Here is a 115343-nt window from a genome sequence, read left to right as displayed (position 1 = left end):
TGCTGCCCCACCGCACCGGGCGTGACATTCAATTCATCCGCCGCCAGCGCAAAGCTTTTCAGGCGCATGGATGCCTCGAACGCTGGCAGTGATTTAAGCGGTGGATATGATCCCATAACGCAGTTTTTCTATTTCATGATCCAGATAGTATGATTTGTGAAAAATACCGGGAATTAAGACAATGGGCCATGATTTTTCCAAACTGGTCCGCCATTATGAAAAACAAAGCCTATATCGTGTTCGGATTTCTGGCCCTTGCCTGGGGCATGACGTTTCTGTTTAACAAAAGCGCCAGCACCCTGATCACCCCGACACAAATTGCCGCCGTTCGCGTGTTTATGGGGTTCCTGCCGGTTTTTGCCGCAGCCCTGATCGGGCGAAAACTTAAATGGCGGCATTTGCGCTTTACCCACCATTTTATCGTGATGTCGGTTCTGGCGGGCAGTCTTTACTATTTCAGCTTTGCCAAGGGCATTCAGCTTTTGCCATCCAGCCTTGCCGGGATGCTAAGCGGCGCCATTCCGATGATTTCGTTTATCACCGCTGCGGCCTTTTTGCGCGATGAGCCTGTTAATCGTCGCTCGCTTCTTGGATTGGGTGTTGGCTTTATCGGGGTCGCGATGATTGCGCGCCCGTGGGACGCAAGTGTTTCGGCAAGCGATCTCGCCGGGGTTGGCTATATCGGACTGGGGTCCCTATGCGTTGGCCTGTCCTTTGTCTATGCCCGCCGATTCCTGAGCCCGCTTGGCATTTCGCCTCTTGCACTTTGCACCTATCAATTGGGTATTGCCGCACTGACATTGCTTGTTACCACCGACTTTGACGGCGCCAGCGCGATCTTTGACAATGGCTGGATCGCCCTTGGCCTGTTCTTTGGGCTTGGCCTGCTTGGCACCGGCTTTGCGTATTTGTGCTATTACTTCGTTGTCGAAAATCTTGGTGCGGTCAAAGCGGCAAGCGTGACCTATATCCCACCGATTATCGCCGTTCTGACCGGCTCGCTGATTTTGGGAGAAAGCGTTCAACTGCTTGATCTGACTGCACTGGTGGCAATCCTGACAGGGGTTGTCATGATGCAATCGGGGCGTACCCCACCGATGCAACGCCGCCTGGCAAATTTGCCATCACAGCAAAGCTGATAAATCAGTCCCCCGCACACATCAGGTGTGCAGGGGATCTTCAGAAAGCTTGTTAGCCCGCAGCAGCACGTACGAATGCGTTGATCAACGGATGGTCTTCGCCACGCAGTGCAGCACGTTCGGGCTGAAACGCGGTCCCAATAAAGAACGGATGACCGCGAAGCTCAATCGCACGCGGATCACGATCCCGATCCCAGGCCACAATCCGAAGATCCCGGCCATCAAGCACATGTGCATATTCCGGGTTAAACCCGAATGAGCAGCGATAAGTTTCCGTCAAATGCGCGGCACCACAAACCTTGCGGATTACACTGTTTTCCGCAAGGTCGATCCCACCATCCTGATCAATCAATGCACAGCTAAGCGGCGCGATCAGGGGCAATGAAGCATTCGGGTCGATTTCCGCATTTGCCGCATCGGCAAGCCCAAGAACATTACGGGCATATTCCAAGATCGCGTGCTGATACCCGCCACAGGTTCCCAGAAAAGCAATCCGGCTTTCACGCGCACGCCGAATGGCGGAAAGCGCACCGTCAAAGCTTTGATACGGGCTGGCAGGCACGCACCAGATCCCGTTATAGCCATCAAGGATTTTGGCATCTGGGCAATCAATGTCGGATGTCGCGACCCAGTCAAATGTGACGGTGAGTCCAAGATTTTTGACGGCCAAGTCCAGGGCCTTTGGGATGGCCTGATGGGCGGTGACGTTCGGGTTGTAATCGCCGACAAGTGCGATGGTGACGGTCATAACTATTTCCTCGTTTCGTTTTCAATGACGAGGGAGAAAAGCCGGTTCAGACAACAAAAAACGGCCCGTGAAATCACGAGCCGGGATTTGAGCACCAAACTGAGCTGCCTTTGTCGAACTTACTACAAAGTTCCGGACCGCGCCATATCTTCAAGAGCCATTTTCACGGCCTGCGCACGGTTCGAGACGTTCAGTTTGCGATAGATGTTTTTCAGATGGTACTTCACCGTGATTTCGCGCAGATCAAGGTGACGGGCAATGTCCTTGTTCGGACGTCCTTCTGACAGCAGTGCGAGAACTTCACGTTCACGCGGTGTCAGACGTCCAAAATCACCCTCACTACCAAAACCGCCGGCAAGGCGACCTTCGCCATCACCCCCGCCTGACATGTTGTCATTCATGTCGTTCAGAATCGACGACGGCAGGTATTTGTCACCAGCCAGAACCAGCTGCACAGCATTTGCCAAGGCCTGCCCACGCAGTGTCTTGGGAATAAAGCCATGCGCACCGGCCTCAAGCGCCTTGCGGACATCTTCACTTCGATATGCGCCAGAAAGCAGAACCACAAAGGTCGAATCTGCCACCTTCTCCAAGGTGCGCTTCAAACCTTCAAGTCCATTCATCCCCGGCATGCGCAGATCAAGCAGCACCAGATCGAATGTATTATTGGCTGCTATCAGCTCGAGTGCGGGGTCCAATGCCCCTGCTTCGGCCACTTCACAGTCATCGAAATACTGTTGGAACAGTAGCGAGATTGCCTCACGAACAAGATCGTGATCGTCCGCCAAAAGGATACGCAATGCTGTCGCCTTTCATCTACCTAATCGGCTCCTTCACCTACCTGCGAAGGATACCACACCAAAAGGTTGCACCTACTCAATTTTTCGGTCTGGGGAGCTCAGGATACGTAAGGCTGCACATATTAGCAAACGAGAAGTTTTCCAAGCAGATGCACTAGCGCGCAATCACGACAGTACCTCTGCACGCGCAACCGGACGTAGTTCTTCGAGCTTTACATTCAAGGCAGAGGCTGTGACGTCGATATTTTTGCGTCCAAAATCGGCCAGCAACAGGGCAACAACACCGTTTTCACGCGGGTTGGCAACAACCTCGCCAATGATCTTGCGCGTGTAATCCTGACATTCTTCGGGGGACATGCCCATCTGTTCGCCAGCCCACTGGATCAGCATTTTATAAAGATGGGTTTCGACACGAAAATCCTGTTCAAGATCAAAGCTGTACTTTGCTTCAAACCCGCGTTCACGATCATTAAAGCTGCTCATTATCGATTCCTCCTGTAAGCTGGTCATATTGTCATCGGAGCCAAACCGGTCAAGCCATTGTCTGTCATAGCATTTTATATGACAACAAACGACACCGATTTCACTTGTTTGGCTTATACTTTTGAATTTGACAAAGTGCGGTTCAGCACGCTTTGATCTGGCTCATGTGTACAGTCATTATTTTACGCCGCCCCGACCATGACTGGCCGGTGATCATTGGCGCCAATCGCGATGAAATGAATAACCGTCCCTGGAAGGCGCCTGCGCGCCACTGGGAAGACCGCCCTGATGTCATTGCTGGTCTGGACGAGACCGCCGGGGGAACTTGGCTTGGTGTCAATGAGGACGGGGTGGTTGCCGCTGTGCTTAACCGCTATGGCACGCTGGGCCCTGCCGATGGCAAACGATCACGCGGGGAGTTGCCGCTCGAGGCACTTGACCATGCCGACGCGATTGACGCCGCACAAGCCCTTGCCGAACTGGATGGCGATGCCTATCGCCCGTTTAACATGGTGATCGCCGATAACCGGGATGCCTATTGGCTGGCAAACCGCGGTACGGGCAAGATCGAAATTACTGAAATCCCCGAAGGTCTTTCGATTCTGACCGCCCATGACCTTAATGACACGCAAAACAGTGCGCGAACCAAACGCAATCTGCCGCGCTTTGTCAGTGCCCCGGCTCCGCACCCCGAAGCCGACGACTGGTTTGCCTGGCAGGCGCTTTTGGCTGATACCGGAACAGAGGCCCCGGACCCGGATCATCATGACATCCGTGCCGATGCCATGCTGGTGCGCAGCAATATCGGATTTGAGACCATCTGTTCGTCGCTGATCGGGCTTCCGGCGATTCCCACAAGCGAACATGAACTGCCGAGACGCCCGGTCTGGCTGTTTGCCGAAGGCCAGCCCGACAAAACACCGTTCCATCCGGTCGACGTCTAACACCAGATGGCGATCAACGCCTTTTTAGTTCAACAGGTTATCGCCGCAATTCCGGCCCTCTGCGATACAGATGCTGACGGTTGCAAATTTCGATTATCAAGTTTGCATAAATAGAGCTTAAGCGACAATTGAGTTTCTCGCCAAGCACTGCTATACGGAGGGCGCGAATTTCAGGGTGCCTGCCCACACAAGCAGCAGGCCAAGTTGTGAAAGATCCCGCCAATGTCCAGAAAGCAGCCCATCTACGAGGGTAAAGCCAAGGTTCTTTACGAAGGTACAGAGCCCGGAACGATCATTCAGTATTTCAAGGACGACGCCACGGCGTTCAACGCCCAGAAGCGCGGCACCATTGCCGGCAAGGGTGTCCTGAACAACATGATCACCGAATTCGTCATGACCCGTCTGGCAGAAATCGGCATTCCGACTCACTTCATTCGCCGCCTGAACATGCGCGAACAGCTTTGCAAGAAATGCGAAATTGTTCCGATCGAAGTCGTGGTCCGCAACATCGTTGCCGGTTCGATGGCCAAACGTCTTGGCCTTGAAGAAGGCGAACGCCTGCCGCGCCCGATCGTCGAGTTCTATTACAAGGACGATGCGCTGGGTGATCCGCTGGTGTCGGATGAACACATCCTTGCTCTGGGTTGGGCAGGTGCTGAAGAGCTTGAGGAAATTGTCGGCATGACCCTTCGCGTCAATGACTACCTGTGTGGTCTGATGCGCGGTATTGGCCTGAAACTGGTTGATTTCAAGCTTGAGTTCGGCCGCGTATGGGAAGGCGACTTCCCGCAGTTGGTCCTGGCCGATGAATTCAGCCCGGATAACTGCCGTCTTTGGGATGCGATCACCAACGAAAAGATGGACAAGGACCGCTTCCGCCGCGATCTCGGCGGTGTCGAAGAGGCCTATCAGGAAGTCGCACGCCGTCTTGGTGTCCTCCCTGAGTCCGCCGAAATAGAGCAGCTTAAAAAAGACGAAACCAAATAACACCCCAAGGCCGCGCTCGCGCGGCCTTTTCTTATGGCTGGTCGGCCATGTGTGTCGGACAGCGTTTTGTTTGCAAACAGAACCCCGCGCGAGACCCGCGCATGCGAACTTAAAGGAGCTTCTCGTGAAAGCACGTGTTCATGTCACCCTGAAGAACGGCGTTCTCGACCCGCAGGGCAAAGCCGTTCACCACGCCCTTCAGGGCCTGGGTTTTGATGGCATCAATGACGTCCGTCAGGGCAAATTCATCGAACTCGAACTGGATGGCACCGATGCCGCCAAGGCCGAAGCCGAGGTCAAGGAAATGTGCGAGAAGCTTCTCGCCAATACCGTGATCGAAGATTACAGCATCGAGCTGGCCTGATCGCCCGTGGCGGGCGGGGTCTTGTCACGGCAGGGCCTTTGTCTATCGGGATTAAGTAACCGACACTAATCAAGAGACGGTATTTCATGAAATCCGCTGTCATCCTGTTTCCCGGCATCAACCGGGAGAATGACGCCATCGCAGCACTGAAACAGGCCACCGGCACCGAGCCCACCCTGGTCTGGCATGGCGACACCGAGCTGCCAAAGACCGACATCATCATGGTCCCGGGTGGCTTTTCCTATGGCGACTATTTGCGTTGTGGCGCCATGGCGGCCAAGTCGCCGATCATGCGTGCGGTTGCCGAACGTGCCAAACAGGGTGTAACCACCATTGGCGTTTGCAACGGCTTCCAGATCCTGACCGAGGCAGGCCTTCTGCCCGGTGCACTGATGCGCAATGCCAGCCTGAAATTCATCTGCAAGAACACGCACCTGAAAGTCGAAAACGCCGATACGCGCTTTACCAATCTTTATGGCGCGGGCGAGATTGTCGAATATCCGGTCGCCCATCACGACGGCAACTATTTTGCCGACAGCGACACGCTTGACCGCCTTGAAGGCGAAGGTCGCGTTGTTCTGCGTTACTGCGATGTCGATGGCAAAGTTGATCCGGCGACCAACCTCAATGGTTCCCAGCGCAATATTGCCGGCATCATCAACGAGGCGGGCAACGTCCTTGGTATGATGCCCCACCCGGAAAATGCAATCGATCCGCTGCATGGTGGCACCGATGGCCGCAATCTGTTCAAAAGCATGGTGGAGGCCGCATCGTGAGCTCCAACGATTTCAACAGCACGCCGATCACGCCGGAACTGGTCAAGGAACACGGCCTGAACGAAGAAGAATACAAACTCGTTCTCGAAATCATGGGTCGCGAACCCAACATCAACGAGCTTGGCATCTTCTCGGTCATGTGGTCTGAGCACTGCTCCTACAAGTCCTCGAAAAAATGGCTGAAAACCCTTCCGACCAAGGCCGAGTGGGTCATTCAGGGGCCGGGCGAAAATGCCGGCGTGATTGACATCGGTGATGGTCAGGCAGCCGTCTTCAAGATGGAAAGCCACAACCACCCGTCCTTTATCGAACCCTATCAGGGGGCTGCAACCGGTGTTGGCGGCATCATGCGTGACGTCTTCACCATGGGTGCACGTCCGGTCGCAAACCTCAATGCGCTTCGCTTTGGCGAGCCTGATCATCCGAAAACCCGCCATCTTCTGAGCGGTGTGGTCGAAGGCATCGGCGGGTATGGCAACTGCATGGGCGTTCCTACCATTGGCGGTGAAACCAACTTCCATGCGTCGTATAACGGCAACATCCTGGTCAATGCGATGACCGTGGGTCTGGCCGATACCGATAATATCTTCTACTCAGCCGCGGCTGGCATCGGGAACCCGGTTGTTTATGTCGGCTCGAAAACCGGACGTGACGGTATCCATGGCGCGACCATGGCATCAGCCGAGTTTGATGATGACAGCGAAGAAAAGCGTCCTACCGTTCAGGTCGGTGATCCGTTCACCGAAAAGCTCCTGCTGGAAGCGTGCCTTGAGCTGATGGCGACCGACATGATCGTCGCCATTCAGGATATGGGGGCTGCGGGCCTGACCTCGTCCTCGTTCGAAATGGCATCCAAGGGCGGCGTTGGTGTTGAGCTGTGGCTTGATAAAGTTCCAATGCGCGAAGAAGGCATGACGCCCTACGAGCTGATGCTGTCAGAGTCGCAGGAACGCATGCTGATGGTCCTCAAACCCGGTTGCGAAGATGCCGCCAAGGCGATCTTTGACAAATGGGAACTCGACTTTGCCGTTATCGGTACGCTCACCGATACCAAGCGCATGGTTCTGAAATGGCATGGTGAAGTTGCCGGTGATCTGCCGATTGATCCGCTGGCCGAAGCATCGCCGGAATATGATCGTCCGTGGGAACCGACCCCGAAACAGGATCGCATCGATCCCAACAGCATTTCGGCCAAGGTCAGCCATGTTGACGCGCTGAAAACCCTGATCGCATCGCCCGACCTCGCGTCGCGTCGCTGGATCTGGGAACAGTATGATCATCTGGTCCGTGGCAACACGATTGTCCGTCCGGGCGGTGATGCCGGCGTTGTCCGCGTCGAAGGTACGAACAAGGGCCTTGCCGCGACCACCGACTGCACCCCGCGCTATGTCATGGCCGATCCGGTCGAAGGCGGCAAACAGGCCGTTGCCGAAGCCTACCGCAACCTGGTTGCAACCGGCGCCAAGCCGCTTGCCATCACGGATAACATGAACTTCGGCAACCCGGAACGCCCGCGCATCATGGGTCAGTTCGTTGGGGCCTGCCAGGGGATTGGCGAAGCCTGTATTGCACTGGATTTCCCGGTCGTGTCGGGCAACGTGTCACTTTACAACGAAACCAACGGTGTGGGCATCATGCCGACCCCGGCCATTGGTGGCGTTGGCCTGATTTCCGATCTCGGTCACCACGCAACGATTGGCATCAAACGCGATGACAGTGCGCTGATCATGATCGGTGCGGCAACCGGTGAACTGGGTCAGTCGCTGTATCTCAAGACCATCGAAGGTCGCGAAGAAGGCGCCCCGCCGCCGGTCGATCTGGGGGCTGAAAAGCGTGCCGGTACGCTGGTGCGTGAACTGATCGAACTTGGTCTGGTACGCACTTGCCACGATATCGCTGATGGCGGCCTTCTGGTCACCGTTGCCGAAATGTGCCTTGCAGGCAATATCGGTGCTGACCTGCATCTGCCGGAAGCTGGCAGCGAAGTCGCATGGCTGTTTGGCGAAGATCAGGGCCGTTACGTGATCGCAACCCGCGATCCGGACAAGGTTCTGAACGCTGCAGGCAGTGCGAATGTCGCAGCCGTGATTATCGGTCAGGCTGGCGGTGATGCAGTCGTCATTGATGGCGGCGACAAAGTATCGCTTTCCGAACTGCGCGAACTCAATGAAGGCTGGATGCCATCCTTCATGGCCGAAGCCGTTTAATCAGGCCTCAGGCAAAACAAACAAAAAACCCCGCCGGAGCAATCTGGCGGGGTTTTGTGATTTTGGCTTGGCCGCCACCACAACTCCGTTGTCGGATCAGATGAATAGCCCCATATAAGTTTTCAGGGGCTTCGGCGAGGGTAAGATGCAAGGTCACTGCAAGGTCATTCTTTGGGCTTTTATGTTGTGCGTTCTTCTGGGCGTTGTCGCAGTCTTGCCTGAAAGTCAAGCGCAGGCCTTGACCATCTATGTTGATGAAGCCAATCCTCCCTTCATGTATCGCGCGAACGAACGTGCTGCGGGCATCTACCCTGATATCGTGCGCGCAATCTCTGCCCGCGCTGGACTCAATGTTAAAATTGTCCCCGTGCCGTGGCGTCGCGCACTGTTTCATCTGGATAATGGCGATGGTGCTGTTGCCGGAATATACAAAAACCTTGAGCGTCAGAAGAAATATGCGTTCAGCGAGCCTATTCACCGCGAAGGTTTGATGATCTATCGGCTCAAAGGCGAATTTGACCGTGAGACCAAAATCGAAGACCTGTCAGGCATGAATGTCGGCGTTATTCGCGGATGGAGTTACGGTGACGCATTCGATAACGCCCGTACGTCCGGCCTGTTCGAAACATCCGAAGCCGCCGGAGACGACCAGAACTTCGCGATGCTGGTGAATAATCGCGTTGATGCGGTGATCGCGGTGCGTGAAGCAGGAGATATCTGGATAAAAAAACTCGAACTCGACGACCAGATCGTTCGCGCCCTAAGTCCGATTTACGAGAATCAGACTTTCATTGCCATCAACAGAACGTCAAAGGACATCGCAACACTGTCCTTGATTAATCGCGCAATCGCCGAGTTAATTGAAGACGGCACAATCGAAACCGTAATTTCTAATGCCGTAAATCAGGCAATCGGTTTAGGTTTTCATTGATCACGCGACGGAGTTTTTGCGCCAAGCACCGTATGTCCGGGAACGCTCAGCGCTTGGTAAGAGCGTGATTGCAGTTAAATAATACCAATAAAAAAGGCCGCATTCGAAGCGGCCTTTTTTGTATGACTATTTGAAGCTGATCTTGGGGAACAGGCCCTTTTTCTTCGGTGCTTCTGGCGGGCCAACGCGTTCTTCGATGGCGGCGGCGATCTTGTCGGCAATCAGGCCATAGGCCTTGCTATGTTCGCCTTCGGGCTCTGTCTGGACAATCGGTTTGCCTTCGTCTGCGCCGAGGCGGATTTTAAGGTCCAGCGGGATTTCACCCAGGAACGGCACGCCCAGTTCATCCGCCGCCTTGTGCGCCCCGCCGTGATCAAAGATGTGATCGACATGGCCGCATTCCGGGCATTTGTAATAGGACATGTTTTCGATCAGGCCGAACACCGGCACATTGACCTTGCGGAACATATTCAGGCCCTTGCGCGCATCCAGAAGGGCGATGTCCTGCGGCGTTGAAACAATCACCGCCCCGGTCACCGGGACGCGCTGCGCCATCGAAAGCTGAATGTCGCCCGTGCCCGGTGGCATATCAACCACCAGCACATCAAGATCGCCCCAGTCGGTATCGCGCAGAAGCTGTTCAAGCGCGCCCATCGCCATCGGACCACGCCAGATCACCGGCTGTTCTTCTTCGATCATGAAGCCGATCGACATGATCCGCATGCCAAAGGCCGAAGGCGGGATCATTTTGCCCTGATGTTCTTTGGACGGCACAGGCTTGGCATCGCGAAGGCCCATCATGCGCGGCAGGCTCGGCCCATAGATATCGGCATCCAGCAGGCCGACCTTGAGCCCCTTGGCCACCAGCGACAATGCAAGGTTGACCGAGGTGGTGGATTTACCCACCCCACCCTTGCCGGACGCCACGGTAACGATGCTGCGCACGGTCGGCAATTCCAGCGGCATCTGGCCACCGCCCTGCGGGCGCTGGCCCGGCTGAGCCGGGCGGCTTGGCTGTGATGGCTGCGACGGCTGTGTGCTTTGCTGGGCGGCGGCTTTGGGACGCTCTGCGATAAGTGCCACACGGGCAGTTGTGACCCCGTTCACAGCAGCCACCGCTTTTTCTGCCGCTTGACGCAAATCTTCGAGGGCGGGGCCGCGTTCGGGATCAACGGCGATCATAACATTGACAGTTTCATCATGAATATCAATACCTTGCACCATGCCCTTGGCTGTGATTGATTGGCCGTCGACTGGGTCGATTACGCTATCGAGCGCGGCAGTAATCTGTTCACGGTTGAGGGAAGTCATATTGCGGTCTCCAAATTTCGGCTTAAGTCCGTGGTCACACAGAACTTGCAGGCGCGTATCATTGTTTTGCAAGGCAACCTGTCATATAAGGCCTAAGGGCATGCTCCGTCCAACAAGATTTCGTGAGTTTGCATTTGGCTACAATCTGTTGCAGTACCAACCGGCGTATCACAGGTTGGGTACAAAACTGGTGAGAAAAAAGTCTGATTTTCCCGGCATGTCCGGGCTCTATCAGCGAATTTGATCTTGTTGGACGGAGCATGCATTGGGGCTTACCCCAAGCTCGGTAAACAAAGATAAACACCGAACGGCAAGAAGAGGAAGAAACTCGATGCCTTGGAATAATCAAGGGGGCGGTGGCCCCTGGGGCGGCGGCGGAAACAAAGGTGGCGGCCAGAACCCGTGGGGACAGCGTCCTTCCGGTGGTGGCGGCGGCGGAAACACGCCCCCCGACTTTGATGAAATGATTCGTAAAGGCCAGGAACGTCTTAAACGGCTGTTCCCCGGTGGTGGCGGATACAAGGGCTTTGTCCTGATCGGTATCGCCGTAATCGGGTTGTGGCTCTTGACCGGTTTCTACCGTGTCCAGCCGGGCGAACAGGGTGTAACGCTTCTGTTCGGCAAATGGGTTGGCACCACGGGTCCGGGTCTGAACTACTTCCTTCCGGCCCCGATTGGCGAGGTCATCAAGCCAAACGTCGAACGGACCAACCAGATCGAGGTTGGCTATCGCGGTGCAGGCACGGTGACATCCAACGGTTCGCGTGATGTGCCCGAAGAAAGCCTGATGCTGACCGGTGACCAGAACATCATCGACATTGATTATGTTGTTCAGTGGCGTATCAGCGATGCAGGTTCCTACCTGTTTAACGTGCGTGATCCTGAAAACACCATCAAGCTGGCATCTGAAAGTGCGATCCGTGAGGTCATCGGTAAAACCGACCTTGAAGAAGCACTGACTGTTGGTCGTGTCCGGGTTGAAGAACAGACCCGTACCCTGCTTCAGGAAATCATGGACGGTTATGAGTCCGGTATTTTCATTGCCGAAGTGAAAATGCAGAAAGTGGACCCGCCGCGCGACGTTATCGATGCCTTTAACGATGTGCAGCGTGCCCGTCAGGACCGTGATCGTTCCCAGAACGAAGCACTGGCCTATCGTAACGACATCATCCCGCGTGCAAAGGGTGAAGCAGAACGTCAGGTTCTTCAGGCCCGCGCATACAAGGATCGTGTCACCAAGGAAGCAGAGGGTGAAGCAGAACGCTTTAACTCCATCTACAATTCCTTCCTGACGGCCAAGGATGTGACGACCCGTCGTCTGTATCTGGAGACCATGCAGGAGATCTTGAGCAAGTCTGACAAGATCATCATGGAACAGAACGGCGAAGGTAACGGTGTTGTCCCGTATCTTCCGCTTCCGGAAGTTCAGAAACGTGCGAATGCAGGAGGCAACAACTAATGGCAAGTCCTAAACTTATTGCCGCTGGCGTCGTCCTGGTTATTGCTGCTGTCGTTGGTTCGATGTGCGTGTTTACCGTGCGTCAGGATCAGCAGGCACTCGTTCTTCAGTTTGGTAATCCGGTCCATGCGGTTTCCGAACCGGGTCTGCATTTCAAACTGCCGATCCAGAACGTTGAATATTACGAACGTCGTATTCTGGAACTTGATCCGCCGGTTCAGCAGGTTCTTCTGTCTGACCAGAAGCGTGTCAATGTTGACAGCTTTGCACGTTGGAAAATCATCGATCCGTTGATCTTCCGTCAGCGCGCAACCAACTCTGCCAACTTTGTGCAGCTGTTTGGTCAGCGTCTGAACTCGGTTATCCGTGGTGAGTTGGCACAGGCCCCGCTTGTGACGCTTCTTTCGGACAACCGTGCGCAGATCATGGAGAAAATCCAGTCGACCCTGATCAAACCGGCAGAAGAGTTCGGTGTCGAACTGATTGACGTTCGTATCGGACGTACCGACCTTCCGCAGGAAACGTCGCAGGCGGTGTATAACCGTATGCGTTCTTCGCGTATTGCCGAAGCCGCACAGCTTCGCGCAGAAGGTGAAGAGCTCAAGGCGAAGATCCAGGCAGAAGCTGATCGTGAACGTATCGGCATCATCGCCGAAGCCAACCGTCAGGCCGAAGTCCTGCGTGGTGAAGGCGATGGGCAGCGGAACGTCATCCTGGGTAAAGCGTATGGCAAGGACGCGGAATTCTTCGAATTCTATCGTTCGCTCGAAGCCTACAAAATTGCGCTTGATAACGGCTCGACCATGGTGCTTTCACCAGACAGCGAGTTTTTCCAGTACTTTAATAAGTCTGGCCCAGCGACAAGCCGCTAGACAAAACATAAGGGCGACCTGCATATTGGGCTGGTCGCCCTTTTTGTTTTTATAAATTCGATTTGTCGGGCGACCGTCTGACAGATCACAAAGAAACGCCGGAACGTCCCTGATCATGAAGGAACTTGCAACAGCCATACTTCTGGCCATCGCGTTGGAAGGTATGCTTTACACGCTGTTTCCCGGCGGCCTGAAAAGGGTGATGGAGCTTGTTCAGGAAATTCCTGAATCGCAGTTGCGCATTGGCGGATTGATCGCCGCTGTCGTCGCGATTGGTGGAATATGGGCAGTACGGACCTGGCTTTAGCAACCGGGCTCAGGATCAGGGGAACTGCCGCGCAATCGGTCCTCGTCACGATGTTGTGCTTACATTTCCTTGATTTTTCCCAGTGCCGCCCAAATTCTGCCAAAGTCGGGGTTAAGTTGATTACTTAAGCGACGGGTGAAATACAGTCCCGCCGCGCGCTGCTCAATGAGAATGACACATACCGTGAACGCGGCAACGAACAGGATCAGACACATGCTAGACGCATTATACAACCCGGTGCGGGCGAAGGTAACCGCCGCACTGGTGATTGTTCTCCTTGGCGTGACCAGTGTTTCGCAGATCGCGAATGCCCGCCCCGCTCCTGAGAGTTTCGCAGACTTGGCCGAAAAGCTTCTGCCGACTGTTGTAAACATTTCCACAAGCCAGATGGTCGCCGAACGACAGGGACCGGACTTCCAGTTCCCTCCCGGCTCGCCATTTGAAGACCTTTTCCGTGATTTTATGGACCGCAACGGCCAGGGTGGCCAGGGCGGACCGGCGCCGCAACGACGCCGGGCGACCGCACTTGGTTCGGGCTTTATCATCTCGGCTGATGGTTACATTGTCACCAACAACCACGTCATTGACGGTGCCGATGAAATCACCGTGCGCCTGCATGATGGCGACACGCTTGATGCCGAACTGATCGGACGTGACCCGAAAACCGACGTCGCCCTGCTTAAGGTCGAACCGAAAGAAGATCTGCCCTTCGTCAAATGGGGCGATTCTGACAGTTCACGTATCGGTGACTGGGCCATGGCAATCGGTAACCCGTTTGGCCTTGGTGGTACGGTAACCGCCGGGATTATTTCTGCACGTAACCGCGACATCAATCAGGGCCCGTATGATGACTTCATTCAGACGGATGCCTCAATCAACCGTGGTAACTCTGGCGGTCCGCTGTTTAACCTTGATGGTGACGTGATCGGCATTAACAGCGCGATCTATTCCCCGTCTGGTGGTTCGGTCGGTATCGGCTTTGCCATTCCGGCAGGCATCGCACAAAGCGTTGTCGAGCAGCTTAAGGAATATGGCCGCACCCGTCGTGGTTGGTTGGGTGTTCACATCCAGACCGTGACCGAAGACATCGCGGACTCGGTTGGTCTTGACGAAGCAACCGGTGCCATGGTTGCCGGCGTTTCCGAAGATGGCCCGGCCCAGGAAGCCGGTATCAAACAGGGTGACGTCATCCTGACCTTTGATGGCAAAACGGTTGAATCGATGCGTCGTCTGCCGCGCATCGTTGCAGAAACCAAGATCGGCAAGGATGTCGATGTTGTGATCTGGCGCGATGGCGAAAAGCAGACCGTCCAGGTCGAACTTGGCGAACTTGAGGAAGAAGTCGTCGCGACAAGCGCAGACAGCTCCCAGGAAGAGCAAGCACCCGCTGTTGCCGAGGCCAGCATCGATGAACTTGGCATCAAGATCGCCAATGTCGATGAAAGCCTGCGTCAGCGTTACAATCTTGCCGAAGGCTCCGAAGGTGTGATCGTCACCGAAGTTTCTGGCGACAGTTATGCCGCCGAAAAGGGTGTTCGCCCGGGTGACATTATCATCGAGGCTTCGCACAGCTCGGTTGATTCGGTCGAAGACGTCGTCGATGCGGTCAAAGCCGCCGTTGACGATGACAAACGCACCATCCTGATGTTGATCGAAACATCGGCTGGCCCGCGTTACTTCGGCCTGACGCTTTCGACCGAGGAATAAGCCATCCGGCTTAAGTTGATATCAAAAAAGGGCGACCTGATCATCAGGTCGCCCTTTTTGTTTGAACCGTTCGTGCCTTACGAAACGAAGTCCGCCTTCGCGTAGCCTTGCAAATACAAAAGCGCGGTCAGATCACCGTGATTGATGCAAATGCGCGCCTGTTCCTGAACCGATGGTTTGGCGTGGAAGGCAACCCCGGTCCCCGCAAGCGAGATCATCTGAAGATCATTGGCGCCATCGCCGACCGCAATCGCATCATCAACCGTGATGCCTTGCTGGGCGGACAGGGCTTCAAGTGCATCGACCTTGGCCTGACGATCCAGAACCGGTTTCTGAACCTTACCGGTCAGCTTGCCGTCCTTTTCAATCAGGACATTCGCCTGATCGTAATCAAAGCCAAGCTCGGCGCGAACCGCACCGGTAAAGAAATCAAATCCACCCGACACTAGGGCAACAAAGCCGCCATTGGCCTTCATGGTCGCAACCAGTTGCTTTGCACCGCCGGTATACTCAACCGTTTTCCAGGCTTCTTTCAGCATCTCGGTCGACATGCCTTCAAGTAGCCCCACGCGTTCATCAAGAGCGGCTTCGAAATCAAGTTCACCATTCATGGCACGTGCGGTGATCGCCGCCACCCGGTCCTTGACGCCGGCAAACTCGGCCAGTTCATCAAGGGTTTCACCGGTGACAATCGTGCTGTCCATATCGGCGATCAAAAGCTTCTTGCGACGTGTGGCGACCTTCTGGGTGATGGCATCCACCGGAAGCTCCGCCTCGGAAAGGGTCGTGTCGGCAACATCAAGCGGGATCCCGTCAAAAGTCAGATCGCACGCTTCACCCTCCGCAAGCCAGGTCACATCCCCGACCAGTGCGCCTGCCCCGGTCAGCGCGATTGCCGCGTTATCAATCACGGCCTTGGTCAACGCATTCGAGTTCGGGGCGGCAATCAGGGTGAGAACCAATTTCATGGTCGCGAGGCTCCTTGGCGGGAAAGGCATAAAACAATGTTGTCGCCTTTATCCGAATTGCGCCGGACTGTGGCAAGAGAACTTTCGCATCCCCCGTGGCCAGGACGCATTATTTGCCATGAAATTGCTTCGTAAATTCCTATGCCTGTCGCGCCGAACCCAATAGACTGGCCGACCTTTGAACACGTTACCCTGAAGGCACCCTGATGTCGGCCATCCAAGCCAGCAGTTCTTTTGCCCCTGTCCTGATCGTTGCTGGCCCGACCGCCAGTGGGAAGTCGGCACTCGCCCTTGATCTGGCGGAGGCCTTTGACGGGGTGGTGATCAATGCTGATAGCATGCAGGTCTATAAGGAACTGCGCGTGCTGTCTGCGCGCCCCGATGACAGTGAAATCGCGCGTGTGCCGCATCGGTTGTATGGGGTTCTTTCCGGACGAGAAGCCTGCTCGGCCGGTAAGTGGCGTGAAATGGCGATGGCCGAGATTGCCGACTGTCATGCCAGTGGCAAACTTCCGATCATCGCGGGGGGCACGGGCATGTATCTGAATGCACTGACCGAGGGGATCGCACCGATCCCCGATATTCCGGCACGGATTCGCGATCAGGTCACAACCGAGCTTGAAGAACTTGGTCATGCGGCGTTTTTTGCCAAACTTCAGGCTGATGATCCTGAAACCGCCGCCAACCTTGATGGCAGCAATACCCAGCGACTGATTCGCGCCGCCGAGGTTTTTGCCCATACCGGCCGCGGATTGGCAAGCTGGCACAAGGAACCGGTGATCACGCCGCCCGAGAACATGAAATTCAAGAAACTTTGTTACATGCCACCGCGCGACATTCTGTATGACCGCTGCAACCGGCGTTTTGATCTGATGATTGAACAGGGTGCCATTGACGAGGTCAAAGGGCTGCTTGCATTGGAATTGCCTGAAACAGCGCCGGTTATGAAGGCTGTCGGCGTGCGCGAGATCGCAGCTTACCTTGCCGGGGAGATTGATCTGGCCACCGCCAAAAAGAAATCCCAGCGCGAAACCAGACGTTACGCAAAGCGGCAATTAACCTGGTTCAGGCACCAAATGTTAGCCAAGGAAATCATCGACGCGCAATATTCGGAAAGTTTGGCAGCAAAAATGCGTCATGATGTTAACCAATTTCTGTTGACCACGCCAAAGTGAGGCGATAGGTTGGCCCTTCCCCCGCCGAAATGGCGGAAAACCGCCGTTTAGGCGGATTTTTCAACTCCAATTCGAGGATAATTGGATCATGTTTCAATCACGCGGTTATCACGCGACACGTTGTTGTCGCTAAGTAAAGAGGCTCGAAAATCATGGCAGAACGTATTTTAAGCGGTTCGGAAGTAGTGTTGCAGGCCCTTGCTGATCAGGGTGTGGAAGTCGTGTTCGGCTATCCTGGCGGCGCTGTCCTACCGCTATATGACGAGATATTTAAACAGAACCGGATTCGTCACGTTCTCGTGCGCCATGAACAGGCTGCTGTCCACGCTGCTGAAGGTTACGCCCGCTCGACCGGCAAGGTCGGCGTTGTGCTGGTGACCTCGGGACCGGGTGCGACAAACGCCGTTACGGGCCTTACCGACGCGTTGATGGATTCCATTCCAGTTGTCTGCCTGACAGGTCAGGTCCCGACCCATTTGATCGGGAATGATGCCTTCCAGGAAGCCGACACCACCGGCATTACCCGCCCGTGCACCAAGCATAACTATCTGGTGAAAAATCCGGATCGTCTGGCACGCACGATGCATGAAGCCTTCCACGTCGCCTCAAGCGGCCGTCCGGGCCCGGTCGTTATCGACCTTCCCAAGGACATTCTGGTTGGCAAGGCACCGTATCTGGAACCGGCACAGGTTCAGCACCGCACCTATAACCCGGTGGTCAAGGGCGAACGCAGCCAGATCGAAGAAGCCATGGAAATGCTGGCATCGGCGAAAAAGCCGATCCTGTATTGCGGCGGCGGGGTTATCAATTCCGGCATGCAGGCCTGCAAGCTTCTGACCGAGTTCACCCGCATGACCGGTGCGCCGATCACGCTGACCCTAATGGGGCTGGGTGCTTATCCGGCGTCCGACAAGCAGTATCTTGGCATGCTCGGCATGCACGGCACCTACGAAGCAAACATGTCGATGCATGATTGCGATGTCATGGTCGCCATCGGTGCGCGTTTCGATGACCGTGTGACCGGCAACCTCGATTTCTTTGCGCCAAATTCGCAGAAAATCCAAGTCGACATTGATCAGAGCTCGATCAACAAGAACGTTCCGGTCGATATCGGGATCGTTGGCGATGTTGGCCATGTTCTTGAAGACATGATCAAGATCTGGAAAGCCAAGCAGTACAAGATCGAAGCAAACGCACTTGATAGCTGGTGGAAAGAAATTGAAGGATGGCGCAGCAAACACTGCCTATCCTACAAACAGCCGACCGACGTTATCAAGCCGCAGCACGTTATCCGCCGTGTTCATGCGCTCACCCGTGATCGCAAGACCTATATCACCACCGACGTTGGCCAGCACCAGATGTGGGCCGCCCAGCATTTCGGGTTCGAACATCCGTATGAATGGATGACGTCCGGTGGTCTGGGCACCATGGGCTATGGCATGCCCGCTGCCCTTGGCGTTCAGGTTGCCCATCCGGATGCGACCGTGGTCTGCTTTACCGGTGATGCGTCGATCATGATGAACATTCAGGAATGCGCGACGATGACGCAGTATCGTCTGCCAATCAAAACCGTGATCCTGAACAACCGTTATATGGGCATGGTCCGTCAGTGGCAGCAGCTTCTGCACGGGTCGCGCTATTCCGAAAGCTATAGCGAAACCCTGCCCGACTTCGTCAAACTGTCCGAAGCCTTTGGCTTCACCGGCATGACCTGCAATAACCCGGCTGATCTTGATGATGCCATCAAGAAGATGCTGGAAATTGATGGTCCGGTGATTTTGGACGTCGCTGTCGATGACAAGGAAAACTGCTATCCGATGATTCCATCGGGCAAGCCGCACAATGAAATGCTGCTTGGGCAGGAAACCAACGGCGACGAAGCCATTGATTCCGACGAAGGGATGGTTCTGGTCTGATCCGCACAAACAAACAATCTGTGCGAATTGATCCCATCACATCAAAATGAAAAGGCCGGCGCGGGCGGCACGTTCTGCCCCGACCGAGCCCTAGCGGAGCGAAACCGTGAAAGAAACCGAAATTTCGAAACACACCATATCCGTTCTGGTGGATAACGAGTCCGGCGTTCTGGCCCGTGTAATCGGGCTGTTTTCCGGTCGTGGCTATAACATTGAAAGCCTGACCGTTGCCGAAGTCGACGCCGACGCCCACCAGTCGCGCATCACCGTGGTTACCTCGGGCACCCCGATGGTGATCGAACAGATCAAGGCACAGCTTTCGCGTCTTGTTCCGGTGCACAAGGTCAGTGACCTGACCCTTGCCGGGCCAAGTGTCGAGCGCGAGCTTGCCCTGGTCAAAGTGATCGCAACGGGTGAAAAACGTGTGGAATCCCTGCGCATTGCCGACATCTTCAAGGCGCGTGCAGTGGATGCGACCAACAATTCCTTCGTGTATGAAATCATCGGCAGCCCTGAAAAAATCGACGCCTTCATCAAATTGATGGAGCCGCTTGGGCTTTCGGAAATTTCGCGTACCGGTGTGGCAGCGATTTCGCGCGGCACACTGACGATGTGAGTTTGCCCTGCCCGGTGATCCGCATCGGGTACGGCATTGGGGCCTGCCCCATAATAATTATTACCATCCGCCACGCATGAAAATCAGCGTGGTCCAACGTCCAGAGGTATCGAAAGATGCGTGTTTATTACGACCGCGATGCAGATGTTAATCTGATCAAATCCAAAAAAGTTGCCATCATTGGTTACGGTTCGCAGGGCCACGCCCATGCGCTGAACCTCCATGATTCCGGCGTTAAGGAAGTTGTTGTTGGTCTTCGTGAAGGCTCCAGCTCGCGCAAGAAAGCCGAAGCTGCCGGTCTGAAAACCATGACCCCGGCCGAAGCTGCTGCTTGGGCAGACGTTGTCATGATGCTGACCCCGGATGAACATCAGGCTGCGATCTATGCTGATGAGCTGCGCGACAACCTGAAACAGGGTGCTGCCCTTCTGTTCGCACACGGTCTGAACGTGCATTTCGGCCTGATCGAGCCGCGCGCTGATCTTGACGTCATGATGATCGCACCGAAGGGTCCTGGCCACACGGTTCGTTCCGAATACAAGCGTGGCGGCGGTGTTCCGTGCCTCGTAGCTATTGAACAGAACGCATCTGGCAACGCGCTTGAAGTTGCTCTGTCCTATGCATCGGCAATCGGTGGCGGTCGTTCGGGCGTGATCGAAACCACCTTCCGTGAAGAGTGCGAAACCGACCTATTCGGTGAACAGGCTGTTCTTTGCGGCGGTCTGACCCAGCTGATCAAATACGGCTTCGAAACCCTGACCGAGGCCGGCTATGCACCGGAAATGGCATATTTCGAGTGCCTGCACGAAGTTAAGCTGATCGTTGACCTGATGTATGAAGGCGGTATGGCCAACATGCGTTACTCGATCTCCAACACCGCAGAATATGGCGACTATGTCACCGGCCCGCGCGTGATCGATCCGTCTGTCAAAGAACGCATGAAAGAAGTTCTTACCGACATTCAGGAAGGCAAGTTCGTCCGTGACTTCGTTCAGGAAATGCATTGTGGTCAGCCGATGTTCAAGGCAACCCGTCGTCTGCATGCTGAACACGAAATCGAAGAAGTTGGTACCAAACTGCGCGCGATGATGCCGTGGATTGCTGCAAACCAGCTCGTCGACAAAGAAAAGAACTAAGCACAGCTTAGATCCCTTTTTTGCGCAAACGGCCGTCCCGATGGGGCGGCCGTTTTGCTTTGAGCATTTCGGGTTTGGCTTATCCGCCGTGTCTCATCTGTTTAACCGGGAAGCGCAACTCGGTCGCAGCCCAGATCACAACACACAGGACCGACACCCCCGCGCCAAGAACCACCACGGCAGGCCAGCCGCCCATGCCATAGGCAATGGCCGAACTGGCGGAGCCACAGGCACCCCCAAGGAAATAACTGGCCATATAGCCCGTGGTCAGACGGCTGCGGGCCTCAGGGTTGAGGCGATAGACTTCACTCTGGTTTGAGATATGCGCCCCCTGAATGCCCAGATCGATCAGCACCACACCAAGCGTAAAAGCAATCAGCGACCATTGCCCCCAATACAGCAGCCCCCAGCTTGATACGGTGGTCATCAGGAAAGCACCGGTGCTGAGCCGCGCCCAACCCCTGTCGGCGAGCTTTCCGGCAATGCGGGCCGCCAGGATACCGATTGCGCCAATCAGGCCATAAAGCCCGATCACCGCTTCGGACATGCCATATTGGCGCACCAGCATGAACGCCATCGAGGTCCAGAAAATCCCGAACACAGCATATTGCAATCCGCCAATCAGGCTGCGGCGGCGCAAGACCGGTTCATCACGAAACAGATGCAGGATCGAAAGATACAGCGTGCGGTAACTGGTATGCGAGGTCGGCGGGATATGCGGAATGATCCGGTAACACGCCACCGCATAAATCGCCATCAGGACCGAGGCGGCAATAAACACCGACCGCCATCCGGCAAGCTCTGCCATGATGCCCGAAAACGTCCGGGCCAGAAGAATGCCCAGCAACAGGCCACTCATCACCGCCCCCACCGCCGATCCACGCTTGTCATCCGTCGCCAGGTGGGCAGCGAGCGGCACAAGGATTTGTGCAGTCACACAGGTGATCCCGACCGAAATACTAAACACCACCAACATCAAAAATGACGGTGCCAGCCCCATCGCCAGTAACCCGAGCGCGGTCAGGGCCGAGGTCACGGTTAACAATTTGCGCCGTTCATGATGATCACCCAGCGGCACCACAGCAATCAACCCGGTCAGATAGCCAAGCTGCGCCACCGTCACCAAGAAACCGGCACTGGTTTCACTCAGCCCATATTCGCGGGCAAGCAGTTCCAGCAATGGCTGAACATAATAAAGACTGGCAACGGACAGGCCGCTTCCGACCGCCATAAAGATCAGGAGGCCGGTCGTCAGGGTGGGCTTGGAATGCATTCTCAGATGGGCCTTGAACGGGTTGGTGGTGGGTTTACGATAGCCGCCAAATCAGAGACTTACAATGCAGTGCCTGACACAGGTGCCGTGCCGACGCGGCATCGGCTGCCCCCGCAACGCACAGCAGCCATTCGCAAAACACCCTGCTTTACGCTGGATTTCAAAGGCCGATCTGTTTAATTCTGGCCTTTAAAACTTTAAACCAGATATGAGCATATCGGAATGTCGGACTATATTGATATCGCCCCCGAGGTCGCAGAGGCCTTTGCCGCAGGCAAGCCTGTTGTTGCCCTTGAATCAACCATCATTTCCCATGGCATGCCCTATCCGCAGAACCTGGAAACCGCACGTGCGGTTGAACAGGATGTGCGCGATAACGGTGCGATCCCGGCCACCATCGCCGTAATCGGCGGTCGTTGCAAAATCGGGCTTTCACCCGAGGAACTGGAATATTTCGCCAAGGGAACCGACATTCTTAAACTGTCGCGCCGTGACATCCCCTATTGCCTTGCCAAGAAACGTGACGGCGCCACCACCGTATCAGCAACCATGATCCTGGCGGAAAAGGCTGGCATTCGCGTCTTTGCCACCGGCGGTATTGGCGGGGTGCATCGTGACCTTGCCGGTAATTTCGATGTTTCGGCCGATTTGACCGAACTTGGCAAAACCAGTGTTGCGGTTGTCTGCGCCGGGGCCAAGGCGATCCTTGATATCCCCAAAACGCTTGAACATCTTGAAACGCTTGGCGTGCCGGTTATTGCCTATGGCACCGATGAATTCCCGGCATTCTATTCGGTTGAAAGCGGTCAGAAGGCGCCGCTTCGCCTTGATACCCCCGAAGAACTTGCCGCTTTCCTCAATTCGAAATGGGAATTCGGCCTTGAGGGTGGCGCCGTCATTGGCAACCCGCCAGAAGCCGACAAGGCACTGGCGCGTGAAGCCATCGAAGGGGCAATTGAAGACGCCCTGATCGAGGCCAAGGAAAAAGGCATTCAGGGGCGCGATGTGACCCCGTTCCTGCTGGCCCGCGTCACCGAGTTGACCAAGGGCAAAAGCCTTGAAGCCAACATCGCGCTTGTGCGCAACAACGCCCGCCTTGGTGCGAAAATTGCCGCTGCCATGGTCGACTGATCGGCACAGGGCATCCCTTAAAGACCAAAAGAAACAGGCTGGCCAATCTGCCAGCCTGTTTTGCGTTTAACCGCGCTGATATCCTTTGCCCTCAAACCCGGGCTTGATGCGCGCATCATCAACCGGTGCGCCCCACGTCGTTGTGCATGGCAAGACACCGGCCCAGACAGACCAGTCATAGTCTTCATCGTCATCGACCGGATCCCCGGCACGGACCTTTGCCGAAACCTGGTCCAGATCAAAGCCCAGGAACATGGTCGCCTTGAGTTCCTGTTTGTTGGGATGACGGATGTGATCCCACCGCCCCGGCTCCAGTTTTTCGGTAAACAGTCGGGAATGTTCCATCTTTTCGGCGTCATCACTCACCACCGTTCCTTTGCCATAAATAACGACCGAGCGGTAATTGGCCGAATGATGAAACGCCGAACGGGCCATCACCAGACCATCCAAGTGGGTGATGCACAGACACGCCTCTGCCCCATCGGCAATGGCCGCGAGAATACGGTTCTTTGACGCGCCGTGGATGTAAATGCGTTCCCCCACCCGCCAATGGGCGGTCGGGATCATTGCCGGGCGACCATTGACCACGGTGCCAACGTGACAAATCAACGCGTCATCAATGATGTCGTGGATTTGTGTAAGGTTATAACTGGCGCGATTAGGGCCCCGGACGACTTTGGTGTGGGGATGGACTTCATATTGATCAGACATGGCGGCTCATATTCAAACTGGTGACAAAACTGGCCCGATCATGGATCAAATTGGACTTTTCAAAAGGTCCATTATAATAAAATTGATAGAACCAATTTGATCGAGGCACCATGCCCCATGACACGCAGTGATTATAGCTGGATTTATCCCAGCCAGTTCGGGAATGCAGAGGACCCGGGTGAAACGACCGCCTATCGTCGCCTCTATCACGGCATCAGATCGGCAATTCTTGATGGCCGCTTGCATCCGGGCGAACGCCTTCCGGCCAGTCGGGATCTGGCCAAATCACTTGGTATTTCGCGCAATACGGTGGTGACCAGCTTCGATCTGCTGACATCGGAAGGCTATCTTGAAACCCGGGTCGGCGCCGGAAGTTTTGTCGCCAGCAGCCTACCCGACCGGGATATGCAGACAGACGACAACGGCACGAACAAAAAATCCCAGACGGCAAATGACCGCCCGATACGCCTTAGTCAAAGTGCCCAGCGCATGCTGACCTATCAGCGCCGCTTTGCGCGCTTTCGGGTGGCGCGGCCATTTAACCCGGCAACACCCGATCTGGATGCATTTCCATTTGATCTTTGGGCGCGGCTGTTGCGCCGGTCTTGGCGGGCGCCGGATATTGATCTGACCATTCCTGATGATCCGCTTGGATTGCCGTTGCTGCGTTCTGAAATTGCCAAATGGCTTCGGCAATCACGCGGGGTGAATTGCAATGCCGATCAGGTGATGATTGTTTCGGGCGCGCAGCAGGCGCTTGACCTTGCCGCACGTGCCCTTGTCGATCCCGGCGATATCATCGCCACCGAAGACCCGGGCTATGAGGGCATTCGGGGCGTTCTGGCGTCAAGTGGTGCTGTGGTTCAGCCGATTACGGTTGATGAGGATGGGCTCGACATCGAAGGCCTTGCCCAAACGCTTTCCCCGGCCCGGATCGTGGTCACCACACCATCGCGTAACTATCCATTGGGTACGACGCTTTCGCTTGCCCGGCGCCTCGCCCTTTTGCAGTGGGCGCAGGATAATGATGCCTGGATTGTCGAGGATGACTATGACAGCGAGTATCGCTATGACGGGCCGCCGCTGTCATCCCTGCAAGGACTGGATACCGACAATCGGGTGATTTATGTCGGCACGTTTTCGCGCGTACTGTTTCCCGGTATCCGGCTTGGTTACCTTGTGTTGCCGCCGGCACTGGTTCCGGCCTTTCGCGGCATTCGCGGTTTTGCTGATGGTGTTCCGGCACCGACAACACAGGCAACCCTTGGCGCCTTTTTCGCCGAGGGGCATTTTGGCAGTCACGTCCGGAAAATGCGCCTGCGCTACGGCGAACGGCGTTCGCACCTTAAGAACCTGATCACGGCGGACGCATCCGATATTCTGTCGGTAATGCCTTCGGACGGGGGATTGCATCTTTGTGCCCGTTTGATCGGGGATCAGGACGACATAGAAATGCAGGAAGCCTTGGTGAAGGCGGACCTTGATTGTCGTGCATTATCTTCGTATTTCCACGATCCCCGGTCAAAAAGTGGGCCGGAACCCGTGTGCGGTCTTGTGCTTGGTTTCGCCGGATGGAAAAAAGATGTGCTTTCGGAAAGTTTCAGTGAACTGGTCAGAACCATCAGACGTAAGTCTTGATGTACCCCGAGCCAGAGAGAGCGGCATGACTTCCCTCTAGATGCTGTCACAGTCGTGACGCTCTCTCCCCTCCGGCTTACAATCCCCCCGAAATGCGCCAAAAAAACACAGGAAGACAGATGACCGAACGCACGATCGCCGTGATGTGGTTTCGAAACGACCTTCGACTGGCGGACAATCCGGCCCTTTTGGCAGCCGTCAAATGGGCCAAGGAACATGACGGTGCTGTCCTTCCAGTTTTCATCCTGGATGACGTGATTTCGGATCAATTGGGTGGCGCGACGAAATGGTGGCTGGAAAAAAGCCTGACCGCGCTGAACCGCGATATCGCCGGTCTTGGCGACACAAAGTCTGATCGCGCCCTTCGCCTGTTTAAGGGGGAAGCAAAAACCGTTCTGGAAACCCTTGCCGATGACAAACCGGTCAAGGCGGTGTTCTGGAACCGGCTTTATGACAATCCATCGACCAAGCGCGATACCGACATCAAGGCAGCCCTTCAGGACCACGGCCTGACCTGCGAAAGTCACAAGGCCAACCTTTTGTTTGAACCGTGGGACGTTAAAACCGGATCAGGCACCGATTTCAAGGTCTATAGCCCGTTCTGGCGGGCCTGCCAGAAGCTCCCCACCCCGCGCGAACCAAAGTCCGCCCCAGAAAGCCTTGCGTTATTCAAGGGCGAGGTTGATGGACAAATCAACATCACAGACTTTGACCTGTCGCCAAAGCCGGTGAATTGGGCCGGCGGCCTTGAGGAGCGTTTCACCCCGGGCGAACAGGGTGCCAAAGATCAACTTTTTGAGTTTATCGATGATCGTCTTACCGATTATACCGATATGCGCGATCGCCCGGACCGCCGGGTAACGTCGGAGCTCTCGCCGCATTTGCGCTTTGGTGAAATCAGCCCCTATCAGGTCTGGCATGCAGCCAACCACTATGCCGATGCCAACCCGGGCAAGGGCAAGACCGCCTCGAAATTCATCGCCGAACTTGGCTGGCGGGAATTCGCCCATCACATCCTGTATCATGGAACCGATCTGCGTTCTGTGCCACTTCAGGGCCAGTTCAAGCATTTCCCGTGGTCAGATGACGCAAAGGGCCTTCGCGCTTGGCAAAAAGGCCAGACAGGTTTTCCGATTGTCGATGCCGGCATGCGCGAACTTTGGCATACGGGCTATATGCATAACCGGGTGCGGATGATTGTCGGTTCGATCCTAGTAAAACACCTTTTGATCCATTGGCGCGATGGTCTGGCGTGGTTTGACGACACGCTTGTTGATGCCTGCCCGGCCAACAATCCGTTTTCATGGCAATGGATCGGCGGCTGCGGGGCCGATGCGGCCCCCTATTTCCGCATTTTCAACCCGGTGCTTCAGGGCGAAAAATTTGATCCGAAGGGCGAGTATGTCCGCCAATGGGTACCGGAACTGCGTGACATGCCCGAACAATATATCCACAAACCGTGGGAGGCCTCCCCGCTCATCCTCAAGGCCGCTGGCGTAACGTTGGGGAAAACCTACCCCGAGCCCCTGATAGGGCTCAAGGAAGGCCGCGAGCGGGCTCTTGAAGCCTATCAGGATATGAAAAAGGCTGCCGGGTGATCCCGACAGCCTTTCGCGTTACCGGTGCACCCGGTGCCTATTTCCAGAAAACCTTCTGATCGATGAAATCGTGCATGGCGTCTTCGATGCCCTCAAGACGATGATCGGCACGTGCGCCGAACCAGCCCGATATCAGACCGACCGCAATCATCCCGTCTTTTGAAAGCTGTGGTGCAAGTGCCATCAAACGGGCCTCGGCAACGGCGGCGTCCTGAAGCTGGCCCAGGATTTCCTGCATCGTCGTCAATTTGCTGCGGAACTTCTTGACCTTTTTCGAACCGTAAATGGCCCCGAAGAACTCCGTCCCATAGCGCATCTGTTTGACATCAAGACGAAGCGCATGAAGCTGTGGCGTTGTCAGACCCGCAACGTGATCACCGCGTTTGGTGACCCGTTTATAGGCCTGCTCCAAAAGCGGTTCGGCCATTTCCGAAACCGGTGCGGCCATCGCCTTCATTTGCGCGGCACTGGCTCCTGATGCCCAGCGCGAATAGCTTGCCCATGCGCCAAGCAGCAAAAGCAACTGCCCGTATTCCGGCTGATCGAGCATGTGCCGTGCGTTGGCAAGGGCGGCTTCGCGTTGCTTTTCAGCGGCCTTGCGCAGCTCCGCCACACCCGCGTGATCGGGGAAGCGTTCCTCGATCATTGGCAGAGTCTCGGTCAGGAACACATCCCAATCGCGCAGGCCATCAAGCCCCTTGCTGCACAGTTTCAACAACCGGCGCAGCAATACGGCCTCGCCCGCGGGCAGGTTTTTCTTAAACAGGTTCAGGGCCACGCGCAGGCGGCGCATGCCCACCCGCATCTGATGGCAGCCTTCGATATCAAGGTCCTGACGCACACAGACTTCGTTGCTGAGGATCATACGAAGCCCTTGCGCGATCACGGCACGAAACGCGGTTTCCGCCGACATATCCGGGGTAAGCTGTACTGCGGCGGCACGATAGGCACCCGGCCCATTGCCAAGATACAGGTCACGTCCGCGCGACGCCTTGGACCGCATGCTCAGTAACAGCGGCACGGTGCGTTGCAGCTCGAGTGCAAGGTCAAAAAGGGCCGCCGGATGGCCTTCCTTGAGCTCGAACTCGACCTCGGAGATCGGCACTTCCTTCTCCCCAGATCGGACAACACCCTGATCGATGGCAAGCTCAATCACTGCATCGCGATAGGTCAGATCCACTGCCCCGCGTTTAAGATCGCTTTCGAAAATGCGGTCGATCTTCTTTTTCTTCACAAACTTCTTAAGAAGCTTTTTGACGTCCTTGTCGGTAAACCGATCAAGATCAAGAACACCTTCCTCAAGCTCGACCGTCCATTCATTACGCTCGGGCAGGGCCTCACGCAGGCCGTTGGTCGCCTTGATGGTCTGCTCCCAACCAGTCGCGCCCTTCTTGCGCAGACGAACCGCCAGGCCCTTTTCAGCCAGCGAGAGTTTCGGCGTGTCATGATAGATGGAGGCAAGGTGCGTGGTCACCAGACGACGACCTTCCTTGACCTCGCGCAGGACCGGCGCGTTTTTAAGACGCGCGACATGTTTCGGATCGATGCGAAGTTTGAGTTCGATCTCGATCTGCTTCTCGGCCATCTGGTTCCCCTAAGCGAGTTATTGTCACAGCGCGACGTCGCGCTGTTCCGCCACCAAGTAGTAACCAATTTTATGTTTCAGCGGTTTGAAACAAGAAGCGGGAATGATGGTAGCGGAATGTAAGATTTTCGCAACAAAAGGCAGAAACGCCCCCAAAATCAAGCCTTAAAAGACCGATCAGCATTTTGCACAACCCTCTGTTTTCATTTGAAAACAAATAGGGGCAATCAGGTTCACTTGATGCAGGTTGCTTGCACATACCTTGCGCATTCACCCCTGACACAGACCCTTTCAAGTCGTTGATGCAAGGGCGATTCTGAACGGTTGCACCGTCATATATTGATAACAGTTTCGCACCGTTTGCGAATTGCGTTTTGTCAGTTACAGTCTGTTCAAATTCAATCTGCCAGAGGGCGAAGATGCTTAGCCGTAGCCACACTTTCAAGACCGCCCTGATCATGGGGATTGCCATGCTGATCAGCGGCTGCAAAACGACAACCACCGCAACCGCCCCTGAAATCAGCTATGACGCCTGGCAGGCCAAACAATCGGCATCGACCGTGCCCTATAGCACCAACACCATGGTCAAAATCAATCTGAACTGGTCGCGCATCGGGCCGTTTTCGCGTTATGACACCTGGGTTCGGGCCAATGCCTTTGGCGGGATGTTTGATGTTTATGGCGCGCAGACCTGCCTTGGCAAATTTGTCCGCGATGATCGACTGGCCCCTGCCCATGGCTGGTGGGAACTGATCTGCCAGGATGACAGCTATGCTGCTGGGAAATTCCAGCTGACCCAACAGAGAAGCATTCTGGGCATCGGCAATGCGATCAATGGCGAGAAGGTCGGGTTTGACCTGCCGATCCCGAATTAAATCGAACGGTAGATGAGATGAAAAAACAAAAAACCCGGCCAGAAGGCCGGGTTTTTTTGGCTACCGAAAGATGGTGCCCAGGGGCGGACTCGAACCACCGACACGCGGATTTTCAGTCCACTGCTCTACCAACTGAGCTACCTGGGCAAATCCGACTTTCGTCTCCGTTTCCGGAGTGTTCCCTGCGGAACGAGCGGGGTTATACAAACTCCTTTGGGGCTTGTCCAGCCTCAAATCGCATTTTTTTTGCGATCGCGCGTCGGATTAAAATTCTTCTTCATCTTCAAGGTCTTCGAGATACTCGGGCGGCTCAGCGGCGGGGATGGCGTAGCTTTCATTCATCCATTTGCCAAGGTCGAGATCCGCACAGCGTTTGGAGCAAAACGGCGTGTATTTTTCATCAGCCGGTTTGCCACAAACCACGCAGTCGGAGCTGGCTGTTTTCGTTATCTTTTTTTCATTCATGGTGGTTTTTCTCCAACCGATAGGCATCGTCTTCAAGGGTCGGGTCCGCGACAATTTTCGGCGTACCCCCAAATGCATTTGTCAGGATCTGGATCGCATCTGCCTGATCCGCAAGTGCCTTCGCCACAACAGGGTTTACGGACAGTTTAACCATCCCGGTCACCCCGTTTCGGCTTTCGGCAACAACGGCGCGCAAAACGACATTGAGCGCGGCATCACGCAAAAGAGGGGTGTGTTCCTGTTTGGCAAACAGCGTGGCACGAAGCGATTCGCCCGCCCGTTGGCGACTGAACTCATAAAGCCCCAATCGCGTGAAGCCACCAATCTGTACCGCACCATCAAGCTCGCTGCCAAAGGCATCACGGATAGCGATATCGAACTTGTCACGCCCTGCCCGTGATTTCATGCGAAGCGGATCAATCACCACAAGACCACCGATGTTGCGCAGGCGGATTTGATGCACGATTTCGGCTGCGGCCCGAAGGTTGACTTCGACCGCACGGGTTTCGCTATCACGCCCGGCATCTGCCCCGGCGGCATTGACGTCAATGGCACAAAGTGCGATTGCCGGGTCAATCGCAATCCACCCCCCACCCTGCAACTCGACATGCGGCCCCAAGGCAGCGGCAATTTCGTCGTCGATATCCTGATCATTGAACAACAGCCGGCTGCCGACATGGCGCGCAAGATTGTCATCCGACTTACCCAGCATCGTCAGCAATCCACGCAACCGCACGAATTCGTTTGTGCCATCGACAACGCATGCACCACCCGCCATCAGATGCCGTTCGATCACCTGATCGGTTTCTGATTGTGCCTTGCTAACCAGTTGCGGCTTCGATGCCTCGGACAGGGCCTTTTCGGCCTTTTGCAATTGTGATTTCAGAAGTTTGTATTCGGCGGTGATGGCATCACGCGTCCAGTCGAGTGCGACGGAACGCAGCATGATCCCGTCGTGGCCGGCCTGAAGAGAGCTTAGCAATTCATGAAGTTCGGTGCGCCGGTCCCCGTCCTTAAGCTTGCGCGGCAACTCGATATGGTTGACCCCCGGTCGCAGGATCATGCCAACACCTTCAATCGCGATCCGGCCGGTAAGTTTCACGCCCTTGTCGTCAAAACCAAGGCGGGCGATTTGCACCAGAACCCACTGCCCTTCATGCAGCGGGCCGTTATAGCGATCAAACGGCAAAAGCCCATCAGGCAACCCGTCAAGCGCAACCATGGCGGCGGCCATTTCGGGCATCATTTTGGAAACACGGCCAAGATGGATATCAAATCTTGCGGGACCGCCGCGATCAATCCATAGACGCGTCAGGCGGTCATTTTCGATCAGGGCAACCCTGCGCTCAAGCGCAACGGCATCAATCAGCAGGCGGGAGTTATGAGTGCCGCCAACTGCCATGATCAAACCTCTTTGGGGTGATAGCCAAGACCGCGCAAAAGACCGTCCACCTCGCACAGCGACAGCCCGACAACGTTGGAGTACGATCCCGAGATCGCCTTCACAAAGGTCGCGGCAAAGCCCTGAATGGCGTATGCCCCAGCCTTGCCCTGCCACTCGTCATGGGCAAGATAACGCTTCAGGTCATCAGAACCAAGGGTTCGGAATTTTACCTGTGTTTCGATCACGCGCGATCGTTCGGTCCCGTCCGGGGCAATTACACACATGCCGCCATAAACACGGTGGCGACGCCCGGAAAGCAATTCAAGGAACTTGCGTGCCTCGGCCGCGTCTTCGGCCTTGCCCAGTGCACGCCGGCCACAGGCAACAACCGTGTCCGCGGCAAGCACAAAGGCCCCGCCGTTGGATTTGGCAACAAAACGCGCCTTTTCCTCGGCAAGGCGCAGCGCCAGCCGACGAGGACTTTCATCGCGCATGGGTGTTTCATCGATATCTGCGGGAACGACCTGATCTGGCACAATTCCGATCTGCGCAAGCAGCTCAAGACGGCGCGGCGATGCAGATGCCAATATCAGTTTCGACAAGATGTGGCTCCCGGATATCCGTCCCAAACCATTCCGACCAGAAATGTGATAAATGCTCACATTTCGAAGCAGGCAGCAAAATGCACCCTGACGGCAAGGGTAAACGCCCCGCCAGACAAGGTCAATTTGCGCTTGGTCGTGGTTTCAGATTACTTGAAACGGAAGGTAATACGACCTTTGGTCAGGTCATAAGGGGTCATTTCGACGCTGACACGGTCACCGGCGAGAACGCGGATACGGTTCTTGCGCATTTTGCCCGAGGTGTGGGCAAGGATTTCGTGGTCATTGTCCAGCTTCACGCGAAACATCGCATTGGGCAGAAGTTCAACGACAGTGCCCTGAAACTCGATAACGTCTTCTTTAGCCATGTGACTCCTAGCTTTCGTATTGCAATATCAAAATACCGGTGGGCGGCAAACTGCTCTGAACCGGGCAAAAGGTCAAGTCCTTTCACGTGTCAGGCGTGGCGTTACAGCACTGCGTTAAACGAATGGCGACGTATCTGTGCTGCCAAATCGTGTGGAATAAGGATTGCGCGAAAAGAACCGGGTCAGCCCTTTTCGAATGCCGGTATGCGCCCTAAGATGCCGTTATCTTTCCGGCCTTTCATGAAAGCTCCCGCATGACCAATCCTCATACCATTGAAATACGCCTTGCAGAACGCGATGACGCACCGGCACTCCATGCCATGATTTGCGAAATCGGCAAGGCAACAGGATGTGCGGATAAAATTGCGAGCACGCCCGAAGATCTGGCGCGGGATGGCTTTGGCAAAGACCGCGCGTTTGACGCGCTGATTGCGATTGCCGATGACACGCCGATTGCCATGTGCCTGTTTTTCCCAAGCTATTCGACATTCCGCGGACGGCCCGGGCTTTATATTCAGGACCTTTATGTCGCACCAAGCCATCGCGGCGGCGGCTTTGCCAAACGTCTGGTGGCTGCGGTCGCCAAACATGCCCGTGCACACGGCAAATCCTATATCCGCCTGTCGGTCGATGCGGAAAACATAATTGGCCAGCGGTTTTACGAAAAACTTGGCATGCGCCATGCCGAGGACGAGAATATCTATGTACTTGATGGTGCTGCGTTCAAAGTCCTCAGCAGCGCGGATTAAGCCAAGCAATCACATGGTGGGGGCAGGACCGACCGGGAAGCGATCAAGGATGCGTTTCTTGATCTGGTCGCGCACCTGACGGTAAGCCTCAAGGCGTATCTCACGCGAGCCTTCGACGATTGTCGCATCAAAGGTATTCCAGAATTCGACGTCACAGGCCATGGTGCGGGTCATTTCGACCGCACGGTGCTGGGCCTCGGGAGACATCGTGATGATCAGATCAAAGAAGCCGTCTTCAAGCTGATCAAAGGTTTTGGAATTGTATGAGGAAATATCAAGACCGATTTCCTCCATCACCGCGACGGCAAAGCCATCAAGCTCACCGGCACGCACCCCGCAACTTTCAACATAAATCCGGGTCCCGTGATAGTGACGCATCAAGGCAGCAGCCATCACCGAACGCACGGCATTATAGCTGCAGGCAAAAAGAACCGAGCCGGGGAGTTCTTCTGCCACCGTGCCTTAACCCCGGATGTGAAGGACACAAATCAACGTGAACAGGCGACGCGCGGTATTTTCATCAATCGTCACCTTGTCGGCCAGAAGCTCTCGCAATTGTTCGGAGCCCTCGTTGTGAAGACCGCGCCTCGCCATATCGATGGTTTCGATCTGCGCGGCACTGGCCTTTTTGATGGCGTCATAATAGCTTTCGCAGATCATGAAATAGTCTTTGACGATCCGGCGGAACGGCGACAGCGGCACGGGAATGGTCGTCAGGTTTTCGGTATCATCATCGCCACGCACATCCATATAGATGCGATTTTCCTCGATGCGCATATGCACCGAATACGGACCTTCGAAACCGCCAGCCGGTTCGAAATGGTTTTCTTCGAGAAGGTCATAGATCGCCACCGCCTGCTCATGCTCGACCTCAGGACGGCGTCTTACCTTGTATTTCTCGTCAAGATAGATACCGGCAATACACTGGTTTTCTGCCATGGCTCTCTCGCTCCGGTCCCTTCACACGCTGCATTGCAACAGCTTACATCTGGTTTGAACGGATCGCTACCGAAAGTCCATGTGCCTGCAGACCTTCGCTTTCTGCAAGGGCGATTGCCGCCGGGCCGATTTTTGCCAGACTTTCGGGTGTGCACTTGATCAGCGACGAACGCTTGATGAAGTCCAAAACCCCAAGGCCGGACGAGAAACGCGCCGAGCGGGCCGTCGGCAGAACATGGTTCGGGCCGGCAACATAATCGCCGATGGCCTCTGGGGTATAACGGCCCAGGAAAATCGCACCGGCATGATGAATGTCTTCTGCCAGTGCGTCCGGGTCGTCCACCGCCAATTCAAGATGTTCCGGTGCGATCCGATCCACAAGGGCCGGAGCCTGCGACAGATTTTCGACCAAAACAATTGCACCAAAGTCGCGCCAGCTTGCCCCGGCGATTTCTGCACGCGGCAGTTTTTCAAGATGCTTATCGATTGCGACCTGCACGTGATCGGCAAATTCCGCGTCGTCAGTTATCAGGATCGATTGCGCGACCGGGTCATGTTCGGCCTGCGACAACAGATCTGCTGCCACCCAGCTTGGATCGTTGCTGCCATCGGCAACCACCAGAATTTCCGAAGGGCCCGCAATCATATCAATGCCGACCTGACCAAAGACACGGCGTTTGGCCGCGGCAACAAACGCATTGCCCGGACCGACGATCTTGTCGACAGGCTTGATGGTTTCGGTGCCATAGGCAAGGGCCGCAATCGCCTGCGCCCCGCCAATGCGGTAAATCTCGTCCACACCGGCAATTCGGGCTGCAGCCAGAACCAGCGGGTTCATTTTATTATCCGGGGTAGGCACCACCATAACAAGGCGTTCGACACCGGCAACCTTGGCCGGAATGGCATTCATCAGAACCGATGACGGATAGGATGCCAGACCGCCGGGAACATAAAGCCCGGCTGCGGACACCGCACGCCAGCGCCAGCCAAGCTCAACACCGCTTTCATCGGTATAGCGTTCATCGGCCGGCATCTGCTTTTCGTGGTAGGCACGAATGCGCTTTGCCGCCAATTCCAGCGATTTGAGAAGGTCTGCATCAATTTCGGCAACCGCTGCATCGACCTCGGCCGCGCTCACCGCCATGCCGGATGCGTCGATACCGAGACGATCAAATCGGTTGGTGTAGTCACAAACGGCTTCGTCACCGCGATTACGCACATCGGCGATAATATCGGCAACGGCCGCATCAACATCGGCATCCGATTCGCGTTTCATGCCCAGAAGCTTGACGAAATCTTCTTCGAAGCTGGCGTCAGTAATCGAAAGCTTAAGCGGCATTGAGCACCTCGGAAAAACGGTCGATCCAGGGCTGGATATCGGTCGGGCGGGTTTTCAGCGCAGCACGGTTGACGATCAGGCGCGACGTCACATCGGCAACATGTTCGATTTCACGCAGACCATTGGCCTTAAGAGTATTACCCGTCGACACAAGGTCGACGATACGGCGGCACAGACCAAGTGTTGGTGCCAGTTCCATCGCGCCGTTCAGCTTGATGCATTCGGCCTGTACGCCACGTTTGGCAAAATGGGTGCGGGTGATGTTGGGATACTTGGTTGCCACCCGGACATGCGACCAGCGCGACGGATCATCGCCTTCGATCATTTCTTCGGGTTCGGCAACGGCAATCCGGCAATGCCCGATATTTAGATCCAGCGGCGCATAGATATCCGGATAATCAAATTCCATCAGGACGTCATTGCCGCAGACACCGATATGGGCCGCGCCAAAGGCGACGAAGGTTGCTACGTCAAAGCTGCGCACACGGATGATATCGATATGCGGATGGTTGGTGGCGAAACGAAGCGCACGGGATTTCGGATCATCAAATGCCGCTTCCGGTTCGATCCCTGCGGATCGTACCAGTGGCATCACCTCGTCAAGAATGCGCCCCTTTGGCAGGGCAAGCACCAGCTTTTCGTCACTCATCAATCAGTCGCCTTACGCGTTTTTCAGTTATCCGGAAGCCTTATATCAGGCCGGAACCCGGACACGTTCGATCTGCGCCCCGCAGGAGCTCAGTTTTTCTTCAAGCCGCTCATAACCGCGGTCCAGATGGTAGACACGGTTAATAACCGTCTCGCCCTCGGCTGCCAAGCCTGCAAGCACCATGGAGACAGATGCACGCAGATCGGTGGCCATGACTTCGGCCCCCGAAAGCTTTGCACTGCCGCGTACAATCGCCGAACGGCCATGCACGTTGACATCAGCACCCATACGGCTGAGTTCGGGTACGTGCATGAAACGGTTTTCGAAAATGGTTTCGGTGATCATCGACGCACCATTGGCCACCGACATCAGCGCCATGAACTGGGCCTGCATGTCGGTCGGGAAGCCCGGATAAGGTTCGGTCATCACATCAACACCCTTAAGCGTCGCACGGTTGCCGCGCACCTTAAGGCCATCTTCGGTTTCTTCAACCTCGACCCCGGCTGCGCGCATCGCATCAACAAGGCTGTCGATCAATTCCATGCGGGTTCCGGTCAGCTCGATCTCGCCACCGGTGATGGCGGCGGCAATCGCATAGGTCCCGGTTTCGATACGATCCGGCACAACCGAATATTCCGCACCATGCAAGCGCGGCTTGCCGGTAACTTTGAGGGTGTCGGTTCCGATACCTTCGATCTCGGCCCCCATGGCAACAAGGCAGTGGGCCAGATCAGACACTTCGGGTTCGCGCGCGGCATTGGCAATGGTGACGACACCGTCAGCCAGCGATGCGGCCATCAGCGTGTTTTCCGTCGCGCCCACCGAAACCTGCGGGAACAGGACATGCCCGCCTTTCAGGCCGTCGGGTGCACGGGCTTCGATGTAGCCCTCGGTCAGGTGGATTTCAGCCCCCATTGCTTCCAGCGCCTTAAGATGCAGGTCAACCGGACGGTTACCAATCGCACACCCACCAGGAAGCGACACACGGGCAACACCACAGCGCGCGACAATCGGACCAAGCACCAGGACAGACGCACGCATCTTGCGCACCAGATCATAGGGTGCCGTGGTCGAGGTGATTTCCTTGGCAGTCATTTCAAGAACGCGACCGGTATGGCCACCATTGGGGGCATGCCCGTTCAGATGCAACGCCACACCATGTTGGGCCAGAAGATTAGCCATCGATGTGATATCTGCCAGATGCGGCAGGTTCGATAACGTCAGCGTTTCATCCGTCAAAAGGCTTGCTGCCATCAACGGCAAAGCCGCGTTTTTGGCACCGCCGATTGCAATTTTGCCCTGCAGCCGGCGACCACCGGAAATCTTGATCTTGTCCATTCAGTCCTCTTTGTACTGCGCGCGATGGCGCAGCGAACGCGTGTCTTGGCGTATCACCACCAGATTGTTGCCACCCCTTTATCACAGGCGCGGCAATGTGACACCTTTTTGGCCCATATATTTCCCTGCGCGATCCGCATAGGAGGTATCGCATTCACTTTCCGCCTTAAGGAAAATGAACTGACACGCCCCTTCATTGGCATAAATGCGCGCCGGAAGCGGCGTGGTGTTGGAAAATTCAAGGGTTACATGCCCTTCCCATTCGGGTTCAAGCGGCGTGACATTGACGATGATGCCGCACCGGGCATAGGTCGATTTTCCAAGGCAGATCACCAGCGTGTCGCGCGGGATGCGGAAATATTCCACCGTACGCGCGAGCGCGAAACTGTTGGGCGGGATCACGCAGACTTCGGTCTGGCGATTGACAAACCCGTCATCGGAAAATTCCTTGGGATCGACAATGGCCGAGTCGACATTGGTGAAAATCTTGAACTCGTCAGCGACGCGGGCGTCATAGCCGTACGAGCTGACACCATAGGAAATCACACCATCGCGTTTGAAACCGTCGACAAACGGTTCGATCATGCCTTTTTCCTGCGCCATCTGGCGTATCCAGTGATCCGGTCTTACCGACATAGTGCCACCCCTGTTTTTGCGAAAATCCCAACCACGTTCAGCACCCACGGTTTTACCCGCCCGCTGGCCTCAAGATCAACCAAACGATGCACGCATCCATCAAAGCGAAGGTGAAAAATGACGCGCGAGATCAGTCCTCAGATTTTTCGTCTGTAGCCGGACCTTGTGGATCGCTTTTGCGTGAGCGTTGCTGTTGCTTGCGCTTGGCCAGATTGGCACGCAGGGCTTCGGCTTCGCGTTTTAAACGTTCCTCGTTTACGGCCGGACGCATGTCAGATTTTTTGGCTGTCATGATGCAATCAAAGTTCCGTCAGATTTATGCGGGTTTGAGCGATTGGCCTGTTATAAAACAGCGCGCGAAAAATTACAGCCGATCTTGACGAAAACAGGGCGAAAAGGCCTGCGACGGGAACAATCGAAAAACTTCGCATAATTCAGGCTTGACCAATTACAGATACGTGGCCTATAACCCGCCCGCACCGCAAGGGCTCATGCTGCTGTAGCTCAGGGGTAGAGCACTCCCTTGGTAAGGGAGAGGCCGGGAGTTCAAATCTCCCCAGCAGCACCATTGCCCACCGGTACAGCCTGTTTATCGGGCTGCTGTAGCTCAGGGGTAGAGCACTCCCTTGGTAAGGGAGAGGCCGGGAGTTCAAATCTCCCCAGCAGCACCATTTTCCCAATGTATTCCAAAATAACGTTAGAAAGCCCGCATCAAAGTGATGCGAGCCTAAATGATGTTTATTTGTCTGGATATTAAGGAAAGTCGCGCACTCTAGCCGTAGAAAGCGCGATACCACTCAACAAAATTGCCGATACCGGTTTCAATCGAGGTAGCCGGCTTGAAGCCAACGGCATCGGTCAACGCATCAACATCGGCATAAGTTGCAGGCACATCACCATCCTGCATCGGCAGCATGTTTTTCTCAGCCGTCTTGCCCAGTGCCTTTTCGATCGTCTCGATCATATACATCAGCTCGACCGGGCTGTTATTGCCGATATTAAACACCCGATAGGGTGCCGAACTGGTTGCGGGATCGGGCTTGGCCGAGTTCCAGTCCGGGTTCGGTTTGGCGACGGTCGAGATGCAACGATAAACACCTTCGACGATGTCGTCGATATAGGTAAAGTCGCGACGCATCTTGCCTTCGTTAAAGACGTTGATCGGTCGCCCTTCGAGGATCGCCTTGGTAAACAGGAAGAGCGCCATGTCCGGGCGCCCCCAAGGACCATAGACGGTAAAGAAGCGAAGACCGGTCGTTGGCAGACGATAGAGATGACTGTAAGTGTGGGCCATCAGTTCGTTGGCCTTTTTTGACGCCGCATACAGGCTGATCGGGTGATCGACATTGTGATGCACGGAAAATGGCATTTCGGTATTCATGCCGTAAACCGAACTGCTTGATGCGTAGACCAGATGCTTCACATTGTTGTGGCGGCATCCTTCGAGGATATTGGTAAAACCAACAAGGTTGGCATCAATATAGGCATGCGGATTTTCAATCGAATAGCGCACCCCGGCTTGGGCCGCCAGATTGACAACATAGGTCGGCTTTTCAGTAGCGAACAGATCAGCAATGCCTTCACGATTTTCCAAGTCCATTCTGACAAACTTGTAACCCGGCTTGCCTTCCAACCGTGCGAGACGTGCCTCTTTGAGGTTGACGTCATAATAGTCATTGACGTTATCAAGTCCGACAACAGTGGTCCCCTGTTCCAGCAGTTTCAGGCAAAGATGGGAACCGATAAAACCGGCGGCACCCGTGACAAGTACCTTTTCATTGGCCGGAATGATGAAGTCGGACATGCGCGTTGGAATTCCTGATTGAAGCACAGCATGAAGCGCGCTAGGCGCCGGTTGGAAATTCGGGAATTTTGATACCAGCAAGGGTTCGGATGCGCAAGCCATCAACCATAACAATACGCCTCAGTAGCCTTCCACCTAATACCGTTTATTGCGAGCCGAGACTCTCGGTCATTTTTCTGCTATGGTGTCTTTTCGTATAGGTTTCGTCTTAAGATCACGAGCGACGTAAAGACAGATGATTTCAGCTGGTCAAACCATAGCCAACCCGAATGGGGGCGGTTTGGGCGTTATCCTGAATGTTCGGGAAATCGCGCAAACTGCTGATGGGCGTGTTTTGGCCGAGTATGAGGCCATTGAAGTCCAGCGTCAGGGCGGAAATGCGTCATCTGTTTCGCCATATGCCATTGCTGGCACCGGCTCAGACGGTGCACGCACACAGATTGTTGATCCACGGACCCTGACCGAGGCACAAGCAGTTGCTGGCGGCGTCAGCCGTGCGGAATACCGCGAGGCACGCGAAACCAATTCGGAAAACAGCAACACCGCAAATGGTGCTTCGTCCAATCAGGATCTCGACCCGGCTGAAGAAGCTGTCGTCAATCAGCTGCGAGCCCGAGATTCAGCTGTGCGCCAAGAGGAAAAGGCCCATGCCGCTGCTGCCGGGCCTTATGGCTCTGCGCCGCAATACACATATCAGATTGGTCCGGACGGTAACGCTTATGCCATTGGTGGTCACGTTGATGTAAGCGTATCACTGTCAGGCAGCGTGGAAGACCGTGATCGTGCCCTGGCCACCTTGCAAAATGCGGCGCTGGCACCAAACGCACCATCAGGTGCCGATATGGCAGCCTTCCGCCAGGCAAGCCTGCAAAGAGCAACCAGTGATGGTATTGATACAAACAATACTACCGAAGAATCCGCACGTAACGAGGCGATGTCTAAAAACGGCGCGCATCAGAATATATCAATTTCTGTGTAACTTTTCCTATCGCGGTTCCGTCTGATCCCCTGATATACTATTCGATGCGCGATGAAATACTTATCCTTGAGTTCGGATACCTATTCACTTGGATAGATACTACTATCAAAAACTATCCTGCCGTTTGACAGGGGCACCGTTTTGTTGAATGCTGCGCTCGCGTCCGGGGGGGACGCTTGGATTGAAAATATCAGAATCGCGCGAAACCATATTATTGCAATTGTGGATCGCGTTTCCGAGGTCGCTGTCCCAATTTATTTCAGTGAGCTTTGGACAAGAACAGGTACGGCATAAAAATGAACATCCTGCTAGCAGACGATCACGATCTCGTCAGAGACGGGATCACTTCCTTCCTAAAACTCGCAGCGCCGGAAGTTGAAGTCGCGCAGGCGAAAGACTTCGCAGAAGCACTTGCCGTCGTTGACGGAGAAACCAACGTCGAACTGACCATCCTCGATCTGAACATGCCTGGCATGAATGGATTGTCCGGTTTGACCGTCATGCGCCAGAAACATCCTGAAATTCCGGTGGTTATTCTTTCAGGCTCGGTTAAACGCAGCGACGTTCTGAACGCACTGGAACATGGTGCGTCGGGATATCTGCCCAAGACGCTGTCAGGTAAATCCCTGATCAACGCCCTGCGTTTGATTCTGTCCGGCGAAAAATACATCCCGTCTGCATTGCTCGAAGACGATGGCACGCAGATGCGCCCGGGTGAGATCGACCTTGACGGCCTTGCACCAGACAACCCCTTGCGGCAGTTGACCAACCGCGAGCGCGAAGTTCTGGGCCTTCTGACCAAGGGTCTTTCCAACAAGGAAATCGCCAAACAGCTAACCGTTCGCGAAATTACCGTGAAGGTCCATTTGACCGGTATTTTCAAAAAGCTCGGTGCCGCCAACCGTACACAAGCGGTAAAGATTGCCATGCAATTGGGCTGGGAAGCCTAATCGCTGCCAACTCCAGGCAAACAAATCAGAAAAAGCCCGGCGCAATGCCGGGCTTTTTCTTTATCAACTTAAATCATAAATGCACTTGCAGCCAAAAGACGCCTGCGGAGCAAATTTAAGCCGCGAATACTTCACAAAGCTCATCAAGTGTTGCCAGAAGTTCCTTTAAGTTCAGCGGCTTTGACATCACCGTCACCGGTGCATCTGGTCCGTCTTCATCCTCAACCGGTCGGTCAGCGTCGCCCGGGTGACCGGTCATAACAATCACTGGCAGTGCAGGATTGCGTTCACGAAGTTCCTTGACCAAGGCGTTGCCATCCATATGTGGCATGCGAATGTCGGTAATCAGGATGTCAGGCAGCACAACACCCGCAATCGCCAACGCATCTTCACCGTTGTTTGCGGCGGAAACGTTAAAGCCCTGTGCTTCAAGATATCCCGAGATGATTTCCATGGCATCAAGTTCGTCATCGACGACAAGCACGCGAATTTTCCCGCGTGCTTCGGCATTCGGCGGCACCTTGGTCAGCCAGCCAACCTCCTGACCTGCGTCAGAATGATGATCCACCTTCGCTGCGTCGACATCCGCAAGCGGCAGAGTGATTTCAAAGCAGGCCCCGTCACCCTCATTTCGCACATCAATTCGGCCGCCCATGGCCTCGACAATGCCAAAACTGACCGACAGCCCAAGTCCGGTTCCCTTGCCAACATCCTTGGTCGTAAAGAACGGATGAAACAGCAAGTCAATGGCGGCTTCCGGAACACCCCCGCCATTGTCGTTGACAGCCAGTTTCAATGACTTCCGCGCTTCGTCAACCATTGCGCTGACACGGATCAAACCTCCGATACTGCCGGCGTCATCACCGCTTTCGTTGATGGCATCGCGCGCGTTGCTCAGCATATTGACCAGAACCTGTTCCAACTGAACCTGTCGGCCATTGACGAAGCAGCGCTGCCGGGGGGCGACGACATCAATTGCAATGCCCGACAACCGGCAATCATGTTCGACCATGTCCACAGCACGCTCAACGGCTTTCATGACATCGAACGGCGCAAAATCATCGTCGTCCGGACGGCTATATATCTGAAGATGCTTGATGATTTCGGACATGCGCTCTGTCTGGGAACTGATGAGCGCCAGTCTTTCGCGCTGAAAGGCCGGTTTCACGGCATCCAGATCATATTGCAAGGCGCAGGTATCTGCGGCCATCCGGATGACGTTTAGCGGCTGGTTCATTTCGTGGGCAACGGATGCTGCCATTTCGCCAAGCGTTGCCAGTTTGGACGTTTGAACCAGTTGACGTTCAACTTTGCGTTTGTCGGTAACATCTTCTGCCAGCATCAGCATGGCTGGCGCCCCCTCGTGGGTGAAGGCAATCGCCGAGACTTCCAGCTCGACATTTTCGCCTTCCGGGCGTTGGCAGATGATTGTGAAATCCGCACGCCCCGGATACCCGTTTCGATAGCGCGAAATATATTCTTCAAGCGTTTCGCGGCTTGAAGGATGCACCATTTCCATGAAGGATCGCCCGACCAGCTTATCACTGTCACGCGCACCCAAAATGCTGACGCCCTGCTGGTTCATATAGACGATCTCTTCACCACTCAGGACAGAGATCAGTTCTGGCGCCAGCTCGACCAGTTTGCGGTAACGCTCCTCACTTTCCTTCAGCGCGCGTTCGGCCCGCGAGCGCTCAATCGCATACCTGATGGAACGCCGGATTGTACGACCATCGGGAAATTCCTTGGTCAAATAGTCCTCGGCGCCATGTTGAAGGGCTTCGAAAGCAAGTTCCTCGTCCTTGTGGCCGGTCAGAACAACGACAGGCGCGGCATTGGCACAACTACGCACACGGCTGATGGTTTGCACGCCAGATGAGTCCGGCAATGTCAGATCCAGCAAAACAACATCAAACAGTGCCACTGGCCCGTCACCATTTAGCACCGCCATCGCGGATGCAAGATCGCTTCGATGCTCGATGTCAAACGGCTCGCCGGTTTCTTCCAGCAGGGTACGCACAAGAAACGCATCCCCGGGATTATCTTCGACAAGAAGAATTCGGAACCGTTGTTCAGGCATCACGTTCATTTCCAGCTTTCAGAGACACGGGTTTTCGTTCCGTATCGCACGGATCGAAAACCCGTTGAGTCTGCATGGTTTTGCGGGTGCTAGCAATCCTGAACATCAACAAGCAGACGTCCCTGCACCTGCCCTTTGAGGATCTTCTCCCCCCATGGCAAAATATCGGACAGTGCAACTTTCGTTGTTGCAGATTGCAGTTGATCCCTCGGCAGTTCGCGCGCCAGGCGCATCCACGCACGCACGCGTGTCTCATAGGGGCACATGACCGAATCAATCCCGATCAGTTTCACACCGCGCAACAGGAACGGGATAACAGTTCCGGGCAAATCGGGACCACCGGCAAGACCGCAGGCGGCAACAACACCATGATATTTCATCTCGGAAAGAACGTGGGCAAGCGTCGTGCTACCGACACTGTCGATTGCCCCCACCCATCGTTCCGTCAGCAGAGGTTTGCTGGTATCGGTCAGTTCATTGCGATCAATGATCGTACTGGCGCCGAGATCACGGAGATACTGATGCGTTTCGGCGCGTCCCGTCGATGCGGCAACCCGATAGCCAAGCGCAGAAAGTATTGAAACAGCAACAGACCCGACCCCCCCGGCGGCGCCGGTCACAAGAACTTCGCCATCCTGCTTTGTCGTCACCCCCTGCTCTTCCAGTGCCATGACTGCCAGCATTGCGGTAAAGCCCGCCGTGCCGATTGACATTGCCTGCGACGCATCAATTCCGGCGGGCAACGGAACAAGCCAGTCGGCCTTCACCCGTGCAAGCTGGGCATACCCGCCCCAATGGGCTTCACCAACCCGCCAGCCGGTCAGCACAACTTCATCGCCGGGCCTGTACCGATCATCGGTTGATGAAACGACTTCGCCGGAAAAATCGACGCCGGGCACATGGGGATAGGTGCGGACAAGCCGTCCCAATCCGTTCAGGACCATGCCGTCCTTATAATTGAGAGTTGACCATTTGACCCGCACCAGCACTTCTCCTGCGGGCAGGTCATCTGTGGTCAGGTTCTTGAATTCTGCTGTGACACTTTTTTCTTTCTGGTTCAGAACCAGTGCGCGAAATGATTCAGCCATGGGACCCTCCCGATCTGTTTGGATGATCGATCAAGAGTATGGTGCCCACCACCGTGCGTCAAACACGCAGGTTACATCCGACAAGACGGATTGATTAATCAGCCGCGGGAATGCTTGCGGGATCAAGGGAAGTATCCATACCCCCCATCACCGCAACAGCGATGACCACAATCGCCAGAATACCGAGATAGACAAACAAGCGACGCGACCCGGACTGTTTTCCTAGGTCGTCCTGGATGACTTCGCGTTGCACATCGTCAGGCAGGCTTCGAAAGGACAACCATCCCAACAAAGGCACGATCACAAGATCATCCAGCCAGCCAATCCCGACCAAAACATCGGGCAGGAAATCAACAGGACTGACCAGATAGACCAGACCGGTCAGTAAAAGAAGCTTGGATTTCAGTGCCACATCTTTGCGAATTAAAGTGCGCAACAGGTTGGGTGCGATCATCCAGACCGAAGCTTTTCTCAAAGGCAGTTACCCGTTTCAACGATGCAGTGGCGTGACATAGGCAGAGTAAGCAATCCGCATTGCGCGTGCAAACTTTTCACGCTGCTCGGCACTGGTCGCTTGCTCAGGCACATCAACCCCGATTGATCCGCAATCAATCGTACATTTGGCATAGACAGTGGTCGGGAGCTTGAATTCATATGTCGCGCCCAGTGTCGCACTTTCTTTCAAGGGCAGCGCCTTAATCGATTTCGCGTGTAAATCATTCGGCGGTACAGTCATCCATGCCAGCAACAATGCAAAACCAAGAACCGCCAACATCGCCAGTTTATCAAGATACAGCATCACTCATGTCCCAACAGCATATCTGTTAATTGTTATTTGCAATTAAGAAATGCCGGAGCGAGTAATTTGTTCCCGTAAAAGTTAAGACCTCTTAACTTTTTTGAAAACTGGCGAGTGTTTCGAAAACGTCCGGGCAAGGTGCATGCCCGAGAACATTCGCCTGATGCCAAAGCGCATAGAACAGCAAATGCCAACAAGCCGCACCTTCACGTTTGCCCGGAGTGTTGAAAAGTTTTTCCACCCTGTCGGCATCTGCGATCTCGATAATGCCTGCCTGCCGGGCGACCAGCGGCCCCAACTCCTTGCCGCGCGCTGCAATCCATTCTGAAACCGGAACCGTGAAGCCGCGCTTCCTGGCAAACGGCTTTGCCATCGGTAGACAGCGTTCGAGCCAACTGCGCAACAGGAATTTACCAACACCCTTTCTGACCTTGAGACGGTCGGGAAGTTGGTAGGCGAACTCGGCGACAACCGGATCAAGGAACGGTGTCCGCCCTTCAAGGCCGTGCGCCATCAGCATTCGATCAAGCTTGAGCAACAAATCATTGGGTAACCAGTCGGCGCAATCCACGGCCTGAGCAATCGCCAGACGCGACCGTTTCCCGCGGCTTTCGCGACTTTCCGAAGCCGCAATGCCATCGCGCCACCCCTCCAGCACACCGGGCCGCAAGACATCAATCTTGTCAAACGTCCCCTTGGAGCGCATCACACGACCGCCGAGCAAAAAGGGGCGCATGACCGACCGGTACCGACCGTAGCCACCAAAGAGCTCGTCACCGCCCTCGCCCGACAGCACAACCTTGAAATCGCGCGCGGCTTCCTTGGCAAGCTTGTAGGTCGGCAAAATGGCATAATCCGCTGCCGGATCATCCATTCGCGCGGCCACCTCCGGCAATAGCGTCCAGAAGTCATTTTCGGAAAACATCACTTCGATATGGTTTGCGTTGCACGCCTTGGCGACCTCTCGGGAGAGTTCGCGTTCATCATGTACGCTGCTGGCTTCAAACGCCGCAGTATAGGCCGTTACCGGTCTCTCATTAAGCCGGTGCATCATACCAAGTAAGGACGCACTATCGACCCCGCCCGACAGGAACATGGCATAATCGACATCAGATCTTTGATGCAGCCGAACCGACTCCTCGAACACCCGGTCCCACTCATAAAGCGCACTTTCGAGATTATTCCCGGTCGCACCTGCATCACTGAGAACCTGACGACGCCGGCGCTCGACAATCCGTCCGTTTTTCAAAACGATGGTTTCACCGGGCTGCAGTCGTTTGATCCCATCAAGGATCATGTCCGTCCCGGTGGTGAATTGCACCTGAAGCAACTCGGACCGGGCATCCTCGCGTACTTCCCGTCCGACAAGTCCGGCAGCAACCAATGCCTGCGCTTCGGACGCGAATGCGAAATATTCGGGGGTTTCAACGTAGTATATCTGCTTGATACCAAACGGATCGCGACACAGAACAACCTGATTATCGACCACATCATGAATGGCAATTGCATACATGCCACGCAGCTGATCAAACCCACCAATACCATCGCGCGCAAATATGCGAAGTGCGGTTTCGCTGTCTGAATGGGTTCTAAAGCCCTGTTCACCCAGATTTTTTCTGAGCTCGAGATAATTGTAAATCTCACCGTTGGCGATCAAAGCACTACCATTTTCGTGGTAAAGTGGCTGGTCACCAGTATTGAGATCGATAATTGCCAAGCGTGTCTGGATGAAACCGACGGGGCCTTTGATATAGCGCCCGTCAGCATCCCGGCCTCTATGGCTTAACGCCTCCTGCAATCGATCAATTATGCGATGATCAACATTATAGCAGTTCTTTGCGATGTATCCTGCTAGGTCGCCCATATCAGCACCGTGGCTTTATACTCGTTTCGGAACAGCAGTCAGAAGTTTTCCACCTCAAAATCTGGATAAAGATAATTGGACTGAGTAATGGTGTCGTCAGTACCTGAAACGATCGCAACTCTCATTATACCCCCCCGAAAAACACTATTGAACTATCAGTCTTTCTGTTCAAAACGCTTATAAATTTCCTGAATAACTTTCTCAACAGAGAGATCTGTCATCAAACATTTCTGAGATTTCCAATCAATCCCGTCGGCGATGATTTCGTCGTAACTCTTATCAGTGCAAACAAAAGCCGTGTCTAATCCGTACGGTGCATAGTTTTCAGGTCGCGATGGGCCAAACAATCCCAACGTGAATGTGCCCGATGCAGCAGCCATATGCATCAAACCTGAATCATTGCCGATATAGGCGTCGGCTTTTTCCAGACAGGCCTGAACGGTTAACAAGCTCTCGTTTCCAAATATTAGAGTTCTTCTGCTTTCCGGAAGCTCTTCAATCAGGGAAGCAGCTATTTCCCGCTCTGCAGGGGCTCCTAAAACGACAACATGTGCATCGGGAAACAAACCATCTGTAGATGTCAGACGCGCGACCAACTGCTTGAAGTTCTCGATCGGCCACGTTTTCCCTCCCCAGTTCGCAGTAGGACCAATTGCGAGCACTGCTTTTAGGTCATCCGATGGCAATAGACTTTTTGCACGCTCCCTGTGCTCTTTCCCTACCCAGATTTTGGGACAAAGAGGCTTAGTTAAACCGATAAGGCGCGCCATCTGCTGAACACGGTGCAAATCATCATCATTACCCGGCAACACCACCCGCGTCTTGCCCAGCAACACATATGCTGTCGCACTGCCGCGCAGGTCAACGATGATGTCCCACCAGTTCAGGACAACCGATTTCCAGAGTTTCCACCAATGGCCGCCGCGTTTTTGCTTTGGCATTTTGATGATGCGTTCGAGGTTTGGAACACCTTCGAAAATCGGAGCGGCAACCGGGCCGCAGGCGACCGTCACACGGATACCGGGATAGGTTTCGACATAATGGCGCAAAACCGATGTCGAAAGGACCGCATCGCCGAGGCGGTTTGAGGTAATGAACAGCAGGCGCACGGCTTACAGTTTCTCCAACTCGCCAGCGACATGGATCCATTCGCGGCGATCATTGCGTGCGGCTTCGGATTGGCTGGCAAAGAAGAACCGGTCGGTCAGAAGCTGAGACGTGATATTTCCAAACGCGGCCTCGTCCGGAACGATGTAGCCCGTCTTGCCATCCTCAACCCGGCTTTTGGCAATCCCGCCATAGGACACAACTGGCGTTGCAGCGCCCAGTGCATCGACAATCCACTGCCCGACATGATCCGTGCCGTACTTGCCGTGATGCAGGAACGCACGCGCATTGGCAACGGTTTCGGCCATGTCGGCCTCTGGTTTCGGGTGATGGACCCGAACCCCCTTGTCGATGGCCGATCGCACCATATCAAGCAGGTCGCCCGACACGCTGTCATTATCGCCTGCCATGGCGCTAAACAGGTCATAGGCATAGACTTCGAGGATCGCGTTCGGCGCCTTGGGCGCGACATAGGTTTCCCAGATGCGAATGATCTGGGCAATCCCGGTGGAGCTATTGGCGACCGTTACTGCCAGTTCATCACGCGATTCAAATGCCCAGTGCATGTTCGATGCCATGACAAAGGATGTTGTCGCACCCGGTTTGACCACGATCGGCTTTTTGGCAAGGTCGGCATCGAATGCCTTTGCCTGCGCATCATCGGTAAAGATGACCTGAACTTTCTTTTCCTGCAGAACCAGACGCACATCATCGGCATTCAGTCGCGCCGGATCGCCATCGAACCAAAGCGCCACAGTCGCACCCTCGGGCACCGAAGCGTGGCTCAGCAACGCCGGATCACGCCAGACAATCACGGTATTGACCGCATCACCGCCAAAGGGCGGCAGCTCGGCATCAAGCTGTCGCCAGGCAACGCCGTGCATATCCTTGTCAATGCCGCCATTGCGGCGCGCTTCGACCTTGTGACCACGGGCAACAAGGGACTCAGCCAACGCAATGAAAGCGCGCTGGCATGTTCCGAGCGGACGGGCTTCGCGATCCTTGGGATCAAAGCCGATGGAGTGATCAAGCATCAAGATTTTCATGAGTTTGGTTCTATCCGTTCGACGGCGTTTTATGAAGGGTTTTCTTATAGCTTACCCACCCTGCCTCCGCACAGACAGGTCTTGCGAAATTTGTGTGATTGCCCCACATTTCGCCCAAACAATTCCGATTTACCGGAGCCATAAATATCATGAGTGAGACCTTTTACGCCCTTTTGCCGGATCGCGCCGTGATCCGTGTCAGCGGCCCGGACCGGGTCAGCTTTCTGCAAGGGCTGGTATCAAACAATATCGAAACCATTTCGGCCGAGAAATCCGGCTATGGCGCGCTTTTGACGCCACAGGGCAAGTTCCTGTTTGATTTCTTTGTCTATCATCAGGATGAAGACAGTCTGCTGATTGAATGCGAGCGCGGCGAGAATGGCGAGCGTGCGGCCGAACTGTTCAAGAAACTTCGCATATACAAACTGCGCGCCAAGGCCGAACTGACAGATGTCACCGACAGCTACGACGTCATTGCCGTCTTTGGCAAGGATGCGCTTTCCGCCCTGTCGCTGGATGCAACACCCGGTGCGACCGCACATATGGCAGACGGCATCAAGGCGGTTGATCCGCGTCTTGCCGAAATGGGCGCACGTGTTCTTCTGCCGAAAAATGCGCTGACCGAAATGGCGGCCATCGGTGCCGAGGAAAGCGATATCGAAACCTACCACCAGATGCGCGTCTCGCTTGGTATTCCCAATGGTAGCGAGGAACTGGAAATCGAGAAATCCATCCTGCTTGAAAATGGCTTTGAAGAGCTTGGCGGTGTCGATTTCAAGAAGGGCTGCTATATGGGTCAGGAGCTTACCGCCCGGACCAAATATCGCGGTCTTGTGCGCAAACGTCTGTTGCCCGTCAAAATTGACGGCCCGTCACCGGATGCCGGCACGCCGATCATGAATGGCGACAAGGAAGCCGGGATCATTCGATCTGTCCATGGTGACCATGGGCTGGCAATGATCCGGCTTGAGCGGGTTGAGGGCGATGCAGAGCTCAGCGCAGGCGACGCAAAGATCACGGTTTCTATTCCCGATTGGGTTCAGTTGCCGGAAAATGCAGCCTGATATCAGCCACCAAAGTCAAATTTATGTTTCGAACGGGTCCCGCCTTGCGGGGCCCGTTTTCGTTAAAACCTGTTGCAATGCCGCAAAAGCCCCTATGTTAGAAGAAAAGCAAACTCGGGAACTGCGATGAAACTGTGGAACAGGGTCCTTTCCATCCGGGGCTTGATGGCCGCGCTTTGCGTGCTTGCCATGATGCCTGCTATGGCCGTGGCACAGCAAGCTGCCCCGGGCCTCAGTGACGTGCCTGTTTCCGATATGTCGATTGCCGAGGCCGAAAAGGAAATGGCCACAATCACCGAGGCCTATAACCGCAAGGGTCATCAGATCAAACAGATGGCGCTTGGTACGCTGCTTCGATTTTATCCGCAGAAGATCGTACCGTGTGGCGCCATCGTCACCAATGTTCGCGACTGCCTGGACAATCATTGGCCTGATCTAAAGGACTATCCGGGCCACTTTCTTGGACCGAATGAAAAACCGGCACTCCGACCCACAATCGAACAGGCCCGCATGACCGAGGAAAACTACCTCGATGCGGTTGAACGGCTCAACATGTTGCTGCGTGCCGTGCGCTATGAAAGTACGCTTGCACCCGAAGAACGTTATCGTCCGCAGCTTGATGCCTTGATTACGCATCTGACTGAAATGCGCGAGGCGGAGTATCACAACCGCCTTCTTTACGAGAAGCTTTTCAAGATTGGCGGCATCATCTTGCTGCTTCTTGGACTATCGGTTGGCGGAATGCTGGTGATGAAACACCATGCCCAGCGTAACGATCCATCATCACCGTCAGGCAAAAAATAACGGCAACGGGATGCCCGTTGCCGTCGTTATCTTCATTCACAAATCGATTTCAATTGCGGCGATTACTTGCCAAGCACAGCCTGTGCAGCGGCAAGGCGCGCAATCGGCACGCGATACGGGGAGCATGAGACGTAATCCAGTCCTTGTGCCTCGCAAAACGCGATGGATGCCGGATCGCCACCATGTTCACCACAAATGCCAAGCTTGATGTCGCCACGGGTCGCACGACCGCGTTCGGCGGCAATGCTGACCAGTTCGCCAACCCCTTCCTGATCGAGTGATACGAAAGGATCACCGGCAAAAATATCCTTGGAGATATAAGTATCAAGGAAGCGCGATGCGTCATCGCGTGACAGACCAAACGTGGTCTGGGTGAGGTCGTTGGTGCCAAAGCTGAAGAATTCGGCTTCTTCGGCGATTTCACCCGCCCGCAGTGCTGCACGCGGCAATTCGATCATGGTGCCGACCAGATATTTCAGTTTGGCACCTTTTTCGTCTTCGACTTGGGCGGCGATATTGATGATCGCGGCTTTGAGGATTTCGAGTTCCTTCTTGCCGACAATCAGCGGGATCATGATTTCCGGAATGACCGGATCGCCACCGTCTTTGGAAACCTCGATCGCGGCTTCGAAAATGGCGCGGGCCTGCATTTCATAAATTTCCGGATAGCTGATGCCCAAACGACACCCGCGATGACCCAGCATCGGGTTGGCTTCGGCAAGATCAAGCAAGCGGCGCTTGACGATGGCCTCCGACACACCGGCAGCCTTGGCCACATCAGCGATTTCGGCATCACCATGCGGCAGGAATTCATGAAGCGGCGGATCGAGCAAACGAATGGTAACCGGAAGCCCCTTCATGATGCGGAACAGGTCGATAAAGTCCTGACGCTGATAGGGTAGTAGCTTTGCCAGTGCGGCACGACGGCCCTTCTCGGTTTCGGCCAGGATCATTTCGCGCATCGAGACAATGCGTTCCGGATCAAAGAACATGTGTTCTGTACGGCAAAGACCAATGCCCTCTGCCCCGAAACCACGTGCGGTTTCGGCTTCTTCCGGGGTTTCGGCGTTGGTGCGGATTTTAAGGCGACGCAAGGCATCGGCCCATTCCATCAGCTGCGAGAAATCACCCGAAAGATCGGGCTTCAGGGTCGCAACTTCCCCCAGCATGACTTCGCCCGTGGCACCGTCAAGGGTGATGACGTCCCCTTCTTTCAGGGTCACGCCGCCAGACATCATGGTTTTGTTGGCATAATCGATCTTAACCGCACCTGCACCGCAAACACATGGCGTACCCATGCCACGTGCAACCACGGCTGCGTGGCTGGTCATGCCACCGCGTGATGTCAAAATACCCTGGGCGGCGTGCATGCCGGCGATATCTTCGGGGCTGGTTTCGATACGCACCAGTACAACCTTACGGCCTTTGCCCGCCCATTCTTCGGCGGCCTCGGCAGAAAAGACGATCTGGCCGGATGCCGCGCCGGGCGACGCCGGAAGGCCCATACCAACGACCTTGCGATCTGCTTCGGGATCAAGGGTCGGATGCAGCAGCTGATCAAGCTGTGCGGGATCGACGCGTCTGATCGCGTCTTCCTGGGAAATCACGCCATCGCGGCACATTTCAACTGCGATCCGCAATGCGGCCTTCGCCGTGCGTTTACCCGCACGGGTCTGGAGCATGTAAAGCTTACCGGACTCAACGGTGAATTCCATGTCCTGCATGTCACGGTAATGGGATTCAAGCTTCTCGCGGATATCGCAAAGTTCCTTGAAAACGACCGGCATGGCGGCTTCCATCGAAATCAGGTCCGAACCGGATTCCTGTTTTTCAATCTCCGTCAGCGGGGCCGGTGTGCGGATACCGGCAACCACGTCTTCGCCCTGCGCATTGATCAGGTATTCGCCATAGAACCGGTCTTCGCCGGTCGACGGGTTGCGCGAGAAGCAAACGCCAGTAGCACAGTCATCACCCATATTGCCAAAGACCATCGCCTGCACGTTGACCGCCGTGCCCCAGCTGGCCGGGATGTTGTGCAAACGACGATAGGTGTTGGCACGCGCATTCATCCAGCTGCCAAACACGGCACCGATGGCGCCCCACAGCTGTTCGCGCGGATCTTGCGGGAAGGGTTCACCGAGTTCGGTTTTGACTTTTTTCTTGAATGCCTCGACGACTTCGGCCCAATCGTCTGCGCCCATGTCGGTATCAAGGCTGACACCCTTGTCTTCCTTGACGGTCTCAAGGATGTCTTCGAAGTGATAGTGATCAACGCCCAGCACGACGTCGCCATACATCTGAATGAAACGGCGGTAGCTGTCATAGGCAAACCGACGATCGCCCGACACTGTTGCCAAACCTTCAACCGTCTCGTCATTGAGGCCGAGGTTAAGCACCGTGTCCATCATGCCGGGCATGGAGGCCCGGGCGCCGGAACGGACAGAGACAAGAAGCGGGTCCTTGGCATCGCCAAACTTGCGACCAACATGCTTTTCAACAGATGCCAGTGCGGTTTCGACCTCGGCATTCAGACCATCGGGATAGGCGCGGTCATTGTCATAAAATGCCGTGCAGACTTCGGTTGTAATGGTAAAGCCGGGCGGGACAGGAAGTCCGAGATTGCACATCTCGGCAAGGTTGGCCCCCTTGCCGCCCAGAAGTTCACGCATATCCGAACGGCCCTCGGCGCTACCGCCACCGAAACCGTAAACCCATTTGGTCATCTTGCCTTTTCCTCATCTGGTCGAGGCCCCGATGGGCCTCCCCGGATGGGGAAAGCCCCGCAACCTTGACCTGTTTTATGATTCGATTTTCGAGAAGTCGGCAATATCGTGCAACGCTGTGCGAATTTGTGCCAACAGCTTCAAGCGGTTGGCACGTTCGTCAGCATTGTCGCTATTGACCGTAACCTTTTCGAAGAATGCATCGACCGGTTCACGCAACCGCGCAAATTCGGTCATTGCCGCGGCATAGTCCTCGTCACGCAGAAGTGGCAAGGCCTTGTGCCGGACATCAATGAGCGCCTCATACAACTTGCGTTCTTCTTCCAGGCTCAGAAGATCGGCGGAAACGTCCGCTTTATAGGACGTACCGTCCTTTTTCTCTTCGATGCGCAGGATGTTTGACGCACGCTTGTATCCGGCCATCAGGTTGACGCCGCTTTCGCCAGAGACAAAATCGGAAAGCGCTTCAACACGGGCCAACAGGCGGACAAGATCGTCCTCGCCATCCAGTGCAAACACGGCCGACACCAGATCATGGCGCACACCCTGTTCACGCAGATGGACTTTCAGGCGGTCTGCAAAGAAGGCCAGAAGGTCTTCAACCGCCTCGTCACGACGAATATTTGCCGGGTACTGGGAAACAGCGAATGCAAACAGACGCCGCAGCGGCAAGCGCAATCCGTTTTCCAGAACCAGACGAATGACACCCAGTGCCGCACGACGCAAAGCAAACGGGTCTTTTGAACCGGTCGGCTTTTCATCAATCGCAAAGAACCCGGCAAGGGTATCAACTTTCTCAGCCAAGGCGAGCGCCACCGAAACCGGTGCGGTCGGGCACATGTCCGATGGACCGGCCGGTGCATAATGCTCGGCAATGGCATTGGCGACTTCCGGGGCTTCGCCGTCATTTTCGGCGTAGTATTTCCCCATCAGTCCTTGCAGTTCGGTGAATTCAAACACCATCTGCGACACCAGATCGGCTTTGCCGATTTCTGCGGCGCGGTCGGCCAGTTTGACGTCACACCCCGGAATTTCCGCAGATACTTCACGCGCCAGACCGCGCAGGCGCAAGACGCGCTCTGCCAGCGAGCCAAGCTTGGCGTGGAAGACGATGTTATCAAGTTTCGGCAGACGCGATTGCAGCGTCACTTTCCGATCCTGATCCCAGAAGAACTTGGCATCATGCAGACGTGCGCGCAAAACACGCTCGTTCCCGGCGATGATTTTGGCGTTGTTGTCTGCGGTGATCATGTTTGAAACCGTGATAAAGCGCGCGGCAAGCTTGCCAGCCTTGTCTTCGACCACGAAATATTTCTGATGTTCACGCATGGAGGTTTCAAGAACCTCGCGCGGGATATCCATGAACTGGTCATCAACCTTGCCCATGACCGGAACCGGCCATTCAACCAGACCACAGACTTCTTCCAGCAGACCATTGTCTTCCAGAAGTTCAAAGCCCTCGGACGCTGCCAGTTTTTTCGCGCCCTCAAGGATGACCTGCTTGCGTTCTTCGCGGTCAAGCATGACCTTGGCAGCGCGGAGCTTTTCCTTGTACTCGGCCGCGTTCGATACGCTGAATTCAGCCGGGGCCAGAAAACGATGGCCACGGGTCGTATCGCCTGCGGTGACCGGACCATAGGTAACCGGGATGACCTTGCCATCAAACAAGCAAAGAATGCGGTCGAGCTGGCGCACCCAACGGATTTTCTGATCTGCCCAGCGCATGGATTTCGGCCAGGGCAGTTTGTTCATCGCATCTTCGATGATGTCCTTGATGACCTCGGACGCAGCACGGCCTTTCTGTTCGACAATAGCAAACAGGAAGACGCCCTTGGGCGTTTCGCGTTTTTCGCACTGATCAAGGGTCACACCATTGCCCGCAAGAAAGCCATTGATGGCCTTTTCCGGTGCATCGGCACGCGGGCCACGGCGTTCTTCGCGCAGGTCAGGCTGTTTTTCCGGCAGACCATCGACAATCAGGGTAAGGCGACGCGGGGTCACCAGTGCTTCGACCTTGTCAAAGCCAAGGTCGGCGGACTTCAGGCCATCGGTGACCAGTTTGGTCAGGTCTTCGGCGGCACGCGCCTGCATGCGAGCCGGGATTTCTTCGGAGAACAGTTCAAGAAGTAATTCGGCCATGACTTATGCCTCCTCGTTCAGATGTCCACGCGACCGCAGCCACGCTTCACAGCAGGATTTCGACATGTCACGAACACGGCCGATATAGGCCGCACGTTCGGTCACGGAAATCACGCCGCGCGCATCAAGGAGGTTAAACAGATGGGACGCCTTCATGGCCTGCTCATAGGCCGGCAGAGCCAGACCACGTTCGATATTCACCGCACATTCGGCCTGTGCATCCTTGAAGTGCTGGAACAGCATGTCGGTGTTTGCGACTTCAAAGTTATAGGTCGACTGTTCTTTTTCATTCTGAAGGAACACGTCGCCATAGGTCACGCCTGCACCGTTGTAATCGAGATCGTAGACGTTTTCGACACCCTGGATATACATCGCCAGACGTTCCAGACCATAGGTCAGCTCTACCGGGACCGGGTTGCATTCAAAACCACCGACCTGCTGGAAATAAGTGAACTGGGTGACTTCCATACCGTCAAGCCACACTTCCCAGCCAAGGCCCCATGCGCCCAGCGTCGGGCTTTCCCAGTCATCCTCGACAAAGCGGATGTCATGGGCCATCGGGTCAATGCCCAGATGTTTCAGCGAGCCAAGATACAGATCCTGTGAATTGGCCGGTGACGGCTTCATCAGCACCTGGAACTGGTAATAGTGCTGCAGACGGTTGGGGTTCTCGCCGTAACGACCATCGGTCGGGCGACGGGATGGCTGCACATAGGCTGCATTCCAGGTTTCCGGGCCAAGCGCACGCAGGGTCGTCGCGGTGTGGAAGGTACCGGCACCGACTTCCAAGTCATAAGGCTGCAGGATGACACACCCCTGATCGGCCCAATAGCTTTGCAGTCGAAGAATGATTTCCTGGAATGAAGGGGGACGTTGCGACCCGTCGAGCGCCATGGCGCGAACTCTCTATTACTGTTGTCTATGAATTTAAGGCGGCAAGCTACCGCCCTGCCCCCGCGCGGTCAAGAAGGCAAAAGCCCTGAGACGCGCTGAATTTGCAACCCTTGTATCCCGCCCTTCGCGATCATGCCGCATTGCAGCAACATTGATCCTCGATTATCGGGAAAAATCCAAGACAAATTCACGCGGATTGCCCCAAAGTCGAATGCCGCACAGGCGCTTTGATCAGAACCCGGATTTTGTCGTTAAAAAGGCTTACGTGTCGCAGCGATGTGCATTGCCTTCGGCATGGTAAACGCCGCAATGCGGGCATTTTTCCAGTTCATGGGCAATCGGCTTGGTTTGCTTTTTCTTTTCCCGGCCGGTTTGCTTGGGCTGTTCGTTGCTTGAAACCTGTTTGCCGCGATTAAACAGCTTGAAGCCTTGCCAGACGACAACGATGATCAGCGCGGTGAAGAGGATTTTCGAAAAACTCAGCATATCAGGTCCCAAAGCACGGATTTATCTGCGACATCTGTCGCAGGCATGTCGTTCTTATATTGAAGTTTGACCGAATTAGAAACCGGGCAATGCCATAGGGTTGCGCAAAAGGGTATCGGTTTGCGGCAAATAGGCCCCGCCTTCATCGTGCAAAACGATCCCGCGCCGCATGGTCAATGGCGACGCGACGCCTTTACGCGCCGAGACGATCACACGCAAGGGCGCGTCGGAATCCGCTTTGCTCCAGATCGGATAAACAGTCATGTCACCGGCCCGGCCATGCAAAAGACCAATGATCCGGTCCAAATGATCGGCGCGATGTACAAGCGTAATCCGTCCCTTTTGCCGCACCATCCTAAGACAAAACGCAATCCAGTCCTTAAGGTCTGCGGTGCCTTCCTGATGTGCCTTGGCACGGCTTTCATTGCTGGGCCGCGTGCCCCCGGCATAATAGGGCGGGTTGGAAATGACCTGATCAAAGCTTTCCGCCACCAGCGGCAGGCGACCATCATTGATATCGCCATGGATTGGGGTCACACGCCCCGCCAGATCATTTTCCATCACGTTGCGGCAAAACAGCGCATAGAGATCGTCTTGCAGCTCGACACCTGTGACCTTCGCGGTTTGCAGACGACGGGCAACGCAAAGCCCGGCCGTGCCGACCGCCGCCCCGACATCAAGGATCTTTTCATCGCGACGGGAATTGATCGAAACCGATGCGGCCAGCAACACAGCATCCACCGCCGCCCGATAGCCGTCGACAGGCTGCTTGAGCACCACCGATCCGCCAAGAAGAAAATCATGGCTGATCCGTTCTTCGGGGAAGTCGGGCACTTCAATGCGTGTGGCTGCATTCACCATCGATTGTCCTGATCTGTCGTTCTGATCTGATTGACCTGTTACTCGGACGGTATAGCGTCCGACGCATCGCGCTTTGCGTTATGCTCATCCAGTTCGCGTCTGGCAACATCAAGAACGTATTTCGCACGACTTTCCGCATCCCCATCCACCATCAGGCGCCGGGGCAAGGCACCGATCGATCCTTCGATGATGCTGGCGTGGTAGTCAAAGATATGGCTGTCGATGCCCTCATCGGCCAGAACAGTCTGTGCCCAGCTCAGTTCGATGGGATCGTTACTGCGAAAAAGTTCGATCATCTGCATTTTCCTTCAAACTGTGATCTGGTCTTGCATACGTTCTGAAATAAGAAGAAATCCAAAAAACGATAATATCTCTATAATGTAGGGGTTTGGGATCAAGGTTTACAAAACACTCTGCAAGAAACCCTGAATTATCTGTGGTTCAAGCTTGATCTGAACCGCATTTGTCCACTTGACCACAACAGCTTGGCCTATCTATGTTGAGGCCGCCTGCTGTTATTTGCAATCTTCGCCCACGCAGGCAGCGAAGATGCCATTTGAGAAGTCGGAATACAGCGTGACCAATACCGCACCGCAGCCAAAGACTCAGCCGAGCCTTGATTCACTGGTCAACCTCGTTGATGGCGACATGAAGCGCGTCAATCAGGTGATCATCGACAACATGCACAGCGAAGTCGCCCTGATTCCGCAATTGGCCACCCATCTTGTCGCGGCCGGCGGCAAACGCATGCGCCCGATGCTGACACTGGCATCGGCACGGCTTTGCGGTTATGGGGATGGACCACATGCTGTCGATCTTGCGGCCTGCGTTGAATTCATTCATACCGCGACCCTTCTGCACGATGATGTCGTCGATGAAAGCCAGCTGCGCCGTGGTCAGGCATCGGCAAATGCGCTGTTTGGCAACGAGGCCAGTGTTCTGGTAGGTGATTTCTTGTTTGCGCGCGCCTTTGTCGTGATGGTCAAAACCGGGTCGCTACGCGTTCTTGATATTCTGGCACAGGCATCTGCCGTCATTGCCGAGGGCGAAGTTCTTCAACTTTCGACCGCCAATGACATGGGCACCTCCGAAGAGGCCTATCTCGAAGTGATTACCGCCAAGACCGCAGCCCTGTTTGGCGCGGCATCGCAGATTGGTGCGGTGATTGCCGAACGTTCGGCCGAGGATGAAGAAGCACTTCGCCTGTATGGCATTTACCTTGGCACCGCCTTCCAGCTGATTGACGATGTTCTGGATTATTCCGCCCATCAGGCAACCCTTGGTAAAACCGTTGGCGATGATTTCCGCGACGGCAAGGTGACGCTTCCGGTAATCATTGCGTATGCCAATGGCGATGAAGACGAAAAGGCCTTCTGGCGTCGCTGCATGGAAGATCAGGACTTCCAGGATGGCGATCTGGATCGTGCGCAAACACTGATCCGCAAATATGATGCACTGGATGCATCAATGGATCGCGCCCGCGAATTCGGCGAAAAGGCGATTGCCACCTTGTCCCGCTTTGACGATGGCGCGATCAAGGATGCAATGGTCGAGGCAGTCGAATTCTGCATTTCGCGCCCATACTAATCGATATTCCCGTTGCGCATGCCGGGGTCACACCCGGACCGCGCAAAAATATCTTGCGTCGCCTGCGATAAACCATTATCACCCGGCTTCGCAGAATGACGGAGCGTAGCTCAGCCTGGTAGAGCACTGTCTTCGGGAGGCAGGGGTCGGAGGTTCGAATCCTCTCGCTCCGACCATCATTCAAAGGCCCTGAAACGTATATGCGTTTCGGGGCCTTTTGCGTTTCAGTCAAAGATGCGTCGCGCCCTCATCACCTGCAGAGGCAGGATTTTCAATCGCTTGTTAAACTGCCCGTCCTGCGCACGCCAACACTGACATTTTTTCCGCCAAAATGACCGGTTTATGCTTGATCCACGCCGAAAGAAGGGATAAACCTCCGCCCACTGACGGAGCGTAGCTCAGCCTGGTAGAGCACTGTCTTCGGGAGGCAGGGGTCGGAGGTTCGAATCCTCTCGCTCCGACCATCAGTCGGGCGGTCTTTCATTGAAAGGCCGCCCGTTTTCGTTTTCAAACGATTTCCTCCCCTGTCTTACGTTGAAAATGACGCCATCTGTTGCATTTGCAATATCGCAAGACAGCATCGTCCGCTTGGATTGCAGCAACAATCGTCCCGACATCCCCCTGGCGTCACACAGAATCCCGGATACGAATCCCCCCATAATAATTAGGGTGATAAAACCAAAATCCCCTAAGCCGCGACGATCATACAGCTTTTTGACCCGGTATTTTCAAACGGCATGAATAAACGCCAAATGCGCATTCCCGTGCGGAATTCCTGCTTTCCACGCCTGACACGAAGTTTTCTTTTCGCACTGCAAAAGGATATTTTCTTTCGCAAACGGTGAAACAAACTTGCTCATCCTTGCGAAATACGCTTATGCTTCGCCCTGCAACATAAAAATCGGGGAGAATACCACCCAATAATAAAAGCAAAAGGTGGTGGTCGGCCTCACGTGGTATTACCAATTTCGGACTTCTTAGGGAGGAAGACGAATGACTTTTTCTAAAATGCTTAAATCCGCAACTTGTGCGGCCGTTCTTGCTGCGGTCGCGGTTGCGGCAGTGCCTTCTGATGCGGATGCCCAGGATCGCGTTCGCTGGAAAATGGGCTCGACCTATCCGGGCAGCCTGACCCAGCTTGGTACGCTTGGCAAACGCGTCGACGAGAAGATCGACCAAGTTTCTGGCGGCAATATCAACATCAAATTCTATGAGCCGGGCGCACTTGTGCCGGCACTGGAAGTTTTCGATGCGGTTTCGACCGGCTCGATTGATGCGGCCTTCTCCACCCCGGGCTACTGGGCAGGTAAGGTTCCGGCCCTTCAGCTTTTCGGTGCCGTTCCGTTCGGCCCGCAGGCAGGTGAATATCTGGCATGGGTCAAGTTTGGCGGCGGCCAGGAAATCTTCGACAAGCTTTATGCCGAACATGGCATCAAATCGCTGTTCTGCGGCCTGATCGCACCGGAAGCATCTGGCTGGTTCTCCAAAGAGATCAATTCGCCGGAAGACCTTAAGGGTCTGAAAATGCGCTTCTTCGGTCTTGGCGCGAAAGTGATGGAAAAACTTGGTGTTTCCACCCAGCTTCTGGCCGGTGGCGACATCTATCCAGCACTTGAACTTGGCACGATTGACGCGACCGAGTTCTCCATGCCGGCGATTGACTTGAAACTCGGCTTCCACCAGGTTGCGAAGTACTACTACTTCCCGGGCTGGCATCAGCAGTCGACCCTGTTCGATCTGATGATGAACAAGGAAAAATGGGATGCGCTTTCCGATACCCAGCGTGCCCAGATCGAGTCCGTCTGTAACGACAACCTTGCATATGGCTTTGCAGAAGGTGAAGCGATCCAGTTCGACGCCCTGAAAGAACTTCAGGAAAAAGGCGTGAACATCAAGAAGTGGTCGCCGGAAATGCTCGATGCCATGCGTGGTGCCTGGGAAGAAGTCGCAGCCGAGCTTTCAGCTGAGGATGCAAACTTCAAAATGGCTTATGAAAGCCTCCAGAGCTTCCGCGAAAACTACAAGATCTGGAAAGACATCGGTTATCTCGATTAATCCAACAGGTCTGAACGACTGTTAAGTCAGTCGACAAAAACAAGTCTCGGCAAGGCCGGGTGCTCCGTGCCCCGGCCTTGACCGCGATAAGAAGACCCGGGAGACCTTCTATGGAAGCGCTACTGAAATTTAGTGACATCATTGATGCCGTCGTGACCCGTGTGGGAAAGTGGGCAAGCCTGCTTGCGATACCATTGATGATCGTCATCCTGTACGACGTGATCCAACGTAAATTCGGCGGTCAGGGATCTATCAAGCTCCAGGAGCTTGAATGGCACCTGCATACCGGCCTGTTTATGCTGTGCTTTGGCTTCGCCTATATTCGCGATGCACATGTTCGTATTGAACTTATCCGCGACAACCTTCGCCCCCGTACCCGCGCGATTGTCGAGATGATCGGCGGCATCATTTGCGTGCTGCCATTCTGTGCTTTGGTGCTGTATTTCGGGTTTGATTTTGTTGCCCGTTCTTTTGAAAGCGGCGAAGTATCGGCTTCAACAACGGGTCTGACCCATCGCTGGATCATCAAATCAACCATTCCCATCGGCTTTGGCCTTCTCGCCATGGCGGGGCTTTCGATCTTCCTGAAATGCTTCGTCTATGTCTTTGGCCCGACCAACCTGCACAAGCGCGCAGGCTATTACGTCGGGACCCACCATCTTGAAGAACTTGGCACTGCCAAGATCAAAGACTGAGCGGAACGGGGATAATTCCAAATGGATAACTTCTATATCGAAGACTGGTTTCCGCTGTTCATGTTTGCCTCGCTCGGCATTCTTGTCTTCACGGGACTTCCGGTTGCTTTCGTCATTTCCGGCATCGGGATCGGCTTTGGCTTCCTGGGCATGGCCTATGACGTTTTCTCGTTTATTGAATTTTTCAATATCGTTTCACGTATCTGGGGCGGCATCTCCGAAAACATGGTGATGGTTGCCGTGCCGATGTTCATTTACATGGGCACGATGCTTGAAAAAAGTGGTGTTGCAGAAGATCTTCTGGAATGCCTCAACATGCTGCTGCGCAAGGTGCCGGGCGGTCTTGCCCTTTCGGTAACCCTGATGGGTACCATCATGGCGGCGACCACCGGTATTATTGGCGCATCGGTTGTGATGATGACCCTGCTCGCCCTGCCGGTGATGATGCGTCGTAATTATGATCCCTCGCTTGCCACCGGGACGATTGCGGCATCGGGTACGTTGGGTATTCTGATCCCGCCATCGATCATGCTGGTTCTGATGTCCGACCTTCTGTCGGTATCGGTTGGTAACCTGTTCCTGGCGGCAATCCTTCCGGGTCTGATCCTAGCAGGTCTCTATACCGTCTACATCTTTGTACGTTGCCAGTTAAATCCGTCTCTTGCCCCGCCGCTTCCAGAGGGCGAAGCAATCCATGGCAAGGATCTGGCGATGATGGTGGTGCGCAGTTTCGTGCCGCCTGTGTTCCTGATCGTTCTTGTTCTGGGCTCGATCTTTGCCGGTTTTGCCACCCCGACCGAGGCCGCAGGCGTTGGCGCAGTTGGTGCGACCTTCCTGGCTCTGGTCAAGGGGCGCCTTAAATGGCCGGTCCTTAAGGATGTTTGCGAACGTTCGGCACTGACCGGCGCGATGCTGTTCTTCCTGTTTGCCGGCGCGACTGTGTTTTCCTATGTGTTCCGTTCGCTGGGCGGTGACGATCTGGTGATTGACCTTGTCGAAGGTGCCGGACTGGGATCGTGGGGCATCTTGCTTTTGCTGATGCTGATCGTCTTTATCCTTGGCTTCTTCTTTGACTGGGTCGAGATCACCCTGATTGTTCTGCCGATCTTTGCACCGGTCATTGCCCAGCTTGATTTTGGGCATCACCTTGACATCGGCGGCCTTGAAGCCACCGAGGCACAGGTTCTGACATGGTTTGCGGTCCTTGTGGCGGTGAACCTGCAAACAAGCTTCTTAACGCCACCGTTTGGGTTTGCCCTATTCTATCTCAAGGGTGTGGCGCCGAAATCCATCACCATCCAGCAGATCTACAAAGGCATCATTCCCTTCGTACTTCTGCAGGTTCTGGGACTTATCCTCGTGATGTACTTCCCGGAACTGGCCCTGTGGATGCCCAATACGCTGCTTGAATAGCGTGGCGTTTGGATAAGAACTGACAAAGGGCGCTGTCGGCAAGACAGCGCCCTTTTTATTTGGCCAACGAGGCCCAAAAGAAAACCGCCCGGGTTACACATCGGACGGTTTTGACTTCAAGATCATCGTGCTGGCAGGCGAAATTAGTGATGCAAGGCCCGTTCCCCCGGGAGCTGCAACATACGGCCCATCAGATAATCGACGTCATCTGAATCGAACTCGACCCCAAGATCACCATACTGGGTCAGGACCCGTTCGATCATCCGGCGCGAATAGCGTTCCTTGTCATGTTCTTCACCATCAAAGGAAGTCTCGCGGGCAACTTCAATCGCCGCACGAACACCCGGGAAGAAATGCTCTGGCATGCCGGCCTTGTTATAGATCGCTTCAAGGCCGAACGGACCACTGTCATGAATAAGAATACGGGTATTGATCAAAGAGACACCCGCACGCTTTGCCAAGGCGGCCTCGAAGAAGGACACATCGCCCATGCAAAGTGCGCGCAGGATCAGACCGCTGGTCAGACGCTTGTTGTTATAAAGATGTTCGACAAGCAGTTCGACATCGCGTTCCTCGACCCCATCACCAAGAAGCCCGATGGTCGCGCTTTCCTGCGACTGGGTCATGACGGCGTTAACGATCCCCTCGGGGATGTGACCGCGCGAAATCAGTTGCGAACGCATCCGTTCGGACACCAGCGTCACCATACGTTCGGCAATCGTGATCGGCAGATGATTGCGTTCGATCATCGGTTTCTGAATGCGTTCATTGTCGCCGAAATCATCAACGACCTTTTGCAGGGAAACCTCGCTGATTTCGGCACCCTGGTTTGACATCAGGTCGACCATCACGTCTTCATGGCCGATATCGACCAGCGTTGCCGAAACGACTTCGGAAACATATGACCGCGAGGCGATCGCACGCTGCTTTTCGACACTGTCGGCATTGTCACCGATGATGTCGACAAGGTCGTCGTCATTGAGTACTTCGGAAAATTCAAGAACCGGAAGCGCGACTTCGTCCACATCGCGGGCCAGCGTCGCGGCAACGTCATGTGGCACCAAAGGCGTCTGGGCAAGGTTTTTGGCAAGGGCCTTGCGCACGCGGACTTCCGCGTCACGGATCATCAGACGGAAAATATCTTCGGCCAGAACACGTTCGCTGTCAGTCAGGGTCTCGGTCGTGAATTCACGACTGATCTTGTCGGCCGTGTCTGCGCGATTTTCCCCTGACGGGTCCTGAACCAGCTTGCTCAGATCTTCTTTGGTGATACGTGGCAATAGATATCTCCTGGCACGCTTCTCATATGGCTGCCAAATTTCTGCGCAACATTATACTTCTGGCAGGAATTCGACAAACATATTTTCCTTAGTTGGGGCACAAGGTCCTGATTTTCAACCATCCTGTTGATCAATTGTCGAACCGGGACATTCCGCGTCCCTGATGGATTTCATCAAACCTTCTGCCACAATGGCGAAAACACACTATTTCAGTCGTAAGCCTTGCACCAGCAATCAGAAGCATCTGAAATCTGGCAAATTTCGACAGCTCAGTCCAAAAATTGACTAAACTCAAATTTTTCACCATCACACTATGATAGATCTGGTTACCAGTTTTTGAAGATCAAGCGATCTTGTACTTGTTCGACGCATAACAATATCCCGCGTTGACCTTGCGTTTACCCACAGATGCGCCAGAAAGTGGTGCATTATCCCGATCACCGGGAACATCGAACTAAGAGAGAGGCTCAATAATGACGTTTTCGCGCAAACTGGTTCTCGTTGCCAGCTCCATCGCCTTCCTGTCTGCCGCCCCTGCGATTGCTGGTGATGCGGAGAAAGGTGAAAAACTTTTCAAGCGCTGTGCTGCTTGCCACAGCCTTGAAGCTGGTGTGAACAAGGTCGGCCCAAGCCTTGCGGGTTCGTTCGGTCGTGAATGCGGCACGGTTGAAGGTTTCAAATACGGCAAGGGCTATCTTGCTGCCTGCGAAAAAGGCTTTGTTGCTGACGAGGCGTTCCTGACCGATTACCTCAAGGACCCGTCGGCCAAGCTCAGTGAAATCGCGGGTTCCAAGGAACGCTCCAAAATGGCGTTCAAACTCAACAAAGATGAAGATGTTGCCGACATCATCGAGTTCCTGAAAGCTCAGTAACACTCTCACGATCTCGCAATACGAAATGGCCGGAGCAACATGCCCCGGCCATTTTTGTGATTTGCACTCTGTTTACAGTCTCTGGCAATGCGTCCTGGGTATTACAGATACCTGTTGCGCAACCGTGCTATGCCGCCTCGCGCCGACGCAGAAGTTCTTCGCCGACCGAACGCATCTGCTCCACCGTTGCGACATCCAGGGTCGCAGTGACTTCAAGGTCACGATCTTCATAGACGTCACGGTCCGGGTGTTTTTGCGCCCAATCGGCAACGGCCTGATCGCGTTCGCGGATAAGTTGTTCAATCTGCGGCCGGAAAAGCACCATCATGCCCGACACCCAACGGTTGACCGGCCAGGACGGCTGGGCATGGTCGATGACAAAACCATCAAGCATACCGATGACGTCTTCGGCGTCATACCAGACTTCGCCCGTGACCCAACGGTTGGTGGTAAACAATCGCTGGCAAAAGCCGAACTCATCCATAGAAAACGCGATCAAATGCGAAAGTGCGTCGTTCGGCCCCTCGGGATAGGCGAAGCCTTCGATCTGTTTGGGTTTGCAGCCATCAGGCATGCCGCGCGGACGCATGAAGGTATGGAAATGTCCGTGCTCGTCCCAATCCCGGCGTTCTTCCTTGGGATGGGCATGATAATAGAACTGTGCATGTGACTGGCGATCATAGACATCGCCTTCGGGGTAGTGGTTCCATTCATAGAACGTCCCCGACCCCTTGATCAGTTCACCGACGATGTTATCGCCCGTCGCCGTCAAAACGCGGTGACATTCCATAACATCGCGTCCCGCGGCCAACATCTTTTCAAGCTGATCTGTCGGGATAGACGCCAAATCGAGTTTGTCTTCAGTCATTTCTTTACCAACATCGTTGCGATCCACCCGTTATTCCTTTTGCACAGAATAAGGCGGTTTGCGACCGATCACGCCAATAAACCCCTTTCAACAGTTAGTGATTTGATGGCGCTTTGCAACAATCGTCTCGGGCGATCAGTGATCGCGCATCACCCGAAAACCAATCAGGATGTGCTTGAGATATTCCGGGCGGGCGTGACGGGCGGCCGGGCGACAAACCCCGCACCCGCGATCATCCCATGATCCGCCTTTAACCGTGCGATAGCCTGGCTGAGAAGACGAAGACGTCCATTCAAACACCTGCCCGACACCGTCAAGCACACCATATGGCCCGGCCTCGAACTGGCCGACCGGCATGGTATCAAACGGTCCGCTATCAGCACTGTTCAGGCGGCTTGCGTCGAAAATATTTCCCCAAGGATAGAACGTACCATCCGGGCCACGCGTCGCCTTTTCCCAATACAGCTCATCGGGCAAGTGCCAGCTTTCACCCGTCTTTTCGCTCAGCCAACGGGTATAGGCGTTGGCATCCTGCCACGACACCAGAACGACGGGATGATTGCCGCGTCCGCGCGGGGGACGACCATCGTTCCAAAGGAACGGTACGATGGTGTCATAGTTATAAATCAGCCCCTGACGTTCCCAGTCTTCCTGGCTGATCGTCGGTGCGGGATGGCCGGTTTCTTCAACAAAAACCGCATACTGGTCATTGGTTACCGGCGTTTTGCCGATATCATAACCCAAAAGATGGACGCGCCATTTATCGGCTTCGAGATCATACCAACGGTTACGGCGGCTGATATCGTGGCCATAGACCTGCTCGTCAATCTGATAGGCATATTGCCGTTCGACTGAATCGGATCCCTGCCAAAACCAGCCAGACGGAATGTCGACCGTCTCGGGGATTCCATTACCTGCCGCCTCTGCGTTTCCCGCAAGGCCAACAACGCACGCAACAGCGCAGAACTTCCAGATTTCTGCGATACGATCCCCGACTATCATACAAACTTCCGTCCTGATGGGCGGTGGGGCTCACGCTTTATTCAAACGAAACCCCAACTTAAGCCCCCTTTATAACTGACCCCAAGATGCTGAACTTTTGCCGCACTTTCAATCGGTTTGACAGTTTTTAACCGGCATTTCTGACATGCATTTTATCTAATGGGCTTCTAATCAATTGTAGGCAAACGCCTTTTTGAACACGACGGTCTCACACAACAGTGAAACCATGTGACGCCGCTTCGGTGAAGAATTGGATCATAGTGCGCTTACCGATGGGCGATGGAACGCCCCGGATTGAACTTACCGGATCTTCAGAGAGGCACGACATGACCAAGAAATCCATGACTTTCGCACAAAAGGCACTCATCCCGGCGATGGCAATCGGCACCAGCCTTGCCATGGCAACACCGATGGCGATGGCCGCCCCGCTTCCGGCACCGACCGCCGAAGTGGCAAGCTGCGCACCGTGCAGCCCATGTGCAGCCAATCCTTGTGCCGCAAACCCGTGTGCTGCGAACCCGTGTGCAGCCAAAAAAGTGGTTAACCCGTGCAGCCCGTGTGCCGCCAACCCGTGCGCAGCTAATCCATGTGCTGCGAAAAACCCGTGTGCGGCCAATCCATGTGCTGCGAACCCGTGCGCCGCAAAGTGATGATTTGATACGTCCCAACGGCAACGGGGGCGATGCAGTTGCATCGCCCCCGTTTTCTATTCAAGCAGAAAGGCCTTCAAAGCCTACTCGCGAACAACCATCACCGAGCAATCTGCATGGCGCACAACGCGCGCGGCATTCGGCCCCAGAAGGTAATCCTTCAGTTCCGGGCGGTGGGATCCGATCACGATCAGGTCGCAATTGGTTTTCTTCGCAATCTGAAGGATGACCTCGTAAACCGTTCCCTGGCCGACGATGTGCTGCACCTTGATGTCTGACGGAATATGTTCAGCCACAAATTGGTGCAGACGTTCGTTGTAGGCTTCAAGAACCTTGGTTTCGTAACCCTTCGGGAAGAATTGACCAACCATCGACATTCCAACCGTGGGCACCACGGTCAGAACATGAAGGCGCGCGCCAAAGCTTTGCGCCTGCTTGATCGCAACCGGCACGGCCTTCTTCCAGGAAGACTCATGATCAAGATCTACTGTGACCAGAATATCCTTGTACATGTTCAATCTCCCAGTCAGGCCGTACCAAGCGCGTCTTCACTGCGCTTGCGTCGGCGTTGAAGAACAATGATCCCACCCAGCAACAGGAAGGCCGGGATAAAGAAGACTTCCTTGGCCGGACGATCAGCCTCGACCTTTACCGCGGTGATTTCAAAGTCGAAATCAAGACCGGCTTTCTCGGCCGGACCAGCAAAGACCAGGTCGTCGATATAGATACGACCATCTTCATTCCGGATACCGATACCGGCGTGATAAAGGCGATCCTCACCCGCACCTGCCGGACCAAGCGGCAGCATCACGGATTTGGAAACCTCATCCCCTTCGATGCTGATGCCTTCGACATCCAGAAGGATGTTGGATTCAGGCGGCATGTTGGCAGCATCTTCGACGATGGTTGTCGCCGGCAGGTTTTCATAAGGCGGCGCAATCATGTCGAGCCAGAAACCCGGACGGAACAAGGTGAACGCGATCAACAGCAGTGCCGCACTTTCCCACAGCTTGGACCGGGCAAAGAAATACCCCTGCGTCGCTGCGGCAAAGACCAGCATGGCGATTGTCGAAACAATGATCACCATCACCACATCCAGCGGATGATCCAGACCGATCATCAGAAGTTGCGTGTTGAACAGGAACAAGAACGGTAGGACGGCTGTGCGCATTGAATAGAAGAATGCAACCAAACCCGTCTTCATCGGATCAGCCCCCGAAACCGCGGCGGCGGCAAAGGATGCCAAACCGACCGGTGGGGTCACATCGGCCATGATACCGAAATAGAAGACGAACAGGTGAACCGCGATTAACGGCACGATCAGTCCGTTTGCCGCGCCAAGTTCGACAATCACTGGTGCCATCAGGCTCGAAACCACGATGTAGTTTGCCGTGGTCGGAAGCCCCATACCAAGGATCAGGCTGATCACTGCGGTGAAGATCAGGATCAGCATCAAATTGCCGCCCGAAATCAGTTCGACGAATTCAACCATCACCTGACCGATACCTGTCAGTGAAACCGTGCCAACGATGATCCCGGCGGCGGCGGTTGCCACACCAATCCCGATCATGTTGCGGGCACCGGTGGCAAAACCGTCAATCACGTCGATCAAGCCAAGCTTGAGGTCGTTGGAAACATTGCGGCTTTTGCGGAAAATGCCCTTAGCCGCATGCTGGGTCAGCATGATGAAGATCATCAGAACCGTTGCCCAGAAGGCCGAAAGCCCCGGTGATTTCAATTCAATCATCAGGAACCAGACCAGAACCACAACCGGCAGCAGATAATGCAAGCCAGCCTTGGCGGTTTCACCCAAAGCCGGCAACTCGACCACCGGCTGGTTGGGATCATCCATTTCAAGATCGGGATATCTTGCCGCGTAATAAAGCCCTGCCAGATAGATCGCAGCACACTCGAGTGCGACAATCCAACCAACGGCATCACCAAATAGCTGCTTCTGGAAGACAATGGCGTAATAAACCAGCCCCGAAAGCACCACCAGTGACAGAACAAACAGAATCGATCTGATCAGCGTTTGACCAAGGGTCGAGGTAACCCGTTTCGGCAGGCCCTTCATGTTCGCTTTAAGTGCCTCAAGGTGAACAATGTAAATCAGCGCAATATAGGAAATCGTTGCGGGCAGGAAGGCATGTTTGATGACTTCCGGGTACGGAATGCCGACATATTCCACCATCAGGAAGGCCGCAGCTCCCATCACAGGCGGCATGATCTGACCATTGACCGAGGATGCGACTTCCACCGCACCGGCCTTCTCGCCCGAGAAACCAACGCGCTTCATCAGCGGAATGGTAAAGGTACCGGTCGTCACAACGTTGGCAATCGAGGACCCTGAAATAAGCCCCGTCATCGCCGATGACAAAACAGCGGCCTTTGCCGGGCCACCGCGCATGTGACCAAGGGCGGCAAAGGCAACCTTGATGAAATAGTTGCCAGCACCCGCCTTATCGAGAAGCGATCCAAACAGGACAAACAGGAACACAAAGCTGGTTGATACGCCAAGCGCGATACCAAACACGCCTTCGGTGGTGATCCACTGATGCGACATCGCCTTGGAGAAGCTTGCACCACTCCATTGCAGAACGTCGGGCACCCACGGTGCATTGCCAAAGAAGACATATGCTAGGAACACCATCGCAACGATCATCAAGGGCGGGCCAAGTGCGCGACGGGTTGCTTCAAGCAACATGACAAGACCAACGCCAGCCGCGACAAGGTCGCCCGTCGTCGGAAGCCCGGGACGATCCGAGATTTCACGATAGAAAATGTAAATATAGGCCGCGCAAAACGCGCCAACCGCCGCCAGAACCCAATCCATAACCGGGATATAACTGCGCGGCGAATTCTTGAAGGCCGGATAGGCCATAAAGGCCAGAAAAATTGCAAAAGCGAGATGGATCGACCGTGCCTCGGTCGAGTTCAAAACGCCGAAATTAAAGATAAATGGCAATGGCGAGGCCAGCCAAAGCTGGAACAGTGACCATGCGACCGCAAGCCACAGTAATATTTTCGCCGTCAAACCACTTGGTTGACGGGCCCCTGTATCATTTTCCGCAATCAGGTCCTGCAGCCCCTGATCGACGGACACATTTTCCGTATTCTTGTCGTCAGTCATCACAAACTCCCGGTCACTACGAAAGCCATTTGAACTGGGGGTCCAGAAACAAAAAGCCTCCGTCGACACACACCCGGTCCCCTACGGAGTACTCCAACACCTAAATGACGGTGTTCATTTTCTTCAATTTTTGTGAGCAAACCCGTCGGGCGCAAAAGAAAAACGGAGGGCGAAAAACGCCCTCCGTCCCAAGCCTGATTACATCAGGCCAGCTTCTTTGTAGTACTGAGCTGCGCCGTCATGCAGCGGAGCCGACAGGCCGTCCTTGATCATTTCTTCTTTTTTCAGGACTTCAAATGCCGGATGCAGCTTTTTGAAGTCGTCGAAGTTTTCAAAGACTGCTTTGACAACGTTGTAGACGATGTCGGCATCGGTGTTGGTCGAGGACACAAAGGTCGCACCGACACCAAAGGTCACAACATCATCCGGGTTACCACGATACATGCCGCCCGGGATGGTGGCTGCACGGTAGTACGGGTTGTCAGCGATCAGCTTTTCAATTTCCGGGCCGGCAACTTCAACCAGAACCGAATCACAGGCAGTGGTTGCTTCCTGGATCGAACCGGACGGGTGACCAACGGTGTAGATCATCGCGTCGATCTTGTTGTCGCAAAGCGCCTGGGACTGCTCAGCCGGCTTCAGTTCGGATGCCAGCGAGAAGTCATCAAGGGTCCAGCCTTTGGCAGCAAGAACGATGTCCATGGTGCCGCGCTGACCGGAACCCGGGTTACCGATGTTCACGCGCTTGCCTTTGAGGTCGTCAAAGGTCTTGATGCCAGCATCTGCCCGGGCAACAACGGTGAACGGCTCCGGATGGACGGAGAATACAGCGCGCAGGTCTTCGAACGGACCCTGGTCTTCGAATTTCGAAGTCCCGTTATAGGCATGGTACTGCCAGTCAGACTGGGCAACACCCATGTCCAGCTCGCCGGTACGAATGGTGTTGATGTTGTAGACCGAACCACCCGTGGATTCGACCGAGCAACGAATGCCGTGCTCTTTGCGATCCTTGTTGACCAGACGGCAGATCGCGCCACCGGTCGGATAGTACACACCAGTCACACCACCGGTACCGATGGTGATGAAACGGTTTTCCTGTGCCGAGGCCTGACCGGCAAACAGCGAGGCGCCAGCAATCGCAGCGACTGCACCCGCTACAGCGATAAGTTTTTTCATTAGGATTCGCTCCCTTTTTACACCCTATTATCAGGCATTCAAATGTTCGACATCGAACAACTGAATCAAACGGAAACATCAGAAAAATCAGATGTTTCGACGATGGGGATTATAGTGTCCGACTTGGCGGAATAAAACCCTATAACCCCGAAACCTCCTGACGAAATTCAGTATTTGTGCGTATTGTCCGGTTCTTTTTGCCCCTCCTACCACATGGGTTGCATAATCTGGCGGGCCTGTTCACCTTTCGCGATCTTCCGCCCCATCAGGATCGAACCATCATGTGCCTGGGCAATAAGATCAGCATTGTTCGAAGCAGGCGATCCGTCAACCCTAAGGTGATTATTTTCAAATCCGATACGCGCATGACCACCCAGTCCGGCACCCGTCAGAACGCAGGCGTTTTCATAAGGCCCAAACGCACACAGCATCCATTCCGAGACATAAGGACTGGCCCCGACAAACGGCAAAAGTTCGATGGGTTGCGACACCTGCCCTGCGGTGTAGCGCCCCAGCACGAATAAGACCGGGAATTTGTCGCCGGGCAGAACGCCGATTTCAACAAGCTGATTAAAGCGCGCCACATCTTCGGCCGCATACAAGATCAGTTGCGGCGCGATTTTGGCTTCGCGCATGAACTCGAAAAACGATTTCAATGCATTGAGGTCCGCATCGACGGGTGCAATTTCACGCACAGCGATTGATACCGCTTCTGGCAGCAGGTTTCTGATCATTTCCATCTGCTGCTGGGCTGTGTAGACGCCAACCGCCTCGGTCGTGACCTGCAACAGCATATCATCACCAACCAATGATCTGACCTCGGTCAGCATTTCCCGATAACGGCCAACATCAAGGCTGTGTTTCTGCTCATCATCGCGGACATGCAGATGCATCATCGATGCACCGGCAGCCTTGCATTCCAATGCCGTCCTTGCGACTTCGGCTGGCGTGATCGGAATGTTTGGCAAATCTGCCTGTGTCTTGCGCGCACCATTGGGGGCAGAGGCAATCAGAAACGGTTTGTCACCATATACCATCACGCCAGTCCCTCTGCGCTAAAGACATCATCAAGCGCACCGGCAAACAGATCGACGATTTTGGCGACATCGTTTTCATCAATGATGAAGGCCGGTGCAAACAACACATGGTCACCGCGAACGCCATCAATTGTGCCGCCCATCGGATAAGCCATCAAACCGCGTGCAAACGCGGCCTTCTTGATCTTGGCATTGATTTTAAGGGTAGGATCGAACGGCTCCTTGGTTTCCCGGTCCGCGACAAGCTCCACCCCGCGAAACAGGCCGCGTCCGCGGATATCACCAACAAACGGATGCTGGCCCAGTTTTGCCTCAAGAGCCGCGACAAGGTTTTCCCCCTGTTTGACGACATTGGCCAGAAGGTTGCGATCCTTGATGGCGCGTTGGGTCGCAAGTGCAGCCGCACAGGAAGTTGCATGCCCCTGATACGTGTGACCGTGCTGGAAGAAACCCGATCCATTGGCAATCGCATCGTTGATTTTCTTTGACACAAGCACGGCACCAATCGGCTGGTAACCTGCCCCAAGTCCCTTGGCTATGGTTTGCAGATCGCCAGAAATGCCTTCCTGCTCAATCGCGTGAAGGGTGCCGGTGCGGCCCATGCCGCACATGACCTCATCAAGGATCAGCAACACACCATATTGGTCGCAAATTTCGCGCACGCGTTTGAAGTAACCCGGCACTGGTGCCAGCGCACCGGCCGTTGCCCCGACAACCGGCTCGGCCACGAATGCCGCGACGTTTTCCGCCCCAAGCTCAAGGATCGCCGCTTCAAGTTCATTGGCAACCCGAAGACCATAGGCCTCTGGCGTTTCATCATCGCGTTGATCACGATACTGGTAAACAGGTGCGATGTGACTTGCGGTGATCAGAAGCGGCTCAAACTGTTTGCGCCGCCACATATTGCCGCCAACTGATAACGCGCCAAGCGTATTGCCGTGATAGGATTGCCGACGGGCGATGACGTATTTACGGTCCGGCTGCCCGATTTCCAGAAAGTACTGGCGCGCCATTTTAAGGGCTGCTTCAGTTGCCTCTGATCCGCCAGAAACAAAATAGACTTTGTTGATGCCTTCGGGTGCCGAGGCGACCAGTTCATCGGCCAGTTCTTCCATCGCATCGGATGAAAAGAACCCGGAATGGGCATAGGCAATCTGATCAATCTGGGCATGCATGGCAGCACGGACATCCGGGTCGGAATGACCAAGGCATGACACAGCCGCCCCACCGCAGGCATCAAGGTAACTCTTTCCGTTCTGGTCAAAAATATAGATCCCCTCCCCCCTGACTGCGCGCGGCGGGATGGATGTACTCGTGCGGTGCAGAACACGGGTTCCGGCGTTCGGGACAGGGGATTGGGCAGAGTTTGACGCATTGGTCATGATCGGACGTTCCGTAAAGTGCCTAGTCTTCGAGATATGTATCAAAGACAGCGAGTTGTTCTTCTGCAGCGGCAATCCGTTGCAGAGCCTTGGGGCCGCCCCGCGCGACCAGCAGGGCAACAAGTGCCTGCATCACGGAAAGGGCGGCGGTAAAACTTTGGAAAAACGACTGCGAGATGTCGCGCACCACAAGCTTGCAATGCGCATCCATCGCAAGCGGTGAAACATCAGAGTCTGTCACGGCAATGACCGGGCAATGCTGGGAGCGGGCAAACTCAACCGCACGCACCGTATCGCGGATATAGGGTTTTGCCCCGACAGCAATCATGATGTCACGTCGCCCGATACCGCGCAGTTCATCGCCAAAGGTGCCTGAATGGCCATCGACCAGAACGCCATTGTCGCAAAACAGCCGATAGGCATAGGCAAACTGGAACGCGGCCGGGTATGCCGCCCCCCGCCCGACGATGAAGACCTGACGGGCGTTTTCAATCGCCTCGCAGGCAGCAATCATGCGTGACACAAGATCCGAAGAATAAGCTGCGCTGATATTGTCGATTTCGGTGCGGCAAATGCTTTCAAGAAGATGTTGGTCCCGGTCGACATCGTTATCGGTCTTTTGCGTTTCGCGCGCGCGCCGAGCGTAGCTTGCGGGCTGGTCAAGCAATCGGCTTTGATAATGGTCGCGGAAATCCTGCCAGGTTTCGACGCCAATCGCAGTCATCAACCGAGTGACCGTACTTGGCGGCACATCTGCGGCACGGGCCAGTGCCCGCATGGAACGCAGAGCGACATCATTTGGATGATCCAGGATATAGCGCGCAGCCTTTTGCATTTGCGGACTAAGCTTTGCGTAGTCCGAAATCAGCTTTTCACGCAGATCAGTTTGCAAACCCATCACCCGAATATCCATGCCCTGTCAGGAAGACCAAGATTACGCCACAGGCAGCCGCAACACACAACACATGTTTCAAAAATTATATCACACGAAACATCTGTTTCGTCTCCCTGTTTCATCTCTGGGCCGGGAACATTCGGTGTGACGCCTAAAAAACATGGACTTATTAGAAAAAACTGTAAAAATAACTGGACTCACAGATGAAACCTTTGCGTTTCATACGGGAAATTCAAATGTGCCCTTTGGTGGAAACCGGGGCACCGAATCGGTCGATGTCCAATGGAAACACAGATCATCGAGGCCCTTAATCAGGCACAGACAGGCATTGCGCTGTTTGATGCAGACGAACGGATTGTCTTTGCCAATCCGGCGTGGGAACAATTGATCTCCGGAATTGCCGAGGAAGACCTGATCTTCAATGAGACAGAGCTTGCCGATGGCGGCATGATTTCAGTGTGCTTCGTCAAGCCGCAAGTCCCGCAGTCCGAACGCCCTGAAACAGCCAGCTCTGCCAATGATGCCAAAATCGGCACCGTCATCATTGCCGATGACAGCGAAAGCAACCGCATGGTGGCGCGCCGTATCCTGCAGGCCGAGGGATATGGCATTGTCGAGGCCAGCAATGGCCAGACGGTGCTGAACATGCTCAAGCGCGGGGTGAATGCCGACCTGATCCTGATGGATGTCGAAATGCCTGATATGGACGGGCTGCACACCACCCGCCGCATCCGCCATATGAGCGGACCGGTTTCGCGCACGCCGATCATTGCCTTGTCCGCACATCAGTCGCGTGACTGGAATGTCATTGCCCGCCAATCCGGTGTTGATGATTTTATCAACAAACCCATTCAGCGCCAAAAACTGATCGAAACCATGCAGGAACTGATTATCCGGCGCAGCGGGACTTCGGGGACCCCAAATGCAGCCCAAAAACGCAGCAAGGGGGCACGGATTGGTCGCGCTTACCGCCCGGAATCCCTGACCAGCCCGGTTCTTGATGTTCGTATTCTTGAACAACTTTACACCGATGCCGGGGACGAGGGTGCGGGATGCGGCATCGAGATCTTCATCAATGAAACGGAATCCCGTCTGGTCAAGATCGACAAGGCCCTGTCAGAGGATGACATGACCACGGTGCGCAACGAAGTTCATGCGCTTAAAAGCACATCCGGGACCTTTGGATTGCGCCAGCTTTCCGAACTTTGCGAAACCACCCAATCCGTATTCGAAGACAATGATCCGGATGAAGACCGCTTGCTGTCACTCTCGCGCCAAGTGGTGCAACTGGCCCCGACGGCCCTGACTGCGCTCAATCTGTATCGCAGATCACGCAGTATCAGCAGCACGCCCCATATCTGATCCATCCAGTTCAAGCCAGATTTGCCAGACCATCAGCGCCCAGATACTGAGCGCCATATCCAGATCTTTGCCCGAAACGGCGCGCTTCCAATACGCCGTCTTGTGACCCTGCGTAATGGCGACATCAGCGAAGATCGCGTCAAGAATTCGGTTCTCATCTCCCCACAGATATCGGGCAACACCCAAAAGCCACGTTGCGACAGGCGGATTAAACCCAATTTTGTGGTTTTGAACATGCCCCGCTGGCAGATAGGGGGTGATTGCCTGACGCCACAGGGATTTTGGACCATGTTTCAGGTGTTGTTTCGCGGTAACTGACGCCGCGATGCGCACAACATCGTGCCCCAAAAGCGGCAAGCGATATTCAAGCCCATGGCCCATCCCGCAACGATCCGACATCAAAAGCTGATTGCCCGGAAGCGTCACATCACGATCAAAATGCATCATCGCGTCTGTCAGGCCGCCGTCTAAATCAGGATGCTGCACAATCCTGGCATCGCATTCGGGTATCACACAACGGTTGTTCCAGACGGCGAAGGCGTGGCTGCGCGCCCCTGATCCGCCCGCAAGAAAGCGATGAATTTCCCGTCGCTTGCCTGCGCCATACAGCTTTGCCGTCAGTCGCCGAACCGGTCTTGGCACATGGCACCAATATGTCTCGTAAAGCTGTGCGGCCCGATATCGCGGATAGCCGCCAAACAACTCATCCCCACCGTCGCCAGACAGACAAACTTTGACATCCCGGCTCACCGCTTTTGAAAGGCATCGCATCAGGACAATCGACGGATTGGCAAAGGGCCCGCCGACACTTTTCAAGGCCGCCACAAGCTCCTGATAGATGTCCTCTGGCTGCGTCGGGGCAGCAACGACATGCAGTTCTTGCCCGAGAAGCCGACAGAGTTTTTGCGCTGCTTCCGCTTCATCAAGAGCCGGATCATCAAACCCCATCACAAACGCCCTGGGGGCAATTTGTCCGCGTTCGCGCGCAATATCGCACGCCAATGCCGCGACACCCGCACTATCCAGGCCACCCGAAACGAGACAGCCGACCGAACAATCCGCATCCATCGCGTCGGCAACCGATTGACGAACAGCAGACAACAGGTCGCCAGGCGTCGGCATCTGCGAAGCCTTGTCGACCCGAGATGCCGTGTGCGCGATGTGGCCTGTGGAAACCTCGCCCGCCTGCCAGCGCATGAGCGTACCGGGTGAAAGAAGTTTTATGGCCTCTTTCCCGGTGTTCGGTGCAGGCACAAACAGATGGGCAAGATATGTCGATTTGACTCTCTCATCACACACCAGCGGAGAAATTGCAGAAAACGCAGATATCTCTGACGCAAAGGCAATGTGACCGCCTGGACGGCTCAAAACATAGAGCGGTTTGATGCCCAGCGGATCACGCGCCAGCCACAGGCAGGATTGCGCCACATCCCATAATGCAATCGCGTATTGCCCCGACAAGGTTTGGAGTACCTGTGCAGGATCACTTCCCTGCCGAATTGCGTTGGACATCAATTGCAGAACAAGTTCCGCATCATTCCGGGTTTGGAATGACAGACCGTCGCGGGTTGCCGCCTGCATCCTGCGCCGATGTCCCGCGATATAACCGTTGAAAACCAGAACAAATCGCCCGTCCGTGCTCGCAAGCGGTTGGTTGGCCTGCCCCGTCAGATCGGTAGTGGCAAGGCGTACGCATCCAAGGGCGATCTTTCCAGTTGGGTCAGACCAGACACCCGAGCCGTCCGGCCCCCGATGTGCAAGACGTTGGAGCATCGCATCCACGGCACGGTGATCGTCTGGTTGGGTTGAGCCCGCGATGCCACACATGGATGCCCTGCTTAATTCTGGTCGCTAAGGCTTTCAGGATCGGACGGTTCAACTTCGCCCGCGCGACCTGCCAACCGATTTTGCAGGTCGCGCAAAACATAAAGGCGGAGCGCACTCGACAAGTTGCCTTCGCGGTCGGTATCGATTTCGACAACCAGTTCAGCCAGTGTCATGGCGCGACGCTGTGCAATGCCGACCAGCTCTTCCCAGAAGGCATCTTCAAGCGAAAAACTGGTCCGGTGCCCGGCAATTGTCACTGATCTTTTACGAACGGCATCTTCCATCGGTGTTTAAATCTTTAATTCCGGCGCAAAAACGACCATGATTTCAAAAGCTTTCCGCCATGATAGGGCATCGACATGAAATTCATACATCTTTCCGACCTTCATATTCTGGCACGAAATGATGTGTCGCGCCTACCCGATGCGGCCGCGACGCTCCGCAAGGTCATTGACGAGGTAAACACCTATCACAACGACGCGGAAATCTGCATCATCACCGGTGACATCACCCACCGCGGCACGCCAGAACAATATGAAAATGCTGTCGATATTTTGTCTGATCTTGCCATTCCCTATCTGATTATTCCGGGCAATCACGACATCCGCGAAGCATTTTGTGATGCCTTCCCCACGACCGAAACCGACACCCATGGCTTTGTCAATTTCGGGCAAACTTTCAACGGCGTGCGTTTTGTGATGATGGACAGCGTCGTGCCCGGCCATCACCACGGTACACTGTGCGCCCAACGCCTTGACTGGCTGCGCGATGAACTGACCGCACATCGGGACACGCCAACCTTCCTGTTCATGCATCATCCGCCAATGGCAATGGGCCTGCCTTTCATGGACACCATCCGCCTGGGTGCCGAAGACGCACTTGGTGAAATCGTATCAAGCAACCAGCAGATCAAGCATCTGTTCTTTGGTCATCTGCATCGCCCGGCAACGGGCTCGTGGCTGGGCGTACCGTTTGTTTTGGCCAACAGCACCCAGTCGGGCGAACCACTTGATTTCCGCCATGAGAAAGAGGAAGAACTTCAGGACCCCAACCCGCTTGGGCCGGGCTATGGCATTGCCTTTGCCGATGCCAAGGGCGGGCTTCGCTATCACTTCAATTTCGTGAAGTTCGATATGCAATTGTGATCAGACGGCGTTACTGACCTAATCCCATTCCGCCAAAACAACCGGATCGCTCTCGATTTTCGCGTGAATGTCCTTGAGGCTGGCAAATTCAGCAGCACTCATCAGTTGCGACAGGGCCCAGATCGCACTGGCCCGGATCAGCGCACTTTCATCTGACAACAGATTTTCAATGCGCGGGATCAGGCGCGGTGCCTTGCTATTGCCGGCCGCAATCAGAACATTGCGCAGGAACTTCGCCCGACCAATCCGCTTGATCGGCGATCCGGTAAAGAACGCCCGAAACCCTGCGTCATCCAGATCAAGAAAATCGGCCAATCGTGGTGCCGTCAGTTCGACGCGCGGGATAAAGGCCAACTCTTCCGTCCGGGTGGCAAACTTGTTCCACGGGCAAACCGCCAGACAGTCATCACAGCCATAAATGCGATTGCCCATCGGTTTACGGAATTCCAGCGGGATTGGCCCGTCATGTTCAATCGTCAGATACGAAATGCATTTACGCGCATCAAGCTTGTAGGGTGCCGGAAAGGCATCAGTCGGACAGGCCGACAGGCATTTGGTGCACGATCCGCAATGATCGATTTCCGGCTCGGCTTCGGGCAGTTCAAGGGTTGTAAAAATCTCGCCCAGAAACAGCCAACTGCCAAATTCGCGCGACACAAGATTGGTGTGCTTTCCCTGCCAGCCAATTCCCGATGCCTGCCCCAACGGCTTTTCCAGAACCGGGGCGGTATCGACGAAAACCTTGACCTGTTCCGCCCCCCCCGACTGTTCAACAACCCAGCGGGCGAGCTGCTTCAGGCGTTTTTTGATCAGGTCGTGATAATCCTTGTTCTTGGCGTAAACCGAAATCATCGCCCGATCCGGATGATCCAGCAATGCCATCGGATTTTCCGCCGGGCCATAATTACTGCCAAGGACAATCACCGATTTGACATCAGGCCACAGCATTTCCGGATCGCGCCGACGCGGCAGGCGTTCAGGATCATTCATCCACGCCATGGAGCCGTATTCACCACCCGCGACAAATTCATCAAGACGTTGCTGATTGCGCGCATCAATTTTCGGACGCGCCACTCCACAGACATCAAAGCCGATTTCACGGGCTTTGGCCTGAAGCATTTCAAACGTGATATTTTGGCGCGTATTGGTGGTCATGGCATCAGTGCATTCATTCGGCCTGTTTATTCTTCGGCGCGTTATATCGCCTTACGATCATAACGCAAAAGGCCGCAACATGATGCTGCGGCCTTTTTAACAAACTCATAAACGCAGTTTCTAGCCGCGCCCGCGATAAGGGGCCACGCCCTGTTCGGGGATCCAGACACCTTCGGGTGCCGGACCGGTCTGATAGAACACATCAATCGGAATGCCACCGCGCGGATACCAATACCCCCCAACACGCAGCCACTTCGGATCAAGGGTTTCGACAATGCGCTTACCGACCTTGATCGTGCAATCTTCATGGAAAGATCCATGGTTGCGGAAAGACGTCAGGAAAAGCTTCAGCGACTTGCTTTCGACCAGCCAGTCACCGGGCACATAATCGATCACCAGATGGGCAAAATCCGGCTGACCGGTGATCGGGCAAAGGGATGTGAATTCCGGTGCAACAAAGCGCACACAGTAATCGGTTCCGGCCTGCGGGTTTTGTACCCGTTCCAGAACCGCTTCGTCTGGCGATGCAGGCTGCTTGGTGTCGCCGCCCAGCATGGTCAGGTTGTCGTAGATGGTTTGATCAGCCATGGCTTAGTCCTCGATAATCGGCACGGGATCAATATCCCCGCCTTCCTGTCCGGCATGGAAATCGCGCGCGAAGGCGTCCATGCCGCCTTCGGCAATCGCTTCGCGCATGCCACGCATCAGATCCTGATAATAGGCAAGGTTGTGCCAGGTCAGCAGAACCGCGCCGAGGATTTCCCCCGCCTTGATCAGGTGATGCAAATAAGCCCGCGAATATTTCGTGCAAGCCGGGCAACCACATTGATCATCCAGCGGACGATCATCATCACGATGACGACCGTTCTTAAGGTTCAGCGTCCCGCGATGGGTAAAGGCCTGTGCATTGCGCCCGGACCGGGTCGGCAGCACGCAGTCAAATTGGTCAATCCCGCGCATCACGGCCCCGACAAGATCGGACGACTTGCCAACCCCCATCAGATAGCGCGGCTTGTTGGTCGGCAGCATATCAACGCAGAAATCAAGCGTATCAAACATGATCTGCTGGCCTTCGCCAACCGCAAGACCACCAACCGAGTGGCCCGGCAGGTCAAGTTCAGCCAGCTTTTCGGAGCTTTCACGCCGCAGGTTTTCAAACACGCTACCCTGCTGAATGCCATAAAGCGCGTAGCCTTCGCGGTTAACAAACGCATCCTTGGACCGTTTCGCCCAGCGCATCGACATCTGCATGCTTTCGCGCGCTTGCTGTTCGGTTGCCGGGAATGGGGTGCATTCATCGAACGCCATGGTGATGGTCGAACCCAGCAGATGCTGGATTTCCATCGAACGTTCGGGTGTCAGGTTGAACTTGCGGCCATCGATATGGCTTTTAAACGTCACACCTTCTTCTGTGATCTTGCGCAACTTCGCCAGCGACATGACCTGATACCCGCCACTGTCGGTCAGGATCGGCTTGTCCCAGTTCATGAATTTGTGCAGACCACCCAGACGCGCAATGCGTTCTGCACCCGGACGCAGCATCAAATGGTACGTATTGCCCAAAAGGATCTGCGCACCCGTGTCGGCAACGTTTTCCGGCAACATGCCCTTAACCGTGGCGGCCGTCCCCACCGGCATGAAAGTCGGCGTATCAATGACGCCGTGCGCGGTGTGGATGCGCCCCAGACGGGCCTTGCCATCTTGGGCAAGCAATTCATAACGAAATTCGGTCATCGGTTCTTATGTCCGTGCATCAATTTTGTTGGCGCATTCAAGCAGGCTGCAATCGCCATAGGAATAAAAACGGTATTCGTTTTCGATGGCGTGGTTATAGGCCGCCTTCATCCGGTCAAACCCCGCAAAGGCCGAGACCAGCATAAACAGCGTCGAACGCGGCAGGTGGAAATTGGTCAGAAGCATGTCCACCGCGCGGAATTTATAGCCCGGCGTGATAAAGATGTCGGTCTCTGCCTCGAACGGTTCAACCACCCCGTCTTCGCGCGCCGCACTTTCAAGCAGTCGCAGCGACGTCGTGCCGACCGCAACCACACGTCCGCCATTGGCACGGGTTTCGTTGATCAGATCGGCGATTTCCTTGCTGATCGACCCCCATTCGGCATGCATCTTGTGGTCATCGGTGTCATCCACCTTGACCGGCAGAAACGTGCCCGCCCCGACATGCAGCGTAATCGTGCGGCGATTGATCCCGCGCGCATCCAGATTGGCCAGAAGTTCCGGGGTGAAATGCAAACCCGCGGTCGGGGCTGCGACCGCGCCATCCTTTTGCGCAAAGATGGTCTGATAATCGGATTTGTCCTGATCATCGCCACCGGCGTCACGCCGGATATAGGGCGGCAGCGGCATAACGCCGTATTTCTCGAGGGCCGCAATCAGGTCAGCACCGGACTTGTTAAAGCGCAAGGTCACTTCGCCGCCGTCCTTCTTGGCAAGAACTTCGGCTTCGAATTCTTCATTGACCTTGAAGGTTTCCCCGATGCGCAGCTTCTTGGCCGGCTTTGCAAATGCCACCCAGGTGCCAAGGCCTTCCTGTTTATGCAGGGTAACTTCAACCTTGGCATCCCCACGTTTGCCAAACAGGCGGGCCGGGATCACACGCGTATCATTGGATATCAGCAGATCACCGGGACGCAAAATATCGGGCAATTCGCGCACGATGCGGTCCTGCATTCCTTCGCCTGACAAATCAAGCATACGGGCCGCATCGCGCGGATTGGCCGGATGTTCGGCAATGCGTTCGCGCGGCAATTCAAAATCGAACAGATCGACTTTCATGGATCAGGGAAATTCCGCTCAATTAAAAAACAAATGAAGGGGCGTCTTATGCGCCCCTTCGCAATAAATCACAAGGCCACGGTCAGCATATCTGAACCGCCCCGGCCATGCATCAGGCCGGTCTTAGCCCCGGACTGGTTGCGCATCGGCGCGCGGGGTAACCACGGTCATCAGAAGGCGGAACGGTGCCAGACACGTCAACGCCATGATCATCTTGGCTGCGAAATCACCCATCGCCCACGTATCCCATGGAAGACCGGTACCGGCAAACGCAATCGAGAAGAACAGAGCGGTATCAACCGCCGAGCCAATGCCCGACGAAATCAGCGGGGCTTTCCACCAGCTTGCACGGCGCAGTTTGTCAAACACGGTGACATCCAGCATCTGGGCAATCAGAAAAGCCGAACCCGATGCGATGGCAATGCGCGTATCCGCAACGATCAAGGAAAGAACAACCGCCAGCGCAAAACCGGCCAGCACAACAACCCGTGCCGCCGCCGCACCACGTGCACGGTTGGTCAGGTCGGTAACAAGGAAAGCGACCGGATAGGTAAAGGCACCATAGGTCAGCCAGTCCGCCAGAACGCCGGGCAGCGGGTATGCGACCAGAATGTTCGATGCGACAACGGTCACCGCCATGGCGAGGACACCGAAAATGATCGCTTTCATCTCTTAGCCCTTCTCATCAAATGAACCCACGCATAACAAAACTCGCGGCCCACCATACTGGGCGACGATCACGAACGGATTCTGTGTAACTTTGGTGCGGCTGTTTACGCGCAGACCAAAGCCCGGTCAAGGAAAAACGGCGATCAGGAAAACCTGATCGCCGCTGCAGATCGCTGCAAGTCGCCCCGGGGAAAATGGGGCGCCGCGCCGCGAAACCATATTCGTTTTAAGTTACAGCATGATGCCGCGAATGGTGAAGAACAGAAGCGCTCCGAGGAAGGCACCGGCCGGAACCGTCACCACCCAGGCGGTTGCAATCGTCACCGCATAACGACGGCGCACCAGAAGACGCTTGCGCATTTTCTTCTCGGCCTTTTCGGCCTCACTCGGGTCAATCTGGCGAAGTGCTTCGATATGTTCATCGCCCTGTTCGTTTTCAGGACGATCCACCAACATCGGCGATGCGACCTTGCGACGACGATGCGACAGGCTTTCACGCAGGAAACCAACCCCGAACACGGCACCAACCGCAATGTGCGTCGAACTCACCGGAAGGCCCAGTGCAGATGCGACAATCACGGTAAGGGCCGCCGACAATGCAACCGTATAGGCACGGATCGGATCAAGCTTGGTGATCTTTGATCCAACCGTCTTGATCAGTTTAGGACCAAACAGGATCAGGCCAGCAGAAATACCAAGCGCGCCGATGACCATCACCCAGATCGGGATCGGGGCCGAGGTCACGATCTGACCGCTATCAACTCCGGAAACAATGGCGGCCAGCGGACCAATCGCGTTGGCAACATCGTTCGAGCCATGCGCGAATGACAGCAAGGCTGCTGAGACGACAAGCGGAATGCGAAACAGCGATGCGATTTCCTTGCGACGGCCGGTCATGCTGGCCGAAGCACGGAAGACGGCCTTGCGAACCGGGATCACGGTCAGGAAGAACGCGGCAACACCAATGGCGATCACAACCGGTGTTTCGGCCTTCCAGATTTTCTTCACACCCTTCATCATCAGATACATCGTGAAGGCCGAGACCATGACACCGACCAAGATCGGAACCCATTTGCGCGCAGCAGTCACGCGGTCTTCGGTGTAAAGAATGCGGAATTTGATAAAGGCCAGGAACCCGGCAGCAATCAAACCACCCAGAACCGGCGAGATCACCCAGCTTGCGGCGATTGTGCCCATGGTCGGCCAGTTCACCGCCCCAATGCCAACCGCGGCCATACCAGCTCCCATGACACCACCAACAATCGAATGCGTGGTTGATACCGGCGCGCCAAACCAGGTGGCCAGGTTCAGCCAAAGGGCTGCGGCCAAAAGGGCTGCCATCATCGCCCAGACAAAGGTTTGGGCATCGGGCATCTGGGTGGGATCGATAATGCCGTTCTTGATCGTGCCGACAACATCGCCACCGGCAATGATCGCACCAGCGGCCTCGAAGATGGCCGCAATCAAAAGGGCGCCAACCATGGTCAGCGCCTTGGAACCCACCGCCGGACCAACATTGTTGGCAACGTCGTTGGCCCCGATATTCAGCGCCATATAACCACCGATAACGGCGGCGGCGATCAGGAAGCCACTTTGCGGCAGTCCGCCCATGTGAAAGGCGACAAACGCACTACAGGCAAGCAGGAAGACAAGTGCCAGACCAAGCTTCGCACTGATCGATGCTGTTTCACCCAGCCCCGCATCCATGCGTTTTTGCCACTTGAGATCCTTATCCAGAGCAGTTTTCTTTACCGACATAATCAACCGTTACCATCAAAGGGAATCGACGGGCGGATCATGTCGAAGCCGGACCTCTTTGTTAAGGTTTTTTTGCTGTTTTATGACGACCTTCGGTCAAGCCGTTGAAGACAAAGAAAAACGGCCCCACAAAACGGGGCCGTTTTCCAACATTTTCAAGGGATTTGATATCAGCGACCGAACTGGTTCAAAAGCCCCTTCAGCAGGCCTTTGGCCGCATCCTCGGCAGAGCCGCCACCAGAACCACCCGTTCCCGATGAATCGTTACTTGATCCGCTGCCACCCAGCGCCTTGTCGATCAGGTTGTCGAGAACCCGAACCGCAACCTTGTCCATGCGCCCGGTGATGACCGGATCGTCGATCTTGCCTTTGGCATAGACGCTGAACGGCGGCAATTCTTCGATCTTTTCAGAGAAATCGAAATCAGCCTGCGTATCCATCACCCAACGCGGCAAATCAAGGGTCGCATCCGCATCCGCAGTGCCGACCCGCGACAGTGCTTCGACACGGGTGGTTTTGGCAATGCCGTTGGTGATGGTCATGTCCGCTTCAAGCGATTGCATAAGATCGTTGTTGCCAACACCTTCAACCACCATGGCCTGCGGGCCCTGACGAAGCAGTGCTTCGATATTCAGGCGCGGATCCGGCGACCGTTTGTCGGCATTACTGAACCGCACATTGTTCAGAACCAGATTGGCCGTACCGTTCAGGGCCGATACCAGACGGCGGGATGTATTACCCTGCGCATTGGCATCAAATGTCAGCCCCAGTCCGCCAAGGATGGTGTCACTTGCCACCCGGATCGGCACAAGGCTTTCGATCCGCGCACTGTCCAAACGACCAGCAAGGGCCAGTTTGGGCACATCAGTATTACGTGCATCAAAGGTGCCGTTAATCGCAAGGTCACCCTGCCCCAGAAGCCCGGTAAAGCTCGGAATGCTGAGAAGCCCGTTAACCAACGTTGCCTTCAGGTCCGGATTGATCAGGCTATAGGTATCGAAATCAAGCTGATCCAGGGCAACCGCAATATCAGCATCAATCGAACGAAGGGCCGAAACATCAATCACGGTGTCATCCCACGGCGTGCCGTCGCGGGCATCAACGCGGGTAACCATCGTGGTTTTCGGCAGATTGAATGCCGCCTTGCGCGGGCCACTGCCCATACCGGGCATCAGGCTTGCCCGCTTGTCTGCTGGCAGGAACGGATCTACCACAAGCTTGCCACCGGAAAGTGCGACAGAAAGCTTGGGCTGTGCCTGTGAACCATCAAAGCGCACGTTACCCGACGTTTCAAATGCGCCGAGGATAAGCTTCAGGCCGTCGACGGCGACATTCTGCGCATTGCCCTTCACAGTGCCCGAAACCGCCAGTCGGCCGAGATTGCCCGATGGCGTGTAGGTTGGTGCCAAAAGCTCCAGCGCACGGTTCAGGCTGGATGCCTGCACGGCAAGCTTGCCATCAATGCCGGGATTACTGCCGAGCATTTCCGAGACAACGCCATCAAGAGCAACTTGCAAAAGCGGGTTGGACACATCAAGTGCAACCGTCGGTCCGGTAACCGGGCCATTCAGATCCAGATTTGCCTGAACACTCTTGTAACTGCTTGCCGGTGCCGGAAGGGTAATACCAGTCAGCTTTGCCAGCGGCTCCAGCGTTTTGGCCGTGATACGCACGGACAAATTATCAAACGCCGGCACATCGGCCGAACCGTTGAATGCGCCCTTTGCACTGGCGGCAAGGCCTGCTGCATCGGCAACCGCAAAATTGGTCAGGGTAATATTCGGACCATTGAGGCTGCCATCAATTGAAATGCCACGTACCGATACGCCAGAGGAGATGATCTCATCGGCGGCCAGTCGGTAATTGGCGGCCATGCCTTCAAGGGGGGCCAGCGCATCCTTGATGATCTTGACCATATCCTGCTTGGCAGCAGAAGCATTGCCCGCATCCGATGAAGATGATGCAGTACCGGACGATGCAGTCCCGCCCGCCTCAGAAGTCGTAGAGACGGAAACGTCCGCATCCGGCGCAGCTGCGATATATTGATCAAGGTTGATCCGGTCGAGCTTCAGACCAATACCCAAGGCAGGCAGGCCCGATCCGCCGAGATTGGCAACAACAGCCCCGCGAATGGCGGTATCATCGACCCGCAGATCAAGATCGGAAATATTGAGTTGTTCGGACGTACCCTTGATGCCGCCGGTCAAGGAGAACCGGCGAAGACGATCAGCACGAATGCCGTCGACATCAACACCCAACCAACGCATGACCGCACGAATGTTTTCGGACGCCACTTCATAGCTAAGTGCGGCACTCAAGTCCGGCGTAGTGCCGGAAATACTGCCAAAGACAGATACATCTGTCCCGCCGGGAAGACCGGCAGAGACTTCGTTCAGCGTGATCTTGCTATTGGCGATTGCTGCATTGATCCGGGCATTATGGACCGGTGTCTGATTGTAGATCAGGGTTTCAACTTCGAAATCAATCGACGCCTTCAGATCCGCCGGGATCGCCGGTGCATTGGCAGCACCGTTTTTCTTGACCGAGCTTTGCGACGGGATCGACTGTGCGCCACCTGCCGCGTCGCTTGATGCTTCTGGCGCGCTGTTGGCGTCACCGGACGCAGGTGATGCGCCTGTATTGCCCATATCGGCCAGAACAAGGATGCTATCGAGATCAAGCTGATTGAAGCGAAGCGCAACATCAGCATTGAGGTTCGGTTCCTGATCAATGGCAATCGCGCCAGACCCGCGGGTTTCACCAAACCGGATCGAAAGATCATTGAGCGTCACCGATTTGGCATTGGCCGTGATGTGCCCGCCAAGATCAAACGGCTTGGCCGCGATGTCGGGAATGTCGGCATCGTCGCCTGCAATCCGAAGGGCGGCTTCACGCAGGTCATCGAAATTGCCATCAATCTCGCCGTCGAAACCGGGGTTATCCGTTGAAAGATCGACACGCCCGGCAACGGTCACACCGCCATCGACCTCGTCAATGCCCAGTTTCAGGCTGACTGGGAACGGTGCAGTCTGGCTGATCTGCCCGACATTCATCGCAAATGTCAGCGGAATACCGCGATAGAAAACATACCCTTCACCCTCCATCGGGCCATTCAGGGTCTCTGCCGATATACCAAGGGTAAGGCCTTCAATCCGTTCTTCGGAGCCCGGCGCGCGATAGATGATGGTCGCGTTTTCAATTTCCAGACGGTCGACCTGAATGGTGCTGGCGAAATCACTATCGGTGCTGTCAGTGGTATCCGTTGTGCCCTCGGCACTCTCGGTTGGTGCCGGTGCGCTTTCAGTACCCGTACCCGGCGTGCTGATTGTTCCCGCGTCCGGGCCGGAACGTGCGGCCTGTGCTGGATCAAATACCAGATTGTTCGAACCATCTTCAAAGGTCTCAATCGCGATCACCGGATTGATCAGGCTGACTTCGGTCACCTGTACATTGCCGGTCAAAAGCGGCATCAGCGCAACGGAAACCCGGACCTCGTCAATCGACACCATTTCGGCATCCTGTGCGCCCGGTACATTGCCAAGGCTGACATCCGTTGCCGACAGGGATGGTGACGGGATCAGCGACATCGACAGATCGCCCGCAAGATCAAGCTCGCGTCCAGTCGCCTCGCGAACAGCCTGGCTGACCTCGGCCTTATAGCCATTCCAGTCGATCAATGACGGAATGATCAGCAACGCGGCAACAAGAACCACGAGAAGTGCACCAATTGCGACAAGGATTTTTTTCAACAGTCAGGCTCCGCTAGATCGCATGGTCGCCCCGCCAAAAAGGCCGCGACCCACAAAGGTTTGATTTCTTGTTCGAAAGCATAAGGCTCGTGATGACTCTCGCAACAGAAAATGGCCAAAGATTAAAGCTAATTTCAGGCAAGCTTGATCCATCCGTAACGCCGGGATCGTTCGATGTGTTCCATCGGCACCATCTTCATGTGTGTCAAAGCAGCGCTTTGATCAAGCATCCGGCAGATATTGCACTGTTTTGAAACATTAAAAATAGAACCGGAATCCACGGAAAGAAAACCTTTAACGCCGTTTGCGAATTTACCAACCGGCGAAATACGTAGTTTAAAATCAATTGGATGGTGGAAATCGGCTTTCAAAATGATACATTTTATAAAACAAAAAATTCAATCCTGACTTTCATTCCAACCGGATGATCGTTGTACGCAATCGCGACAGGGAGGATTAAAATGACCGATACAACAATCGAAACGCCAGAAAAAGCGGTCGACCCCGGGCAGCGCGGCATCGCTGTACGTACCATCACCACCGACCAATCCGGTGCCTGGCTGCAGGCCGGATGGCGCGATTTCAAACGCACACCAGCCATTGGCCTGACCTATGGCGCGCTTTGTACGATTGCCGGCTGGCTGATCGTGCTCAGCATTTTCCGATCCGGTCAACCCTATCTGACCTTGCCGCTTGCGGCGGGCTTCATGCTGTTGGCCCCGTTGGTGGCTGTCGGGCTTTATGAAACAAGCCGCCGCCTTGAGATGGGCGAGAACGTCACGCTGTGGCACAGCCTGAATGGTTTTCGCCGCAACCCCGGCCAGATCGGGGCCATTGGCGTGCTGTTGATGCTGTTCTTTTTGGCTTGGACGCGCATTGCGATGTTGCTGTTTGCGCTGTTTTACAACGGCACCATGCCATCGCTTGACGTTCTGGTCTGGGAAACCTTCTTCTCGCGTGATGCGATCACCTTCCTGATCACCGGTGGCCTGATTGGCGGTGTTCTTGCCATCATTGCCTTTGCGGTATCAGTCGTCTCGATCCCGCTTCTGGTCGATCGCGATGTCGATGTAATTACCGCTGTCATCATCAGTGTCTCGGCATTTCGCAAGAACTGGAAGGTCCTGGTCGGCTGGGGGGCTGTGATTGCCATCCTTTCCGCCTGTGGCATGGTCGTCTTCATGTTCGGACTGGCGATCACGATGCCGCTTCTGGGCTTCTCAAGCTGGCATGCCTATCGCGGGATCATTGATGAAAGTCAGGCCGAGATGGCCCGACTACGCCGTCAGGTTCCCTAACCGTACACTGGAAAATCCATCAACAAACGCCGTCCTTTTCAAGGGCGGCGTTTTTCATTGGCGACATTATTCATCCATATTGCAGATGGTGCGGGAACAAACACCGGGATCAGTGGTTTAAACTTTGTGGCGATTAGCTCGGCAACAGCAGGGTGAGACATCGTTCACTGCCTGCAAACTTCACTGGCAAGCTTGCCATAAATTGTCCAAGATCAGTCGGCACCAGATCACTATCTGGCAACCAACTGCATTTACGAGTTCATTTGATCATGCATCAGGCCCGTGCGCTTCGCCACGTTATCGCCATCTCTGCCCCCCTGTTCGCGCTGCTTGTCGGCACACCAGGCGCATTTGCGCAAACCGATACGGCAGACGGACCGCAATCGACCCGTACGCCGGATGACAAGTGGGGCGTGTCGCTTTCGGTTGAGAACGACCTGTTTACGCCCACCAACAGCGATCAGCATTACACCAATGGTGTGCGCCTTGCATTCATCTCGCCCGAAGACAGCGCGCCTGCGAGTTTTCTGAACGTTGCAAAGCAAATCCCGTTCTTTGCATCTGATGGTCGTATCCGCACCAGCTATTCGCTGGGTCAGACCATGTACACGCCCGATGACATCACGGTTGCCGAAAATCAGCCCGATGACCGGCCATGGGCGGGGATGCTTTATGGTACGGCCGGGCTTGTGTCTGATACAGGGCTTCGGGAAAAGGGATCAGACAGCAACTATTCGCGTATTGATACGCTGGAGCTGACCCTTGGCGTGGTCGGTCCGGCATCGCTTGCCGATGAGACGCAGTCCTTTGTCCACAAGCAGATCAACAGCCCCCACCCCGAAGGCTGGGACAATCAGATCAAGAACGAACCGATCATTGGCCTGACCTATGAACACAAATATCGCGGCTGGTTTGAAGCTGATCTTCTCGGTGTTGAATTTGATGCCACCCCGCACGGGGCAGTGACCCTTGGCAATGCCTTCACCAATGCGGAGCTTGGCACCATGTTCCGGATGGGCTTTGACCTGCCAGCCGATTATGGCCCGCCGCGCATCCGCCCCAGCTTGCCGGGATCAGACTTCTTTGTGCCCGATACCGAGGGCTTCCCGCTGAGCGGTTATATCTTTGCCGGGTTTGCCGGGCGCTACGTCGCGCGCGACATCACCCTTGATGGCAATACCTTTGCCGATAGCGCATCGGTCGATAAGGAACCATGGGTTGGTGACCTGCAGATCGGTCTGGCGGTGATTATTGGCCAGGCGCGCCTGACCTACACCCATGTTTACCGCACACCGGAATTCACCGCCCAAAGTGGGGCGGATCAGTTCGGGTCGCTATCGCTTTCCTTCCGCTTCTGACCGAAAACGAAAAACGGGGCCAAATGGCCCCGTTTTCAATCAGACACCCCTATTGGTCTGATGATATCAAAGACCCGGGATCAGCTTGCCCGGATTCATCAGACCTTTGGGATCAAGCGCCGTTTTTATGGCACGCATTACAGCAATGGTGTCCTCACCATGCTCGGTCACCATGAAATCAAGCTTGCCATATCCAATGCCATGCTCACCAGTGCAGGTACCCCCAAGCTTGAGCGCGCGTTCGACCATGCGACGGTGCAAACGGTTGGCTTCTTCCATTTGGGCCGGATCTTCGGGATCAAGCAGGATCAACGTGTGGAAGTTGCCATCGCCAACATGACCAATGATGGTGCAGGTCAGCGGGCTGGCATCGCAATCGGCACGGGTTTCGGAAATGGCTTCGGCCAGTTTCGAAATTGGCACGCAGACATCGGTCGGCATGCCGGCCTTGCCCGGTTCAAGCTGCAGCGACGCGTAATAGGCCTTGTGGCGTGCCGCCCACAGCTTGTTGCGATCTTCCTGACGGGTGGCCCACTGGAATTCCTCGGCCCCGAATTCTTCGGCAACCGATTGCACGAATTCCGCCTGTTCCTTCACCCCGGCCTCGGTTCCATGGAATTCAAAGAACAGGGTCGGTGCTTCCTTGTGGTCGAGCTTGGAATAGTTATTGACCGCGCGGACCTGCAACGGATCCAGGAATTCGATACGCGCAACCGGAATACCGGCCTGGATGGTCAGGATGACGGTATTGACCGCATCTTCGACCGTCGGAAAGGCACAGACAGCGGCCGACATGGCTTCGGGGATGCCATAAAGCTTAAGGCCGATTTCGGTTATCACACCCAGCGTGCCTTCGGAGCCGACAAACAACCGGGTCAGGTCATAGCCCGCCGATGATTTGCGCGCACGGTTGGCAGTCTTGATGATTTTGCCATCCGGGGTAACAACCGTCAGGCTCAGCACGTTTTCACGCATGGTGCCGTAACGCACCGCATTGGTGCCCGACGCACGGGTCGCCGTCATCCCACCGATCGAGGCATTGGCACCCGGATCAATCGGGAAGAACAAGCCGGTATCGCGCAGATGGTCATTAAGCTGTTCACGGGTCACACCGGCCTGAACACGGCAATCAAGATCCTCGTTATTGACCTCAAGGATCTGGTTCATCTGCGACACATCAATGCAGATACCACCCCGCAGGGCCGCAACATGGCCTTCAAGCGACGATCCCGTGCCAAACGGCACGATCGGCACATCGTGGGCAGCACAAAGCTTGACCACTTCTGCAACTTCCTCGGTCGAGTTTGCAAAGACCACCGCATCAGGCGGGGATGCTTCATGCCAGCTTTCATCCTTGCCATGCTGTTCCAGCACGGATGCGGATGTCGAAAGACGATCACCAAGCATCTCGCGAAGCGCACTGATCAGACTTTCCGGGGTTTCGATACGTTCATACTCACGAACTGACATGATTTTACTCTTTCGGCCTGTGTGGTCCTGATGGCGTTTATCCGGGATGCCTTTTTCAGTGTGGGGAAGGCAACAGCGGACAGAAATTTGGCAGACACCCTACGCCGTGATGCGCCAAATTGGTATTACCTTTTGCCGGAAAACAGCAAAAAATTATCACGCCGTATCCCCAAAAGGTATTTGGGGATACCGCCCCTGTATTGAAGGGCGATATCCCACAACGCTTTTTTAGTGGCAAACGGCATCCGGAACGCCGGTCGGGGTTAGCCCTTATTACGGTCCTGCGGAAGGGCTGCGGCAATACGATCTGCCAGGCGCGAGAATGGCAGGCTTTGCAGCCAAACCGTGCCTGGTCCTTCAAGGGTTGTGACAAACAGCCCCTCACCCCCAAAGAGCGCGTTGGTGAAACCGCCAATAAATTTGATGGAATAATCAACAGATGGCGTCATCGCGACCAGCGCACCGGTATCAACCCGAAGCGTTTCGCCCGCCTGCAAATCCTTGCGAATGATCGTGCCGCCAGCATGCATGAACGCCATGCCATCACCGCTCAGGCGTTGCAGGATGAAACCTTCGCCGCCAAACAGACCCGCACCAAGTTTCTTGGAAAAAGCGATGTCGATATCAATGCCCGATGCCGCGCACAAAAACGCATCCTTCTGACAGACAATCTCGCCACCATGTTCCGCCAGATCAAGCGGCACCACCTTGCCCGGATAGGGGGCGGCAAAGGCAACATGCCCCTTGCCCGATCCTTCATGGACAAAGCTTGTGATAAAGAACCCCTCGCCGGTCAGCATGCGCTTGAACCCGGAAAACAGGCCACCGCCCGTGCCGGTCTGCATGGCGATGCCATCGCCCATATACATCATGGCGCCGGCTTCGGCCCGAACGCCTTCACCCGGATCAAGTTCGATTTCAACCAACTGCATCTCTTCGCCATGGATCGTATAATCGATCACGTCTGCCATCCGGGCGTCTCCTGTTTATCTAAATGGATCGGATTTATCGGACAAGTTTGGAACCTGTCGGGTTCAATCGCAAGAAAAAGGGGCAAAAACACGACATCAAAAGCTGGCTGTGCAGCCGCAAACGGACAGTTTGGCCCATTTATACGCTTGTTCGAAAAACCACCCTCAAGATGTTGATGGGAAAGCATTTTGTTAAGTAGTTTCTTATACTTCCTTATAGTACTGTGTTATGATGTACAAAGCGCTGATCAGGCTCTGTGATCGCTAGGGGACAAAGGCACGTGCGATGGTCGTGCTAAGGAAAGTCGACTGGATCACTCAGGACGAGGCCATGACGGCGTCGCTTGACAAGTGGCAACGTGTTGTTGATCTGATGACCAAGCTGCTCGGTGCGACGGCGGGTTACGTCATTGAATATAATGAAAAATACGGTTATCGCGCCGCACTGACCAGTCAAAATCCCGACAATCCGCATCCGCGCGTTTCGGGAAAACCCGAACCCCTGAATTCCAATGTCTATTGCCGCCGGGTGGTGGAAACCAAACTGTCGCTTTATGAACGCGACGCCAGCAACAAACCCGAATGGGCTGATAACCCTGAGGTGACCGAGGCTGGCTATATCTCCTATCTCGGCATTCCGCTTTTATGGCCGAACGGGACGGTGTTTGGCACGCTGTGTGTGTTTGATCGCAAACCGACCGGTTATGACGACACGCTTCAGGAACTGATGGAAGTTTTCCGCGATTTGATCGAAGCGGACCTGCGCCTGTATGAGCAGTATGAAATCATGCGCAACCTGTCGATGACCGATCCCCTGACCGGCATGAACAATCGCGCTGGCTTTGAATTGCTCGCCCATCAGAAAATCCGCATCGCCAAGCGCTATCACCACAATATCGGGATCATCTTTATCGATCTTGATAACATGAAACACTGGAACGATGATTACGGCCACGCCGCCGGCGACGCAGCACTTCGTGCGGTCGGCAAGGCGATTACCGAAAGCATCCGCGAAGTCGATATTTGCGGGCGCATCGGCGGGGACGAGTTCGCCGTTCTGGGCTATGTGCGCAATCGGGGTGATCTGACAACCATCATCACCCGGCTGCGCAACGCCCTTGATCAGGTCAAATTGACCGTGCCGACATCAAAATCACCGATCCGCGAAACACCGCAAATCAGTTCCGGTGCCTCGGTCTTCTTTGAGCCGCTTGATAAAAGCCTTGAGGACATGATGGCCGTGGCCGACCTTGAGATGTATCGCGACAAGAAAAGCCGGCGCAAATAACGGCCTTTGGTCCCCTCCTCAGCCCTCACCAAGTCATCACCAAATTGTCACGCCCACCGGTGGCCGCGGCGTGGCATTAACCTCCCGGTATTCTTTTTGGGGGAAACTGAACCCAAAGGGCCTACCCTTAAGAACAATGACTTAGAGTGCCTGATATGCAAATACGCCAAGGGAACGCTGACGACCTGTCAGACGTGCGTGCGCTTTCCGAACGCGCGACAGAAGCCTGCTGTCTTGTTGAAGAACTGGACGAGACAACCACTTCACTTGCGCGCGACCTGACCGATGCAGCCCTTGATGCGTTCGCCGCTGGTATTGGCTCAGACAACCATTCTGTCTATGTCGCGGCCCATGATGATGTGCTTCTGGGCTATGTCATTGCCATCCACGATGCCCCTGAAATCCGCTGGATCGTTGTTGATCCCACGGCACAAGGCAGCGGTGCGGGCAAGGCGTTGATGATTGCCGCCCTTGATGCCCTGGCCGAACGCGGGGTTCGCAGCAATGTGCGCCTGACCGTTCCGGTGAACAACGAACGCGCCAAGGCGTTTTACCGTAAATTCGGCTTCATGGTGACCGGCCCGGTCAATGACCATCAGGTTCCCATGCTGGAAATGCAGCGCGCGGCTTGACAAATGCGCGTAATCGGACAACTTTGCGTCCGAACCTTAATCGGAGATTTCATGTCGGAGTCCCGGCACAGCCGCTGATCGCGGTTTGACAGCCCAGAGTCTTTCAAAGCCAGACCGCTGATCAGCAGATCGGACCGCCTGCCCGACCTTAAATCGGGTGCGCGTGACCGGTACTGTTGTGCCCGTCCCGATCGGAAACCGTTTTACCAACTGGTTTTCGGACTTTGACCGATGAATATTTCAAAAAATGAACAGCGCGTGCTGCATGCACTCGCACAAGGCGGCCTGATCAAAGTGATCAAGGACGACAAAAACCATGTTCTTGAAGCAGATTGCATCACCCGCGACGGATGGTTTCTGACCGCATGCACACTTGATGTCTTCAAGAAATTGCGCAAACGCCGCCTGATCCGCAGCCAAGGGGGTGCGCCATACCGCATCACCCGCGACGGGCTCCTCGCGGTTCGCGCAGAACTGTGTCAACGCTAACAGCAAAGCCCGGCCGCAATCGCAGCCGGGCTTTGTCCGCTTTATCCGAATTGGCCGTTGTTGTTATTGCGCGGCCTTCTCGCCCGCAATCGCCTTTGCACGTTTATAGGGGCCCACCGGGATTTCCTTGGGTGCGAAGGTTTCCGGGGATGCGCGTTCCCAACGCGAATGCCATTCATGCAGTTCCGGCGTTTCGGTTTCTGCAAGAAGGAAGCCTTCGGGAAGGTATGGATAGGCTTCGTTGCCATCGACGAATTCGTTGTCTTTCTGGCGCACCATGAAGTGATAGGGCATGAAGTTGCGCGGATCAGTCAAACCGGCCGCACCGGTGATTTCGGCCAGTGCATGCATGGTGTTGCTGTGGAAGCGCGCGACACGTTCGCTTTTATCGCCGGGATCAAGGGCGCGTTGGCGGATTTTATCCTGCGTCGCGATGCCGACAGGGCAGCAGTTTGTATGGCAGCTTTGGGCCTGAATACAGCCCAGCGCAAACATGAAACCACGGGCCGCATTTACCCAATCCGCGCCAAGCGCCAGTGTCCGGGCGATATCAAAGGCCGAGACGATTTTGCCCGCCGCTCCGATTTTGATCTGATCGCGTAAACCGGCCCCGCGCAGCGCATTATGGACGAATGTCAGGCCTTCTTGCATTGGCATGCCGACATGGTTGGCAAACTCGACCGGGGCGGCACCGGTGCCACCTTCCTTGCCATCAACCACAACAAAGTCCGGGGTGATGCCGGTTTTAAGCATTGCCTTGATGATCGACATGAATTCGCGACGATGGCCAATGCACAGCTTGAACCCGACCGGTTTGCCACCGGAAAGATCCCGTAAGCGGCCGATGAATTCCATCAGACCAACCGGGGTTGAAAACACGCTATGGGCGGCGGGAGAAACACAATCCTGTCCCATCGGAATACCGCGGGCCTCGGCAATTTCCGGGGTGATTTTGGCTGCGGGCAACATGCCGCCATGGCCCGGTTTTGCACCCTGGCTCAGCTTCACCTCGATCATTTTGACCTGCGGGTCAGCGGCCGTTTGCGCAAACTTTTCCTCGGAAAATGTGCCGTCTTCGTTGCGGGCGCCGAAATAGCCAGACGCCACCTGATAAATCAGATCACCACCCCCTTCGCGGTGATAGCGTGAAATGCTGCCTTCGCCGGTATCATGGGCAAAGCCGCCCTTTTTGGCACCCTTATTCAGTGCGAGGATCGCATTACCCGACAGCGCGCCAAAGCTCATGGCTGAGATATTATAGAGGCTGCAATCATAGGGCTGCTTGCAATGCGGACCGCCGACGCGCACCCGAAAATCGGTATCGGTGATGTGCTTGGGTGCGACGGAATGGGTGATCCATGAATAGCCGGATTTATAAACTTCCTCGATCGTGCCAAACGGGCGTTTGTCTTCGACACCCTTGGCGCGCTGATAAACAAGACCGCGTGCCTGGCGGCTGAACGGGATTTCATCCTGATCGCTTTCAAGAAGGTACTGACGGATTTCCGGACGGAAGCTTTCGAGGATGAAGCGGATATGCGCACTGATCGGATAGTTGCGCAGGATGGAATGCTTGTTCTGATACAGGTCGTGAATGCCAACCAGCACCAGCAACCCGAAAATGACCGCAGGCACCCAGAACCAGACATCAACGGCCGTCGCCAAGATCACAGAGGCCAAAGCCAAAACCACAACACTCGTCATCACGAAGTAGCGCTGGTTCAAAATGAAGAATTTCACGGTGCTCTCTTCCTGTCCTGTTCAGGCCGATCTGATCCACGAAAAGCCGCCTTGTGCGGGGAGGCATCTGACCCTTCGTATCCGAGATAGCAGCAACATCCATGATCATCGTTGATTTGATCACGGGCCTCAATGGCAATGTCGTTGATTTCAGGGTCTAAACCCTAATTGCCCCCCATTTGATCTGAATGTGGGAACGTTTGAACCAACATCAAGAAAAAGCCGCCTTGCAACAGGGAAGCAAGGCGGCTTTGGGGACCGGAAACAAACAGGTGTTTAAGGGGGGAACACGTTCCCGGTCCGCGACATCTGGTAATGCAGGGGCCGATCAGGCCTTGCCGTAGCCCCCGCCACCCGGGGTTTCGATGACAAAGACATCACCCCGATGCATTTCTGCACCGTCGGTGCCCTTAAGCTCGATCACGGTACCATCGATGCGTTCGACGGCGTTCCGACCAAGCTGACCGGGCTCCCCGCCCGCGCAGGCCTGAACCGGCACGCGACGGTGGTTGGACAGGATGGATGCGGTCATGTCTTCGAGGAAGCGCACACGACGGATCGCACCATCGCCACCTTTGTGTTTGCCATTACCACCTGATCCTTTGCGGATTTCAAAGCTTTCGAGCAGGACCGGGAAGCGCCATTCGAGAACTTCGGGGTCGGTCAGGCGCGAGTTGGTCATGTGCGAATGAACAGCCGCCGTACCATCAAAGTCGGGACCGGCACCGGTACCGCCACAGATGGTTTCGTAATACTGGTGCGTATCGTTGCCCCAGGTGAAGTTGTTCATCGTGCCCTGACCACCCGACAGTACGCCAAGGGCGGCATACAGCGTATCGGTAACATGCATGCTGGTTTCGACGTTACCGGCAACAACGGCGGCCGGATAACGCGGGTTGAGCATCGATCCTTCGGGCACGATCAGATTGACCGGCTTCAGGCACCCGGCATTGAGCGGAATGTCATCATCAACAAGCGTTCTGAAGACATAAAGCACAGCCGCACGGGTCACAGCAGACGGGGCGTTGAAGTTGTTATCAAGCTGATCGGACGTGCCGGTGAAATCAACCGTCGCCGAACGGGTTGCCTTGTCGATGGTGACCTTGACGCGGACAACCGCGCCATTGTCCATTTCGTAGGCGTATTCGCCGTCTTTCAGGACGTCGATCACACGACGCACGCTTTCTTCGGCGTTGTCCTGGACGTGCTGCATATAGGCGTGCACGACATCAAGACCAAAGTGATCGACCATCTTGCGCAGTTCCTGCACACCCTTTTCATTGGCCGCGATCTGGGCGCGCAGATCGGCGATGTTCTGATAGGGGTTACGTGCCGGATATTTCGCACCTTCAAGAAGGTCGGTCAGGCCTTTTTCATCAAACGTGCCCTGATCAACCAGTTTGAAGTTGTTGATCAGAACGCCTTCTTCTTCAAGGACGCGCGAATTCGGCGCCATGGAGCCCGGCGTGATACCGCCAACATCGGCATGGTGACCACGCGATGCGACATAGAACAGCACTTCCTTGCCATCATCGCCAAACACCGGGGTGATCAGCGTAATGTCAGGCAGGTGCGTACCGCCGTTATACGGGTCATTGAGCATATAAACATCGCCCGGCTTCATTTTGCCGTCGTTGTTTTTGATCACGGCCTGAACCGACTCACCCATCGAGCCAAGGTGGACAGGCATATGCGGGGCATTGGCGATCAGAAGACCTTCCTGATCAAACACCGCACACGAGAAGTCCAGACGTTCCTTGATGTTGACCGAGTATGAGGTATTGGCAAGCGTCACACCCATCTGTTCGGCAATGTTCATGAACAGGTTGTTGAACACTTCAAGCATCACCGGATCGGCCTGGGTGCCAATCGCCTCGGAACGTTTCATCGGCACGACACGGTTCAGGATCAGATGATCAAGGCCATTGACCTTGGCTTCCCAACCCGGATCAATCACGGTAGTGCCGACCGGCTCGACAATCACGGCCGGGCCGCGCACGGTCGCACCGGGTTTCAGGTTTTCGCGTTTGTAGAACGGGGTCTGTTCGGTTTTGCCATCAAAGACGACCGGACGGGTCGCAAGCGGCTTGAGCATGACTTCCGCACCATCAAGCTCAGCCGACGATGCCGGAAGGCTTTGGGTTTCGCCAATCGCCTCAACTGCGACGGCCTCAACCACCAGCGGCTTTCCGGTCATGACAAAGCCATAACGCTGTTTGTGCTGTTCTTCGAACTGGGCCGTGATGGCATCAACATCGCCGAAATCAACAATCAGCGGGGTGTCCGTACCGTCATAGCGCAGATGCAGGCGTTTCAGCAGGCTGATCTTGTCATCCGAAATGCCCTGTTCTTTCAGTTCCGCCAACGCATCAACGGCCAGAGCATCAAGCTGCTTATCCAGATCTGCAAGACCTTCGGCGGCAAGTTTGCCTTCGACCGCCTGTTCACGCATCGCACGGATATCGGCAAGGCCCATACCGTATGCCGACAGAACACCGGCGAACGGATGGACAAAGACCTTGGTCATGCCAAGGGTATCGGCAACCTGACAGGCGTGCTGACCACCGGCACCGCCGAAGCACTGCAGGATATAGTCGCTGACGTCATAGCCGCGCTGAACCGAGATCTGCTTGATGGCGTTTGCCATGTTTTCAACCGCAATGCGCAGGAAGCCCTCGGCGACTTCTTCGGGGGTGCGGATCTGGCCGGTGTTCTTTTCGATGTCAGCAGCCATGTCCTCAAAGCCCTTGCGAACCGCGTCGGCATTCAGCGGCTCGTCCCCTTCGGGGCCAAAGACATTCGGGAAGAAGTCCGGCTGGACCTTGCCCAGCATGACGTTGATATCAGTCACCGCCAGCGGACCACCGCGGCGATAGGCCGCAGGCCCCGGGTTTGCACCGGCACTGTCCGGACCAACACGGAAACGCGCACCATCGAAATGCAGGATCGAGCCGCCACCGGCGGCAACCGTGTGGATTTTCATCATCGGCGCACGCATGCGCACACCGGCGACCTGGGTTTCGAAATCACGTTCGTATTCGCCGTCATAGTGCGAAACGTCGGTCGAGGTCCCGCCCATATCGAAACCGATGACCTGTTTGAAGCCATCCATTTCAGCCGTACGGACCATGCCAACCACACCGCCAGCCGGACCGGACAGGATCGCATCCTTGCCCTGGAACTTGACGGCATCGGTCAACCCGCCATTGGACTGCATGAACATCAATTTCACGCCGCCCAGTTCGGAGGCGACCTGATCAACATAACGACGCAGGATCGGCGACAGATAGGCATCGACTACGGTTGTATCGCCACGCGATACCAGCTTCATCAGCGGGCTGACCTGATGGCTGACGGAAACCTGGGTAAAGCCGATGTCACGGGCAACCTTTTCGGCAGCCAGTTCATGGGCGGTATAGCGATAACCATGCATGAACACGATAGCACAGGCACGAATGCCGCTGTCATAGACCTTTTGCAAGTCGGCCCGCAGGCTATCGAGGTCCATCCCTTCGAGTTCATGACCCTGCGCGTCAAAACGGCCTGCGGTTTCGATCACGGTCTCATAAAGGGTTTCGGGCAGAATGATGTTGCGATCGAACAGGCGCGGGCGGTTCTGATAGGCCAGACGCAGCGCATCGCGGAAGCCCTTGGTGGTGACCAGAACCGTGCGGTCGCCTTTGCGTTCAAGCAGGGCGTTGGTTGCAACCGTAGTGCCCATTTTGACGGCTTCGATTTTCTCGGCCGGGATTTTCTCGCCGTCGGCGACCTCAAGCAGTTCGCGGATGCCCTGAATGGCGGCGTCCTTATACCGTTCGGGGTTTTCCGACAGCAGTTTGTGAGTGACAAGCGCGCCATTGGGTTTGCGGGCAACGATATCGGTAAATGTGCCGCCGCGATCGATCCAGAACTGCCATTTCGGCTGTCCGGTGGTCTGCGAGGCGGGCGAATTTTGGTCGAGCGGGGCCATGATGCTCACTCCTTCAGGCATCTGTAGTCAGAAAATTCGAGTATTTTGGTCAGTTCAAATCATGAACTGTTAGCCACTCATTTGCGTTGGCAGCCAGGTAACGATCCCCGGAAATACGGTGATCAGAAGGGCGGCAAACAACAGCAGGAAGAAGAATGGCAAGGCAGCAACTGCAATCTTGAACAGGTTCTTGCCTGTCAGGCCTTGCAGTACGAAAAGGTTAAAGCCGACCGGTGGCGTGATCTGTGACATTTCGACCACCAGCACGACATAGATGCCGAACCACAAAAGGTCGATGCCAGCGGCCTGCACCATTGGCAGGATCACAGAGGTTGTCAGAACCACCACCGAAATACCGTCAAGGAAACATCCCAGAACGATAAAGAAGATCGTCAGCGCACCAAGCAGCGCATAGGGCGACAGCTCCATCTGGGCGATCCATGCGGCCAGTTCACGCGGCACACCGGTAAAGCCCATGGCAACCGTCAGCACCGCCGCACCCGCAAGGATAAAGCAGATCATGCAGGACGTGCGGGTTGCCCCCATGATGCCATCAAGCAGGCTTTCCTTGGTAAGCGACCCACTGAGCCCTGAGAGGATCAACGCACCGACCACACCGAATGCCGCGGCCTCCGTCGGGGTTGCCACCCCGCCATAGATCGAGCCGATGACAGCCGCAATCAGAACGATGACCGGAATAAGACGACCAGATGCGCGGATTTTTTCAGCAAACGGAATGCTGGGGGCCGCTTCGGGCATCTTGTCCTTGTTGATCGTGGCCCAGATGCCAACGAAGCTCATGAACATGATGATCAGCATGACACCGGGGATCACGCCGGCAATGAAAAGACGGGCAATCGAAAGTTCGGCCGAAACACCATAGACAATCAGGATGATCGACGGCGGGATCAGAAGACCCAGCGTACCGGACCCGGCAAGGGTTCCCAGGATCAGGCTGTCGGCATAGCCCTGCTTACGCAATTCGGGGATCGACATGCGTCCGATGGTGGCCGCCGTTGCCGCCGACGACCCTGACACCGCGGCAAAGATACCGCAGCCCAGAATATTGACATGCAACAGCCGACCCGGAAGTTTGTTCAGCCACGGGGCAAGCCCGGTGAACATGTCTTCGGACAGGCGGGACCGAAACAGGATTTCACCCATCCAGATAAACAGTGGCAGCGGTGCCAGTGACCAGGTCGCAAGGCTTGACCATGCTGTGGTCGCGATGATCGGACCGGTTTGCGCACTGGTGAAAACATCAATGGCAAAGACGCCAATGGCAAAAAGTGCAAGTGCAACCCACAGACCAGCGCCCAGAAACAGGAACAGCAGGCCCATCAGGATAAGACCGATTTGAAGTACGTCCATGACCGCCCCCTACTCGTTCAGATCGTTCGCTTCGCCGCCGACAAAAGCGGGTTCGCGGCCAGCCAGAAGATCAACAAATGCTTCGAGCAGAGCGATGGTAAAGACAACCAGTCCAAAGGCCATGGCGGTTTGCGGGATCCATAGCGGGAAGGCCAGAACGCCGGGCGAAGTATCGCCATACGAAAAGCTTTCCTCGGCCAAAACCGCCATCCACCAGGCAAAGTAACCGGCAAGATAAATCGCAGCCAACAGCGTGATCGCTTCCATTGTCCGACGGACACGACCTTTAAGGTGCGAAAGGACGATCATGACCCGGATATGGGTCCCGGCGCGAAGGGCCGGACCAAGGGCAAGGAACGTACCGGCAGCAAGCGAGAACCCGGCCAGTTCGTTGGCGTCGTGAACGGCGATCCCGACAAGACGCCCCAAGGACTGGGCGAGGATCAGCAGCGCAATGATTACCAGGAACGCGGCCGCCAAAACGGCACTGAATTTGAATAAATAATCTAGCAGTCTGCGCACAGCAGTCCCCCTTTCCGCCAACGATCATCCCCAAAGCGACGTATCGTACCTAACGGACAGTAACATTAAAATGTGCGGATTGTCCGGGACCGAACGGAGGACGACAGCCGTCCGGCCCCGACAATTGGCAAGAACTGGTGCTTAGTTCTTGAACGCGTCGATGATGGCCTGGCCTTCATCGCCGGTTTTTTCCAGCCAACCAGCGACCATTTTGTCACCAGCTGCTGCCAGACCGTCTTTGAGTTCTGCACTAGGTGCAGCAACGTTCATGCCGTTTTCAGAGAGGATTTTCTTTTTCTCTTCGGCTTCTGCCATGCTCATTTCCCAGCCGCGGGTTTCGGCTTTGGCAGCAGCTTCAAGAACAGCAGCCTGAACGTCAGCAGACAGGCCATCGAATGCGCTTTCGCTTACGATAACCATGTTCTTCGGAAGCCATGCCTGAACGTCATAGAAGTTCGAAACAAAGTCCCATGCCTTGGAGTTGGCACCGGTCGACGGCGAGGTGATCATCGCTTCGACAATGCCGGTTGCAAAGGCGGTCGGGATTTCCGGAACTTCAACCTGGGTCGCGACCATGCCGGTCAGCGATGCCAGTTCGGACGTGGTGGCGTTATAGGCGCGGAACTTGACACCATCGAGGTCAGCAACGCTGTTGACTTCGTTTGCGGTGTAAAGGCCCTGTGCCGGCCACGGAACAGCATAAAGAACTTTAAGACCGTCTTTTGCGAGGGCTGCTTCGATGCCTTCGCGCGATACTTCCCAAAGCTTCTTGGCGTCTTCATAAGACGTCGCAAGGAACGGGATCGCGTCAACGGTGTAGATCGGGTTTTCGTTGGCCAGCAGCGAAATCAGGGTTTCGCCGATCGGCACCAGGCCGCGCTGAACCGAACGTTTGATGTCAGCATGCTTGAACAGCGAACCACCGGAATGAACGGTGATGCTCAGCTCACCGCCGGATGCTTCATTCACATCCTTGGCAAATTCAATGATGTTCTGGGTGTGGAAAGTCGCGTCAGGATATGGCGTTGCCATGTCCCAGGTTTCTTCAGCGGATGCAAAGCCGGCTGACATGGTAATCGCTGCGACTGCGACAGTCGAAAGTGCTTTTTTCAACATTTTTCAAGTCTCCCTGTGTGTGATGCAAGCCGATACACGTTATCGCATATCGAGACTCCAAAGTAGCCTCCCGACACATTGATCACATTTTGCCGACAAATTGTCAACTTTAATTCATAGCAGATATGCACAATCCGGGAAACAACACCGTCACCCCCACCTGCGTGAACCCGCAAAAACCGATCATTCATCTGATATTTTTGTTGTTATTGTTGCCTGCCGGGGGCATTCAACTATCGATCAAACAAATAACAAGTGGGGAAAATCCAATGTCTGATCTTTCGGGGAAGTCCGTCTGGATTACCGGTGCCGGCAGCGGCATCGGTGAAGCAATTGCCAAATCTCTGGCGGCTGGCGGGGCGCACGTTGCCCTTTCGGCGCGGCGCGAAGAGACACTTCGGCAAGTTGCAGATGACATTGCGGCAAGCGGGGGAAAAGTTGAAATTTACCCGCTCGACATCAGTGACAGCGACAAGGTTTTTGAAACAGTCGCGAAAATCAAAAGCGCGCTGGGCAAAATTGATGTGCTGATCAACTGCGCTGGCGTGAACACCCCGAAACGGCATTGGCGCGATCTTGATATCAAAGACTGGCAGCGTATCGTCGCTGTCAATCTGAACGGTGTAGCAAACACCGTTTGCGCGACCTTGCCCTTGATGCGCGATCAACAAGACGGACTGATCATCAATATTGCATCCTGGGCCGCAAAACATGAATTCCCGGTCGCTGGCCCGGCCTATATTGCATCCAAGCGCGGTGTCGTCGATCTTTCGCACAGCATCAATCAGGAAGAACTGCACAACAACATCCGCTGTTGCTGCATTTCGCCGGGCGAGGTTGCCACCCCGATCCTTCAGCAACGACCGGTACCGATACAACAGGAAGAGCTTGATCGTGTTTTAAAGCCAAGCGATCTTGCAGAAATCGTGACTTATGTGGTCGGGGCACCCATGCGGGTCTGCTTCAACGAAATCGTGATGTCCCCGACCTACAATCGCACCCTGATACCTATTCAGCCCTAGGTGTTATTCCCATACATCGGGGATGCGAGGGACAAGCCTTGGCGCCGGTATATCAGCATCGCGACTTACATCGCACTTGCTGCACGTGATGCCTGATCATAGACGCCGGAAATTGCGCGAAGGGTCTTGGCGACATCCCCGACTTCCTCGCTATTGACGCCAAGTCGCTGGAAAGTCTCAATCAGGCAATCCTCGCGGACCTGACGGTATTTCTCGCACATTTCGCGACCTTCCTTGGTGGTCGCGTAATGCACTTCCTTGCCACGTTTGACGCCCTCGACCAGTCCGAGCTTGCGGAGCTTTTTAAGGGAATAGTTCACAAGATGGCTGTCCTCGACATTCAGGACAAAGCACACTTCAGACAGGCTTTTTTCCCGTTCACGGGAATTAACGTTGTGCAGCACCAGAATATCGAGAACCGACACATCGGGCATACCCGCCGCACGCATGCACCGCACCATCCAGCGGTTAAATGCGTTGCCTGACAGGATCAACGCAAATTCAAGTTCCGACAGTTCGGCTGCGCGTTCCGAGACAAGATGTGACGATGAGACGATACGTGTTTTATCAGCCATCCGACGTTCCCTGTAATGCAGTATTCCCGGTCACCAAGATAGGTTCCGACCAGGTTCATTGGAAGTTTGTCGGCATTTTATCGCGATAAAGGCGGCAAGGTAAAGCCCTTGCCGCCTTATACTTATCGGCAATTCACCGTTAAAGTGTGCGCATCCGCTCGAGAAAACCATCAATCTGCGACCGCAAGTCACCGCTTTGTTGACCAAGATTATTGGCCGAAACGTTGACGTTGCCAGCCGCTTCGTTGGTTTCATTGACAGCTGCAGATACCCCTTGCATGGCAGCCGAGATTTCCTCTGTCCCGGCGGCGGCCTGTTCGACGTTCTGCGAAATCTCGCTGGTGGCGACAGTTTGTTGTTCGACCGCCGCCGCCACGGCAGCTGCGCGTTCGCTGATGTCGGAGATCATTTTGACAATCTCGTCGATTGCATCGACAGCAAGGCTGGTGGCCTGCTGGATATCATTGATCTGGGATGTGATTTCCTCGGTTGCCTTGCCGGTCTGATTGGCAAGGTTTTTCACCTCGCTTGCGACAACGGCGAAGCCTTTGCCAGCGTCCCCCGCCCGGGCGGCCTCAATCGTTGCATTAAGCGCCAGCAGGTTGGTTTGTTCGGCAATGTCACTGATCAGGCTGATGACTTCGCCAATCTTGATCGCAGAATCATTAAGCCCCTGAATATTGTCATTGGTATTGCGCGCCCGCTCGGTTGCGGACTGTGCCATGGTTGACGTTTCAGTGACCTGACCGGAAATCTCGTTGATAGAAGCCGAAAGTTCGGTTGCGGCCGTGGCAACCAACTGCACATTCGAAGAGGCCTCTTCCGCACCGGAAGACACCGCCATCGACTGGTTGGTCGCCGTTTCAGCACTATTGCGCAATACGTTCGACACCTGATGGAGTTGCTCCACCGCTATTCCGACATCGGCCATGACCGCAACCACCGCCTGATCGAATTCCTGAATATAGCGCTCCTGTGTCTCCATGCGTTTGCGGCGTTTTTCGTCCTCGGCCTTTTGCGCCGCTTCAAGCTTGATGCGTTCGATACCGTTTTCACGGAATACCAGAACCGCACGGCCCATCTCGCCGATTTCGTCCGCCCGCTTCACTTCGTTGATATCCACATCAAAGTCGTTTTCAGCCAATCGGGTCATTTTGTTGGTCAAACTGCTGATCGCGCTGACGATCGCGCGCGCCAACAAGAACGAAAGCCCCATCAACGCAAGAACACCGATTGAATACATGATGACCGAAACCGTCAGACTGGTTTCTGCAATGCTGTCAGCTCTTTGCTTTTGGGTCTGTGCGATATCGCCAATCGATTGACTGAGCTCATTCAGGATCGGCTCAGCCTCGGCATAATAGTCGGACAAAAAGCCGAGCTCTGCCTCGCGCTGCAGGATCTTTTCAGACAGAGCCTTGAAGTCAGCGACATATGACTTCATCAAATCGGTGATTTTGTCCCGCTCGTCGGCTGGAATGTTTGAGACGGCCAATGCCGGTCCAAACTCGGCAAGGCGGTCATCGATCCGACCGACATACTTTGGATCAAGGCGTGCGAGAAAGTCCTTCTCGTGGCGGCGCATCATCAACATGATAACGGTAAGATTGTCGGCATTATATTTCTTGAGCGCCTCTTCGACATTGTGCACCGAGGAACGTAACCGTCCAAGAAGCCCTTCTTCCTCGCTCAAGCCAATTTCTCGCTGCAAACCGACAACCACCGCGAACTTCGCGTCATAGTTGGCAAAGGCTGCCACGATTTCCTGGAGCTGCGCATCAAACGCGTTCAGTTCCGGTGCCTGTTCAAGCTGCTCAAGGCCTGCATTGACGTTTTCAACGACACTGGCATGCTCGGAAACATATTTTTCATCCATGCGCAGGAGGAAGTCCTTTTCCCGCCGACGTGCATTCAGGAATTCACGCGAAACCGCATCAGCAACCAGTTTGTTTTCCAGCGCACTCTCGGCGACCTCTTCGGCGGCCCGTCTTTGTTGCTCGGCAATGAATTGCACGGCACCAACGACAATAAAGATCAAAAGTGCCACCCCGCCGATCAGCGATATTTGATAGAGAAGTCTCATTCGGGAAAGAAAATTCATCTTGGCCCCCAAGCAGTTGCCCCGCCTTTGCCATAGCTTCTCGCCCGCTGGCATCAGCGCAGGTTTCTATTCAACAACGAAATGAAGACACCTATCGCGCCCGCCAGTTCAAACCGGGGGAACCTTGCCCCATATGTCGGGGAACAATTTCGGCCTCTAAGCCGTGGCAAGACATAATTGATGCTTGCCCGGTGCCTGTTTCTTACTCAACTGAATCACATTTGGTGTGAGGCACAACAAAACAAGAGGAAAGATTGCTCTTTCCTCTTGTTCCATTTGCAGACGTGAAATGATGCTTGTTGCAGGCGGCCTATGAAATCGAGCGCATCCTTGCAAGGAAGTTATCGATACGTTCACTCAGACCATCACTTTGACGACCCAGGTTATCGGCCGAACCACGCACATCATCGGCAGCCTCGGTGGTTTCTGCCACCGCCGACGAGACCCCTTGCATGGCGTTCGAGATTTCGGTGGTTGCCGATGCAGCCTGTTCGACATTCTGGGAAATCTCGCTGGTCGCAACGGTCTGTTGTTCGACGGCTGCGGCCACCGCAGATGCCCGTTCGCTGATATCCTTGATCATCTGAACGATGCTATCAATCGCATCGACAGCCGACTGTGTCGCCTGCTGGATATCATTGATCTGGCTTGAAATATCCTCGGTCGCCTTGGCGGTCTGATTGGCAAGGTTTTTCACCTCGCTTGCGACCACGGCAAAGCCCTTGCCAGCATCACCGGCACGGGCGGCTTCGATCGTAGCGTTCAGGGCCAGAAGGTTGGTTTGCTCGGCGATATCGCTGATCAGATTGATGACCTCGCCAATCCGGACAGCGGCCGCATTCAGGCCCTGAATATCATCGTTGGTTGTCTGGGCACGATCACTTGCCGTCGCGGCCATCTTCGAAGTATCGCTGATCTGGCCGGCGATCTCGTGAATAGAGGCCGAAAGCTCCGTCGCCGCCGTTGCAACAAGTTGCACGTTTGACGACGCTTCTTCACTGCCCGCAGAAACAGTTGTCGACTGTTCATTTGCTGTGGCTGCACTGTTGCGCAGAACTTCGGAGACGGAATGCAGCTGTTGAACGGCAGTCCCCACTTCGCTCATCATTGCGACGACATCATCGTCAAATTCGCGAATGTGCTGTTCCTGCGCCTCAATGCGCTGGCGTTGCTTTTCGTCAAGTTCGCGTTGCTGGGCTTCAAGCTTTTGCCGTTCCAGACCGTTCTCGCGGAAGACAACCACTGACCGGCCCATTTCGCCGATTTCATCCTTGCGGTCGGCTTCATCCAGTTTGACGTCAAAGTCGTTCTTGGCCAGCCGGGCCATCTTGTCGGTCAACCCGGTGATGGCCCGCACGATGGCGCGTGCAAGAACCATCGACATCAGGATCATGATGATCGCACCGGCGATAAAGATCGCAAAGGTAACCTGAACCCCGCTATGAGCGATTTGTTCGGCACGTTGTTGCATGTTTTCGGCAACGGTTCGGACTTCATTGCCCAATGTTTCCAGAACCGGCTCGACCGCGGCGTAATACGCGCTGAGGCGTTCCAGAGACTCTTCACGTTCAAGAACGGCGTCTGCAAGGGTTTTGAAATCTGCCAGATATGAATCCATCAGCTTGCCAAGCTGCTGTTTCTTTTCATCCTGAATGCTGCCGGCGCGCTCAAGCGCAGCCGAGAATTGCTTGGAAGTTGCTTCGACACTTTCGACATAGGCCGGATCCAGACGGGCAAGAAAATCCTTTTCATCTCGACGCATCTGCAAAACGGCAATCGACAGGTCCTTGGTGCCACTCAGTCCCAGCATCGCTTCAAGCTTGGCTACTTCTGCCAAAGCAGTTTCGACTTCGGATGCAGCACTGCGCATTTCGCCAAGCAAGCCCGAACTCTCGTCCAGACCAACCTTGCGCTGCAGTTCAACGACAGTGGCGAATTCCGACACATAATTATCGACGGCTGTCTGGACCTGCTCGACCTGCTCAAGAAGACCGCCAAGTTCTTCGCGCCCGGAAAGCTCTTCCGGACCGGCCCGGATTTGTGCGGCGGCTTCGGCGTGGGCAGTGACATATTCCTCGCTTCGTCGAATAACAAAATCTTTTTCGTGGCGACGTGCATCGAGGAATGCGCGCGATACGGTACTTACGGTTCGGGAGTCTTCGCTCGCAGCTTTGGCGATCAATTGCGCGGATTGGCGCTGTTGATCGGCAACGAATTGCGTGATCCCGACAATGGCGAAAATCACCAGAGCAACGATACTCAGCAGCGAGATCTGGTAAACCAGCTTCATTCGCGACAAGAAAGACATGCTTCCACCCCTCATTTTCCGGTTCTTGGTTTTATATTTTGTTTTTCAGAACCATAAAACATTCTACCATCAGTAGATATATAAAGACTAAAGTATAGACTAATTACTAATTCCCTCTACCTTTGGCGAAAATTCCCGCAAATTTGGTCATTTCTTTTCGTCGTCTGCGCACTATGTTTGTGCTTTGCGCGGGTATTGGTGCCGATTAATCACCTATCCATTCAGCCAATCGACCGCGCCGGATTACAAAAAACAGGATGAAGATCACCCATGAGCATCTGGGGCAAAATTATTGGCGGAACTGCAGGCTTTGCCCTGGGCGGACCATTGGGTGCAATTCTCGGCACGGCGGCCGGTCATGTCGTTGACAAGATCAAAAGCAATGCACGCGGGCCGCAAATTGGCGGGCATGATCCCCGCCAGATCGCCTTTGCAACCGGTGTGGTCGTGCTGGCCGCCAAAATGGCCAAGGTTGACGGCCATGTCAGCCGCGATGAAGTCAACGCCTTCAAACGCGTGTTCCATATCCCGTCGGGCGAAGAAAAGAATGTCGGTCGCATCTTTGACATGGCTCGGTCATCGTCTGACGGGTTCGAGGTCTATGCCCATCAGATTGCCACCATGTTTCGTGGTGAACGCGCCATCCTTGAAGGCGTGCTTGAGGCGCTTTATCAAATCGCCATGGCCGACGGCGAACTGCATCCGGCCGAACAGGACTACCTTAAAAAGGTCGCCCATATCTTTGGCTTTGCCGAGATCGACTTTGAACGGGTTCATCATGCCTTCACCGCCTCAGACGGCCCGGATCCCTATGAGCAACTTGGCCTGACGCGTGAGGCCAGTGACGATGACCTGAAATCGGCCCATCGGAAACTGTCGCGCGAAAATCATCCAGACACCCTGATGGCCAAGGGCATGCCGCCAGAATTCATTGAACAGGCCAACGAAAAGATGGCGCGGATCAATGCGGCCTGGGATCAAATCCGCAAAGAGCGCGGCATCCGCTAGCGCGTTCGATCTTCGCGATTATCTCTGTCAAAGTTGATTTCCCTTGCAACGGTGCCCGAATTGCTGTTTGCAGGGGGCCGGTCACTGTGACCCTGTTTTATTTTCAAACTTGTCGGTTTTTCCATGGCGCCACCGCTGATCAATATTAACGACATTCACCTGACCTTTGGCGGGAATGATCTGTTTTCCGATGTGTCATTTGCCATTGGTGACCGCGACCGCCTGTGCCTTGTCGGGCGCAATGGTGGTGGCAAATCGACTCTTTTGAAAATCATCGCCGGTGAAATCGAACCCGATGGCGGGGAACGCTTTGTTCAGCCAGGCTGCAAGGTGGCCTACCTTAACCAGGAACCCAAATTCGACGGCTATGACACGGTCGAGGATTTCGTGCTTTCGGCCCTTGATGACCATGAACAGGATTATGCTTATCGATCCGACATGTTGCTGGCATCGGTTGATATTGATCCGAAGTCGGACCCGAAACAGCTTTCAGGTGGAGAAGGCCGCCGGGCTGCTATTGCACGTGCGCTGATTGCCGATCCGCAGGTTCTGTTGCTTGATGAGCCGACCAACCACCTTGATTTGCCGACGATTGAATGGCTTGAAGGCGAAATCAAGAATTTCCGTGGTGCGGTTGTCGTCATCTCGCACGACCGTGCATTCCTGAATGCCGTATCTAATGGTGTGCTGTGGCTTGATCGCGGTGTGATGCATCAGGGTGCGATCAACTTTTCCCAGTTCGAGGAATGGTCCGAGGAAATCTATCGCAAGGAAGCCGAGGAGCGCGCCA

General features: G+C 55.0%; 103 protein-coding genes and 5 tRNA genes (2 of these 108 cut by a window edge). 44 read left to right on the top strand and 64 right to left on the bottom strand.

What is annotated here, in order from left to right:
* On the bottom strand, nt 1-116 hold the 5' end (the start) of the coding sequence (locus DY252_RS07020) for a LysR substrate-binding domain-containing protein (protein ID WP_064789352.1). 820 nt of this gene lie to the left of the window's left edge; only the first 116 of its 936 coding nucleotides appear in the window; the start codon lies at nt 114-116; the stop codon falls past the left edge of the window.
* Nucleotides 117-215: 99 nt separating this feature from the next.
* Between DY252_RS07020 and DY252_RS07015 the strand changes: the two genes are divergently transcribed.
* Nucleotides 216-1139, top strand: a complete 924-nt coding sequence (locus DY252_RS07015) for a DMT family transporter (RefSeq protein WP_064789467.1) — start codon at nt 216-218, stop codon at nt 1137-1139.
* A 52-nt stretch (nt 1140-1191) separates the two neighbouring features.
* Here the strand turns inward: DY252_RS07015 and DY252_RS07010 are convergent, their stop codons facing one another.
* The 3 genes from DY252_RS07010 to DY252_RS07000 all read right to left on the bottom strand — a co-directional run bounded on the left by DY252_RS07010 (nt 1192) and on the right by DY252_RS07000 (nt 3170).
* A complete protein-coding gene (locus tag DY252_RS07010) occupies nt 1192-1887 on the bottom strand; it encodes a CTP synthase C-terminal region-related (seleno)protein (protein WP_064789353.1) in 696 nt (231 codons plus the stop codon).
* Between the two features lie 122 nt (nt 1888-2009).
* Nucleotides 2010-2687, bottom strand: a complete 678-nt coding sequence (locus DY252_RS07005; protein WP_008891727.1) for a response regulator — start codon at nt 2685-2687, stop codon at nt 2010-2012.
* Nucleotides 2688-2852: 165 nt separating this feature from the next.
* A complete protein-coding gene (locus DY252_RS07000) occupies nt 2853-3170 on the bottom strand; it encodes a DUF1476 domain-containing protein (RefSeq protein ID WP_008891728.1) in 318 nt (105 codons plus the stop codon).
* A 164-nt stretch (nt 3171-3334) separates the two neighbouring features.
* On the opposite strand from DY252_RS07000, the gene DY252_RS06995 reads away from it, so the two are divergent.
* The 6 genes from DY252_RS06995 (at nt 3335) to DY252_RS06970 (ending at nt 9379) form a co-directional block, all read left to right on the top strand.
* Nucleotides 3335-4114 carry an NRDE family protein gene (locus DY252_RS06995; protein ID WP_040824476.1) on the top strand — a complete coding sequence of 260 codons (780 nt, stop codon included), beginning with the start codon at nt 3335-3337 and terminating at the stop codon, nt 4112-4114.
* A gap of 222 nt (nt 4115-4336) precedes the next feature.
* Nucleotides 4337-5101 carry a phosphoribosylaminoimidazolesuccinocarboxamide synthase gene (purC, locus tag DY252_RS06990; protein ID WP_008891730.1) on the top strand — a complete coding sequence of 255 codons (765 nt, stop codon included), beginning with the start codon at nt 4337-4339 and terminating at the stop codon, nt 5099-5101.
* A 124-nt stretch (nt 5102-5225) separates the two neighbouring features.
* The gene (purS, locus tag DY252_RS06985) at nt 5226-5465 is read left to right on the top strand and encodes a phosphoribosylformylglycinamidine synthase subunit PurS (protein WP_064789354.1); all 240 of its coding nucleotides are present in this window, start codon (nt 5226-5228) and stop codon (nt 5463-5465) included.
* 86 nt (nt 5466-5551) lie between these two features.
* Entirely contained in the window at nt 5552-6241 is a 690-nt protein-coding gene (gene purQ / locus DY252_RS06980) for a phosphoribosylformylglycinamidine synthase subunit PurQ (protein WP_008891732.1), read from the top strand.
* Nucleotides 6238-8448, top strand: coding sequence for a phosphoribosylformylglycinamidine synthase subunit PurL (purL, locus tag DY252_RS06975; protein ID WP_064789355.1), 2211 nt, complete (start codon nt 6238-6240; stop codon nt 8446-8448). The genes purQ and purL overlap by 4 nt, the downstream gene beginning before the upstream one ends.
* A 145-nt stretch (nt 8449-8593) precedes the next feature.
* The gene (locus DY252_RS06970) at nt 8594-9379 is read left to right on the top strand and encodes a substrate-binding periplasmic protein (protein ID WP_064789356.1); all 786 of its coding nucleotides are present in this window, start codon (nt 8594-8596) and stop codon (nt 9377-9379) included.
* 126 nt (nt 9380-9505) lie between these two features.
* On the opposite strand, the gene DY252_RS06965 is transcribed toward DY252_RS06970, so the two are convergent.
* Nucleotides 9506-10690: an Mrp/NBP35 family ATP-binding protein gene (locus DY252_RS06965; protein WP_064789357.1), complete on the bottom strand. Its 1185-nt coding sequence runs from the start codon at nt 10688-10690 to the stop codon at nt 9506-9508.
* 331 nt (nt 10691-11021) lie between these two features.
* Between DY252_RS06965 and hflK the strand changes: the two genes are divergently transcribed.
* From hflK to DY252_RS06945, 4 genes are all read left to right on the top strand, one after another.
* Complete coding sequence (gene hflK, locus DY252_RS06960) at nt 11022-12149, top strand: FtsH protease activity modulator HflK (protein WP_064779518.1); 1128 nt, start codon at nt 11022-11024, stop codon at nt 12147-12149.
* Nucleotides 12149-13021, top strand: coding sequence for a protease modulator HflC (gene hflC, locus DY252_RS06955; RefSeq protein ID WP_064779519.1), 873 nt, complete (start codon nt 12149-12151; stop codon nt 13019-13021). Before hflK ends, hflC begins: the two co-directional genes overlap by 1 nt.
* Nucleotides 13022-13136: 115 nt before the next feature.
* A complete protein-coding gene (locus DY252_RS06950) occupies nt 13137-13328 on the top strand; it encodes a DUF2065 domain-containing protein (RefSeq protein ID WP_008891737.1) in 192 nt (63 codons plus the stop codon).
* A 213-nt stretch (nt 13329-13541) separates the two neighbouring features.
* Nucleotides 13542-15035, top strand: a complete 1494-nt coding sequence (locus tag DY252_RS06945; protein ID WP_064789358.1) for a DegQ family serine endoprotease — start codon at nt 13542-13544, stop codon at nt 15033-15035.
* A gap of 77 nt (nt 15036-15112) precedes the next feature.
* Here the strand turns inward: DY252_RS06945 and serB are convergent, their stop codons facing one another.
* On the bottom strand, nt 15113-16003 hold the full coding sequence (gene serB / locus DY252_RS06940; RefSeq protein WP_064789359.1) for a phosphoserine phosphatase SerB: 891 nt from the start codon (nt 16001-16003) through the stop codon (nt 15113-15115).
* 206 nt (nt 16004-16209) lie between these two features.
* Between serB and miaA the strand changes: the two genes are divergently transcribed.
* The 4 genes from miaA to ilvC all read left to right on the top strand — a co-directional run bounded on the left by miaA (nt 16210) and on the right by ilvC (nt 20846).
* Nucleotides 16210-17178: a tRNA (adenosine(37)-N6)-dimethylallyltransferase MiaA gene (miaA, locus tag DY252_RS06935; RefSeq protein ID WP_064789360.1), complete on the top strand. Its 969-nt coding sequence runs from the start codon at nt 16210-16212 to the stop codon at nt 17176-17178.
* A 152-nt stretch (nt 17179-17330) separates the two neighbouring features.
* Entirely contained in the window at nt 17331-19094 is a 1764-nt protein-coding gene (locus tag DY252_RS06930) for an acetolactate synthase 3 large subunit (protein ID WP_008891744.1), read from the top strand.
* A gap of 106 nt (nt 19095-19200) precedes the next feature.
* Nucleotides 19201-19710 carry an acetolactate synthase small subunit gene (gene ilvN / locus DY252_RS06925; RefSeq protein WP_008891745.1) on the top strand — a complete coding sequence of 170 codons (510 nt, stop codon included), beginning with the start codon at nt 19201-19203 and terminating at the stop codon, nt 19708-19710.
* Between the two features lie 116 nt (nt 19711-19826).
* The gene (ilvC, locus tag DY252_RS06920; RefSeq protein WP_008891746.1) at nt 19827-20846 is read left to right on the top strand and encodes a ketol-acid reductoisomerase; all 1020 of its coding nucleotides are present in this window, start codon (nt 19827-19829) and stop codon (nt 20844-20846) included.
* A 79-nt stretch (nt 20847-20925) separates the two neighbouring features.
* Here ilvC and DY252_RS06915 read toward each other — a convergent pair whose 3' ends face one another.
* Complete coding sequence (locus DY252_RS06915) at nt 20926-22119, bottom strand: MFS transporter (protein WP_064789361.1); 1194 nt, start codon at nt 22117-22119, stop codon at nt 20926-20928.
* Nucleotides 22120-22341: 222 nt separating this feature from the next.
* Here DY252_RS06915 and DY252_RS06910 point away from each other — a divergent pair, with 222 nt between their 5' ends.
* On the top strand, nt 22342-23250 hold the full coding sequence (locus DY252_RS06910; RefSeq protein WP_064789362.1) for a pseudouridine-5'-phosphate glycosidase: 909 nt from the start codon (nt 22342-22344) through the stop codon (nt 23248-23250).
* A 66-nt stretch (nt 23251-23316) separates the two neighbouring features.
* Here DY252_RS06910 and DY252_RS06905 read toward each other — a convergent pair whose 3' ends face one another.
* Nucleotides 23317-23961: a pyridoxamine 5'-phosphate oxidase family protein gene (locus DY252_RS06905; RefSeq protein WP_064789363.1), complete on the bottom strand. Its 645-nt coding sequence runs from the start codon at nt 23959-23961 to the stop codon at nt 23317-23319.
* A gap of 117 nt (nt 23962-24078) precedes the next feature.
* On the opposite strand from DY252_RS06905, the gene pdxR reads away from it, so the two are divergent.
* Complete coding sequence (gene pdxR / locus DY252_RS06900; protein WP_064789364.1) at nt 24079-25599, top strand: MocR-like pyridoxine biosynthesis transcription factor PdxR; 1521 nt, start codon at nt 24079-24081, stop codon at nt 25597-25599.
* A 119-nt stretch (nt 25600-25718) separates the two neighbouring features.
* Nucleotides 25719-27197 (top strand): cryptochrome/photolyase family protein, encoded by a 1479-nt coding sequence (locus DY252_RS06895; RefSeq protein ID WP_064789365.1) that lies wholly within the window; start codon nt 25719-25721, stop codon nt 27195-27197.
* Nucleotides 27198-27234: 37 nt separating this feature from the next.
* On the opposite strand, the gene DY252_RS06890 is transcribed toward DY252_RS06895, so the two are convergent.
* A complete protein-coding gene (locus tag DY252_RS06890) occupies nt 27235-28782 on the bottom strand; it encodes a CYTH and CHAD domain-containing protein (protein WP_064789366.1) in 1548 nt (515 codons plus the stop codon).
* Between the two features lie 419 nt (nt 28783-29201).
* On the opposite strand from DY252_RS06890, the gene DY252_RS06885 reads away from it, so the two are divergent.
* Nucleotides 29202-29657: a hypothetical protein gene (locus tag DY252_RS06885; RefSeq protein WP_129542693.1), complete on the top strand. Its 456-nt coding sequence runs from the start codon at nt 29202-29204 to the stop codon at nt 29655-29657.
* A gap of 71 nt (nt 29658-29728) precedes the next feature.
* Here the strand turns inward: DY252_RS06885 and DY252_RS06880 are convergent.
* The 5 genes from DY252_RS06880 to infA all read right to left on the bottom strand — a co-directional run bounded on the left by DY252_RS06880 (nt 29729) and on the right by infA (nt 32476).
* A tRNA-Phe gene (locus tag DY252_RS06880) sits at nt 29729-29804 on the bottom strand.
* A 117-nt stretch (nt 29805-29921) separates the two neighbouring features.
* Nucleotides 29922-30122 carry a DNA gyrase inhibitor YacG gene (locus DY252_RS06875; protein WP_008891756.1) on the bottom strand — a complete coding sequence of 67 codons (201 nt, stop codon included), beginning with the start codon at nt 30120-30122 and terminating at the stop codon, nt 29922-29924.
* The gene (locus DY252_RS06870; RefSeq protein ID WP_064789369.1) at nt 30115-31524 is read right to left on the bottom strand and encodes a ribonuclease E/G; all 1410 of its coding nucleotides are present in this window, start codon (nt 31522-31524) and stop codon (nt 30115-30117) included. The genes DY252_RS06875 and DY252_RS06870 overlap by 8 nt, the downstream gene beginning before the upstream one ends.
* A 2-nt stretch (nt 31525-31526) precedes the next feature.
* Complete coding sequence (locus tag DY252_RS06865) at nt 31527-32108, bottom strand: Maf family protein (protein WP_063088910.1); 582 nt, start codon at nt 32106-32108, stop codon at nt 31527-31529.
* A gap of 149 nt (nt 32109-32257) precedes the next feature.
* Complete coding sequence (infA, locus tag DY252_RS06860; protein ID WP_007092059.1) at nt 32258-32476, bottom strand: translation initiation factor IF-1; 219 nt, start codon at nt 32474-32476, stop codon at nt 32258-32260.
* A 254-nt stretch (nt 32477-32730) separates the two neighbouring features.
* Between infA and DY252_RS06855 the strand changes: the two genes are divergently transcribed.
* A complete protein-coding gene (locus DY252_RS06855; RefSeq protein ID WP_064789370.1) occupies nt 32731-33225 on the top strand; it encodes a GNAT family N-acetyltransferase in 495 nt (164 codons plus the stop codon).
* Nucleotides 33226-33234: 9 nt separating this feature from the next.
* Here the strand turns inward: DY252_RS06855 and DY252_RS06850 are convergent, their stop codons facing one another.
* The 7 genes from DY252_RS06850 to DY252_RS22125 all read right to left on the bottom strand — a co-directional run bounded on the left by DY252_RS06850 (nt 33235) and on the right by DY252_RS22125 (nt 38418).
* Nucleotides 33235-33681: an arsenate reductase ArsC gene (locus DY252_RS06850; protein ID WP_008891760.1), complete on the bottom strand. Its 447-nt coding sequence runs from the start codon at nt 33679-33681 to the stop codon at nt 33235-33237.
* Nucleotides 33682-33687: 6 nt separating this feature from the next.
* Nucleotides 33688-34164 (bottom strand): UPF0262 family protein, encoded by a 477-nt coding sequence (locus DY252_RS06845; RefSeq protein WP_008891761.1) that lies wholly within the window; start codon nt 34162-34164, stop codon nt 33688-33690.
* Nucleotides 34165-34207: 43 nt separating this feature from the next.
* A complete protein-coding gene (gene hisD / locus DY252_RS06840) occupies nt 34208-35503 on the bottom strand; it encodes a histidinol dehydrogenase (RefSeq protein ID WP_064789371.1) in 1296 nt (431 codons plus the stop codon).
* Nucleotides 35493-36152, bottom strand: coding sequence for an ATP phosphoribosyltransferase (gene hisG, locus DY252_RS06835; RefSeq protein ID WP_008891763.1), 660 nt, complete (start codon nt 36150-36152; stop codon nt 35493-35495). Before hisG ends, hisD begins: the two co-directional genes overlap by 11 nt.
* Before the next feature lie 45 nt (nt 36153-36197).
* Entirely contained in the window at nt 36198-37490 is a 1293-nt protein-coding gene (gene murA / locus DY252_RS06830; RefSeq protein WP_064779536.1) for a UDP-N-acetylglucosamine 1-carboxyvinyltransferase, read from the bottom strand.
* A gap of 81 nt (nt 37491-37571) precedes the next feature.
* Nucleotides 37572-38126: a dCTP deaminase gene (gene dcd / locus DY252_RS06825; protein ID WP_008891765.1), complete on the bottom strand. Its 555-nt coding sequence runs from the start codon at nt 38124-38126 to the stop codon at nt 37572-37574.
* Between the two features lie 130 nt (nt 38127-38256).
* Nucleotides 38257-38418, bottom strand: coding sequence for a hypothetical protein (locus tag DY252_RS22125; RefSeq protein WP_165374899.1), 162 nt, complete (start codon nt 38416-38418; stop codon nt 38257-38259).
* Nucleotides 38419-38619: 201 nt separating this feature from the next.
* Between DY252_RS22125 and DY252_RS06820 the strand changes: the two genes are divergently transcribed.
* Both DY252_RS06820 and DY252_RS06815 read left to right on the top strand, forming a co-directional pair.
* A tRNA-Thr gene (locus tag DY252_RS06820) sits at nt 38620-38694 on the top strand.
* A gap of 28 nt (nt 38695-38722) precedes the next feature.
* Nucleotides 38723-38797 (top strand) — tRNA-Thr (locus tag DY252_RS06815).
* A 101-nt stretch (nt 38798-38898) separates the two neighbouring features.
* On the opposite strand, the gene DY252_RS06810 is transcribed toward DY252_RS06815, so the two are convergent.
* Nucleotides 38899-39930 (bottom strand): NAD-dependent epimerase, encoded by a 1032-nt coding sequence (locus DY252_RS06810; protein ID WP_064789372.1) that lies wholly within the window; start codon nt 39928-39930, stop codon nt 38899-38901.
* 235 nt (nt 39931-40165) lie between these two features.
* Here DY252_RS06810 and DY252_RS06805 point away from each other — a divergent pair, with 235 nt between their 5' ends.
* Entirely contained in the window at nt 40166-40909 is a 744-nt protein-coding gene (locus DY252_RS06805) for a putative metalloprotease CJM1_0395 family protein (protein WP_064789373.1), read from the top strand.
* A 296-nt stretch (nt 40910-41205) separates the two neighbouring features.
* Entirely contained in the window at nt 41206-41859 is a 654-nt protein-coding gene (locus DY252_RS06800; RefSeq protein ID WP_008891795.1) for a response regulator, read from the top strand.
* Between the two features lie 115 nt (nt 41860-41974).
* On the opposite strand, the gene DY252_RS06795 is transcribed toward DY252_RS06800, so the two are convergent.
* From DY252_RS06795 to DY252_RS06765, 7 genes are all read right to left on the bottom strand, one after another.
* Nucleotides 41975-43939: a hybrid sensor histidine kinase/response regulator gene (locus tag DY252_RS06795; RefSeq protein ID WP_064789468.1), complete on the bottom strand. Its 1965-nt coding sequence runs from the start codon at nt 43937-43939 to the stop codon at nt 41975-41977.
* Nucleotides 43940-44028: 89 nt separating this feature from the next.
* A complete protein-coding gene (gene acuI, locus DY252_RS06790; RefSeq protein WP_064789374.1) occupies nt 44029-45027 on the bottom strand; it encodes an acrylyl-CoA reductase (NADPH) in 999 nt (332 codons plus the stop codon).
* Between the two features lie 94 nt (nt 45028-45121).
* Entirely contained in the window at nt 45122-45502 is a 381-nt protein-coding gene (locus DY252_RS06785; protein ID WP_231959743.1) for a YkvA family protein, read from the bottom strand.
* Nucleotides 45503-45517: 15 nt separating this feature from the next.
* Nucleotides 45518-45826 (bottom strand): hypothetical protein, encoded by a 309-nt coding sequence (locus DY252_RS06780; protein ID WP_064789376.1) that lies wholly within the window; start codon nt 45824-45826, stop codon nt 45518-45520.
* Nucleotides 45827-45917: 91 nt separating this feature from the next.
* On the bottom strand, nt 45918-47690 hold the full coding sequence (gene asnB / locus DY252_RS06775; RefSeq protein ID WP_064789377.1) for an asparagine synthase (glutamine-hydrolyzing): 1773 nt from the start codon (nt 47688-47690) through the stop codon (nt 45918-45920).
* Nucleotides 47691-47845: 155 nt separating this feature from the next.
* Entirely contained in the window at nt 47846-48799 is a 954-nt protein-coding gene (locus DY252_RS06770) for a glycosyltransferase family 9 protein (RefSeq protein ID WP_064789378.1), read from the bottom strand.
* A 3-nt stretch (nt 48800-48802) separates the two neighbouring features.
* The gene (locus DY252_RS06765) at nt 48803-49843 is read right to left on the bottom strand and encodes a glycosyltransferase (RefSeq protein WP_064789379.1); all 1041 of its coding nucleotides are present in this window, start codon (nt 49841-49843) and stop codon (nt 48803-48805) included.
* A gap of 149 nt (nt 49844-49992) precedes the next feature.
* Here DY252_RS06765 and ygfZ point away from each other — a divergent pair, with 149 nt between their 5' ends.
* Nucleotides 49993-50907, top strand: coding sequence for a CAF17-like 4Fe-4S cluster assembly/insertion protein YgfZ (gene ygfZ / locus DY252_RS06760; protein ID WP_064789380.1), 915 nt, complete (start codon nt 49993-49995; stop codon nt 50905-50907).
* Between the two features lie 126 nt (nt 50908-51033).
* Nucleotides 51034-51711 carry a hypothetical protein gene (locus tag DY252_RS06755; RefSeq protein WP_064789381.1) on the top strand — a complete coding sequence of 226 codons (678 nt, stop codon included), beginning with the start codon at nt 51034-51036 and terminating at the stop codon, nt 51709-51711.
* A gap of 62 nt (nt 51712-51773) precedes the next feature.
* Here the strand turns inward: DY252_RS06755 and ppdK are convergent, their stop codons facing one another.
* The 6 genes from ppdK to DY252_RS06725 all read right to left on the bottom strand — a co-directional run bounded on the left by ppdK (nt 51774) and on the right by DY252_RS06725 (nt 59110).
* Entirely contained in the window at nt 51774-54434 is a 2661-nt protein-coding gene (gene ppdK, locus DY252_RS06750) for a pyruvate, phosphate dikinase (RefSeq protein ID WP_064789382.1), read from the bottom strand.
* 75 nt (nt 54435-54509) lie between these two features.
* Nucleotides 54510-56573 (bottom strand): glycine--tRNA ligase subunit beta, encoded by a 2064-nt coding sequence (gene glyS / locus DY252_RS06745; protein WP_064789383.1) that lies wholly within the window; start codon nt 56571-56573, stop codon nt 54510-54512.
* A gap of 3 nt (nt 56574-56576) precedes the next feature.
* Complete coding sequence (locus DY252_RS06740; RefSeq protein WP_064789384.1) at nt 56577-57467, bottom strand: glycine--tRNA ligase subunit alpha; 891 nt, start codon at nt 57465-57467, stop codon at nt 56577-56579.
* Between the two features lie 261 nt (nt 57468-57728).
* Nucleotides 57729-57953, bottom strand: a complete 225-nt coding sequence (locus tag DY252_RS06735; protein WP_064789385.1) for a hypothetical protein — start codon at nt 57951-57953, stop codon at nt 57729-57731.
* Nucleotides 57954-58028: 75 nt separating this feature from the next.
* A complete protein-coding gene (locus DY252_RS06730) occupies nt 58029-58814 on the bottom strand; it encodes a tRNA1(Val) (adenine(37)-N6)-methyltransferase (protein ID WP_064789386.1) in 786 nt (261 codons plus the stop codon).
* A gap of 38 nt (nt 58815-58852) precedes the next feature.
* Nucleotides 58853-59110 carry a putative signal transducing protein gene (locus DY252_RS06725; protein WP_064789469.1) on the bottom strand — a complete coding sequence of 86 codons (258 nt, stop codon included), beginning with the start codon at nt 59108-59110 and terminating at the stop codon, nt 58853-58855.
* A gap of 253 nt (nt 59111-59363) precedes the next feature.
* Between DY252_RS06725 and DY252_RS06720 the strand changes: the two genes are divergently transcribed.
* The 6 genes from DY252_RS06720 (at nt 59364) to DY252_RS06695 (ending at nt 64564) form a co-directional block, all read left to right on the top strand.
* On the top strand, nt 59364-60401 hold the full coding sequence (locus DY252_RS06720) for a polyprenyl synthetase family protein (RefSeq protein ID WP_008891812.1): 1038 nt from the start codon (nt 59364-59366) through the stop codon (nt 60399-60401).
* Between the two features lie 99 nt (nt 60402-60500).
* Nucleotides 60501-60577, top strand: a tRNA-Pro gene (locus tag DY252_RS06715).
* A 211-nt stretch (nt 60578-60788) separates the two neighbouring features.
* Nucleotides 60789-60865, top strand: a tRNA-Pro gene (locus tag DY252_RS06710).
* 529 nt (nt 60866-61394) lie between these two features.
* Nucleotides 61395-62456, top strand: coding sequence for a TRAP transporter substrate-binding protein (locus tag DY252_RS06705; RefSeq protein ID WP_174713873.1), 1062 nt, complete (start codon nt 61395-61397; stop codon nt 62454-62456).
* 110 nt (nt 62457-62566) lie between these two features.
* On the top strand, nt 62567-63151 hold the full coding sequence (locus DY252_RS06700) for a TRAP transporter small permease subunit (protein ID WP_064789387.1): 585 nt from the start codon (nt 62567-62569) through the stop codon (nt 63149-63151).
* A 21-nt stretch (nt 63152-63172) separates the two neighbouring features.
* Entirely contained in the window at nt 63173-64564 is a 1392-nt protein-coding gene (locus tag DY252_RS06695; RefSeq protein ID WP_063088886.1) for a TRAP transporter large permease, read from the top strand.
* A 143-nt stretch (nt 64565-64707) separates the two neighbouring features.
* Here DY252_RS06695 and spbR read toward each other — a convergent pair whose 3' ends face one another.
* Complete coding sequence (gene spbR / locus DY252_RS06690) at nt 64708-65844, bottom strand: SpbR family protein (protein ID WP_008889656.1); 1137 nt, start codon at nt 65842-65844, stop codon at nt 64708-64710.
* 473 nt (nt 65845-66317) lie between these two features.
* Here spbR and DY252_RS06685 point away from each other — a divergent pair, with 473 nt between their 5' ends.
* Entirely contained in the window at nt 66318-66716 is a 399-nt protein-coding gene (locus tag DY252_RS06685) for a c-type cytochrome (RefSeq protein ID WP_064789388.1), read from the top strand.
* 127 nt (nt 66717-66843) lie between these two features.
* Here DY252_RS06685 and DY252_RS06680 read toward each other — a convergent pair whose 3' ends face one another.
* Both DY252_RS06680 and DY252_RS06675 read right to left on the bottom strand, forming a co-directional pair.
* Complete coding sequence (locus tag DY252_RS06680; protein WP_064789470.1) at nt 66844-67584, bottom strand: DUF6969 family protein; 741 nt, start codon at nt 67582-67584, stop codon at nt 66844-66846.
* 135 nt (nt 67585-67719) lie between these two features.
* On the bottom strand, nt 67720-68586 hold the full coding sequence (locus tag DY252_RS06675) for a formylglycine-generating enzyme family protein (RefSeq protein WP_063088883.1): 867 nt from the start codon (nt 68584-68586) through the stop codon (nt 67720-67722).
* A gap of 326 nt (nt 68587-68912) precedes the next feature.
* Between DY252_RS06675 and DY252_RS22345 the strand changes: the two genes are divergently transcribed.
* Nucleotides 68913-69236, top strand: a complete 324-nt coding sequence (locus tag DY252_RS22345; protein ID WP_197482582.1) for a hypothetical protein — start codon at nt 68913-68915, stop codon at nt 69234-69236.
* 83 nt (nt 69237-69319) lie between these two features.
* Here DY252_RS22345 and DY252_RS06665 read toward each other — a convergent pair whose 3' ends face one another.
* From DY252_RS06665 to DY252_RS06640, 6 genes are all read right to left on the bottom strand, one after another.
* On the bottom strand, nt 69320-69748 hold the full coding sequence (locus tag DY252_RS06665) for a universal stress protein (protein WP_063088881.1): 429 nt from the start codon (nt 69746-69748) through the stop codon (nt 69320-69322).
* A gap of 14 nt (nt 69749-69762) precedes the next feature.
* Nucleotides 69763-72366, bottom strand: coding sequence for a TRAP transporter permease (locus DY252_RS06660; protein ID WP_064789390.1), 2604 nt, complete (start codon nt 72364-72366; stop codon nt 69763-69765).
* Between the two features lie 198 nt (nt 72367-72564).
* Nucleotides 72565-73542 (bottom strand): TAXI family TRAP transporter solute-binding subunit, encoded by a 978-nt coding sequence (locus tag DY252_RS06655; protein WP_008889649.1) that lies wholly within the window; start codon nt 73540-73542, stop codon nt 72565-72567.
* 206 nt (nt 73543-73748) lie between these two features.
* Nucleotides 73749-74579 carry a beta-keto acid cleavage family enzyme gene (locus DY252_RS06650; RefSeq protein ID WP_064789391.1) on the bottom strand — a complete coding sequence of 277 codons (831 nt, stop codon included), beginning with the start codon at nt 74577-74579 and terminating at the stop codon, nt 73749-73751.
* Nucleotides 74579-75961, bottom strand: coding sequence for an aspartate aminotransferase family protein (locus DY252_RS06645; RefSeq protein WP_064789392.1), 1383 nt, complete (start codon nt 75959-75961; stop codon nt 74579-74581). Before DY252_RS06645 ends, DY252_RS06650 begins: the two co-directional genes overlap by 1 nt.
* A 22-nt stretch (nt 75962-75983) precedes the next feature.
* The gene (locus DY252_RS06640; protein ID WP_064789471.1) at nt 75984-76859 is read right to left on the bottom strand and encodes a MurR/RpiR family transcriptional regulator; all 876 of its coding nucleotides are present in this window, start codon (nt 76857-76859) and stop codon (nt 75984-75986) included.
* A gap of 279 nt (nt 76860-77138) precedes the next feature.
* Between DY252_RS06640 and DY252_RS06635 the strand changes: the two genes are divergently transcribed.
* Entirely contained in the window at nt 77139-78218 is a 1080-nt protein-coding gene (locus DY252_RS06635) for a response regulator (protein WP_064789393.1), read from the top strand.
* On the opposite strand, the gene asnB (DY252_RS06630) is transcribed toward DY252_RS06635, so the two are convergent.
* The gene (asnB, locus tag DY252_RS06630; protein WP_064789394.1) at nt 78186-80045 is read right to left on the bottom strand and encodes an asparagine synthase (glutamine-hydrolyzing); all 1860 of its coding nucleotides are present in this window, start codon (nt 80043-80045) and stop codon (nt 78186-78188) included. The two genes, DY252_RS06635 and asnB (DY252_RS06630), sit on opposite strands and share 33 nt — an antisense overlap.
* A gap of 11 nt (nt 80046-80056) precedes the next feature.
* Nucleotides 80057-80329 (bottom strand): ribbon-helix-helix domain-containing protein, encoded by a 273-nt coding sequence (locus tag DY252_RS06625; protein ID WP_064789395.1) that lies wholly within the window; start codon nt 80327-80329, stop codon nt 80057-80059.
* A gap of 75 nt (nt 80330-80404) precedes the next feature.
* On the opposite strand from DY252_RS06625, the gene DY252_RS06620 reads away from it, so the two are divergent.
* Nucleotides 80405-81190, top strand: coding sequence for a phosphodiesterase (locus DY252_RS06620; protein ID WP_064789396.1), 786 nt, complete (start codon nt 80405-80407; stop codon nt 81188-81190).
* Nucleotides 81191-81208: 18 nt separating this feature from the next.
* Here DY252_RS06620 and queG read toward each other — a convergent pair whose 3' ends face one another.
* The 8 genes from queG to DY252_RS06580 form a co-directional block, all read right to left on the bottom strand.
* The gene (gene queG, locus DY252_RS06615) at nt 81209-82345 is read right to left on the bottom strand and encodes a tRNA epoxyqueuosine(34) reductase QueG (RefSeq protein ID WP_064789397.1); all 1137 of its coding nucleotides are present in this window, start codon (nt 82343-82345) and stop codon (nt 81209-81211) included.
* Between the two features lie 120 nt (nt 82346-82465).
* Nucleotides 82466-82933, bottom strand: coding sequence for a preQ(1) synthase (gene queF, locus DY252_RS06610; RefSeq protein ID WP_064789398.1), 468 nt, complete (start codon nt 82931-82933; stop codon nt 82466-82468).
* 3 nt (nt 82934-82936) lie between these two features.
* Nucleotides 82937-84079, bottom strand: coding sequence for a tRNA guanosine(34) transglycosylase Tgt (tgt, locus tag DY252_RS06605; protein ID WP_064789399.1), 1143 nt, complete (start codon nt 84077-84079; stop codon nt 82937-82939).
* A 6-nt stretch (nt 84080-84085) separates the two neighbouring features.
* Nucleotides 84086-85138 (bottom strand): tRNA preQ1(34) S-adenosylmethionine ribosyltransferase-isomerase QueA, encoded by a 1053-nt coding sequence (gene queA / locus DY252_RS06600; protein WP_064789400.1) that lies wholly within the window; start codon nt 85136-85138, stop codon nt 84086-84088.
* Nucleotides 85139-85261: 123 nt separating this feature from the next.
* On the bottom strand, nt 85262-85807 hold the full coding sequence (locus DY252_RS06595; protein ID WP_064789401.1) for a VUT family protein: 546 nt from the start codon (nt 85805-85807) through the stop codon (nt 85262-85264).
* 231 nt (nt 85808-86038) lie between these two features.
* Nucleotides 86039-87565: an inorganic phosphate transporter gene (locus DY252_RS06590; RefSeq protein WP_040822812.1), complete on the bottom strand. Its 1527-nt coding sequence runs from the start codon at nt 87563-87565 to the stop codon at nt 86039-86041.
* Between the two features lie 170 nt (nt 87566-87735).
* On the bottom strand, nt 87736-91314 hold the full coding sequence (locus DY252_RS06585; RefSeq protein WP_064789402.1) for an AsmA family protein: 3579 nt from the start codon (nt 91312-91314) through the stop codon (nt 87736-87738).
* 134 nt (nt 91315-91448) lie between these two features.
* Nucleotides 91449-91685, bottom strand: coding sequence for a hypothetical protein (locus DY252_RS06580; protein ID WP_064789403.1), 237 nt, complete (start codon nt 91683-91685; stop codon nt 91449-91451).
* A gap of 90 nt (nt 91686-91775) precedes the next feature.
* On the opposite strand from DY252_RS06580, the gene DY252_RS06575 reads away from it, so the two are divergent.
* Nucleotides 91776-92612 (top strand): DUF2189 domain-containing protein, encoded by an 837-nt coding sequence (locus tag DY252_RS06575; RefSeq protein WP_064789404.1) that lies wholly within the window; start codon nt 91776-91778, stop codon nt 92610-92612.
* Between the two features lie 269 nt (nt 92613-92881).
* On the top strand, nt 92882-93970 hold the full coding sequence (locus tag DY252_RS06570) for a lipid A deacylase LpxR family protein (protein WP_064789405.1): 1089 nt from the start codon (nt 92882-92884) through the stop codon (nt 93968-93970).
* Between the two features lie 66 nt (nt 93971-94036).
* Here the strand turns inward: DY252_RS06570 and DY252_RS06565 are convergent, their stop codons facing one another.
* Both DY252_RS06565 and DY252_RS06560 read right to left on the bottom strand, forming a co-directional pair.
* A complete protein-coding gene (locus DY252_RS06565; RefSeq protein ID WP_044828022.1) occupies nt 94037-95440 on the bottom strand; it encodes an FAD-binding oxidoreductase in 1404 nt (467 codons plus the stop codon).
* A 263-nt stretch (nt 95441-95703) separates the two neighbouring features.
* On the bottom strand, nt 95704-96411 hold the full coding sequence (locus tag DY252_RS06560) for a TIGR00266 family protein (RefSeq protein WP_064789406.1): 708 nt from the start codon (nt 96409-96411) through the stop codon (nt 95704-95706).
* Between the two features lie 331 nt (nt 96412-96742).
* On the opposite strand from DY252_RS06560, the gene DY252_RS06555 reads away from it, so the two are divergent.
* The 3 genes from DY252_RS06555 (at nt 96743) to DY252_RS06545 (ending at nt 98820) form a co-directional block, all read left to right on the top strand.
* Nucleotides 96743-97699, top strand: a complete 957-nt coding sequence (locus DY252_RS06555) for a sensor domain-containing diguanylate cyclase (RefSeq protein ID WP_064789407.1) — start codon at nt 96743-96745, stop codon at nt 97697-97699.
* A gap of 155 nt (nt 97700-97854) precedes the next feature.
* Nucleotides 97855-98331 carry a GNAT family N-acetyltransferase gene (locus DY252_RS06550; RefSeq protein WP_064789408.1) on the top strand — a complete coding sequence of 159 codons (477 nt, stop codon included), beginning with the start codon at nt 97855-97857 and terminating at the stop codon, nt 98329-98331.
* Between the two features lie 231 nt (nt 98332-98562).
* Nucleotides 98563-98820 carry a YjhX family toxin gene (locus tag DY252_RS06545; RefSeq protein WP_064789409.1) on the top strand — a complete coding sequence of 86 codons (258 nt, stop codon included), beginning with the start codon at nt 98563-98565 and terminating at the stop codon, nt 98818-98820.
* A gap of 63 nt (nt 98821-98883) precedes the next feature.
* On the opposite strand, the gene DY252_RS06540 is transcribed toward DY252_RS06545, so the two are convergent.
* The 5 genes from DY252_RS06540 to DY252_RS06520 all read right to left on the bottom strand — a co-directional run bounded on the left by DY252_RS06540 (nt 98884) and on the right by DY252_RS06520 (nt 107539).
* Nucleotides 98884-100560 (bottom strand): FMN-binding glutamate synthase family protein, encoded by a 1677-nt coding sequence (locus tag DY252_RS06540; protein ID WP_129542692.1) that lies wholly within the window; start codon nt 100558-100560, stop codon nt 98884-98886.
* A gap of 328 nt (nt 100561-100888) precedes the next feature.
* Complete coding sequence (locus tag DY252_RS06535) at nt 100889-104530, bottom strand: hydantoinase B/oxoprolinase family protein (protein ID WP_064789410.1); 3642 nt, start codon at nt 104528-104530, stop codon at nt 100889-100891.
* A 69-nt stretch (nt 104531-104599) separates the two neighbouring features.
* Complete coding sequence (locus DY252_RS06530) at nt 104600-105901, bottom strand: TRAP transporter large permease (protein WP_064789411.1); 1302 nt, start codon at nt 105899-105901, stop codon at nt 104600-104602.
* A 9-nt stretch (nt 105902-105910) separates the two neighbouring features.
* Nucleotides 105911-106423: a TRAP transporter small permease gene (locus DY252_RS06525; protein WP_008889617.1), complete on the bottom strand. Its 513-nt coding sequence runs from the start codon at nt 106421-106423 to the stop codon at nt 105911-105913.
* Nucleotides 106424-106564: 141 nt separating this feature from the next.
* Complete coding sequence (locus DY252_RS06520; protein ID WP_008889616.1) at nt 106565-107539, bottom strand: TRAP transporter substrate-binding protein; 975 nt, start codon at nt 107537-107539, stop codon at nt 106565-106567.
* A 269-nt stretch (nt 107540-107808) separates the two neighbouring features.
* Here DY252_RS06520 and DY252_RS06515 point away from each other — a divergent pair, with 269 nt between their 5' ends.
* Nucleotides 107809-108561 carry an SDR family oxidoreductase gene (locus tag DY252_RS06515; protein WP_064789473.1) on the top strand — a complete coding sequence of 251 codons (753 nt, stop codon included), beginning with the start codon at nt 107809-107811 and terminating at the stop codon, nt 108559-108561.
* A 65-nt stretch (nt 108562-108626) separates the two neighbouring features.
* On the opposite strand, the gene DY252_RS06510 is transcribed toward DY252_RS06515, so the two are convergent.
* The 3 genes from DY252_RS06510 to DY252_RS06500 all read right to left on the bottom strand — a co-directional run bounded on the left by DY252_RS06510 (nt 108627) and on the right by DY252_RS06500 (nt 113545).
* The gene (locus tag DY252_RS06510) at nt 108627-109136 is read right to left on the bottom strand and encodes a winged helix DNA-binding protein (RefSeq protein WP_008889614.1); all 510 of its coding nucleotides are present in this window, start codon (nt 109134-109136) and stop codon (nt 108627-108629) included.
* Between the two features lie 139 nt (nt 109137-109275).
* A complete protein-coding gene (locus DY252_RS06505; protein WP_245960874.1) occupies nt 109276-111219 on the bottom strand; it encodes a methyl-accepting chemotaxis protein in 1944 nt (647 codons plus the stop codon).
* 328 nt (nt 111220-111547) lie between these two features.
* Complete coding sequence (locus DY252_RS06500) at nt 111548-113545, bottom strand: methyl-accepting chemotaxis protein (protein ID WP_082923520.1); 1998 nt, start codon at nt 113543-113545, stop codon at nt 111548-111550.
* Between the two features lie 270 nt (nt 113546-113815).
* Here DY252_RS06500 and DY252_RS06495 point away from each other — a divergent pair, with 270 nt between their 5' ends.
* Nucleotides 113816-114553: a TerB family tellurite resistance protein gene (locus DY252_RS06495; protein ID WP_064789414.1), complete on the top strand. Its 738-nt coding sequence runs from the start codon at nt 113816-113818 to the stop codon at nt 114551-114553.
* Between the two features lie 123 nt (nt 114554-114676).
* Nucleotides 114677-115343, top strand: the beginning of a protein-coding gene (locus DY252_RS06490) for an ATP-binding cassette domain-containing protein (RefSeq protein WP_064789415.1). 1157 nt of this gene lie beyond the right edge of the window; 667 of the gene's 1824 nt are visible here — the first part of the coding sequence; it begins with the start codon at nt 114677-114679; the stop codon falls past the right edge of the window.

The sequence above is a fragment of the Thalassospira indica genome (assembly GCF_003403095.1).
GTDB lineage: Bacteria > Pseudomonadota > Alphaproteobacteria > Rhodospirillales > Thalassospiraceae > Thalassospira > Thalassospira indica.
This window is presented reverse-complemented; position numbering and strand designations above follow the sequence as displayed.

What these genes read in the sequence shown, in the direction of transcription:
- DY252_RS07015 (WP_064789467.1), top strand. Translation starts at nt 216, where the DNA reads ATGAAAAACAAAGCCTATATCGTGTTCGGATTTCTGGCCCTTGCCTGG.
- DY252_RS07010 (WP_064789353.1), bottom strand. Translation starts at nt 1,887, where the DNA reads ATGACCGTCACCATCGCACTTGTCGGCGATTACAACCCGAACGTCACC.
- DY252_RS07000 (WP_008891728.1), bottom strand. Translation starts at nt 3,170, where the DNA reads ATGAGCAGCTTTAATGATCGTGAACGCGGGTTTGAAGCAAAGTACAGC.
- DY252_RS06995 (WP_040824476.1), top strand. Translation starts at nt 3,335, where the DNA reads ATGTGTACAGTCATTATTTTACGCCGCCCCGACCATGACTGGCCGGTG.
- purC (WP_008891730.1), top strand. Translation starts at nt 4,337, where the DNA reads ATGTCCAGAAAGCAGCCCATCTACGAGGGTAAAGCCAAGGTTCTTTAC.
- purQ (WP_008891732.1), top strand. Translation starts at nt 5,552, where the DNA reads ATGAAATCCGCTGTCATCCTGTTTCCCGGCATCAACCGGGAGAATGAC.
- DY252_RS06970 (WP_064789356.1), top strand. Translation starts at nt 8,594, where the DNA reads ATGCAAGGTCACTGCAAGGTCATTCTTTGGGCTTTTATGTTGTGCGTT.
- DY252_RS06965 (WP_064789357.1), bottom strand. Translation starts at nt 10,690, where the DNA reads ATGACTTCCCTCAACCGTGAACAGATTACTGCCGCGCTCGATAGCGTA.
- hflK (WP_064779518.1), top strand. Translation starts at nt 11,022, where the DNA reads ATGCCTTGGAATAATCAAGGGGGCGGTGGCCCCTGGGGCGGCGGCGGA.
- hflC (WP_064779519.1), top strand. Translation starts at nt 12,149, where the DNA reads ATGGCAAGTCCTAAACTTATTGCCGCTGGCGTCGTCCTGGTTATTGCT.
- DY252_RS06950 (WP_008891737.1), top strand. Translation starts at nt 13,137, where the DNA reads ATGAAGGAACTTGCAACAGCCATACTTCTGGCCATCGCGTTGGAAGGT.
- DY252_RS06945 (WP_064789358.1), top strand. Translation starts at nt 13,542, where the DNA reads ATGCTAGACGCATTATACAACCCGGTGCGGGCGAAGGTAACCGCCGCA.
- serB (WP_064789359.1), bottom strand. Translation starts at nt 16,003, where the DNA reads ATGAAATTGGTTCTCACCCTGATTGCCGCCCCGAACTCGAATGCGTTG.
- miaA (WP_064789360.1), top strand. Translation starts at nt 16,210, where the DNA reads ATGTCGGCCATCCAAGCCAGCAGTTCTTTTGCCCCTGTCCTGATCGTT.
- DY252_RS06930 (WP_008891744.1), top strand. Translation starts at nt 17,331, where the DNA reads ATGGCAGAACGTATTTTAAGCGGTTCGGAAGTAGTGTTGCAGGCCCTT.
- ilvC (WP_008891746.1), top strand. Translation starts at nt 19,827, where the DNA reads ATGCGTGTTTATTACGACCGCGATGCAGATGTTAATCTGATCAAATCC.
- DY252_RS06915 (WP_064789361.1), bottom strand. Translation starts at nt 22,119, where the DNA reads ATGCATTCCAAGCCCACCCTGACGACCGGCCTCCTGATCTTTATGGCG.
- DY252_RS06910 (WP_064789362.1), top strand. Translation starts at nt 22,342, where the DNA reads ATGTCGGACTATATTGATATCGCCCCCGAGGTCGCAGAGGCCTTTGCC.
- DY252_RS06905 (WP_064789363.1), bottom strand. Translation starts at nt 23,961, where the DNA reads ATGTCTGATCAATATGAAGTCCATCCCCACACCAAAGTCGTCCGGGGC.
- pdxR (WP_064789364.1), top strand. Translation starts at nt 24,079, where the DNA reads ATGACACGCAGTGATTATAGCTGGATTTATCCCAGCCAGTTCGGGAAT.
- DY252_RS06895 (WP_064789365.1), top strand. Translation starts at nt 25,719, where the DNA reads ATGACCGAACGCACGATCGCCGTGATGTGGTTTCGAAACGACCTTCGA.
- DY252_RS06890 (WP_064789366.1), bottom strand. Translation starts at nt 28,782, where the DNA reads ATGGCCGAGAAGCAGATCGAGATCGAACTCAAACTTCGCATCGATCCG.
- DY252_RS06885 (WP_129542693.1), top strand. Translation starts at nt 29,202, where the DNA reads ATGCTTAGCCGTAGCCACACTTTCAAGACCGCCCTGATCATGGGGATT.
- DY252_RS06875 (WP_008891756.1), bottom strand. Translation starts at nt 30,122, where the DNA reads ATGAATGAAAAAAAGATAACGAAAACAGCCAGCTCCGACTGCGTGGTT.
- DY252_RS06870 (WP_064789369.1), bottom strand. Translation starts at nt 31,524, where the DNA reads ATGGCAGTTGGCGGCACTCATAACTCCCGCCTGCTGATTGATGCCGTT.
- infA (WP_007092059.1), bottom strand. Translation starts at nt 32,476, where the DNA reads ATGGCTAAAGAAGACGTTATCGAGTTTCAGGGCACTGTCGTTGAACTT.
- DY252_RS06855 (WP_064789370.1), top strand. Translation starts at nt 32,731, where the DNA reads ATGACCAATCCTCATACCATTGAAATACGCCTTGCAGAACGCGATGAC.
- DY252_RS06845 (WP_008891761.1), bottom strand. Translation starts at nt 34,164, where the DNA reads ATGGCAGAAAACCAGTGTATTGCCGGTATCTATCTTGACGAGAAATAC.
- hisD (WP_064789371.1), bottom strand. Translation starts at nt 35,503, where the DNA reads ATGCCGCTTAAGCTTTCGATTACTGACGCCAGCTTCGAAGAAGATTTC.
- hisG (WP_008891763.1), bottom strand. Translation starts at nt 36,152, where the DNA reads ATGAGTGACGAAAAGCTGGTGCTTGCCCTGCCAAAGGGGCGCATTCTT.
- murA (WP_064779536.1), bottom strand. Translation starts at nt 37,490, where the DNA reads ATGGACAAGATCAAGATTTCCGGTGGTCGCCGGCTGCAGGGCAAAATT.
- dcd (WP_008891765.1), bottom strand. Translation starts at nt 38,126, where the DNA reads ATGTCGGTAAGACCGGATCACTGGATACGCCAGATGGCGCAGGAAAAA.
- DY252_RS22125 (WP_165374899.1), bottom strand. Translation starts at nt 38,418, where the DNA reads ATGACAGCCAAAAAATCTGACATGCGTCCGGCCGTAAACGAGGAACGT.
- DY252_RS06810 (WP_064789372.1), bottom strand. Translation starts at nt 39,930, where the DNA reads ATGTCCGACTTCATCATTCCGGCCAATGAAAAGGTACTTGTCACGGGT.
- DY252_RS06805 (WP_064789373.1), top strand. Translation starts at nt 40,166, where the DNA reads ATGATTTCAGCTGGTCAAACCATAGCCAACCCGAATGGGGGCGGTTTG.
- DY252_RS06800 (WP_008891795.1), top strand. Translation starts at nt 41,206, where the DNA reads ATGAACATCCTGCTAGCAGACGATCACGATCTCGTCAGAGACGGGATC.
- DY252_RS06795 (WP_064789468.1), bottom strand. Translation starts at nt 43,939, where the DNA reads ATGCCTGAACAACGGTTCCGAATTCTTCTTGTCGAAGATAATCCCGGG.
- acuI (WP_064789374.1), bottom strand. Translation starts at nt 45,027, where the DNA reads ATGGCTGAATCATTTCGCGCACTGGTTCTGAACCAGAAAGAAAAAAGT.
- DY252_RS06780 (WP_064789376.1), bottom strand. Translation starts at nt 45,826, where the DNA reads ATGCTGTATCTTGATAAACTGGCGATGTTGGCGGTTCTTGGTTTTGCA.
- asnB (WP_064789377.1), bottom strand. Translation starts at nt 47,690, where the DNA reads ATGGGCGACCTAGCAGGATACATCGCAAAGAACTGCTATAATGTTGAT.
- DY252_RS06765 (WP_064789379.1), bottom strand. Translation starts at nt 49,843, where the DNA reads ATGAAAATCTTGATGCTTGATCACTCCATCGGCTTTGATCCCAAGGAT.
- ygfZ (WP_064789380.1), top strand. Translation starts at nt 49,993, where the DNA reads ATGAGTGAGACCTTTTACGCCCTTTTGCCGGATCGCGCCGTGATCCGT.
- DY252_RS06755 (WP_064789381.1), top strand. Translation starts at nt 51,034, where the DNA reads ATGAAACTGTGGAACAGGGTCCTTTCCATCCGGGGCTTGATGGCCGCG.
- ppdK (WP_064789382.1), bottom strand. Translation starts at nt 54,434, where the DNA reads ATGACCAAATGGGTTTACGGTTTCGGTGGCGGTAGCGCCGAGGGCCGT.
- glyS (WP_064789383.1), bottom strand. Translation starts at nt 56,573, where the DNA reads ATGGCCGAATTACTTCTTGAACTGTTCTCCGAAGAAATCCCGGCTCGC.
- DY252_RS06740 (WP_064789384.1), bottom strand. Translation starts at nt 57,467, where the DNA reads ATGGCGCTCGACGGGTCGCAACGTCCCCCTTCATTCCAGGAAATCATT.
- DY252_RS06735 (WP_064789385.1), bottom strand. Translation starts at nt 57,953, where the DNA reads ATGCTGAGTTTTTCGAAAATCCTCTTCACCGCGCTGATCATCGTTGTC.
- DY252_RS06730 (WP_064789386.1), bottom strand. Translation starts at nt 58,814, where the DNA reads ATGGTGAATGCAGCCACACGCATTGAAGTGCCCGACTTCCCCGAAGAA.
- DY252_RS06725 (WP_064789469.1), bottom strand. Translation starts at nt 59,110, where the DNA reads ATGATCGAACTTTTTCGCAGTAACGATCCCATCGAACTGAGCTGGGCA.
- DY252_RS06720 (WP_008891812.1), top strand. Translation starts at nt 59,364, where the DNA reads ATGCCATTTGAGAAGTCGGAATACAGCGTGACCAATACCGCACCGCAG.
- DY252_RS06705 (WP_174713873.1), top strand. Translation starts at nt 61,395, where the DNA reads ATGACTTTTTCTAAAATGCTTAAATCCGCAACTTGTGCGGCCGTTCTT.
- DY252_RS06700 (WP_064789387.1), top strand. Translation starts at nt 62,567, where the DNA reads ATGGAAGCGCTACTGAAATTTAGTGACATCATTGATGCCGTCGTGACC.
- DY252_RS06695 (WP_063088886.1), top strand. Translation starts at nt 63,173, where the DNA reads ATGGATAACTTCTATATCGAAGACTGGTTTCCGCTGTTCATGTTTGCC.
- DY252_RS06685 (WP_064789388.1), top strand. Translation starts at nt 66,318, where the DNA reads ATGACGTTTTCGCGCAAACTGGTTCTCGTTGCCAGCTCCATCGCCTTC.
- DY252_RS06680 (WP_064789470.1), bottom strand. Translation starts at nt 67,584, where the DNA reads ATGACTGAAGACAAACTCGATTTGGCGTCTATCCCGACAGATCAGCTT.
- DY252_RS06675 (WP_063088883.1), bottom strand. Translation starts at nt 68,586, where the DNA reads ATGATAGTCGGGGATCGTATCGCAGAAATCTGGAAGTTCTGCGCTGTT.
- DY252_RS22345 (WP_197482582.1), top strand. Translation starts at nt 68,913, where the DNA reads ATGACCAAGAAATCCATGACTTTCGCACAAAAGGCACTCATCCCGGCG.
- DY252_RS06665 (WP_063088881.1), bottom strand. Translation starts at nt 69,748, where the DNA reads ATGTACAAGGATATTCTGGTCACAGTAGATCTTGATCATGAGTCTTCC.
- DY252_RS06660 (WP_064789390.1), bottom strand. Translation starts at nt 72,366, where the DNA reads ATGACTGACGACAAGAATACGGAAAATGTGTCCGTCGATCAGGGGCTG.
- DY252_RS06655 (WP_008889649.1), bottom strand. Translation starts at nt 73,542, where the DNA reads ATGAAAAAACTTATCGCTGTAGCGGGTGCAGTCGCTGCGATTGCTGGC.
- DY252_RS06650 (WP_064789391.1), bottom strand. Translation starts at nt 74,579, where the DNA reads ATGGTATATGGTGACAAACCGTTTCTGATTGCCTCTGCCCCCAATGGT.
- DY252_RS06645 (WP_064789392.1), bottom strand. Translation starts at nt 75,961, where the DNA reads ATGACCAATGCGTCAAACTCTGCCCAATCCCCTGTCCCGAACGCCGGA.
- DY252_RS06640 (WP_064789471.1), bottom strand. Translation starts at nt 76,859, where the DNA reads ATGGGTTTGCAAACTGATCTGCGTGAAAAGCTGATTTCGGACTACGCA.
- DY252_RS06635 (WP_064789393.1), top strand. Translation starts at nt 77,139, where the DNA reads ATGGAAACACAGATCATCGAGGCCCTTAATCAGGCACAGACAGGCATT.
- asnB (WP_064789394.1), bottom strand. Translation starts at nt 80,045, where the DNA reads ATGTGTGGCATCGCGGGCTCAACCCAACCAGACGATCACCGTGCCGTG.
- DY252_RS06625 (WP_064789395.1), bottom strand. Translation starts at nt 80,329, where the DNA reads ATGGAAGATGCCGTTCGTAAAAGATCAGTGACAATTGCCGGGCACCGG.
- DY252_RS06620 (WP_064789396.1), top strand. Translation starts at nt 80,405, where the DNA reads ATGAAATTCATACATCTTTCCGACCTTCATATTCTGGCACGAAATGAT.
- queG (WP_064789397.1), bottom strand. Translation starts at nt 82,345, where the DNA reads ATGACCACCAATACGCGCCAAAATATCACGTTTGAAATGCTTCAGGCC.
- queF (WP_064789398.1), bottom strand. Translation starts at nt 82,933, where the DNA reads ATGGCTGATCAAACCATCTACGACAACCTGACCATGCTGGGCGGCGAC.
- tgt (WP_064789399.1), bottom strand. Translation starts at nt 84,079, where the DNA reads ATGACCGAATTTCGTTATGAATTGCTTGCCCAAGATGGCAAGGCCCGT.
- queA (WP_064789400.1), bottom strand. Translation starts at nt 85,138, where the DNA reads ATGAAAGTCGATCTGTTCGATTTTGAATTGCCGCGCGAACGCATTGCC.
- DY252_RS06595 (WP_064789401.1), bottom strand. Translation starts at nt 85,807, where the DNA reads ATGAAAGCGATCATTTTCGGTGTCCTCGCCATGGCGGTGACCGTTGTC.
- DY252_RS06590 (WP_040822812.1), bottom strand. Translation starts at nt 87,565, where the DNA reads ATGTCGGTAAAGAAAACTGCTCTGGATAAGGATCTCAAGTGGCAAAAA.
- DY252_RS06575 (WP_064789404.1), top strand. Translation starts at nt 91,776, where the DNA reads ATGACCGATACAACAATCGAAACGCCAGAAAAAGCGGTCGACCCCGGG.
- DY252_RS06570 (WP_064789405.1), top strand. Translation starts at nt 92,882, where the DNA reads ATGCATCAGGCCCGTGCGCTTCGCCACGTTATCGCCATCTCTGCCCCC.
- DY252_RS06565 (WP_044828022.1), bottom strand. Translation starts at nt 95,440, where the DNA reads ATGTCAGTTCGTGAGTATGAACGTATCGAAACCCCGGAAAGTCTGATC.
- DY252_RS06560 (WP_064789406.1), bottom strand. Translation starts at nt 96,411, where the DNA reads ATGGCAGACGTGATCGATTATACGATCCATGGCGAAGAGATGCAGTTG.
- DY252_RS06555 (WP_064789407.1), top strand. Translation starts at nt 96,743, where the DNA reads ATGACGGCGTCGCTTGACAAGTGGCAACGTGTTGTTGATCTGATGACC.
- DY252_RS06550 (WP_064789408.1), top strand. Translation starts at nt 97,855, where the DNA reads ATGCAAATACGCCAAGGGAACGCTGACGACCTGTCAGACGTGCGTGCG.
- DY252_RS06545 (WP_064789409.1), top strand. Translation starts at nt 98,563, where the DNA reads ATGAATATTTCAAAAAATGAACAGCGCGTGCTGCATGCACTCGCACAA.
- DY252_RS06535 (WP_064789410.1), bottom strand. Translation starts at nt 104,530, where the DNA reads ATGGCCCCGCTCGACCAAAATTCGCCCGCCTCGCAGACCACCGGACAG.
- DY252_RS06530 (WP_064789411.1), bottom strand. Translation starts at nt 105,901, where the DNA reads ATGGACGTACTTCAAATCGGTCTTATCCTGATGGGCCTGCTGTTCCTG.
- DY252_RS06520 (WP_008889616.1), bottom strand. Translation starts at nt 107,539, where the DNA reads ATGTTGAAAAAAGCACTTTCGACTGTCGCAGTCGCAGCGATTACCATG.
- DY252_RS06515 (WP_064789473.1), top strand. Translation starts at nt 107,809, where the DNA reads ATGTCTGATCTTTCGGGGAAGTCCGTCTGGATTACCGGTGCCGGCAGC.
- DY252_RS06510 (WP_008889614.1), bottom strand. Translation starts at nt 109,136, where the DNA reads ATGGCTGATAAAACACGTATCGTCTCATCGTCACATCTTGTCTCGGAA.
- DY252_RS06505 (WP_245960874.1), bottom strand. Translation starts at nt 111,219, where the DNA reads ATGAGACTTCTCTATCAAATATCGCTGATCGGCGGGGTGGCACTTTTG.
- DY252_RS06500 (WP_082923520.1), bottom strand. Translation starts at nt 113,545, where the DNA reads ATGTCTTTCTTGTCGCGAATGAAGCTGGTTTACCAGATCTCGCTGCTG.
- DY252_RS06495 (WP_064789414.1), top strand. Translation starts at nt 113,816, where the DNA reads ATGAGCATCTGGGGCAAAATTATTGGCGGAACTGCAGGCTTTGCCCTG.